This window comes from Dactylosporangium sp. NPDC050688, from assembly GCF_040654515.1.
Classification (GTDB): Bacteria; Actinomycetota; Actinomycetes; order Mycobacteriales; family Micromonosporaceae; genus Dactylosporangium.
The window spans coordinates 1-89,122 of sequence record NZ_JBFAIC010000051.1; the positions used below are offsets into that span (position 1 = coordinate 1).

The window sequence follows — 89,122 nt, forward strand, 5'->3', positions numbered from 1 at the left end:
TCTCCCTTTTTCCGGTGGTGGCGCGGGGGTTTTTGCCGCGGTGGGGGGGGGGGGGGGGGCGGCCGCGGCCGCGGCCGCGGCCGCGGCCGCATGCGGGTAGGTGAATTCGTCGATTCACCTACCCGCGCGCGTTTGAGGGATGCGCGATGCACATAGGGTGCTACCCGTGAGCGCAGCGCGAGTGACGCCGTGGACCAGGGGCCGGCGGATCGGCGTCGACGTCGGCACCGTCCGGGTGGGCGTCGCCGTCTGCGACCCGGATGGGATCCTCGCCAGCCCGGTCGCGACGGTGCCGCGCGATCCGGCCACGGACAGTGACCAGATCCCTTCGGACATGTCCGAAATACTGCGACTGGTCGCTGAGTACGAGGCGGTCGCCATCATCGTCGGGCTGCCGATCAACCTCGCCGGGCAGGAAGGCCCAGCAGCGGTGCTGATCAGGCAATACGCGGATCGGCTCGCCGCTTTGGCGGACCCTGTGCCGGTGCTGCTGACGGACGAGAGGATGTCCACCGCGGCCGCAACACGTAGGCTGTCGGAGCGCGGCGTCCGGGGCAGACGGCAACGCGCGGTCATCGACCAGGTGGCCGCGGTGGAGATCCTGCAACGATGGCTCGACGCGCACCGGGCCGGAGCGGTTCGCGGCTGAAATGCCAGGAGGCGAAGGACAGATGGACGAGCTGGACCTGGGCTGGGACGACGAGGAGCGCCCCAGCAGACACCGACGCAGCCGCGCCGCTGCGGGCCGCACCCGCAGCAGGAAGAAGGGGCGCGGCGGGAGGACCTTCCTCGCGCTCTTCATCAGCCTGCTGGTCTTCGGCGGCCTGGCGTATGGGGCATATGTCGGTGTGGACCGGGTCAAGGACATGTTCACCGCTGCCGACTACAACGGCGGCGGCACCGGCGAGGTGACGGTCGAGGTCCTGCCCAACCAGTATGCCGCGGACATCGCCGCCACGCTGGCGGAAAAGGATGTTGTGAAGAGCGCGAAGGCGTTCATCGAGGCCGCGAAGAAGGACGAGCGCAGCAAGAAGCTGCAGCCGGGCTTCTACAAGCTGCGCAAGCAGATGCGCGCCGCCGACGCCCTGTCGCTGATGCTCGACCCGAAGAGCCGCCTCGTCAACAAGGTCACGCTCCCCGAGGGCCTCACGTACCAGGACACCTTCAAGAAGCTCTCCGAGGTCACCAAGATCCCCTACGAGGAGTTCGAGAAGGCCGCCGCCGACACCAAGGCGCTCGGGCTGGGCGACGTGTGGTTCACCCGCCAGGACGGCAAGCAGGTCGCCAAGAGCATCGAGGGCTTCCTGTTCCCCGCCACCTACGACTTCCCGCCGAACGTCGACGCGACCGGCATCCTGAAGATCATCATCAAGCGGTTCAACCAGGAGATCGAGACCACCGGGTTCATCGACGGCGTGCAGACCTCCCTGCGCATCTCGCCCTACGAGGCGCTGATCGCCGCGTCGATCGCCCAGGTCGAGGGGCTGGACAAGGACCAGGAAGGCATCGTGCGGGTCCTGTACAACCGGGTGTACTCCGGCAAGTTCCCGTGCAACTGCCTGCAGGTCGACAGCACCGTCAACTACTACCTGCGCATCACCGGCAAGGGCGCCAAGCCGTCCACCGAGCTGCTCAACTCGGAGCTGCACAACAAGAAGAACCCGTACAACGCCCACGACGTGCCGGGTATGCCGATCGGGCCGATCAGCAACCCCGGCAGCAGCGCGCTGAAGGCGGCGATCAACCCGCCGAAGCACGACTACTACTTCTTCTGCGCCATCGACACCGCTGGGAACACCGCGTACGCCAAGACGTTCGCGGAGTTCGAGAAGCTGTGGGAGCAGGCCAAGAAGAACGGCGTCAAGTAGGTGCGAGCGGCGGTCCTCGGCCAGCCGGTGAGCCATTCCCGCTCACCGGCGATCCACAACGCCGGCTATGCCGCCGCCGGGCTGCGCGACTGGTCGTACACCGCGATCGAATGCGGCACGGACGACCTCGCGGGGCTCGTCACCGGGCTCGAGGCCGACTGGGCCGGGCTGTCGCTCACCATGCCGCTCAAGGAGGTGGCGCTGACGGTCGCGGCGATGGTCGACCCGTTCGCGGCCGCGATCGGCGCCGCCAACACCCTCGTGCGCCGCGCGTACGGGTGGCACGCCTACAACACCGATGCCCCCGGCATGGTCCGGGCGCTGCTGGAGGCGGGCGTCGCGCGCACCCCGAGGCTCGCGGTCCTCGGCGGCGGCGGCACCGCCCGCGCCGCGATCGCCGCGGCCGCCGCGCTGTCGGCCGACGTCACCCTGTACACCCGCCGCAGCGAGGCATACGAGGAGCTGCTGCCGGTCGCCTCGGCCCTCGACGTGGCGCTCGAGCACGAGCCCTGGGCGTCACTGGCCGGGTGCACCGCCTTCCCAGTGGTGATCTCCACTGTGCCGAAGGGTGCCGCGGACAGCCTCGCCGTCGCTGACTGGTCCGGGCGGCCGGTCGTGTTCGACGCCATCTACGAGCCGTGGCCGACGCCGCTCGCCGCCGCCGCGCAGGCCGCGGGGTGCGCGATCGTGTCGGGGCTGGACCTGCTGCTGTGGCAGGCCGTCGACCAGTTCGAGCTGTTCACCGGGGTGAAGGCGCCGGTCGCCGCGATGCGGGCGGCGCTGCGGTCCTCCTGACGCGTTCCGGGTCGTCCCGCCTGGCGGGCTTGCGTTACCTCAATGTGGGAAGTGTCGTACCTCCGTGACAGACTTGCGACGTGTTGCGCTGGTTGACCGCAGGTGAGTCGCATGGCCCGGCACTCGTCGCGATCCTGGAGGGTGTTCCCGCCGGCATCGAGTTGACGAGCGCGTCCGTGGCGGCAGAGTTGGCCCGTCGACGCCTCGGCTACGGCCGCGGCGCGCGGATGGCGTTCGAGCAGGACGTGGTCGAGTTCATCGGCGGCCTGCGGCACGGGCGCACCCTCGGCAGCCCCGTCGCGATCCGCGTCGGCAACAGCGAGTGGCCCAAGTGGGAGACCGTCATGGCGGCCGACCCGGTCGACCCCGACGTGCTCGCCGCGCAGGCCCGCAACGCGCCGCTGACCCGGCCCCGCCCCGGCCACGCCGACCTCGCCGGCATGCAGAAGTACGGGCACACCGACGCCCGGCCGATCCTGGAGCGCGCCAGCGCCCGCGAGACCGCCGCCCGGGTCGCCGTCGGCACCGTCGCCAAGGCCCTGCTGCGCCAGGCGCTCGGCGTCGACATCGTCTCCCACGTCATCGAGCTCGGCTCGGTCGCGGCCAAGCCCGGCCTGCTGCCCCGGCCCGAGGACTTCGACCGCATCGACGCCGACCCGCTGCGCTGCCTCGACCCCGACGCCAGCGCGCGGATGGTCGAGGAGGTCGACGCCGCCAAGAAGGACGCCGACACGCTGGGCGGCATCGTGGAGATCCTGGCGTACGGGGTGCCCCCGGGCCTCGGCAGCCACGTCCAGTGGGACCGCAAGCTGGACGCCCGTCTCGCGACCGCCCTGATGTCCATCCAGGCGATCAAGGGCGTCGAGATCGGTGACGCGTTCACCCAGGCCCGCTCCCGCGGCTCGCAGGCGCACGACGAGATCATCAACACCGCCGACGGCGTGCGGCGCGTCACCGACCGGGCCGGCGGGCTCGAGGGCGGCATCACCACCGGCGAGCCGCTGCGGGTCCGCGCCGCGATGAAGCCGATCTCGTCGCTCAACCGTGCCCTGCAGACGATCGATGTGACCACCGGCGAGGCGGCCACCGCCATCAACCAGCGCTCCGACGTGTGCGCGGTGCCGGCGGCCGCGGTCGTCGCGGAGGCGATGGTCGCGCTGGTGCTGGCCGAGGCCGCCCTGGAGAAGTTCGGCGGCGACTCGGTGTCGGAGATCCAGCGCAACGTCGCCGGTTACCTCGAGCACCTGGTGATCCGGTGAGCGGCGACGACGTTTCTGGCGGCGGCGGTGTCTCTGGCGGCGCCGGCGTTTCTGGCGTCTCTGCCGGCGGCGGCGTGCGGCCGCGCGCGGTTTTCGTCGGTCCTCCGGGGGCCGGGAAGACGACGGTCGGGACGCTGCTGGCCGAGGCGCTCGGCGTGCCGTTCCGCGACGTCGACGCCGACATCGAGACCATCGCCGGCAAGCCGATCCCGGAGATCTTCATCGACGAGGGCGAAGAGCACTTCCGCGCCCTGGAGCGGGCCGCGGTCGCCGACGCGCTGGCGACGTTCGGCGGTGTCCTGGCCCTCGGCGGCGGCGCGATCCTCGCCCCTGAGACCCGCGCCCTGCTCACCGGCCACACCGTGGTGTACCTGTCGGTCGAGCTGTCCGACGCCGTGTCCCGGGTCGGCCTCGGCACCGGCCGCCCGCTGCTCGCGCTGAACCCGCGGGCCACGCTGAAGTACCTGCTCGACCAGCGCCGGCCGCTGTACGAGCAGGTCGCCACGGTCACGGTCGCCACCGACGGCCGCACTCCCGAGGACATCGCCGGCGAACTGGCGGGCAAGCTGTGACCGCTTCCTCAGCATCTTCCGGCGGTTCGTCCGTGGCTGCTTCCGGGGGTTCTTCCGTGGCTCATTCCGTGGTTGACGTCGACGGCTACTCGGTGCTGATCGGGCGGGGGCTGTTCGGCCGGGTGCCCGAGCTGGTGGGCGGCGCCGCCCAGGTCGCGGTCCTGTTCGCCGGCCCCGTGCGTGGGCATGCTGAGCAGGTCATGACCGCGCTGCGCGCCGCCGGCCACGCTGTGCTGCCCCTGGAGGTCCCCGACGCCGAGGCGGGCAAGGACATCACGGTCGCCGCCGGCTGCTGGGACGCGCTCGGCGAGGCCGCGTTCACCCGCAGCGACGCCGTCGTCGGCGTCGGCGGCGGCGCGGTCACCGACCTGGCCGGCTTCGTCGCCGCCAGCTGGCTGCGCGGCGTCCGCCTCGTCCAGGTCCCGACCAGCCTGCTCGGCATGGTCGACGCGGCCGTCGGCGGCAAGACCGGCATCAACACCGCCGCCGGCAAGAACCTCGTCGGCGCGTTCTACCCGCCGGCCGGCGTCGTGTGCGACCTGTCGACCCTGGACACGCTGCCCGCCGACGACCTGCGCGCCGGCATGGCCGAGGTCGTCAAGTGCGGCTTCATCGCCGACCCCGCCATCCTCGACCTCGTCGAGGCCGACCCCGCCGCCGCCCTCGACCCGCACGGCACGGTGCTGCCGGAGCTGGTCGAGCGGGCCGTCGCGGTGAAGGCCAGGGTCGTCTCCACCGACCTGCGTGAGTCGGGCCTGCGCGAGATCCTCAACTACGGCCACACCCTCGGCCACGCCATCGAGCGCCGCGAGCAGTACCGCTGGAAGCACGGCCACGCCGTCAGCGTCGGCCTCGTCTACGCCGCCGAGCTCGGCCGGCTCACGGGCCGCCTCCCCGCCGACGTCGCCGACCGCCACCTGCGGGTGCTCACCCTGCTGGGCCTGCCCGTCACGTACGACGCGGCCGCCTGGCCCGACCTGCACGCCGCGATGCGCGTCGACAAGAAGGCCCGGGGCGCGACCCTGCGCTTCGTCGTCCTCGACGGCCTCGCGACCCCGGGCACCCTGGCGGGGCCGCCGGACGAGCTGCTGTTCAAGGCGTACGCGGCGGTCGCCGCGTAACCGCGGGCGTAGCCCGTGCCGGAGCGTGACCGTGGGCGTGGCTCACGCCGCGCCGCGGCGTGATCGTGGGCGTGGCTCACGCCGCGCGTAACTCGGGCGTGCCCGCGCTGGAGCGTGACCGTGGGCCTGGCTCACGCCGCGGCGTGACCGTGGGCGTGGCTCGCGCCGCGGCGTGACCGTGGGCGTGGCTCGCGCCGCGACCGCGGGCGTGGCCAGCGCCGCGGCGACGGCCGCCAGCCTGCGCCGCAGGCCGAGCCGGTCCGCCAGGCCGCGCGCGGCCGACCCTCACCCCGGACGGGGCGCCTGCGTCACCGCCGGAGGTCGCGGCTCGGCGAACGGGATGCCGATGCCGGTGTCGGCGACCGCGATGTGCAGCCGCCCGTCCAGCGTGGCCGCGCTACGGCGTGATCGCGGCGTCGGTGGCGGCCGCCACGTGACCCCGGCGTCGGCCGCGTCGCGGGGTGACGCTCGACATGGGCGCGCCGCCGGGACCGGCGGGCGTGTCCCACGAGGACGGCGGCGGCCGTATCCCCGCAAAGCGGTCAGGTGGCCGGGACGAGGACGGGCAGCGGAGGGCGCAGGCGGAGGTACAGCACGCCGGCGACGGTGCCGAAGGCGGCGGCCACGACCGCTTCGGGGTAGCCGGGCGCGCCGAACGGCAGCAGGAACATCGCGGCGCCGACCGACAGCCGTACCGCGGCCGAACGCTGGCGACGCAGGCCGGCGGCGAGCGGGACGACCGGCCACAGCAGGTACCACGGATGCACGACCGGGCCGCACAGGACGATCGCGGCGAGGACGAGGCCGAGCCCGGCGAGAGGGTTCGGGGCGCGCAGCAGCGCCCAGCCGGCCAGGGCACAGCCGAGAGTGGCGCCGGCGAGCCGGACGACCGCTGTCGCGTCGGGGTGGCCGGCCACGGCGAGCAGCATGCCGGCGTCGGTGCTCAGCGACAGGCCGTTGCGCACGGTCGTCGGGGTGTGGAGGGCGGCGATCCAGCCCAGGCCGAGCCCGGACGCGGCCTGCAGCACCAGGAACGCGAGGGCGGCGCCGAGGGCAGTGCGGATCAGGGCGCCGGCGCGGCCACGCGACAGCGCGACGACCGTGACCAGGGCGAGCACGGCGGGGGCCTTGACCAGGGCGGCGGCGGTCACGAGGGCGGCGCCGAGCAGCGGGCGGTCGCGGGCGGCGGCGAGCAGGCCCGCGGCGAGCAGGCCGACCATGAGGGCGTCGTTGTGGGCGCCGGCGACGAGGTGCAGCAGGAGCAGCGGGTTGAGCGCGCCGAACCACAGGGCCCGCTGCGCGGGCACGCCGAAGCGGGCGGCGAGGCCCGGCAGGCAGGCGACGAGCAGGGCGACCCCGGTGAGGGCGACGAGCCGCATCGCCAGGACGCCGGCGACGGTGTGCTCGCCGGTGCCGGCGAGGACCGCGGAGGCGCAGCGCAGGAACACGGGGCCGTACGGCGCGGGCGTGTCCTGCCAGATCGCCGGGACGTCCAGCGCCAGCGGGCCGCCAAGGGTGGACGGGCCCCAGCGGTACGCGTCGAGGCCGCGGCCGACCATGGCGCCCTGCGCGAGATAGCTGTACACGTCTCGACTGAACATCGGGGCGGTGAGCGCGAGCGGCGCGGCCCACCACAGCAGGGTCCGGACCAGGTCGGCGGGGCGTTGCGTGTCGGCGGTGGCACGCATCCGCAGCCACGCGCCGCACAGCAGGGCGAGGCCGAAGTAGGTGCCGGCGACGCCGACGAGGGGGAAGGCGCGCAGCTCGCGGATCGCCGGCCAGTGCTCGAACGGGTCGCGTTGCGGCAGCGCGCCGGCGGCCGCGCCACCCACCGCGATGGCGACGGAACCCGCGAAACCCAGGGTACGGTTGACGATGTCGGGTCTGCCCACCCTGGCACACTGGCTGAGTCTCATGTCCGCATGGCCAATGCGGCATGAACGGGTGCCTGCCCGACCGGTACACTGCTTCGGGCCTTTCCGCCGGCACGATGCCGCACGGACCAACCGACGAAAGTGACGTCTATCCACATGGCAACCACGAACGACCTGAAGAACGGCCTGGTGCTCAACCTCGACGGCGATCTGTGGACCGTTGTTGAGTTCCAGCATGTCAAGCCGGGCAAGGGCGGCGCGTTCGTGCGGACCACCCTGAAGAACGTGCTCTCCGGCAAGGTGGTCGACCGCACGTTCAACGCCGGCACGAAGGTCGAGACCGCCACCGTCGACAAGCGCACGATGCAGTACCTGTACATCGACGGCGAAGACTACGTGTTCATGGACCTGCAGTCCTACGAGCAGATTTCGGTCCCCGCCGGCACCGTCGGCGAGAACACGAAGTTCCTGCTGCCGGAGGCTGAGGTGACGGTGGCGACGCACGAGGGTGTGCCGCTGTACGTCGAGCTGCCGACGTCGGTGATCCTCGAGGTCACCTACACCGAGCCGGGCCTGCAGGGTGACCGCTCCACCGGCGGCACGAAGCCGGCGACCGTCGAGACGGGCGCCACGGTCAACGTGCCGCTGTTCATCTCCACCGGCGAGAAGATCAAGGTCGACACCCGCGACAGCCGTTACCTCGGCCGGGCCTGACCGTGTCCTTTTCTGGGGGCTCCTTCCTCGGGGGCGACGTCACCGCGCAGATGACCGCGCGGCGCAAGGCCCGCAAGCGTGCCCTCGACGTGCTCTACCAGGCCGACCTGCGCGGTGAGCCGCGTGGGTCGGTCCTGACGTCCTACGTGGCGAACCTCGAGGAGCCGAAGCCCAGCTACCTGCCCTACACGGTGCAGCTGGTCGAGGGCGTCGAGAGCCACGCCGTGCGCATCGACGAGCTGCTGGCCAGCTACGCCGAGGGGTGGACACTGGAGCGGATGCCGGTGGTCGACCGGAATCTCGCGCGCATCGCGGTGTACGAGCTGCTGTACAACGACGAGATCGACAACCCGGTCGCCATCACGGAGGCGGTCGAGCTGGCGGAGACGCTGTCGACCGACGACTCGCCGCGTTTCCTCAACGGCATCCTCGGCCGGATCGCCGACTACGCCACGTAGCCCGCACGGATGTGAGCTGGACGAACGCCGAGCGTGATCCGCCGTCGCAGGACGCGGATCCGCTCGAGCACCTGCTGTTCCGCCAGCACCAGGTCATCTCCCGCCGCCAGGCCCTGCGCCACCTGACCCGGCACGCGCTCGACCACCGGGTGCGGTCAGGCCGTTGGCAGCAGCCGGTGCGATCGTTGTACGTGGCGATGACCGGCCCGATCGGGGTGCCGCAGCGGCGTTGGATGGGCGTGCTGGGCAGCCGCGGGCCGCTTGCGGCGTTCAGCGCGCTGGAGGTGCTCGGGCTCAAGGGCTATGCGAAGTCTTACACCGAGGTGTTGATCACAGCCGAACGCAGGGTGCGGGCCGCGCTGCCAGAAACGGTGATCAGGCGGACTGCGACCCTGCCCCGGGAAGATGTGCTGCAGCGGCTGCCCCCGTCCACGGTGGCTGCCCGGTCACTGGTGGACGCGGCGCAGTGGGCCAGGGACGACGCGGAGGCGACCGCCGTGGTCGCGGCCGCGTTCCAGCAGCGACTGGTCTCGGGCGACGAGGTGCTCGGCGTGCTCGGCCGGCTGCGTGGCGTACGACGTGAGGCGCTGATCCAGCAGGCCGGTCCGCCAGCTGCGGGCCGCCCTGCTCGCGGCGGGCTGGCGTCCTTGTTGACCTTGGACACTTGTGCCGGTTCTGACCGGTCAAAGTGTCCAAGGTCAACTCGGCGGGCCGAAAAAGGGGCCGCGGGACGGCGGCCCCTTTCAGACGGTCAGGACTGGAACAGGCTGCGCGGGTCGGTGACCAGCACGCCGTGCTCGTTGAGCCGCTCGACCAGGCCCGACGGCGAGGCGTCATAGACGATCGCCAGGGCGCGCAGGTCGTCCGCCCGGATGGACAGCACGCGACCGTTGTAGTCGCCACGCTGCTGCTGGATGGCCCGGGCGTACCGGGCCACGTAGGCGAGGTCCTCGGCACCGGCGTCGTACAGCCGCTCCAGGTCCAGGACGATCTTGTTGGTGGGCTCGTGCCGGACACCGCTGCCCTCGGGCAGCAGCTCGGCGACGGGGACGCGGTAGAACTCGGCCAGCTCGGCCAGGCGGGAAACCGTGACGGCCCGGTCGCCCCGCTCGTACGAACCGACGACGACGGCCTTCCAACGCCCTGCCGACTTCTCCTCGACACCCTGCAGAGACAGCCCCTGCTGCTGTCGGATGGAGCGCAGGCGAGCACCAAGAGACTTGGCGTACTCAGACGGCATACGGACACTCCCAGTCACTGGCCTGAGGGGTTTCCCCAGCGATCGCTACGGAGCGTGACCGTAACTGGCGAATGACGCGTGGTCAAGTGGTCGAGACCCATCCGTTGCCCAGGTCAGGGCGGTTGTTAGGGTGGTTGCCGTTCGACGTCCTTTAACGACCCGTCCGGTGAGGCGGGGAAGGAGGTCTGGTTTGTCGTCTCCGACAACCGGCGCTGAGCTGGGCAAAACCATCCTAACGGCGGCAGATGTCGCCCGGGTGGTGGACCGGATTGCCCATCAGATTCTGGAAAAGACGTCCGGCGCGGCCGAAACGGTGCTGCTGGGCATACCTACCCGGGGCGTGCCCCTGGCGCACAGGCTGGCCGCGCGGATCGCCACGTTCGAGGGCATGACCATCCCGGTGGGTGTGTTGGACATCACCCTCTATCGGGACGACCTTCGCCTGCAGGCAACCCGTGCGCTGGGTCACACCGAGGTGCCGCCGGGCGGCCTCGACGGGCGCCGGGTGATTCTCGTCGACGACGTGCTGTTCTCCGGCCGGACCGTGCGCGCGGCGCTCGACGCGCTGAAGGATCTCGGCCGGCCGCGGATGGTGCAGCTGGCCGTCCTCGTCGACCGGGGCCACCGCGAGCTGCCGATCCGGGCCGACTACGTCGGCAAGAACATCCCGACGTCGATCGAGGAGAGCGTCCGGGTCTTCACCGCCGAGCAGGACGGCGAGGACGCGGTGATCATCGTGAACAAGAGCAGGGGAGGCCAGGCGTGATCAAGCATCTGCTCAGCGCCGCCGACCTGGACGCTGCCACCGCGACCCTCGTGCTGGACACCGCGGCGGAGATGGCGAGCCTGGCGGGGCGCGAGGTGAAGAAGCTGCCGGCGTTGCGCGGGCGCACGGTGGTGAACCTGTTCTACGAGGACTCGACCAGGACGCGGATCTCCTTCGAGGCGGCGGCGAAGCGGCTGTCGGCCGACGTCATCAATTTCTCCGCGAAGGGCTCCAGCGTCTCCAAGGGTGAAAGTCTCAAGGACACCGCGCTGACCCTGCAGGCGATGGGCGCCGACGCGGTGGTCATCCGCCATCCCGCCAGCGGCGCGCCGCATCGGCTCGCCAACTGGGTCGAGGGCAGCGTCGTCAACGCCGGCGACGGTACCCACGAGCACCCCACGCAGGCGCTGCTGGACGCGTACACGATGCGCAGCCGGCTCGGGCGTCTGGCCGGGCTGAACGTGGCCATCGTCGGCGACGTGCTGCACTCCCGGGTGGCCAGGTCCAACGTGCAGCTGCTGCACACCCTCGGGGCGAAGGTGACGCTCGTCGCCCCGCCCACGCTGCTGCCGGTCGGGGTGGACGCGTGGCCCGCCGGCACGTCCTACGACCTGGACGCCGTCGTGCCGGACTCCGACGTCGTCATGATGCTGCGGGTCCAGCGGGAACGAATGAACCAGGCGTACTTCCCCTCGGAGCGGGAGTACGCGCGGCGCTACGGCTTCGACGTGCCGCGCATGCGACGGCTGCCCGGGCACGCGATCGTCATGCATCCCGGGCCGATGAACCGGGGCATGGAGATCGCGCCGGAGGTCGCGGACTCGCCGCGCTCCACGATCGTCGAACAGGTCGCCAACGGGGTCTCCGTGCGGATGGCCGTCCTCTACCTGCTGCTCGGAGGCAAAGCGTGACCGTCATCACCGGCACCCAGCTGGGCGAGATCACCGTCGAGGACGGGGTCATTGTCCGCATAGATCCGGACAAGACCGGCCCCAAGGTGGCGCTCCCCGGGCTCGTCGACCTGCACACCCACCTGCGCGAGCCGGGCCGCGAGGACGCCGAGACCGTGGAGTCCGGCTCGCGGGCCGCGGCGCTGGGCGGGTACACGGCGGTGTGCGCGATGGCGAACACGTCCCCGGTCGCCGACACCGCCGGCGTGGTGGAGCAGGTGTGGCGCCTCGGCCGTGAGGCCGGCCTGGTCGACGTGCAGCCGATCGGCGCCGTCACCGTCGGCCTCGGCGGCGAGCAGCTCGCCGAGCTCGGCGCGATGGCCGACTCCGCGGCGAGGGTGCGGGTCTTCTCCGACGACGGGCACTGCGTGCACGACCCGCGGCTGATGCGCCGCGCCCTGGAGTACGTCAAGGCGTTCGACGGGGTCATCGCCCAGCACGCCGAGGAGCCGCGGCTGACCACCGGCGCGCAGATGAACGAGGGCGACGTCGCCGCCCGGCTCGGCCTGACCGGATGGCCCGCGGTCGCCGAGGAGGCGATCATCGCCCGGGACGTGCTGCTCACCGGGCACGTCGGCGCCCGCCTGCACATCTGCCACGTGTCGACCGCCGGCAGCGTCGAGCTGATCCGCTGGGCGAAGTCGAAGGGGTGGCGGGTGACCGCCGAGGTGACGCCGCACCACCTGCTGCTCACTGAGGACCTCGCCGTCGACTACGACCCGGTGTACAAGGTGAACCCCCCGCTGCGGACGGAGGCCGACGTCCTCGCCCTGCGCCGCGGCCTGCAGGACGGCACGATCGACTGTGTGGCCACCGACCACGCCCCGCACAGCGTGGAGGACAAGGAGTGCGAGTGGGCGTACGCCAGGCCGGGCATGCTCGGGCTGGAGACCGCGCTCGCGATCGTCGTACAGACGATGGGGCCGCAGTGGGACAGGATCACGGACTGGATGTCCGTCGCGCCCGCGAAGATCGCCGGGCTGGCCGGGCACGGCCACCCGCTGGAGGTCGGCCAGGTGGCGAACATCGCAATCTTCGACCCGGACGTCAGGTGGACGGTCGACCCGACCGCCCTGGCCAGCAGGTCGCGCAACACCCCATACGCCGGAATGGAGCTGCGCGGTCGCGTCGAGGCGACCTACCTGCGCGGCGAGCCGACGGTGTTGAACGGAAAGGCGACTCGGTGAAGCGCAGAGCAGCATTGTTGGTACTGGAGGACGGCCGCACCTTCCGCGGCGAGGCCTTCGGCAGCATCGGCGAGACCTTCGGTGAGGCGGTGTTCAACACCGGCATGACCGGCTACCAGGAGACGCTGACCGACCCGTCGTACCACCGGCAGGTCGTGGTGCAGACCGCGCCGCAGATCGGCAACACCGGCGTCAACGGTGAGGACGACGAGTCCGACCGGGTCTGGGTCGCCGGCTACGTGGTGCGCGACCCGGCCCGGGCGTACTCGAACTGGCGGGCCTCCGGCAGTCTCCAGGACCGCCTCGCGGTCGAGGGGATCGTCGGCATCAGCGGCATCGACACCCGGGCCCTCACCCGGCACCTGCGCGAGCGCGGCGCGATGCGCGTCGGCGTGTCCAGCGTCGACGACGACCGCGACGGGCTGCTGCAGCGGGTCCGCCAGCAGCCGCAGATGCTCGGCGCCGACCTGTCCGCCGAGGTGAGCACCCCGCAGCGGTACACGGTCGAGGCGCAGGGCGAGCACCGGTTCACCGTCGCCGCGATCGACCTCGGCATCAAGCGCAACGTGCCGCGCCGCCTGGCGGTCCGCGGGGTGACCACGCACGTGCTGCCGGCGTCGAGCACGCTCGAGGAGATCCGTGCGCTGCACGCCGACGCCGTGTTCTTCTCTCCCGGCCCGGGTGACCCGGCCACCGCGGACGGCCCGGTCGAACTGGCCAAATCGGTAATGTCGGCAAAAATCCCGCTGTTCGGTATCTGCTTCGGCAGCCAGATCCTGGGCCGGGCGCTCGGGTTCGGCACGTACAAGCTGGGGTACGGCCACCGCGGCATCAACCAGCCGGTCCTGGACCGGGCCACCGGCAAGGTCGAGGTGACCAGCCACAACCACGGCTTCGCCGTCGACGCGCCGCGCGATACCAGAACCACCACCGAGTTCGGCGACGTCGAGGTCAGCCACGTGTGCCTCAACGACGACGTCGTGGAGGGCCTGCGCTGCCTGGACGTGCCGGCCTTCACCGTGCAGTACCACCCGGAGGCGGCAGCGGGGCCGCACGACGCGGACTACCTGTTCGACAGATTCGCGGAGTTGATGAACACCAATGCCTAAACGGACCGATCTCCGGCACGTCCTCGTCATCGGCTCCGGCCCGATCGTCATCGGCCAGGCGTGCGAGTTCGACTACTCCGGCACCCAGGCGTGCCGGGTGCTGCGCGCCGAGGGGCTGCGGGTCAGCCTCGTCAACTCCAACCCGGCGACGATCATGACCGACCCCGAGTTCGCCGACGCCACGTACGTCGAGCCGATCACTCCCGAGTTCGTCGAGCAGGTGATCGCCAAGGAGCGCCCCGACGCGCTGCTCGCCACGCTCGGCGGGCAGACCGCGCTCAACACCGCGGTCGCCCTGCACGAGGCCGGGGTGCTCGACAAGTACGGCGTCGAGCTCATCGGCGCCAACATCGACGCGATCCGCCGCGGCGAGGACCGGCAGCTGTTCAAGGACATCGTCGCGAAGGCCGGCGGGGAGACCCCGCGCAGCCGGGTCTGCCACTCGATGGACGAGGTCCGCGAGACCGTCGCGGAGCTCGGCCTGCCGGTCGTCATCCGCCCGTCGTTCACCATGGGCGGGCTCGGCTCGGGCATGGCGCACACCGACGCCGACCTCGAGCGGCTCGCCGGCGGCGGCCTGGTCGCCTCCCCGGTGCACGAGGTCCTCATCGAGGAGAGCGTGCTCGGCTGGAAGGAGTACGAGCTCGAACTGATGCGCGACAAGCACGACAACGTCGTCGTCGTGTGCTCCATCGAGAACGTCGACGCGATGGGCGTGCACACCGGCGACTCGGTGACTGTCGCCCCGGCCATGACGCTCACCGACGTGGAGTACCAGCGGCTGCGCGACCTCGGCATCGCCGTGCTGCGCGAGGTCGGCGTCGACACCGGCGGCTGCAACATCCAGTTCGCGGTGCACCCGGCCACCGGCCGGCTCGTCGTCATCGAGATGAACCCGAGGGTGTCCCGCTCCAGCGCCCTGGCCAGCAAGGCGACCGGGTTCCCGATCGCGAAGATCGCCGCGAAGCTGGCCATCGGCTACACCCTCGACGAGATCCCCAACGACATCACCCTGAAGACCCCGGCGGCGTTCGAGCCGTCGCTGGACTACGTCGTGGTGAAGATCCCGCGGTTCGCGTTCGAGAAGTTCCCCGGCGCGGACGCGGAGCTCACCACCACGATGAAGTCGGTCGGCGAGGCCATGTCCATGGGGCGCACGTTCCAGGAGGCCCTGGGCAAGGCGATGCGGTCGATGGAGACCAAGGCCGCCGGCTTCTGGACCGTCCCCGACAAGCCGGGCGTCGACGCCCTGGAGGCGCTCAAGGTCCCGCACGACGGCCGGCTGTACACCGCCGAACGTGCCCTGCGTGAGGGCCACAGCGTGCAGGCCGTCGCCGCGGCGTCCGGCTTCGACCCGTGGTTCGTCGACCAGATCGCGGCGCTGGTCGACCTGCGCGCCGAGATCCTCAGCGCCGCGGTGCTCGACGAGCCGCTGCTGCGCACCGCGAAACGCGCCGGGCTGTCCGACCGGCAGATCGCCGCGCTGCGCCCCGAGTTCGCCGGCGAGGACGGGGTACGCAGCCTGCGCCAGCGCCTCGGCCTGCGGCCCGTGTACAAGACGGTGGACACGTGTGCCGCGGAATTCCGCGCCGGCACCCCGTACCACTACAGCACCTACGAGGAGGAGACCGAGGTCGCCCCGTCGGACCGGCCGAAGGTGCTCATCCTCGGCTCCGGCCCGAACCGCATCGGGCAGGGCATCGAGTTCGACTACTCGTGCGTGCACGCGGTCATGGCGCTGCGGGCCAAGGGCTACGAGACCGTCATGGTCAACTGCAACCCGGAGACCGTCTCCACCGACTACGACACCGCCGACCGGCTGTACTTCGAGCCGCTCACCTTCGAGGACGTGCTGGAGGTCGTGCACGCCGAGAACGAGTCCGGCCGGGCCGGCGGCGGCCCCGGCGTGGTCGGCGTCGTCGTGCAGCTCGGCGGGCAGACCCCGCTCGGCCTCGCCCAGCAGCTCGCCGACGCGGGCGTGCCGATCGTCGGCACCTCGCCCGAGGCGATCGACCTGGCCGAGGACCGCGGCGCGTTCGGCAAGCTGCTCGCCGAGAACGGCCTCACCGCCCCCGCGCACGGCACCGCGACCAGCTTCCCCGAGGCCAAGCTCATCGCCGACGAGATCGGCTACCCGGTGCTGGTACGGCCGTCGTACGTGCTCGGCGGGCGCGGCATGGAGATCGTGTACGACGAGGAGACGCTGCGCGGCTACATCGCCCGCGCCACGGAGATCTCCCCGGCGCACCCGGTGCTCGTCGACCGGTTCCTCGACGACGCCATCGAGATCGACGTCGACGCGCTGTGCGACAAGGACGGCGAGGTGTACGTCGGCGGCGTCATGGAGCACATCGAGGAGGCCGGTATCCACTCCGGCGACTCCTCGTGCGTCCTGCCGCCGATCACCCTCGCCGGGGTGCACCTGGCCGAGGTGCGCCGCTACACGGTCGCCCTGGCCCGCGGCATCGGCGTGCGGGGGCTGCTCAACGTCCAGTACGCGCTCAAGGACGACAACCTGTACGTCCTGGAGGCCAACCCGCGCGCCTCGCGCACCGTGCCGTTCGTGTCGAAGGCGACCGCGGTGCCCCTGGCCAAGGCCGCGGCCCGCATCGCGCTCGGCGCCACGATCGCCGAGCTGCGCGCCGAGGGGCTGCTGCCGGCCGAAGGCGACGGCGGCACGCCGCCGGACCACGCGCCGATCGCGGTCAAGGAGGCGGTGCTGCCGTTCAAGCGGTTCCGCACCGTGGAGGGCAAGGGCGTGGACAACCTGCTCGGCCCGGAGATGAAGTCGACGGGTGAGGTGATGGGCATCGACACGTCCTTCGGCCACGCGTTCGCCAAGTCGCAGTCCGCCGCGTACGGCTCGCTGCCCACCACCGGCACGGTCCTCGTCACGGTCGCCAACCGGGACAAGCGCGGCATCGTGTTCCCGGTGAAGCGCCTCGCCGACCTCGGCTTCTCCATCGTCGCCACCGCCGGCACCGGTCAGGTGCTGCGCCGGTACGGCGTCGCCTGCGAGATCGTGCCGAAGCACTACGAGGAGGGCAACGGCCGCAACGCCGTGTCGATGATCGCCGGCGGCGAGGTCGCCCTGGTCATGAACACGCCGCAGGGCTCCAACGGCCGGCAGGACGGCTACGAGATCCGCAGCGCCGCCGTCGTCGCCGACATCCCGTGCATCACCACGCTGCCCGGCGCGGCCGCCGCCGTCATGGGCATCGAGGCGCTGCTGCGGGGCGAGATGACGGTCCGGCCGCTGCAGGAGCTGCACGCCGCGCTGCGCGGGCAGCGGTGACCTACGAGCGGCTCGTCCGCCCGGTGCTGTTCCGCCTCGGCGGCGGTGACGCCGAGGCGGTGCACGAGCGGACCCTGCGCTGGCTGTCGCGGATCCCTGGCAAGGGGTCCGCGTACAGCCCGCCGGGCGCGCGCCGGACCGTGTTCGGGATCGACTTCCCGAACGCGGTCGGGCTCGCCGCCGGCATGGACAAGGACGGCCGGGCGCTGCGGGCCTGGCCCCGGCTCGGCTTCGGCTTCGTCGAGGTCGGCACCGTCACCTGGCACCCGCAGCCCGGCAACGACCGGCCCCGGCTGTTCCGCTTCCCGGAGCACGAGGCGATCGTGAACCGGATGGGGTTCAACAACGCCGGCGCCCGGGCCCTCTCGGCGCGTCTGGCCGAGCTGGGACCCCTGCCGGTGCCGCTGGGCATCAGCCTCGGCAAGTCGAAGGTCACCCCGCTGACCGGCGCCGTCGAGGACTACGTCAGCAGTTTCCGGCAGCTGTACGACCAGGGCGCCTACTTCGCGGTCAACGTCAGCTCGCCGAACACCCCCGGGCTGCGCGAACTGCAGGACAAGGCGCACCTGTCCGCGCTGCTCGGGGCGCTGCACGCGGCGAACCCGGCGGGCAAGCCGGTGCTGGTGAAGGTCGCGCCCGACCTCACCGACACCGCCCTCGGCGAGCTGCTCGACGTGTGCCTCGCCCGGGGCGTCGCCGGGCTCATCGCCACCAACACCACGATCGAACGCCCCGGCGTGCCCACCGCCGAGGCGGGCGGGCTCAGCGGCCGGCCCCTCGCGCCGCGGGCGCTGCAGGTCGTGCGCTTCGTCACCAAGGAGAGCGGGCTGCCGGTCATCGGCGTCGGCGGGATCACCACCCGCGACGACGTCACCAGGATGCTGGACGCCGGCGCCGCGCTCGTGCAGCTGTACACAGGACTCATCTACCACGGCCCGCGCCTCGTGCGGCAGGCCGTGCAAGCGACAAGGGGGAACGCGTGAGCGGTCCGGAGCGTAGCGGAGGAGCCGCGAACCATGGGCTCAGTCTTGGCTCGCGGCGGCGCCGGAGCGTAGCGGAGGTGACGGCGTGAGCGGTCCGGAGCGTAGCGGAGGAGCCGCGAACCATGGGCGCAGTCTTGGCTCACGGCGGCGCCGGAGCGTAGCGGAGGTGACGGCGTGAGCGTCCGATTCGGCGCGCGGCTGCGGGCCGCCATGGACACGCTGGGGCCGCTGTGCGTCGGGATCGACCCGCACCCCTCCCTGCTGACCGCCTGGGGGCTCTCCGACGATGTCAAGGGCCTGGAAGCGTTCAGTCGGACGGTGGGGGAGGCCCTGGCCGACCGGGTCGCAGTGATCAAGCCCCAGTCCGCCTTTTATGAGCGTTTCGGCTCCAGGGGCATAGCGGTGCTGGAGTCAACTATCCGACAGTTTGCCGAGACCAGGACCCTTGTGATCCTCGACGTCAAGCGGGGTGACATCGGCTCCACGGCCGCCGCGTACGCCGACGCGTACCTCGATCCGGCCGCACCGCTGCGCGCCGACGCGATCACTGTCAGCCCCTATCTCGGCGTCGGCGCGCTGCGCCCGATCATCGACAAGGCGGTCGCCAACGGGCTCGGCGCCTTCGTCCTCGCTCTCACCTCCAACCCCGAGGGCGCCGCCGTCCAGCGCGCCGTCGGCACCGCCGGAAAGACCGTCGCGCAGACCGTCATCGACGAGATTTCGCAGGTCAACGCGGGTGTGACCCCGCTCGGCGACATCGGCGTGGTGATCGGCGCGACCCTCGGGCAGCACGGGCACGACCTGACGAACCTCAATGGCCCGATCCTGGCGCCGGGCCTCGGCGCACAGGGCGGAAGGGCCGACGGACTGCGCGCCGCCTTCGGTGATCAAGCCCCTGACGTGCTGCCGTCGTACTCCCGCGAGGTCCTCGGCGCGGGCCCCGGCGTGGCCACGCTGCGTGCCGCCGCGGAGCGGGCGCGTGACGACTGCGCGGCCGCGCTGGCGGTCACCGCCTGATCATCCAGCCGCCACCGGCCGTCGATCATGCGATAGCCACGTTGCCGAAATGGCTCGTGACCGCTAGTTTTCCCGGCGCTAGACCATCAACATTCTTTTCAAGGGACCTGAGGAGACCTGGTGCCGCTCCCGTCACTGAGCCCGGAACAGCGCGCGGCCGCTTTGGAAAAAGCGGCTGAGATTCGTAAGGCTCGCGCTGAGCTGAAGGAGCAACTGAAGCAGGGGAAGACCACCCTCGCTGCCGTGCTCGATCGTGCGGAGTCCGACGACGTCGTCGGCAAGCTTCGGGTTTCGGCCGTGCTGCAGGCAATGCCCGGCATCGGCAAGATCCGCGCGACGCAGATCATGGAGAAGCTGAAGATCGCTGACAGCCGCCGCCTCCGCGGCCTCGGCGACCAGCAGCGCAAGGCACTGCTCGGGGAGTTCGCCGGCGGCAAGTGACTGCCGCCAGGTCCCCCCGGACCAGTGTGAACACAGCGCCCGGACCCGGATGGGGTCCGGGCGCTGTGCTGTGCCGGCGCTGTGGCCACGAACGTCCACCGGGCGGGTGGCGCTGCGGTCCGCCCGGACCACCGTGGTGATCCAAGCCGCGTTCCGGTCGCCCGGACAACCACGCCACGACTTCGATCAACCGGGCAAGATCCAGACCAACGGGGTCAGCCCTGCCCGCCTGCCCCGCCTGCTCGCCTGCCCGCTTGTCCTGCCGCCGGTCGGCCCACGGTGGTGATCCAAGTCGTGTTCTGGTCGCCCGGACAACCACGCCACGACTTCGATCAACCGGGCAAGATCCAGACCAACGGGGTCAGCCCTGCCCGCTTGCCCTGCCCGCTCGTCCTGTTCGCTCGTCCTGTTCGCTCGCGCTGCCGCCGGCCGGCCCACCGTGGTGATCCAAGTCGTGTTCTGGTCGCCCGGACAACCACGCCACGACTTCGATCAACCGGGCAAGATCCAGACCAACGGGGTCAGCCCTGCCCGCTTGCCCTGCCCGCTTGCCCTGCCGCCGGTCGGGCCGCCGGTCGGGCCGCCGGTCGGGCCGCCGTGGTGATCCAAGTCGTGTTCTGGTCGTCCGGACGGCCACGACGTGACTTTGATCAACCAGGCAAGATCGACATCGGTGGGGTCGGGCCCGCTGTCCGAACCGTGGCCTGCCCCTTCCGCTTGCCCCGTCGAGATCCCCATTGCCGTGGTCTCAACGCTGGCGGGTAGCGGGTGATCCGGTATGTGGCATTCGGGCGGTAGGCGATCGGCGATCTTCCGGATTTGAAGATCCGCTCTTGGTGATCGCCATTGCTGATGGGGCTGTCCGTGGGGCTGACCTGGGCGGGTGACGGTCGAGGGCGGGGGCGGCCTGGTAAGGTTTACAGGTTCGCGAGCTGTCAATTCGAAAGTCGTGAGGTTGTTTCGTGGCCGGAACCGTGGCAGACCCCCAGGGCATCACCAATCCGCCGATCGACGAGCTGCTGGAGAAGACCACGTCGAAGTACGCGCTGGTGATCTTCGCGGCGAAGCGTGCCCGCCAGGTCAACGCCTACTACAGCCAGCTGGGTGAGGGGCTTCTGGAGTACGTCGGTCCCCTGGTGGAGACCACGCCGCAGGAGAAGCCGCTGTCCATCGCGCTGCGTGAGATCAACAGCGGGCTGCTGACCGCTGAGCGCATCGAAGAGGTCTAGTCCGACATGCATGCCGGGGACGGCGCCGGTGACCGGCCGCGGGTCGTTCTCGGCGTCGGCGGTGGGATCGCCGCGTACAAGGCGTGTGAGCTGCTGCGGCTGCTGACCGAGTCGGGTCACCGGGTGCGGGTCGTGCCGACCGCGGCGGCGCTCACGTTCGTCGGTGAGGCGACCTGGGCGGCCCTGTCCGGGCAGCCGGTCAGCACCGACGTGTGGACCGGCGCCCACGAGGTGCCGCACGTGCGGCTCGGCCGGGAGGCGGACCTCGTCGTCGTCGCCCCCGCCACCGCGGACCTGCTGGCCAAGGCCGCGCACGGCCTCGCCGACGACCTGCTCACCAACACGCTGCTCACCGCCCGGTGCCCGGTGCTCTTCGCGCCCGCCATGCACACCGAGATGTGGGAGCACCCCGCCACCAGGGCCAACGTCGAGCTGCTGCGGTCCCGCGGGATCGTGGTCCTGGAGCCCGACGTCGGGCGGCTCACCGGCGCCGACACCGGCAAGGGGCGGCTGCCCGCACCGGCGGAGATCTTCGCCGTCGCGCAGCGGCTGCTGCGCCGCGGCGGCATCGCCCCGGACCTGGCCGGGCGGCACGTGGTCGTGACCGCCGGCGGCACCCGGGAGCCGATCGACCCGGTCCGGTTCATCGGCAACCGGTCCTCCGGCAAGCAGGGGTACGCGATCGCCCGGGCCGCCGTCGCCCGGGGCGCTCGGGTCACCCTCATCGCGGCCAACGTGGCGCTGGCCGACCCGGCCGGCGCCGACCTGGTGCGGGTCGAGACCACCGAGGAGCTGCGGGTCGCCACCCTCGCCGCCGCCGCGAGCGCCGACGTCGTGGTCATGGCGGCCGCGCCCGCCGACTTCCGGCCCGCGGTGTTCGCCCCCGGCAAGATCAAGAAGGTGGACGGGTCGGCGCCGACCCTGGAGCTGGTGACCAACCCGGACATCGCCGCCGAGCTCGGCGCCGCGAAGCGCGAGGGGCAGGTGCTGGTCGCGTTCGCCGCGGAGACCGCCGCGATCGAGCAGGCCGTCGCCAACGGTCACGAAAAGCTGCTGCGCAAGCGGGCCGACCTTATCGTGGTGAACGAGGTCGGGGTCGGCAAGACCTTCGGTGCCGAGCGCAACCAAGCGGTGATCCTCGGTGCGGACGGCACCCGCGACGCCCTGCCCGAACTGTTTAAAGACGACCTTGCCGATAGGATTTTGGACACCGTGCTCGCCCGTTTTCCCTGATCATGACGGTTTCGCCGCGACAATCGGTCCCGGACTCAACCATGCGTTTATCGGGGCGCGAGTGTCAGGTCGTACACTGCTGCGAAACCAAACAACCGAAGCCGTATCCCTGAGGAGCTCCATTGGCCCGCCGCCTGTTCACGTCAGAGTCGGTCACTGAAGGTCACCCGGACAAGATTGCCGATCAGATCAGTGACGGCATCCTCGACGCGCTCCTCACGCAGGACGCCCGCAGCCGGGTCGCCGTTGAGACCCTGATCACCACCGGTCAGGTCCACGTCGCCGGTGAGGTGACCACGTCCGCGTATGCCGACATCGCGAAGATCGTTCGTGAGACGATCCTCGGCATCGGGTACGACTCGTCGAAGAAGGGCTTCGATGGTGCCTCCTGCGGCGTGAGCGTGTCGATCGGCGCCCAGTCGCCGGACATCGCGCAGGGCGTCGACTCCGCGCTCGAGGTCCGCGAGGGCTCCGGCAGTGACAACCTGGACCTGCAGGGCGCCGGCGACCAGGGCATGATGTTCGGCTTCGCCTGCAGCGAGACGCCCGAGCTGATGCCGCTGCCGATCGCGCTGGCGCACCGGCTCGCCCGCCGCCTGTCCGCCGTGCGCAAGGACGGCACCATCCCCTACCTGCGGCCCGACGGCAAGACCCAGGTCACCATCGAGTACGACGGGCTGCGCCCGGTCCGGCTGCACACCGTCGTGGTGTCCAGCCAGCACGCGCCCGACATCTCCCTGGAGTCGCTGCTGACCCCCGACGTGCGCGAGCACGTCATCGCCCCGGAGCTCGAGGGCCTCGGCCTGGAGACCGACGGCTACCGGCTGCTGGTCAACCCCACCGGCCGCTTCGAGATCGGCGGCCCGATGGGCGACGCCGGCCTCACCGGCCGCAAGATCATCGTCGACACCTACGGCGGCTACGCCCGGCACGGTGGCGGCGCGTTCTCCGGCAAGGACCCGTCGAAGGTCGACCGTTCCGCGGCGTACGCCACCCGCTGGGTCGCCAAGAACGTCGTGGCCGCCGGCCTGGCCGAGCGCTGCGAGGTCCAGGTCGCGTACGCGATCGGCAAGGCGCACCCGGTCTCGCTGTTCGTGGAGACCTTCGGCACCGAGGTCGTGCCGGTCGATCGGATCGAGAAGGCCATCAACGAGGTCTTCGACCTGCGCCCGGCCGCGATCATCCGCGACCTCGACCTGCTCAAGCCGGTGTACCAGCAGACCGCGGCCTACGGTCACTTCGGCCGCGAGCTGCCGGGCTTCACCTGGGAGCAGGCGAGCCGCACCGCCGAGCTGAAGTCCGCCGCCGGCGCCTGATCAACACTTCGACGTTGGCCGATCAATCGCATTCCCGGATTGATCGGCCAACGTCTATTCTTATGCACGACGGCGACGCATCACAGGACGGTCTCTTCCCACAACTCGAGCCGGTCGCGCCGATCAGCGGCAGGGCCGCCGCGGAACGCGTCGCCGGGCGCGCCAGGACCGCCGGGAAGGCCCGCACCGCGAAGTCCGCCCCGCCCCGCCGGGCCGCCGCCGAGCTGCCGGTCGCGCGGGTGTGCGTGGACGTGCCCCTGCCACACCTCGACCGGCCCTTCGACTACCAGGTCCCGGCCACCCTCGACGCCGCTGCCCAGCCCGGGGTACGGGTGAAGGTGCGCTTCGCCGGCCAGCCCGTCGACGGGTACCTGCTGGAGCGCGTCGCCGCGTCCGGCCACGAGGGGCAGCTGCTGTTCCTGGAGAAGGTGGTGTCGCCGGAGCCGGTGCTGCGGCCCGAGATCGCCGCCCTGGCCAGGCAGGTCGCCGACCGGTACGCCGGCACCATGCCCGACGTGCTGCGCCTCGCCGTGCCGCCCCGGCACGCTCGCACCGAGCAGGCCCCGGCCGCGCACGGTGCCGCCCGGCCCGTCCCGGCGGTCGACGAGCACGGCTGGCGGCGGTACACCGCCGGACCCGCACTGCTGCGCGCCCTCGGCGACGGGCGCCGCCCGCACGCCGTGTGGACCGCGCTGCCCGGCGAGGACTGGCCCGCCCGGCTGGCCGAGGCCGCCGCGACCACGCTCGGCGGCGGCCGCGGCGCGCTGTTCGTCGTCGCCGACGCCCGCGACCTGGACCGCCTCGACGCAGCCATGACCACCGCCCTCGGCGGCACCGGCTCGCACGTGGCGCTGTCCGCGGCGCTCGGCCCCGCCGAACGGTACCGGCGCTTCCTCGCCGCCTCCCGGGGCCAGGCCCGCGTCGTCATCGGCACCCGGGCCGCGTGCTTCGCCCCCGTCGCCGACCTCGGCCTCGTCGCGATCTGGGACGACGGCGACGACCTGCACGCCGAACCCAGGGCCCCCTACCCCCACGCCCGCCAGGTCCTGCTCGCCCGCGCCGAGCAGGCAGGCTGCGGCGTGATTGTCGGCGGTTTCGCGCGTACCGCGGAAGCCCAGCAGCTCATCGAGGCGGGCTGGGCGATCGAGGTCGCCGCCGCCCGCGACGTGCTGCGCCGGCACATGCCGAAGGTGGTGACCGTCGGCGAGGACGACCAGCTGGCCCGCGACCCCGGCGCCGTGTCGGCCCGGCTGCCCACCGCCGCCTGGCGGGCCGCCCGCGACGCCCTGCAGCGCGACGCGCCCGTGCTCATCCAGGTGCCGCGGCGCGGGTACGTCCCGTCCGTCGCCTGCGCCGAGTGCTACACCGCCGCCCGCTGCCCGAACTGCGCCGGCCCCCTCGCCCTGCCGTCGTCGTCCGCACCCCCGTCGTGCCGCTGGTGCGGTCGGGTCGCGGCCGCGTACCACTGCCCGGAATGCGGCAGCAGGCGCCTGCGCGCCTCGGTCGTCGGCGCCCGGCGCACCGCCGAGGAGCTGGCCCGCGCCTTCCCGGACACCCCGGTGCGGACCTCCGGCCGCGACGGCGTGCTCGCCACGGTCCCCGGCGAGGCCTCCATCGTGGTGTCCACCCCCGGCGCGGAGCCCGTTGCGCCCGGCGGGTACGGCGCCGTGCTCCTGCTGGACAGCTGGGCCCTGCTCACCCGTGCCGACCTGCGCGCCACCGAGGAGGCCCTGCGCCGCTGGCTGACCGCCGCGTCCCTGGCCCGCCACACCGGCCAGGTCGTCGTGGTCGCCGACGCGTCCCTCGCCGTCGTGCAGGCCCTGGTCCGCTTCGACCCGGGCTGGCTCGCCGCCCGCGAACTCGCCGACCGCCGCGAGCTCGGCTTCCCGCCGGTCGTGCGCATGGCGTCGCTGACCGGCCCCCCCGTCGCCGTCGCCGACCTGCTCGCCGCCGCCCGCCTTCCCCCGGGCACCGAGATCCTCGGCCCCGTCCCCGCCGGCGACGACCAGGAACGCATGCTGGTGCGCACCGGCCGCGCCGCCGGCGTCGCCCTGGCCCTCGCCCTGCGCACCGCCGCCGGCCTGCGCTCCGCCCGCAAGGCCACCGACACCGTGAGGATCCAGGTCGACCCGCTGGACCTGCTGTGACCGTGCCACCCGGCCGCTCCTCCATGATCCCGAATGGTTCCGGTAGCCCTGGCTACCGGAACCATTCGGGATCATGAGCGCAGCAGCTTCCGTAGCGAAGCTGCGAGATCTGGTGCGCCCTCGCGGTTGTCGATCTCGCGGTGGGGGACGGCGGGTGGGCGGTCCGGGGGGATCGCGGCGAGGAAGTCGTCCCAGCGGTCCAGCTTCTGCCCGTCGCGGTGCGAGCCGCGGGCGAGCAGGCGGGCCCGCAGCGTCGCCGGGTCGGAGCGGACCCACACGAGGTGGACGGGTTCGCCGCCGAGGGCCGAGACGAACCCCGCCCAGCGCCCCGGGTCGGAGATCTGGCCGGTGAACGGTCCTGAGAGGACGACCGGGCAGCCGCGGGAGCGGATCTCGCGGGCGGTGGCGGCCAGGCCGGCGTACTCGTGGGGTTTGATGTTGGCGTCGTACCAGACACCCTCGCGCTCGCCGGGGGAGCGGCCCGCGGCGGCGAGCGTGGCGGCGACGAAACCGCCGTAGACGGTGTCCTTGTCCAGCAGGGCCGGGGGCGGGTCGAGCAGGCCGATCAGCAGGTCCGCGACGGTCGACTTGCCCGCGCCGGGCGGTCCGGCGACCACCCACACCTCGCCGGGGTCCCTCACGCCACGAGCAGCTGGTTGGTGGCGAGCTCCCGGTACAGGTCGCTGGTCTCCAGCAGGTCGGCGTGCCGGCCGGTGGCGACGACCCGGCCGCCCTCCATGACCACGATCTGGTCCGCGTCGACGACGGTCGACAGGCGGTGCGCGACGACGATCATCGTCCGATTGTGCGCCACGGTGTCGATCGCCTGGCGCAACGCCACCTCGTTGCGTGCGTCGAGGTTGGAGGTCGGCTCGTCCAGCAGCAGGATCGGGGGCGCGGCGAGGAGGGTACGGGCGATCGCGAGCCGCTGCCGCTCGCCGCCGGACAGCAGCACGCCGCCCTCGCCGACCTGCGCGTCGAGGCCTTCGGGGGCGCGCTCGACGACGTCGGCGAGGTTGACCGCGTCGAGGACCTCCAGCATCTGGGCGTCGGTGGCGGCGGGCGCGGCCAGGCGCAGGTTGTCCCGCAGCGTGCCGGCGAGCACCGGGGCCTCCTGCTCGACGTAGCCGAGCTGCGCGCGCAGCACCTGCCGCGGCAGGTCCCGCACGTCGACGCCGGCGACCCGGACGGTGCCGGCGGTGGCGTCGTAGAACCGCTCGACCAGCTGCAGCAGCGTGGACTTGCCCGCCCCGGAGGGGCCGACGAGGGCGGTGCGGGTGCCGTACGCCACGGAGAACGACACGTCACGGACCACCGGCTGGGAGGCGGCCGCATAGGTGAACGTGACCCCGTCGAAGGCGACCGCGACGGGGCCGGAGGTCACCGCGGCGGTGCCCGCGTCCTGCTCGAGGGGCACGTCGAGGATGTCGTGCATGCGTTGCAGCGCGCCGAGTCCCGTCTGCAGCTGCGTGTACGCGTGCAGGGCCTGACCGAGCGGCATGACCAGGAAGAACAGGTACAGCACGAACGCGACCAGGTCACCGACGGAAATGGTGCCGTTCGCGACGCGGGCGCCGCCGACGCCGAGCAGCAGCAGGAACGCGCCCTGGATCGCGGCGACGCTGGCCGGGCCGACGAGCGCCTGCAGCTTCGCGATGCGCACCCCCGCCCGGTACGCCTCCTGCGCGCCGGCCTCGACGGTCGCGGCCTCGCGCTCCTCGGCGTTGCTGGCCCGGATCGTGCGGGCGGCGGTCAGGGCGCGCTCCACGGCGCTGGTCATGTCGCCGATGCGGGCCTGGGCCTCCTGCGAGGCGGGCCGCACCCGGCGGGAGAACACCACCGCGATCGACATGCCCAGCGCGAGCCCGCCGCCGGCGGTGAGGAACAGCACCGGGTCCAGCAGCAGCATCGCGGCCGCCGCGCCGGCCACCATGACGGCGCCGGTGACGGTCTCGAACAGCCCGGACGTGACGACGGCCCGCAGCAGCGTGGTGTCGGCGCCGACCCGGGACAGCAGGTCGCCGGTGCGGCGCTGGTCGTACTCGGCGATCGGCAGCCGCAGCAGGTGCCGGGTCAGCCGCCGCCGGGCGGTGAGCACCAGCCCCTCCGCGGTGCGCTGCAGCAGGTAGTCACGCAGCGCGTTGAGCAGGGCGACCGCGGCGAGGACCGCGACCAGCAGCGCGACGGTGCGCCCCACCGGCCGGGTCGCCTGCAGCCCGTCCAGCACGTCGCGGGTCAGCAGCGGCTGGGCGAGCGTGGTCAGCGACCCGAGCAGTGACAGCACGGCGACGACGGCGAGCGTGCCGCGGTGGTCGCGCAGGTACGGCAGCAGGGAACGCAGTGAGACGGCCCGGAGCGCAGCGGAGGAGCCGCGAACCATGGGCTCAGTGTTGGCTCGCGGCGGCGCCGGAGCGTAGCGGAGGTGACGACGTGAGACGGCTTCCTTCTTCGCGGCCACGCACGGAGGCTAGCGCCGTGTTGCTGAGCGTCCCCTGAGCAGCACCAGTGACGGGTGTCGCAGTGCCTGCGGCGACACCCTAGGGTCGGTGCCGACGGCGACGAGGTCGGCGGGCGCGCCCTCCTCCAGCCCGGGGAAGCCCAGGTGCCGCCGGGCGTCCCAGCACGCGGCGCCGACCGCGGCGGCCGGTGGCAGCCCCGCGGCGACCAGGTGCCCGATCTCGGCGACGACGTCGCCGTGGCCGAGGGAGTCGGTGCCGGCCAGGACCGTCACCCCGGCCTCCCACGCCGCGACGGTCGCGGTGCGCAGGCTCGCGACGCCGCCGAGGAACCAATCCTTGCGCGGCCCCTCCGGCTTGGTACGGACGAGGTCGACGTGCGGCACGAACCCGCTCCAGGTCGGGGTGACCGCCCCGCCCCGCGCGGCGAGGACGTCGAGCAGGTCCGGGGTGAGGAACCAGGCGTGCTCGATCGAGTCGACCCCGGCGAGGACGGCGTTGCGGGTGCCCTCGGCGGTCTGGCAGTGCGCCGCGACCCGCCCGCCGGCGGCGTGCACGGCGTCGCAGAGCTCCCGCAGTACCGGCTGCGGCGTCTTGTCCCGGTCGTGCTCCCAGTCGCCGTACGTCTTGCACCAGCCGTCGTTGGCGAGGGCCTGGGCGACCCCGGCGGCGGTCAGGTCCGCCGGCACGGTCTGCAGGTCGTCGAGGCCCGCCAGGCCCGCCCACGCCAGCCACGGCCCGGCGGTGACCAGGCGCGGCAGGTCCGGCCGGGCCCGCAGCGCCGCCGGGATCGGCTCCCGGTGCCCGGGGACCCGCAGCAGGGTGGTGCCGTCACCCGCGTACGCGAGCGCCGCCGCCTCGAACAGTGCCGGGTCGAACGCCATCGTCGCCGGGTCGTGGCCCAGGTGCGCGTGCGCGTCGACCAGGCCGGGGAGGATGAACCCGCCGTCGTGCACGGTCGTCGCGTCACCCGCGGGGCGGTGGAAGGTGAGCCGGTCGCCGAGCACCCAGATGTCGCGGACGTCACCCTCCGGCAGCACGGTGCCACGCAGGTGGAGGCTGCTCATCGGGCCACACTAGACTTGCGTGACTCGAACCAGATATGGGGTGCCTCGTTTGACCGTCCAGTCCGTCCGCCTTTTCGGCGACCCGGTGCTGCGCACGCCCGCCGACGAAGTCGTCGACTTCGACCGGGAGCTGCGCAAGCTGGTCAATGACCTGCTCGACACCATGCGCCAGCAGAACGGCACCGGCCTCGCCGCGCCGCAGATCGGCGTCGGGCTGCGCGTGTTCACCTTCGACGTCGACGACGTCGTCGGGCACCTGGTCAACCCGGTGCTCGAGTTCCCCGACGACGAGGAGCAGGACGGCCCGGAGGGCTGCCTGTCCATCCCGGGGGTGTACGTGGACACCAAGCGCCGCCAGCACGTCGTGGCCAAGGGGTTCAACCAGCACGGCGACCCGGTCCAGATCGTCGGCGCCGGGCTGATGGCGCGCTGCGCCCAGCACGAGACCGACCACCTCGACGGGGTCCTGTTCGTCGACCGGCTCGACGCCGACCGGCGCAAGCAGGCGATGAAGGAGATCCGCGCCGCCGAGTGGTACAACCCCGACGCCCCGCCGGTCGTGAAGACCAGCCCGCACGGGCTGTTCGGCCGGTGAGGCTCGTCTTCGCGGGCACGCCCGCGGTGGCGGTGCCCGCGCTCGACGCGATCGCCGCCTCCTCCCACGACCTCGTCGCGGTCGTCACCCGGCCCGACGCCCCGTCGGGCCGCGGCCGGCAGCTGGTCCCGTCGCCGGTCAGCGCCTGGGCGCAGGAGCGGGGTATCCCCGTGCTGACCCCGGCGCGGCCCCGCGAGCCGGAGTTCCTGGAGCAGCTGCGCGCCCTGGAGCCCGACTGCGCGCCGGTGGTCGCCTATGGCGCGCTGGTGCCCCGGGTCGCGTTGGACATCCCACGGTACGGCTGGATCAACCTGCACTTCTCGCTGCTGCCCGCGTGGCGGGGCGCGGCGCCGGTCCAGCATGCCGTGCTGCACGGCGACGACATGACCGGCGCCAGCGTGTTCCTGCTGGAGGAGGGCCTGGACACCGGGCCTGTGTTCGGCACCCTCACCGAGCCGGTCGGCGCCCGCGACACGTCCGGCGACCTGCTCGACCGGCTCGCCGTGGCCGGCGCCGGCCTGCTCGTGCAGGTCCTCGACGGCATCGAGGCGCACACCGTCGGCCCCGTGCCGCAGCCGCACGAGGGTGTCTCCACCGCCCCGAAGCTCACCGTCGAGGACGCGCTGGTGCGCTGGGCCGACCCGGCGTTCGCCGTCGACCGGCGGGTCCGCGCCTGCACCCCCGCGCCCGGCGCGTGGACGACGCTGCGCGGCGACCGGCTGAAGCTCGGCCCGGTCACCCCCGTCACCGCGGCCTCCGTCATCGGCGGCGGCGCGGCCCTCGGCCCCGGCGTCGTCGCCGTCGAGCGCAACCGGGTCCTCGTCGGCACCGGCACGGTCCCGGTCGTGCTCGGCACCGTCACCGCCCCCGGCAAGAAGGCCATGCCCGCCGACGCGTGGGCGCGCGGCGCCCGCCTCGAGTCCGGCGCCGTGCTCGGAGTCACCTCTTGAGATCACCCCGGCGCGGTCCCGGGCCGCGGCCCGCGGGCGCCCGCGACGACCGGCTCGTGCGCCCGCCGCGCGGCGGGCGGCCCGCCATCGACCCGGCCCGCGAGGCCGCCTACGAGGCCGTCGCCGCGGTGCACCGCGACGACGCGTACGCCAACCTGGTGCTGCCGCGGCTGCTGCGCGAGACCGGGGTCACCGGCCGCGACGCCGCCTTCGCGACCGAGCTGACCTACGGCACGCTGCGCCAGACCGGCACCCTCGACGCCATCGTCGCGGTGGCCGCCGACCGGGCCGTCGAGCGCATCGACCCGCCCGTGCGCGACGCGCTGCGCATCGGGGCGTACCAGCTGCTCAACATGCGCGTCGGGGCGCACGCGGCGGTGGCGACCACCGTCGACCTGGTCCGGTCGCTGGTGCCCGGCGCCGCCGGGTTCGCCAACGCCGTCCTGCGCCGCGTCGCGGAGTCCGACCGCTCGGCGTGGCTGGAGCGGCTCGCGCCCGCCGACCCGTACGAGCGCGCCGCCCTCGTGCACGCGCACCCGCAGTGGGTCGTGCGGGCGTTCACCGACGCGCTCGGCTCCCTGGAGGAGGCCGAGCTCGCGCTCGACGCGGACAACCTCGCCCCGCCCGTGCACCTGTGCGCCCGGCCCGGCCTGCTCGACCCGGCGGCGTTCGCCGCGTCGCTGCCCGGGGCGGCCGTCGGGCGATACTCGCCGTACGCGGTGGTGCTCGCCGGCGGCGGGGACCCCTCCGGCATCGCCGCCATCCGCGACGGCCGCGCCCACGTGCAGGACGAGGGCAGCCAGCTGGTCGCCGCCGCCCTCGCCGCCGCGCCGCTGGACGGGCGCGACGAGCGCTGGCTCGACCTGTGCGCGGGCCCCGGTGGCAAGGCCGGGCTGCTCGGCGCGCTCGCCCGCACCCGCGACGCGCACGTGACCGCGGTCGAGGTCGCCCAGCACCGCGCCGAGCTGGTCGCCCGGGCCACCGAGGGGCTGCCCGTGTACACCATCCGCGCCGACGGGCGCGACGTCGGCAAGGACGCCGACCTGCCGGAGGGCGGGTTCGACCGGGTCCTCGTCGACGCGCCGTGCACCGGCCTGGGCGCGCTGCGCCGCCGCCCCGAGGCCCGCTGGCGCCGCCAGCCGTCGGACCTGCCGCCGCTGACCCGCCTGCAGCGGGAGCTGCTGCAGGCCGCGTTCCGGGCGGTGCGGCCGGGCGGGGTGGTCGCCTACGTCACCTGCTCGCCGCACCAGGCCGAGACCGAGGTGTCGGTGACGGAGGCGGCGCGGCGCTCCACGGTCGACATGGACCTGCTCGACGCCCGGCCGTGCCTGCCGGCGTCGCTGCCGGACCTGGGCACGGGGCCGACGGTGCAGCTGTGGCCGCACCGGCACGGCACGGACGCGATGTTCCTCGCCCTGCTCCGCCGCGCCGGCTGACCGCCCCATGATCCTGAATGGTTCCGGTGGCCCTGGCTACCAGAACCATTCAGGATCATGAGAGCAGCGCCGCCACCGCGGCCCGGGAGCCGCACGACGCCGCGATCAGCCGGTCCCGCTCGGCGACCCACGCGTCCCCGAGCGCCCGCCGGGTCGCCGGGTCCAGGGCGAGGGCGTCGTTGAGCAGCGTGCGCTCCTCCTCGTCCAGGTGGTGGTACAGCGCGTTCGCCAGCTTCCCCACCGCCCGGTCGAACGCGGGCGATGTCACGTCCGGCACGTCCAGCAGGGCCAGCAGCCGCCGGTGGCCGTCGAGGTGCTCGTCCTCGCCGTGCTCGACGTGGTAGCCGGCGCCGGTCAGCTCGCGCAGCTTCGGGTACACCTCGGACTCCTCCGCGGTGGCGTGCGCGACCAGCAGGTCGGCCAGCTCGCCGAGGGTGCGCCGGCGGTGCTGCGCCAGGTCGGGCCGGGACCGGTCGCGCAGCGCCCGCAGCAGCGCCTCGAACCGGACGTGATCGACGACGATCACATCGACGACATCAGCCATCCGCCGATTGTCCCCCATACCGCACCGGAGCCACACCGTCGCCTAGAGTCGGACCGTGAGCAACACCGTGATCGCGCCGTCCATCCTCGCCGCCGACTTCGCCCGGCTCGCCGAGTCCGCCGCGGCGGTGGAGGGCAGCGCCGACTGGCTGCACGTGGACGTCATGGACTACCACTTCGTGCCGAACCTGACGATCGGCCTGCCGGTGGTGCAGAGCCTGCGCAAGGCGACGACCCTGCCGTTCGACTGCCACCTGATGATCGCCGACCCGGCGCGGTGGGCCCCGCAGTACGCGGAGGCCGGCGCCTACAACGTCACGTTCCACGCGGAGGCGGCCACCGACCCGGCCGCGATCGCGAAGGACCTGCGGGCCGCGGGCAGCCGGGCCGGTCTCGCCATCGACCGCGACACGCCGGTCGAGGGCTACCTGGAGCTGCTGCCGCACTTCGACCTGCTGCTCATCATGACGATCAAGGCGGGCTTCGGCGGGCAGGCGTTCATCCCGGAGCTGCTGGAGAAGGTCCGCACGGCGCGGCGGCACGTCGACACCGGCCACCTCGAGCTGCGCATTGAAGTTGACGGCGGGGTGGCCGAAGATACAATCGCGGCCTGCGCCGAAGCGGGTGCCGACACGTTCGTGGCGGGCACCGCCGTCTTCGGCGCCGACGACCCGGCCGCCGCGGTGCGCAGGCTCCGTGCCGTAGCGACCAGCTGAGGCAGGCGATGGGCGAGCCAGACACCATCCTCGTCGTCGACGACGATGTCGACATCGCCCGGTTCATCGAGGTCAACCTCAAGCTCGAGGGCTACCGGGTGCTGCTCGCCCACGACGGCGCGACCGCGCTGCAGCTCGTCGAGGAGCACATGCCCGCCCTCGCCGTCGTCGACTGGATGATGCCGCAGCTGGACGGGCTGGAGCTGACCCGGCGGCTGCGGGCCGACCCGATGACCGCGCCGATCCCGGTCATCCTGCTCACCGCCCGCGGCCAGACCGCCGACAAGGTCATCGGGCTGCAGGCCGGCGCCGACGACTACCTGGTCAAGCCGTTCGACACGCTGGAGCTCGTCGCGCGGGTCCGCTCCACGCTGCGGCGCAACCAGGAGAACCGCGAGGTGTCGCCGCTGACCGGCCTGCCCGGCAACAGCCGGATCCTGCGCGAGATCACCGACCGGGCGCGGGCCGGCGCCGACTACGCCGTCTCGCACGTCGACATCGACCGGTTCAAGGCCGTCAACGACGTGTACGGCTTCGCCCGCGGCGACGAGTTCATCACCGCGCTCGCCCGGGCGCTGCACCGCGCCGTGGTCGAGGTCGGACTGCCACCGGCGTTCCTCGGCCACATCGGCGGCGACGACTTCCTCGTCGTGTGCAGCCCCGAGCAGCTCAAGCCGCTGCACACGAAGGCGATCCTGGAGTTCCAGGCGGCCTCCGACGCCCTCTACGACCCGGCCGACGCCGAGCGCGGCTTCGTCGAGGTCGTCCAGCGCAACGGCGAGGTCCAGCAGGCCAACCTGGTCACCCTGTCGATCGGGGTGGCGATCGGGCAGACCGGCGCCACCGGCCAGCTCACCGACCCGCGCGAGGTCATCTCCATCGCGACCGACATGAAGTCGGTGGCCAAGAAGCACAACGGCAACTACGTGGCGGTCGACCGCCGCAGTGCCGTGCACCTGTGACATACGTCCCTCGGTAAGGACCGGTCCGCCGGGCGCGTTCATGTGCAAGACTCAGGTTACGTACCCACCACGCGCTGGCGGGGCTCGGTGAAATTCCGAACCGGCGGTAAGCGGCACCACGCCGCGAGCCCGCGACCCGGTCGAAGCCGTCGACCGGTGGATCTGGTGTGAGTCCAGAGCCGACGGTCACAGTCCGGATGGGAGCTCAGCGCGCGGGATCCGGTGTCCGCTCCGGCGGTCACCCCGGGGCCGGCCTGCGCGTACGCGCCTTCCGGCACCGCCCGCAGCTGTCCCCGTCAGCCCCCCGCGTGTGACCCGACCGCGCGGAGAGGCCATGGACGCAGACGCCACGCACGAGCCGCACATGCGCCGCGCCGTGCAGCTGTCGCTGCACAGCCTCGGCGAGACCAGCCCCAACCCCAACGTCGGCTGCGTCCTGGTGGCGCCGGACGGCACCGTCGCCGGCGAGGGCCGCACCGCGCCCGCCGGCGGGCCGCACGCCGAGGTCAGCGCCCTTGCCGAGGCCGGCGAGCGGGCCCGGGGGGCCACCGCTTACGTCACGCTCGAACCGTGCGACCACACCGGCCGCACCGGCCCCTGCACGCAGGCCCTCATCGCGGCCGGGGTGGCCCGGGTCGTCGTCGCCGTGCGCGACCCGAACCCGGTCGCGGCCGGCGGCCTGGAGACGCTGCGGGCGTCCGGGATCGGGGTCGAGGAGGGCGTCCTGCGCGACGCCGCCCGCGCCGCCATGATCGGCTGGCTGACCGCGGTCGGGCGGGGCACGCCCTACGTGATCTGGAAGTTCGCCGCGACGCTCGACGGGCGCTCCGCCGCCGCCGACGGCACCAGCCAGTGGATCACCTCGCCCGAGGCGCGGGCCGACGTGCATCGCATCCGCGCCGGCGTCGACGCGGTGATCGCCGGCATCGGCACCGTCCTGGCCGACGACCCGCACCTGACCGTGCGCACCCCCGACGGCCCCGCCGCCCGCCAGCCGCTGCGGGTCGTGGTCGACGGCGCCGGCCGCACGCCACCCGGCGCCAACGTGCTCGACGGGGCCGCGGCGACCTGGATCGCCACCGCACCCGGCGGCGGCCGGGTCGACCTGCCCGGCATGCTGCGCCACCTGTACGACCAGGGCGTCCGCACGGCGCTGCTGGAAGGCGGCCCGACGCTCGCCGGGGCGTTCCTCGCCGAGGGCCTCGTCGACCGGGTCGTGGCCTACCTCGCCCCGAAGCTGCTCGGCGCCGGCCCGGCCGCGCTCGGCGCCGCGGGAATTTCCACCATCGCCGAAGCATTGACGCTCGACGTTGTCGACCTCGCCATGGTCGGGCCCGACGTGCGCCTGACGGCAACAGTGAAAGGTGCGTGACCAGTGTTCACCGGCATCATCGAAGAGCTCGGCACGGTCGTGGCCATCGACCGGCTCGGCAACTCGGCGCGGCTGTCGATCCGCGGCGCGACCGTGACCTCCGACGCCGCGCACGGCGACTCCATCAGCGTCAACGGCGTCTGTCTCACCGTCGTGGACAACGCCGACGGCGTCTTCACCGCCGACGTGATGGGTGAGTCGCTGGACCGTTCCACGCTCGGCGGGCTCACCGCCGGGTCCGCGGTCAACCTGGAGCGCGCCGCGACCATGGCCACCCGCCTCGGCGGCCACATCGTGCAGGGCCACGTCGACGGGGTCGGCGCGGTGCTGTCCCGCGAGCCCGGCGACCAGTGGGAGACCGTCACGTTCTCGCTGCCGCCGCAACTGGCCCGCTACGTCGTGGAGAAGGGCTCCATCACCGTCGACGGGATCTCGCTGACCGTCACCGCGGTCACCGGCGACACGTTCTCGGTCGGGCTCATCCCGACCACGCTCAAGCTCACCACCCTCGGCGCCAAGGGCGTCGGTGAGCAGGTCAACCTGGAGGTCGACATCATGGCCAAGTACGTCGAGAAGCTGCTCGCCAAGGGCGGCGAGTGATGGGCGCCCCGGTCACGGGCCTCGACTCGATCGAGCGCGCCGTCAAGGACATGGCCGCCGGCAAGGCCGTCATCGTCGTGGACGACGAGGACCGCGAGAACGAGGGCGACCTCATCTTCGCCGCCGAGCACGCCACCCCGGAGCTCGTCGCCTTCATGGTCCGCTACACGTCCGGCTACATCTGCGTGCCGATCACCGAGGCCGAGGCCGACCGGCTCGACCTGCCGCCGATGTACCGCACGAACCAGGACCGCCGCGGCACCGCGTACACGGTGACGGTCGACGCCCGCTTCGGCGGCACCACCGGCATCTCCGCCGCCGACCGGGCCCGCACGATCCGGCTGCTCTCCTCGGCCGACACCAAGCCCACCGACCTGTCCCGCCCCGGGCACATCGTGCCGCTGCGGGCCAAGGACGGCGGGGTGCTGCGCCGCGCCGGGCACACCGAGGCGGCCGTCGACCTGGCCACCCTCGCCGGGCTGAGCCCCGCCGGCGTGCTGTGCGAGATGGTCAACGACGACGGCACCATGATGCGCCTGCCCGACCTGCGGGCGTTCGCCGCGCAGCACGACCTGGCCCTGATCAGTATCGCCGACCTCATCGCGTACCGGCGGCACACCGAGAAGCAGATCGAGCGGGTCGTCGAGACCCGCCTGCCGACCGAGCACGGCGTGTTCCGGGCCGTCGGCTACACCACCCACTTCGACGGCGGCGAGCACATCGCCCTCGTCTACGGCGACCTCGACGACGGCGAGGACGTGCTGGTCCGGGTCCACTCCGAGTGCCTCACCGGCGACGTGTTCGCCTCGGTGCGCTGCGACTGCGGCCCGCAGCTGCACGCGTCCATGAAGATGGTCGCCGCCGAGGGCCGCGGGGTCGTGCTCTACATGCGCGGGCACGAGGGCCGCGGCATCGGCCTGATGCACAAGCTGCAGGCGTACCAGCTGCAGGACCTCGGCCGGGACACCGTCGACGCCAACCTCGACCTGGGCCTGCCCGCCGACGCCCGCGACTACGGCACCGGCGCGCAGATCCTCGTCGACCTCGGCATCAAGACGATGCGCCTGTTGACCAACAACCCGGCCAAACGCGCGGGTCTGGAGGGGTACGGTCTTTCCGTGCTCGGTAGGGTGCCCCTGCCGACCCGGCCGCACCCGGAGAACGTGCGCTACCTGCGCACCAAACGGGACCGCATGGGGCACCTGCTGGACGAGCTGGACGAGGTCTCGGAAGGACTTGCGTAATGGCTGGTAGTGGAGCACCCGTCCTGCAGCGGGTGGACGGCACCGGACTTACCCTCGGCATCGTCGCCACCCGGTGGCACGCCGAGCTCGTCGACCACATGCTCAACCGGGCGATCGAGGCCGGCGAGGCCGCCGGCGTCGACCACATCACCGTCGCCCGCGTCGACGGCGCGGTCGAGCTGCCGGTCCTCGCGCAGGCCCTCGCGCACCGCTTCGACGCCGTGGTCGCCCTCGGCGTCGTGGTCCGCGGCGACACGGCCCACTTCGACTACGTCTGCCAGTCGGTCACCGACGGGCTGACCCGGGTCGCCCTGGACGAGTCGACCCCCGTCGCGCACGGCGTGCTGACGGTCGACAACCTCGACCAGGCCCGCGCCCGGGCGGGGCTGCCCGGCTCGCCGGAGGACAAGGGCTACTCGGCGACCCTCGCCGCCCTGGACGCCGCCCACGCGCTGCGGCTGGTCGCCAAGTCCTGACCGCGCGCCAAGTCCCGACCGCGCGCCGGCCGGCCCCGGCAGACGACGACCCCGGTCACCACGGTGACCGGGGTCGTGACGCGGCTCAGACCTCCAGGACGGCGGCGAGCTCGTCGCGGAAGGCACGCTCGGCCGGGGTGACCAGCTCCCCGCCGAAGCCGAGGACGTCGCCCGACTTCGCGGCGCTGACGACCTGGTCGGCGAGCGTGATCAGCCAGTAGCGGTAGGACTCGGCGTCCGCGGCGGAGGCCTTCGCGGCCAGCAGCTCGTGGGCGGCCCTGGCGCGGGCGATGACGTCGGCGAGCCCGGCGGCCCGGTCGGCGAACTCGATGACCGGCGGCTCCTCGCCCTCCTCGATGTCGCCCTGCCGCGCCACCACGTCGGTGGCGACCGAGCGGACCAGGTCGCTGGCGGAGTCGCGGCCGTCGGCGATGGCGGTCATGCCGGCCGTCCACTCCTCGCGGGTGCGGCGGGCGCCGTCCTGCTCGGCCTGCGAGGCGGCGATCAGCACGGACTGCGGCAGGCCCACCAGGAGCCCCCACTCTTCGTCGGTGTACTTCGGCACGGTTTCCACCGGCCCAGGGTATCCAGAGCGGGCGCAGTTCGCCTTTCGGGTGATAGCGGTAAACCTCCGGGCGGCTCCGCGCGTCGTACGTGCGTGACGGCCGACGTGGGGACCACGCCATGGGACGGTAGGGCGGTGCTGGCGGAGCCCTCCCGGGACGACGCGCGCGGCTGGGACGCCGACGACGCGGTGACGGCGCTGTTCTCGGCGCACTACCGCGGGCTGGTGCGCCTCGCGGTGCTGCTGTTGCACGACGAGGCGGCCGCCGAGGACGTGGTGCAGGACGCGTACGTGGCGCTGCACCGCCGCTGGTGGCGCCTGCGTGACGCGGACAAGGCCCTCGCCTACCTGCGCACCAGCGTGGTCAACGGCTCCCGGTCGGCGCTGCGGCACCGCGGGGTCGCCGACCGGTACGTCGCGGCGCGGCGGCTCGCCGACGAGCCGACGGTGGCCAGCGCCGAGACCGGGGCCCTGGCGCTGCTGCGGCACCGGGAGGTCCTGGAGGCGGTCCGCCGGTTACCGGCGCGGCAGCGGGAGGCGATCGTGCTGCGGTACTACGGCGAGCTGTCCGAGGCGGAGATCGCCGACGCGATGGGCGTGAGCAAGGGCTCCGTGAAGAGCCACGCCGCGCGGGGCATGGCCGCCCTGCGGGAGAGTCTGGAGCTGGCCCCATGAGGATGTCGCCGGAGGACCGGCTGCGTGCCGCGCTGCGCGCCCAGGTCGACACGGTCGAGGCGGCGCCGGACGCGCTGCCCCGCATCCGGGGCCGCATCCAGCAGCAGCGGCGCGGCGGCTGGGCCGTCATCGCCGCCGCCGCGGCGGTCGCGGCCGTCATCGCGCTCGCCGTCGTGGTGTTCGTGCCGGACCGGGTGCCGCAGGACGGCCCGGCGGGGCGGGGGCCGGCGGTGTCCTCGACGCAGGACCCGGCCGAGCCTTCGGCGCCGGCCACCACGGCGGGCCCGGTGGTGCCGGGGGAGCCCGTGCGGGTGCAGCTGCCGGTGTACTACGCCCGCAACGACCGGTTGGTCCGCGAGTTCCACGACCTGACGCTCCCCGTCGACGACGACGAGCACCGCATCGCCGCCTCGGTCGGGGAGGCGCTGCGCGCCGGCAGCGCCGCCGACCCCGACTACCGGTCGCTGTGGCCGGACTCGGTGAGCGTGCGCGGCGTCACCGTGGACGGCCGGACCGTGACCGTGGACCTCGCCGACGTCGGCCCGGCGCCGCGGGCCGGGACGCCCGCCCTCGCCGTGCAGCAGCTGGTGTCGACGGTCGCCGCGGCGGCCACGTACACGTCGGTGAAGCGCGTCGACGGGGTGCGGATCACGGTCGACGGCGCGCCCGTGGCGAAGCTCTGGGGCGCGGTGGACACCAGCCGGCCGGTGAAGCAGGCGCCGCCGTCGGAGATCTACGCCCCCGTGTGGGTGATCGACCCGCAGCAGGGCCAGGTGGTCGGCAAGGCGTTCACGGTGCACCTGGCCGGGATCGTGTTCGAGGGCACCGTGCAGCTGCGGGTCCGCGGCACCGGCGGGGCGGTCGTGGTCGAGCAGGTCGTGCAGCTGTCGGTGGGCGCGCCGGCGGTCGGCGAGGCGCGGGTGCCGCTGGCGCTGCCGCCCGGCCGGTACACCGTGGAGGCGTTCTTCGTCTCACCTGCTGACGGCAGCGTCCAAGGGGTGGACGACCACGAGTTCAGCGTCGGGTGAGGCAGGACACGCCTGTCGTGATCGCGATTCCCGTTTCGGCCCCGGGCCTGCGAGAATTCGTGCCCGTGAAGACCTTTGACGCGTTGTTCGCCGAGCTGACCGCCAAGGCCGCCGCGGGCACCCCCGGCTCGGGGACGGTCGCCGCGCTGGAGAAGGGCGTCCACTTCATCGGCAAGAAGGTCGTCGAAGAGGCCGCCGAGAGCTGGATGGCCGCCGAGCACGAGGGCGCCGAGCGCACCGCCGAGGAGCTGTCGCAGCTGCTGTACCAGGTGCAGTGCCTGATGCTCGCGACCGGGCTGTCGCTGGAGGACGTCTACCGACATCTGTGAGCCGGTAGCCGCGTCCCCGCAGACAACCCCGCACTTTTTCCGAAAGGCCGTGCACCGTGCTCAGAATCGCCGTGCCCAACAAGGGGACCCTGTCCGGTCCCGCCGCCCAGATGCTGCAGGAGGCCGGGTACCGGCAGCGCTCCGACCCCAAGGACCTGCTCTGCCGCGACGAGGCCAACGACGTCGAGTTCTTCTACCTGCGCCCCCGTGACATCGCCACCTACGTCGGCTCCGGCGACCTGGACCTCGGCATCACCGGCCGGGACCTGCTCATCGACGCCGACAGCGGCGCCGAGGAGCTGCTCGACCTCGGGTTCGGGCGGGCCACGTTCCGCTTCGCCGCGGCGGCCGGCTCGATCAAGGGCGACGGCCCCGCCGACCTGACCGGGCTGCGGGTCGCCACCGCGTACCCGGGGGTCATGCAGCGCTGGTTCACCGAGCGCGGCGTCACCGCCGAGGTCATCCGGCTCGACGGCGCCGTGGAGAACGCGATCCGCCTCGGCGTCGCCGACGTCATCGCCGACGTCGTGGAGACCGGCGCCACCCTGCGTCAGGCCGGGCTGGAGACCTTCGGCGAGCCGATCCTCAGGTCCTCGTCGGTCCTGGTGCGCCGCAGCGGCGCCGCCGACCTCGCGCCCGCCGCCAAGCAGCTGCTGCGGCGGCTGCAGGGGGTCCTCGTGGCCCGGCGGTACGTGATGCTCGCCTACGACGTGCGGGCCGACGCGCTGGACGCGGCGGTGGCGCTGACGCCGGGCATCGAGTCGCCGACGGTGTCGCCGCTGCACCGCGAGGGCTGGGTCGCCGTGCAGGCCATGGTGCAGCGCGACGAGGTGCACCGGATCATGGACGAGCTGTACGAGGTGGGCGCCCGCGCCATCCTCGTGACCGGCATCCACGCCTGCCGCCTGTAGCGTCCCGCGGGGCGGGTGGGAGACTGGAGCGGTGAGCAGCACCGTTCTCGCCCGCCCGCGGCGCGCCAGGGTCATCGCATACGTCCTCGCGGCCGTCGTCGTCGTGGTCTTCACGCTCATCGCGATGGGGCTGCACGGCAAGACCGGCGACGGCCCGGGCTACTTCCAGCGCGGCGACCAGGCCGCCATGATCGGGCTCGGCATCTGCGCCGCGCTCGGCATCCTGATGATGACCCGGCCCAAGGTCGAGGCCGACGAGACCGGGGTGCGGGTGCGCAACATCATCGGCTCCTACGACCTGCCGTGGGACGCGGTGAGGGCCGTCACGTTCGGCCGTGGCACCCCGTGGCTGACCCTCGACCTGCACGACGACGAGCGGGTCGCGGTGATGGCGGTGCAGATGGCCGACAAGGACTACGCCGTCAAGGCGGCCCGTGGCCTGCGGGCCCTGCACACGGCGTCGCTGTCCGGCAGCGTGGTAGAGTAGCTGGAGTCGACCGCACGCCGCATCCGTGGCGTGTTCGAAGCGGAGTTCATCGCTCCCACCCGTGCAGCTCAGGGCAGCCGGGTCCGGTCTGGCCGCACGGCCCCCTCGCCGGGGACGGTGTGGTCGAGTGGGCCCTCGTATGCGCGCTGCGCATCGGGGGCTTTTCCGCTTCGGTCGGCACACCAGACAGCACCGATCGAGGAGGCCACATCAGCGTCGAGCCACGCGTCAACGAGCAGATCCGGGCACGTGAGGTCCGGCTGGTCGGCCCGGAGGGTGAGCAGGTGGGCATCGTCCCGCTCGAGCGCGCACTCCAGCTGGCCGCCGACGTGGACCTGGACCTGGTCGAAGTTGCGCCCATGGCACGCCCGCCCGTCTGCAAGCTCATGGACTTCGGCAAGTTCAAGTACGAGAGCGCGCTCAAGGCCCGGGAAGCCCGGCGTAACCAGCAGCAGACCGTCATCAAGGAGATGAAGCTCCGCCCGAAGATCGACCCGCACGACTACGAGACCAAAAAGGGTCACGTCATGCGGTTCCTGAAGGCGGGCGACAAGGTCAAGGTAACGATCATGTTCCGTGGCCGCGAGCAGAGCCGCCCGGAGCTGGGGTTCAGGCTGCTGCGCAAGCTCTCGGAGGAAATCTCGGAGCTGGGCTTCGTCGAGGCCTCCGCGAAGCAGGATGGCCGCAACATGATCATGGTCCTCGCGCCGCACCGCAACGTGAAGGCCGCGGCGACCGCGTCCCGTGAGGGTCGCACGGAGGAAACCCCCGCGCCGGAGGGCGAAACAGCCGTCCTGCCCGAGGTTGTCACCGCCGACCAGGGATAACGCACCACCAGCACCATCCGGTAAGCACGCACCAATCACAACGACCGCGTCGTGCGGGCGGGACCCGCACAGCGGCGTCCCGGCCTGTGCGCCGGTGCGCCACGGCACCCTCCAGCCGATCCGTCGGGGAGGGTGCCGGCTCTGGCGTGCCGCACATGGAAGGGCAACATCAGCCATGCCGAAGTTCAAACCGCACTCGGGCATGAAGAAGCGGGTCAAGATCACCGGTCGCGGCAAGATCCTCGCGGAGCCGGCCGGCAAGCGTCACCTGCTCGAGGTCAAGCCCAGCAAGCGGACCCGCCGGCTCAGCGGCACTGTCGAGCTGGCCAAGACCGAGACCCAGCGCGTCAAGAAGATGCTCGGCCTGTAACACGCGGCCTCAACTGCCCCCCTTTCCTGGACTTTTCCGACCGGCCCGCACGACGAAGGGCCGGTCTCGCATGAGGAGTAACGAACCGTGGCACGCGTGAAGCGGGCAGTGAATGCCCAGAAGAAGCGCCGCACCGTCCTGGAAACCGCCAGCGGCTACCGCGGGCAGCGTTCGCGGCTGTACCGCAAGGCCAAGGAGCAGGTGCTGCACTCGATGCAGTACGCCTACCGCGACCGGCGCGACCGCAAGGGTGACTTCCGCCAGCTGTGGATCACCCGGATCAACGCCGCCGCCCGCGCGAACGGCCTGACCTACAACCGGCTGATCCAGGGCCTGCGCCTGGCCGGCGTCGAGGTCGACCGCAAGATCCTTGCCGAGCTGGCGGTCAGCGACGCGAAGGCGTTCAGCGGCCTGGTCCAGGTGGCGAAGACGGCCGTTGCCGCAGCCTGACAACCCGCAACCCGGGGCGGTCTTCACCACGCGGACCCCCCGGGTTGTCGCTGCCCGGCGCCTGCAGCGCCGCCGCGACCGCGACGAGACCGGCCGCTTCCTCGCCGAGGGCCCGCAGGCCGTCCGCGAGGCGCTCGCCGCCGGCGCCGTCGCCGAGCTGTTCTTCACCGCCGACGGCCTTGCCCGCCACGGTGACCTTGTCGCCCGGGCCGGCAGCGGGGCCGGCAGGGCCAGCCAGGTCGACGACGACGCCTTGGCCGCGCTCGCCGAGACCGTCCAGCCGCAGGGCCTGGTCGCCGTCTGCGCCCAGCGCGACGTGCCGCTCGGCGACGCGCTGCGCAAGGCGCCCCGCCTGGTGGCGGTGTGCGCCGACATCCGCGACCCCGGCAACGCCGGCACCGTGCTGCGCACCGCCGACGCCGCCGGCGCGACCGCGGTCGTGTTCGCCGGCGACAGCGTCGACCCGTACAACGGCAAGGCCGTGCGCGCCTCCGCCGGCAGCCTGTTCCACGTCGACGTGGTCCGCGCCCGCGACGCGTCGGCCGCCGTCGCCGCCCTGCGGGCCGCCGGCCTGCGGGTGCTCGCCGCGGACGGGTACGGCGAGGCGGACCTCTTCGAGCTGCCCGACCTGGCCCGGCCGACCGCGTGGCTGTTCGGATCCGAGGCGCACGGCCTGCCCGGCGCCCTGAAGGCGCAGGCCGACGCCCGGGTGCGGGTGCCCATCCTCGGCGGCGCGGAGAGCCTGAACCTGGCTGCGGCCGCCGCGGTCTGCCTGTACGCTTCAGCGAAAGCGTTGAAGGAGCCGATGTGAGCACGGACCTGTTTATGCGGCCCGCCGGTGACGGTGGGCGGACAGGACGTCGCACCTCCTGACACCTTCCCACGGCCGGCGGGCGCCTTCTCTACACTGTCCGGGGCCTGTGATGCGGGCCAGAACTCGCGTGGGAAGAGTCCGATGACCTACCGCAATGATCCGTACGACCCGAAGCAGGCGATGCTGCTCGCCCAGGACGCCCTGGACGACGCCGTCGCCACCGCCGACAAGGCGTTCGCCGGCGCGAGTGACCTCGACGCCCTCGCGGCGCTCAAGTCGCAGCATCTCGGCGACCGCGCCCCGATCTCCCTCGCCCGGCGCGAGATCGGCTCGCTGCCACCGGCGGCGAAGGCAGACGCCGGCAAACGCGTCAACGAGGCCCGCGTCGCCGTGCAGGCGGCGTACGACGCCCGGCTCGCCGCTCTCACCGCCGAACGGGAGGAGCGCGTCCTGGTCGAGGAGACCGTCGACGTCACCCTCCCGACCGGCCGCCGCCCCCGCGGCGCCCAGCACCCGCTGACCGCGATCATGGACCGGGTCGGCGATCTGTTCGTCGGCATGGGCTACGAGATCGCCGAAGGCCCCGAAGTCGAGTGGGAGTGGTACAACTTCGACGCGCTCAACATGCATCCGGACCACCCGGCGCGCTCGATGATGGACACGTTCTTCGTCGCCGCGTCCGGCTCGGACAAAGATTCCGGGAAGGATGCCGACTCGCGGATCGTGCTGCGCACCCACACCTCCCCGGTGCAGGCCCGCACGATGACGACCCGCACACCGCCGATCTACATCGTGTGCCCCGGCCGGGTGTACCGCACCGACGAGCTCGACGCGACCCACACCCCGGTGTTCCACCAGGTCGAGGGCCTCGTGATCGACAAGGGCATCACGATGGCGCACCTCAAGGGCACCCTCGACCACTTCGTCAAGGGCCTGTTCGGCCCGGGCACGGAGACCCGGCTGCGGCCGTCGTACTTCCCGTTCGTCGAGCCGGGCGCCGAGATCGACATGTGGTTCCCGCACCACCGCGACGGCGCGCGCTGGGTCGAGTGGGGCGGCTGCGGCATGGTCAACCCGCGGGTGCTGCGCGCCTGCGGCATCGACCCCGACGAATACTCCGGCTTCGCGTTCGGCATGGGCATCGAGCGGGCGCTGATGTTCCGCAACGCGGCCGCCGACATGCGGGACATGGTTGAGGGCGACGTGCGCTACGCGCGGGCGTTCGGATGGGAGGCCTGAGATGCGCGTACCGCTGTCATGGCTGCGCGAGCACGTCGACCTGCCGCAGGACCTGACCGCCGACGGCCTGGAGAAGGCCCTCGTGAAGGTCGGCCTCGAGGTCGAGGAGATGACCGACGCCGGCGCCAGCGTCCAGGGTCCCCTGGTCGTCGGCCGGGTCGAGTCGATCGAGGAGCTGCAAGGGCTGAAGAAGCCGATCCGCTACTGCCTCGTCGACGTCGGCGGCGAGCAGCCGCAGGGCATCATTTGCGGCGCGCGCAACTTCGCCGAGGGCGACCTCGTCGTCGTCGCGCTGCCCGGCGCGGTGCTGCCCGGCGGGTTCGCGATCGCGGCCCGCAAGACCTACGGGCACATCTCCAACGGCATGATCTGCTCCGCGCGCGAGCTCGGCGTCTCCGACGAGCACGACGGCATCATCGTGCTGCCGGCCGGCACCGCCGCGCCGGGCGCCGAGGCGCGGCCGGTCGTCGGCCTGGACGACATCGTCGTCGAGATCAACGTGACCCCCGACCGCGGCTACTGCTTCTCGGTGCGCGGCATCGCCCGGGAGCTGTCGCACTCGCTCGGCGGCGCCTACCGTGACCCGGTCGCGGCGGTCGTGCCGATCGAGGGTGACGGCACCGAGGCGTACCGCATCGACGTGCGCGACAGCGTCGCCTGCGACCGGTTCACCGCCGTCGCCGTGCGCGGGGTCGACCCGGCCGCGCCGACCCCGCAGTGGATGAAGGCGCGCCTCGCCGTCGCCGGGATCCGGTCGATCTCGCTGCCGGTCGACATCACCAACTACCTGATGATCGAGACCGGCCAGCCGATGCACGCCTGGGACCTGGAGCGGCTCACCGGCCCCCTCGTCGTGCGGCGCGCCGCGGAGGGCGAGACACTCACCACCCTCGACGGCGTGCGGCGGGCCCTGCACCCGCAGGACATCGTCATCGCCGACGACACCGGCGTCGTGTCGCTGGCCGCCGTCATGGGCGGCAGCACCACCGAGGTGTCCGCGACGACCGTCGACGTGCTGCTCGAGGCAGCGCACTGGGACCCGCTGTCGGTCGCTCGCACGATCCGCCGGCACAAGCTGCCCAGCGAGGCCGGCAAGCGCTACGAGCGCGGCGTCGACCCGCAGATCACCGCCGCCGCGTGCGCGCGGGCCGCGGCGCTGCTCGCCGAATACGGCGGCGGCACGGTCGACCCGCGGGTCACCGACGTGTACTCGGTCGTGCCGCCGGCGCCGGTCACCATGGCGCTGACCCGCCCGTCGGAGCTCGCCGGTATCGACTACACCCCGGAGCGGGTCGTCGAGATCCTCACCATGATCGGCGCGTCCGTCGAGGTCGAGGACGCCGGCGCCAGGGCGGTCGTCACCCCGCCGAGCTGGCGCTCCGACCTCGTCGACCCGGCCGACCTGGTCGAGGAGGTGCTGCGGCTGGACGGGTACGACCGCATCCCCAGCGTCCTGCCGATCGCGCCGCCCGGCGCGGGTCTCACCGTCACGCAGCGCCGCCGGCGGATCGTGAGCCGGGCCCTCGCCGACGCCGGGTTCACCGAGTCGCTGTGCTACCCGTTCATCGGCGCGGCGACCCTCGACGCGCTGCGCATCCCGGCCGGCGACCCGCGCCGCGACCTGGTGCTGCTGCGCAACCCGCTGTCGGAGGAGGAGCCCGGCATGCGGACCACGCTGCTGCCGCCGCTGCTCGCCGCGCTGCGCCGCAACCTCGGCCGCGGCCTGCGGGACCTGGCGCTCTACGAGCTCGGCACGGTGTTCCTGCCCGGCGGGCCGGTGCGGGTCGCGCCGTCCGCCGGGGTCGACGGTCCGCCGCCGGCCGAGGAGCTGCGGGCCGCGGAGGCGCTGCTGCCGCACCAGCCGTGGCACGTCGCGGCGGTCATGGCCGGCGACGCCGACCCGGCCGGCTGGTGGGGCCCGGGCCGCCCCGCCGACTGGGCCGACGCCGTCGACGCCGCCCGGGTCGCCGCCGAGGCGGCCGGGGTGACGCTGACCGTCCGGGCCGCCGCGGGACCCGACGCGGTCGCGCCGTGGCACCCGGGCCGCTGCGCCGCGCTGCTCGTCGGCGACACCGTCGTCGGGCACGCCGGCGAGCTGCACCCGGCCGTCTGCGCCGCGCTCGACCTGCCCCGCCGCACCGTGGCGATGGAGTTCGACCTCGACGCGCTGCCGATCCCCGGCGTCTCCACCGCGCCGCGGCTGTCGGGCTTCCCCACGGCGCTGCTCGACGTGGCGCTCGTGGTCGACGCGGCCACCCCGGCCGGCGACGTCGAGTCGGCGCTCACCGAGGGCGCCGGGAAGCTGCTGGAGTCGGTGCGGCTGTTCGACGTGTACGAGGGAGCCCAGCTGGGCGAGGGCCGCAAGTCCTTGGCCTACAAGCTGACGTTCCGGGCGCCGGACCGCACGCTCACCGGCGAGGAGGCCCTCGCGGCCCGCGACGCCGCGGTCGCCGTCGCCGCGGACCGGTTCGGCGCGGTCCTGCGCGGCGCGTGACACACGCGGGCTGCCCGCGCCGCGGCGGGTGACGCGGGTGAATCTCCGCGGCCCGTGACGCGGGTGAATCTCCGCGGCGCGTGACCGCCCGCACAGCCGGGCGAGGCGGCCGCATCGGACAGATGCGGCCGCCCGAACGGACAGTCACGCTCCTGGTGCCGGCTGTCGTGGGCATGGTCGGATATCGGACCGAGAACCGTTTCCCCTGGCCGGAATTGGTGTGTCAGGGGACGCTTCACCCTGAGCGGGTCAGGAACCGGACGCGCCGAAGTGGTACCGTCACGGCGCTGAGCCATCCTCCGCCTTGTCACGTGGCGTGAGGTCATCCCGAAGGCTCGGCCCGCGCCAAGCGCCGGCTTCGATCTCGGCTCTCCTGGAGGGGCAGCGCGTGTCAGACGATAGTGCATCGGCAGGCTTCACGACCGACGTCGTGGTCATCGGGGGTTGCGGCCGGGTCGGACTGCCGCTCGGTATCGCCATGGCTTCCCGTGGTCTGCAGGTCACCCTGTACGACATCAACGCGGCTGCGGTCGCGGTGGTGAACGAAGGCCGTCTGCCGTTCGACGAGGAGGGCGCGGCCGAGCCGCTGGCCACCGCCGTCAAGGAGGGCAGGCTCGTCGCCAGCACCGACCCGGCGTCGGTCGCGTCGGCCGAGCACCTCGTGGTGATCGTCGGCACGCCCGTCGACGAGCACCTCAACCCGAACATCGGCGCGGTCCCCGCGGCGATCGAGCGCTGCGCGGACTACCTGCGCGACGGGCAGCTCATCGTCCTGCGCAGCACCGTGCACCCCGGCGTCACCGCGCTGACCGAGAAGCTGATCAAGCGGCTCGGCGTGAAGGTCGACGTCGCGTTCTGCCCCGAGCGCATCGCCGAGGGCAAGGCGATGACGGAGCTGTTCGAGCTGCCGCAGATCGTCGCCGCGCGTAACCCGGAGGCGGCGGAGCGGGCCGAGAAGCTGTTCCGGAATCTGGCGAACCAGATCGTGCGGCTGGAGCCCGAAGAGGCCGAGCTGGCGAAGCTGTTCACCAACACGTGGCGGTACATCAAGTTCGCCGCCGCGAACCAGTTCTGGATGATGTCCAACGACTTCGGGCTGGACTTCGAGCGGATCCGGCACGCGATCCGGTTCCAGTACCCGCGTGCGGCGGACATGCCGGGGGCCGGGTTCGCGGCGGGGCCGTGTCTGTTGAAGGACACGATGCAGCTGGCGGCGTTCACGAACAACACGTTCGTGCTCGGGCACAGCGCGATGCTGATCAACGAGGGTCTGCCGTTGTATGTGGTGTCGAAGCTGCAGGAGCGTTACGACCTGTCGGAGATGACGGTCGGCATTCTCGGTATGGCGTTCAAGGGCGGCAGCGACGACATCCGCGAGTCCCTGGCCTACAAGCTGCGCAAGGTCGTGATGCTCAAGGCCAAGGAAACGCTGTGCACCGACCCGTACGTGAAGGACGACCGGTTCGTGCCCCTGGACGAGGTGTTGACCCGCGCCGATCTGCTGATCATCGCGGCGCCGCACGCCGAGTACCGTGACCTGCAGACCGACATCCCGGTCGCGGACATGTGGGGTGTCACGAACAAGGGGGTCCGCGTATGACCGGTCCGGAGCGCAGCGGAGGAACCGGTCATCGGGATTGCAGGCTGAGGTCACGCCGGCGCCGGAGCGCAGCGGAGGTGACGAAGTGACCCTCACGCCGCAGGTTTCTGTGGTCATCCCGGTGTACAACGAGGGCGAGGCGATCGTGCCGTGCCTGGAGCGGATCCTGCGGGCGGTCATGATGCCCGCCGAGATCCTCGTCGTGCACGACATGCCCGAGGACACCACGGTGCCCTACGCGCTGGAGGTCCAGGCCCGCGACCCGCGGGTGCGTCCCGTGCTCAACACGTACGGGCGTGGCCCGGCCAACGCGATCCGCTTCGGCATCGACGTGGCGCGGGCGCCCGTCGCCGTGGTCACCATGGCCGACGGCTCCGACGACCCGCGGCAGATCGAGGACCTCGCCCGGCTCGTCGAGCGCGGCGTGGTCGTGGCGGCGGCGTCGCGGTACATGCCCGGCGGGCAGCAGGTCGGCGGTCCCCGGTTCAAGCGGGCCCTGTCGCGCACCGCGGGCCGGACCCTGTACATGTTCGCCCGGGTCGGCACCCGCGACGCGACGAACAGTTTCAAGGCGTACTCCACCGCGTACGTGCGGCAGGTCGGCATCGAGAGCAAGACCGGTTTCGAGATCGGCATCGAGCTGACCGCGAAGGCGGCCCGGCTGCGGCTGCCGGTGGCGGAGATCCCGACGATCTGGCTGGACCGGCAGCTCGGTGAGTCCCGGTTCGACGTCGGCCGGTTCCTGCCCAGCTACCTGAAGTGGTACCGGTTCGCGTTCGGCCGCCGGCTCAGCATGGAGCAGGTCGCGAAGCGGCCGGCGTCCTCGGCGGCCCGCGACGACGCGCAGGCGGCCCGCGCCAACCAGTCCGGCAATGTGTCCGGCAGTCTGTCCAGCAATCACGAAGCAGTGCAGAACTAAGGAGTGTTTGTGGCAAAGGTCCTGGTCACCGGCTCGGCCGGCTTCATCGGTGGGTATGTCGTCGAGGAGCTGCTGTCCCGCGGCTACCAGGTGGTCGGCCTGGACAACTACTCGAAGTACGGCCCGGTCACCCGCAGCTACGACTCGCACCCCGACTACCGGTTCGTCGAGGGCGACGCCCGCGACGTCGACCTGGTCACCGAGCTGCTGGACGGCTGCGACCACTTCATCGCCGGCGCGGCGATGATCGGTGGCATCTCCTACTTCCACGCCTACGCCTACGACCTGCTCGCCACCAACGAGCGGATCATGGCCTCCTCGTGCGACGCGGCGATCAAGGCGCACCGCGACGGCACCCTCAAGAAGATGACCTACCTGTCGTCCTCGATGGTGTTCGAGTCCACCACCCACTGGCCGTCCAAAGAAGGCGACGAACGCCTCGTACCACCACCGCTGTCCTCCTACGGCTTCCAGAAGCTCGCCGTGGAGTACTACGCCAAGGCCGCCTGGGACCAGTACAAGCTGCCGTACACGATCGTGCGCCCGTTCAACTGCGTCGGCGTCGGTGAGGGCCGCGCCCTCGGCGAGGTCGAGGTCCTGTCCGGCAACGTCAAGCTGGCCATGTCCCACGTGGTGCCGGACCTGGTACAGAAGATCGTCAAGGGCCAGGACCCGCTGCACATCCTCGGCACCGGCGAGCAGGTCCGCCACTACACCTACGGCGGTGACCTGGCCAAGGGCATCATCGCGGCGATGGAGCACGAGAACGCCTTCAACCAGGACTTCAACATCTCCACCGCCGAGTCGACCACGGTCCTGGAGCTGGCCGAGGTGATCTGGCGCAAGATCAAGGGCGCCGACGTGCCGTTCAGTGTCGTGTCCGACGACCCGTACGAGTACGACGTGCAGAAGCGCGTCCCGGACGTGGCCAAGGCCAAGGAGGTCCTCGGCTACGAGGCCACCACGTCGCTCGACGAGATGCTCGACGAGGTCATCCCGTGGGTGACCCAGGCCGTCAAGGACGGCAAGCTCTGAGCCTTCCGGCTTCGCCGGGGACGGGCGCTTCACCCTGCGGTTCACCCTGCGGTGTGGGGCGCCCGTTCGTTTGACCAGGTGTGACGACCACGCAACCGGGCACCGCCCCGCCCGTCGCATCCATCGGCACGCAGCCGGGCGCCCCGGCGGTGACCGCGGGGACCGGGCGCGCCGCGCCGCGGCGCCGGCCGGCGCCGGTGCTCGTCCTGCTCGCGGTGCTCGCCGCGGCGGCGGTGGGGCTGTGGCGGGGGCGGCCGCCGGGCCCGCTCAACAGCATCTGGGCCGAGGACGGGCAGGAGTTCCTGACCGACGCGCTCACCCTGCCGTGGTACGAGCCGTTCGTCACCCCGTTCAACGGCTACTTCCACACCGTCGCCCGCGCCTGCTTCGCCGTCATCGCGCTGTTCCCGGTCTCGTGGGCGGCCGCGCTGAACGCCGTCACGGCCGCGGTGCTGACGGCGCTGCTGGCGCTGGCGGTGGCGGCCGCCGCCCGGGACCGGCTCGGCACCGCGGCCGCGCTCGTCATCGGCGGCGGCGCCGCCGTGCCGATGGGGTACGCGCCGAACACCCTTGCCCAGCTGCAGTTCCCGCTCGTGTACGCGGCACTGTGGATGCTGCTGTGGTCGCCGCGGCGCCGCCCGGCCCGCGCCGTCGCCGTCGTCGTGCCCGCCCTCGCGGTGCTCAACTCGATGCTCGGCCTGCTGCTCGTGCCGGTCGCGCTGCTGCGGCTGGCCCGCCACCGCGACCACGACGCCCGGCTGCGGGTCCTCGTGCTGCTGCCGGGCGTGGCGCTGCAGCTGGTGCCGTTGCTGCTGGGCGGATCCCGGCGCGACGTGGGGGAGCGGCCCGACCTGGACCCCGTTTCCGTGGCCGGGACGTACCTGCGCTGGGGCGTGCCGCGCTCCTTCCTCGGCGACGTGTGGCTCGCCCCGCCGGTCGCCGACCCCACCGCGCACCGCGCCCTGATGCTGCTCGGCCTGGCGATCCCCGCCGCGGTCGTCGCCGTGGCCCTGCTCGGCCGGGCCCGGCCGCAGTGGCGGCTCGCCGCGCTCCTGGCCGGGTTCGGTGCCCTCGCCGGGGCGTTCCAGCTCGCCGTGCACGGCGCCCCGGAGGACCGGTACCTGGTGCTGATCACGCTGCCGAACATCGCCGCCGCGGTCGCCCTCACCGCCCCGCGCGACGCCCCGGGCCGCTGGACCGACACCGTCCCGTTTGTCGCGTTGGCGACACTCGTGGCCGCGGTGTGCGTGTCCAACCTGCGGCCCGGCGGCCACACCGACGGCCTGCCGCGCTGGGACGCGACCGTGGCGGGGGCCCGCGCGCAATGCCAGGCGCAGCCACGTTTGCGGAGCGTGACGGTCCATACCGCACAGTGGCCGGTGTTCGGCTGGGAGGCGGTCCTGCCCTGCGACCGGCTGCGCTGACCGTGTTCAACATCGCGTCGCCGGACGGTCCGCGGGCGTTGGGCAGGCGTTGCGGCGCGGTGGCGTTCGGGAGAGACTCGGCTTCGTGGTGGAACAGTGGTGGTGAGCACCTGGCCGGCCGCGCCGTTCGGCCGCGCCGATCTCCTGGCTCACGCCCGCGAGCGGCTCACGGGCGGCGGCGGCGTGCTGCTCTGCGGGCCCGCCGGCATCGGTAAGTCCACCATCCTCGATGCCGTCGCCGGTGCCGAGACCGACGCGCTCGTGCTGCGCGCCGCGGCCGCCGAGGCCGAGGCCGACCTGCCCTACCTCGCGCTCGTCGACCTCTTCGACGGAGCCCCCGACGCCGCCGAGCACCTGCCTCCGCACCTGCGGGCCGCCCTCGACGGTGCCCTGCTGCGCAGCGCCCTGCCGGCGACCCCGCACGACCAGCTCGCGGTGCGTCTCGCCGTCCTGGAGCTGCTGCGCGCCTTGGCCGCGGAGCGCACCGTGCTGCTCGTCCTCGACGACGTGCAGTGGATCGACGAGCCGAGCGCCGAGGTGCTGCGGTTCGTCGCCCGCCGGCTCGGTGAGGCGCCGGTGCGCATCCTCGCCGCCGAGCGGGTCCCCGACGGCGCCGCCGCGACCCGCCTGGACCTGTGCCCGCCGCCGGGCACGCTGCTGCCCGTGCCGCCGCTGCCGGAGAGCGACGTCGCGGACCTGCTGCGGGCCAGGTTCGGTGCCGAGGCGGGCCGGGCGCACCTGCACCGCATCTACGAGGCCAGCGCCGGCAACCCCCTCTACGCCGTCGAGCTCGGCCGGGCGCTGCGGGGCACGTCGTTCCCGACCACCGACCCGCTGCCCGTGCCCGACCGGCTGCGCGAGCTCCTCGCCGCCCGGCTGGCCCTGCTGCCGGCGCCCGACTGGCCGGCGCTGCTGGTCGTGGCCGCCGCCGCCCGGCCCAGCCTGGCGCTGCTGCAGCAGTGCGGCCTGTCCGAGCACCACCTCGACGCCGCCCTCGCCGCGTCGGTGCTGACCGTCGACACCGACGGCGCGATCCGCTTCAGCCACCCGCTGCTGCGGGAGATGGTGTACGCCGACGCGACCGTCGCCGCCCGCCGCGAGGCCCACGAGCGGCTCGCCGACACCGTCTCCGACCCGGTCGACCGGGCCAGGCACCTCGCCGCCGCCCGGCCCGAGCCCGACGAGGCCCTCGCCGAGTGCCTCGCCGACGCGGCATCCGCGGCCCGGCTGCGCGGCGCCCCGGCGATGGCCGCCGATCTCGCCGCGCTCGCCGCCGAACGCACCCCGCGCGACACCCCCGGCGTCGCCGCCGTGCGCCGGCTCAGCGCCGCGCAGTACGCGTACGCGGCCGGCTCACCCGCCGACGCGCGCCGGCACGCGACCGCCGCGCTGCGCGACGCCGCCGACCGGCGCACCCGCATCGGCGCCCGGCTGCTGCTGGTGGAGATGTCCGGCGAGGACCACTCCAACTCCGGCCCGCTGCTGGACGCCGCGTTCGTCGAGGCCGTCGACGCCCCCGACCTGCTCGCCCACGTGCGCCTGTACAAGGGGGTCAAGGCCTACTACGACGGCGACGGCGAGGGCGCCCTGGCCGAGCTCAAGCGCGCCGAGGAGGCCGCCGAGCAGTGCGGCGACATGGAGCGCCTGGTCGAGGTCCTGAGCTGGAAGGGCAACATCCTGCTCGGCACCCAGGGCGACGAGTACCTGGAGCGCGCCGGCAAGCTCGCCCGCGGGCTGTCGCTGACCCCGGCGACGGTCGCCGCCCGCCAGGTCGCCGCGATGAGCCGCCTGTTCAAGGGCGAGACCGCCGAGGCCGTGCGGCGCATCGAGGCGCTGCGCATCGCCGTCGAGCACGCCGGCACCGTGCGCGACCTCGCCTCCGTCCTCGTCTCCGTGGCCGGCGTGTACTGGCGGGCCGGCCGCTGCGCCGACGCCGTGGCCGCCGGCCGCGAGTGCGTGCGGCTCTACGTCGACGTCGAGACCACCCCCGGCCCCGGCTACCTCGTCGCCGCCCTCGCCGAGAGCGGCGGCGGCAGCGCGACCGCCGCGGCCGGCTACGCCGAACGCGGCCTCGCCGCCTGCCTCGCCGCCGGCGACGAGGACTGGATCAAGCTCGCCTACGCCTCCTCCGGGCTGGTGCACATGCTGCGCGGCGACCCGGTGGCGGCGGCCGAGGCGATGCGCGAGGCATACGCCCTCGACCAGCGGCTCGGCCGGCTCGACCCGGGCATCCTGCCGTGGCACGCCGACTTCATCGAGGCGCTGGTCGGCGCCGGCGCCCGCGCGGAGGCCGCCGAGGTCCTCGACGAGGTCTGCAAGCACGCCCGGCACCTGGATCGCACCATCGTGTTCCTCGGCCTCGCCCGGGCCCGCGCGGTGCTGACCGCCGCGACCGGTGAGGCCCGCGAGGGCGCCGAGGCGCTGCAGCGGGCGATCGAGGAGTGGCAGGACCACCCGTACCCGCTCGAGGTCGCGCGGGCCTACTACACGCTCGGCGGCCTGGAGCGCCGCGCCCACCGCCGCGGCGCGGCCCGGGCGGCGCTGTCGGAGGCGGTGCGCCGCTACGCCGCCGCCGAGGCCCACCCGTGGCGCGAGGTCGCCGCCGCGGACCTCGCCCGCCTCGACGGCGGCCGCGGCGCCGGGCTGTCCGAGACCGAGCGCCGCATCGTCGAGCTGGTCCGCGCCGGCGCCACGAACCGGGAGATCGCCCGCGCGCTGTTCCTGTCGATCAAGGCGGTCGAGGCGAACCTGACCCGCCTGTACCGGCGGCTGAACGTCCGCAACCGGGCGCAGCTGGCCAGGGTCCTGGACACCGAGTAGCCCGCCGGCGTCGTATCGGCACCATCCATCCGCCCGCTGTCACGTGCCGGGTGCGCACCGTCATGGGGTGAGGCCAGGGTGATGCTGTGGTGATGCTGGCCGCAATCTGCTTGAAACGTCGGATTGTATAGAGATACAGTGCAGCGCATGGGAATACGAGTCGCTGTCGCCGGCGCGTCCGGGTACGCGGGGGGTGAGCTGCTCCGGCTGATCGCCGGGCATCCACACCTCGACCTGGCCGCCGCCACCGGGTTCGCACAGGCGGGATCGAAGATCGGCACGGTGCACCCGCACGTGCGGTCGCTGCGCGACGTGGTCCTCGCGCCCACCGAGCCCGGCGTGCTCGCCGACGCCGACCTGGTGTTCCTGGCGCTGCCGCACGGGGAGTCCGCCGCGCTCGCCGCGCAGCTGCCCGACTCGGTGAAGGTCGTCGACCTCGGCGCCGACTTCCGGTTGAAGGCCGCCGCCGACTGGACGAAGTACTACCCCGGCGAGCACGCCGGCACGTGGACCTACGGGCTTCCCGAGCTGCCCGGGCAGCGGGAGCGGATCGCGGCGTCGAGCCGGGTCGCCAACACCGGGTGCTATGCGGTGTCGGTGATCCTCGCGCTGGCGCCGCTGATCGCCGCCGGGGTCGCCGACCCCGAGGACGTCGTGGTCGTCGCCGCGTCCGGCACGTCCGGCGCCGGCCGCTCGGCGAAGGTGCACCTGCTGGCGTCGGAGGTGATGGGGTCGCTGTCGCCGTACAAGGTCGGCGCCCACCAGCACGTGCCGGAGATCAAGCAGGCGACGGGGGCCCGGACGCTGTCGATGACGCCGGTCCTGGCGCCGATGCCGCGGGGCATCCTCGCCACGGTGACCGCCCGGCCGCTCAAGGACGCCGACCCGCGCGAGGTCCTCGCCGCGGCGTACGGGGATGAGCCGTTCGTGCAGGTCCTGCCGGAGGGGCAGTGGCCGCACACCGCGTCCACGTTCGGCGCGAACGCCGGCCACCTGCAGGCGACCGTCGACGTGGACAGCGGCCGGATCGTCGTGGTCTCCGCGATCGACAACCTGGTCAAGGGCGCCGCGGGCCAGGCGATGCAGAACGCCAACCTGATGCTCGGACTGCCCGAGACCTCGGGCCTCACCGCCGACGGGATCGCACCATGACTGTCACTGCCCCAAAGGGGTTCCGGGCGGCGGGGGTCGCCGCCGGGTTGAAGGCCACCGCGGGCGCGCTCGACGTGGCGCTCGTCGTCAACGACGGGCCCGACTGGACCGCCGCCGCCGTCTTCACCGGCAACCGGATCAAGGCCGCGCCGGTGCTGTGGAGCCAGCAGGTGCTGCGCGCCGGCGTCGTGCGGGCCGTCATCGTCAACTCGGGCGGCGCCAACGCGTGCACCGGTCCCGCGGGCTTCCAGGACACCCACGCGACCGCGGAGCACACCGCGGCGGTGCTGTCGGGGCGGGCGTCGCGCTTCCCCGTCGGCGCCGCCGACGTGGCCGTGTGCTCGACCGGGCTGATCGGTGAGCGGCTGCCGATGAAGAAGCTGCTGTCCGGGGTCGACGCCGCCGCCCGCGGGCTCTCCCGCGACGGCGGGGCCAGCGCCGCGACCGCGATCATGACCACGGACACGGTGCCGAAGACGGCCGTGCACGCCGGGCAGGGGTTCACCGTCGGCGGGATGGCGAAGGGCGCCGGCATGCTCGCGCCGGGCCTCGCCACGATGCTGGTCGTGCTGACCACCGACGCCGTCGCCGACGCCGACGTGCTCGACGCGGCGCTGCGGGCGGCGACCCGGGTCACGTTCGACCGGATCGACTCCGACGGCTGCATGTCGACCAACGACACGGTGCTGCTCATGGCCAGCGGCGCCGCCGGGATCCAGCCGACCACCGAGGAGCTCACCGAGGCCGTCACCGCCGTGTGCGCCGACCTGGCCGCGCAGCTGATCGCCGACGCGGAGGGCGCCACGAAGGAGATCGCGATCGAGGTCACCGGCGCGGCGAGCGACGACGACGCGGTCGAGGTCGGCCGCTCGATCGCCCGCAACAACCTGGTGAAGACCGCGTTCTTCGGCAACGACCCGAACTGGGGCCGGATCCTCGCCGCGATCGGCACCACGAGCGCCGCGTTCGAGCCCGACGAGGTCGACGTCGCGATCAACGGCGTGTGGATCTGCAAGAGCGGCGCGGCGGGCGAGGACCGCTCGAAGGTCGACCTGAGCGCCCGCGCGGTCACCGTCACCGTCGACCTGCACGCCGGCGACGCCGAGGCCACGGTCCTCACCAACGACCTGTCGATGGGGTACGTGCACGAGAACTCGGCGTACAGCTCGTGAACGGGCCGGAGCGCAGCGCTGTGGCCGTTCACCGGCAGGCACAGGGTGGTTCACGGCGCCGGAGCGAAGCGGAGGCGTCGTGAACGGGCGGAATCTCGGGATCGCGCTGGGCAAGGCGAACACCCTGATCGAGGCGCTGCCATGGCTGGAGCGGTTCTCCGGCTCGACGATCGTCGTCAAGTACGGCGGCAACGCGATGCTCGACAACGAGCTGAAGCGGGCGTTCGCCGCCGACATGGTGTTCCTGCGGCACGTCGGCATCAAGCCGGTCGTCGTGCACGGTGGCGGCCCGCAGATCTCGGCGATGCTCAAGCGGCTCGGCATCGCCAGCGAGTTCAAGGGCGGCCTGCGGGTCACCACCCCGGAGACCGCGGACGTGGTCCGGATGGTGCTCGTCGGCCAGGTCGGCCGGGAGCTGGTCGGGCTCATCAACGAGCACGGCCCGCACGCCGTCGGCATGTCCGGCGAGGACGCGGGGCTGTTCACCGCGGTGCGCCGGCCCGCGATCGTGGACGGCGCGCCGGTCGACATCGGGCAGGTCGGCGACGTCGAGCAGGTCAACGTGTCCGCGGTCGCGGACCTCATCGCGGCCGGGCGGATCCCGGTCGTGTCGACGGTCGCGCCGGACGCCGACGGGGTGCTGCACAACCTCAACGCCGACACCGCCGCCGGGGCCCTGGCGATCGCGCTCAAGGCCCGCAAGCTCGTCGTCCTGACCGACGTGGAGGGCCTGTACGCCCGCTACCCGGACCCGGACTCGCTCATCTCGCAGCTGACCGCGGACGAGCTCACCGCACTGCTGCCGAACCTGGAGTCGGGGATGGTGCCGAAGATGGAGGCGTGCCTGCGCGCCGTCAAGGGCGGCGTGCCGGCGGCGCACGTCGTCGACGGCCGCGTGCCGCACTCGCTGCTGCTGGAAGTCTTCACGTCGGAGGGATTCGGGACCATGGTGGTGGCGCAATGACGCTCGTCGAACGGTTCGAGGCGTCGGTGATGAACACGTACGGGTCGCCGTCGCTGGGGCTGGTCAGCGGCAGCGGCGCCGTCGTGGTGGACGAGGCCGGGCGCTCCTACGTCGACTTCCTCGGCGGGATCGCGGTCAACCTGCTCGGTCACGCCCACCCGGCGGTCGTCGCGGCGGTCACGTCGCAGATCTCGACCCTCGGGCACGTGTCGAACCTGTTCGCGTCCCCGCCGGTCGTCGCGCTCGCCGAGCGCCTGCTGGACCTGGCCGGACGGCCGGGCGCGGTGTTCTTCGGCAACTCCGGCGCGGAGGCGAACGAGGCGGCGTTCAAGCTGTCCCGGCGCACCGGCCGGACGCGGATCGTGGCCGCGCAGGCCGGGTTCCACGGCCGCACCATGGGCGCCCTGGCGCTGACCGGGCAGCCGGCGAAGCAGGACCCGTTCCGGCCGCTGCCCGGTGAGGTCGTGCACATCCCGTACGGTGACGTCGCCGCGCTCGAGGCCGCCGTCGACGGCACGACCGCGATGGTGCTGCTGGAGCCGATCCAGGGCGAGTCCGGGGTCGTCGTCCCGCCGGCCGGGTACCTGACCGCGGCCCGGGAGGTCACCGCCCGGCACGGCGCGCTGCTCGCCCTCGACGAGGTGCAGACGGGCATCGGCCGGACCGGGTACTGGTTCGCCCACCAGGCCGAAGGTGTCCGCCCCGACGTCGTGACCCTCGCCAAGGGGCTCGGCGGCGGGCTGCCGCTCGGCGCGTTGATCGCCTTCGACGACGCCGCCGGCCTGCTCGGCCCCGGCATGCACGCCTCGACGTTCGGCGGCAACCCGGTCTGCTGCGCCGCGGCCCTCGCGGTGCTCGACACCATCGAGTCCGAGCACCTCCTGGACCGGGTGAAGCAGCTCGGCGAGCGCATCCGCCGCGGCGTCGAGGCCCTCGAGCACCCGCTCGTCGGCGGGGTCCGCGGCGCGGGCCTGCTGCTCGGGATCGTGCTGAAGGGGCCCGCCGCGGGCGCCCTCGCCGCGGTGCTGCGCGACGCCGGGTTCCTCGCCCAGGCGGCGCAGCCGGACGTGCTGCGCATCGCGCCGCCGCTGATCCTCACCGACGAGCAGGCCGACGCGTTCGTCGCCGCGCTCGGTCCGGCGCTGAACGCGGTGCAGGCCTGATGCCCCGGCACCTGCTCAGGGACGACGACCTGACCCCGGACGAACAGTCCGAGGTGCTCGACCTGGCCGCGGCGATGAAGGCCGACCGGTACGGCTTCAAGCCCCTCGCCGGGCCGAAGGCCGTCGCCGTCATCTTCGAGAAGCAGTCGCTGCGCACCCGGGTGTCCTTCGAGGCCGGCATCGCCGAGCTCGGTGGCACCCCGGTCATCATCGACGCGCTGAGCACCCACTTCGGGCGCGGCGAGGAGATCGGCGACGCGGCGAAGGTCCTGTCCCGGTACGTGTCGGCGATCGTCATCCGGTCCAACGTGGACGCCCGGGTCGCGGAGCTGGCCCGGCACGCGACCGTGCCGGTCGTCAACGCCCTCACCGACGGCTTCCACCCGTGCCAGCTCCTCGCCGACCTGCTCACCGTCCGGGAGCGGCTCGGCTCGACGCAGGGGCGGGTGCTGACGTACCTCGGCGACACCGCCAACAACATGGCCAACTCCTACGCGCTGGCGGGCGTGACCGCCGGCATGCGGGTGCGGCTGAGCGGCCCGGCCGGCTTCGAACCGGACCCGGCGGTGCTGGACGCCGCGCGGGCCCGGGGCAGCGTCGAGTGGGTCCGGGACCCGGCCGAGGCGGTCAAGGACGCCGACGTCGTCGTCACCGACACGTGGACGTCGATGGGGCAGGAGGGTGACGGCCTGGACCGGATCACGCCGTTCCGGCCGTACCAGATCAACGCGGCGCTGCTGGAAGACGCCGGTCCCGACGCGATCGTGCTGCACTGCCTGCCCGCGCACCGGGGTCACGAGATCACCTCCGAGGTGCTGGACGGCCCGCGCAGCGCGGTATGGGACGAGGCGGAGAACCGGCTGCACGCGCAGAAGGCGCTCCTGGCGTGGTTGCTGGACCAGTCGTGAGCACACCGGTCTCGAAGGCGGCGCGGCACGACCGGATCGCGGCGCTGATCCGCGGGTCGGCGGTGCGCTCCCAGACGGAGCTCGCCGAACTGCTCGCCGGCGACGGGATCCAGGTCACGCAGGCGACGCTGTCGCGGGACCTGGAGGAGCTGCGGGCCGTCAAGGTCCGCGGCGAGTACCTCATCCCCGAGGACGGCGAGCGGGCCCTGCGCCCGGCCGAGGAGGCCCCGACCCGGCTGATCCGGCTGCTGCGGGAGCTGCTGACCGGCGTCGACTGCTCCGGCAACCTCGTCGTGCTGCGCACCCCGCCGGGCGCCGCCCAGTTCCTGGCCAGCGCCATCGACCGCACCGGCCTGCCCGACATCGTCGGCACCATCGCCGGTGACGACACCATCATGGTCGTCGCCCGGCAGGGCCCGGACCCGCACGGGCAGCCGTCGGCCGGGGAGATCCTGGCGGCGAAGCTCACCGAATGGGCGCACCTGGACGGCGCATCGAAGTGACCAAGACCTGCCGCGGTGGCCTGACCCACCGCGGCAATCTTGCACTATGGAAGGATCGTGGCGTGGCAACTTCGTCTTCTGAGTCCCCGACCCGGCTCTGGGGCGGCCGGTTCGCCGGCGGGCCCGCCGAAGCCCTCGCCCGGCTCTCCGTGAGCGTCCAGTTCGACTGGCGTCTGGCGCCTTACGACCTGGCCGGGTCGCGGGCGCACGCACGGGTCCTGGCCCGCGCCGGCCTGCTGGACGCCGACGAGCTCGGCAGGATGCTGGCCGCGCTCGACGACCTCGAGTCCGCGTGCGCGACCGGGGAGTTCCGGCCGACCGTCGACGACGAGGACGTGCACACCGCGCTGGAGCGGGGCCTGCTGGAGCGGCTCGGCGCGCTCGGCGGGAAGCTGCGCGCCGGCCGGTCCCGCAACGACCAGGTCGCCACCGACCTGCGGCTCTACCTGCGCGACCACGCCCGCGGCGTCGCCGCCCGGATCGTGGAGCTCGCCGACGCGCTCGTCGAGCAGGCCGCCCGGCACGTCGACACGCCCGCGCCCGGGTTCACGCACCTGCAGCCGGCGCAGCCGATCGCGTTCGGCCACCAGCTGCTGGCGCACGTCCAAGCGCTGCTGCGGGACCTGGATCGGCTGCGGGACTGGGACGCGCGCACCGCGGTCAGCCCGCTCGGCGCCGGCGCCCTGGCCGGCTCGTCGTTGCCGCTGGACCCGACGCAGGTGGCGAAGGAGCTCGGGTTCGCCTCCGCCGCGGCCAACTCCATCGACGCCGTGTCCGACCGGGACTTCGTCGCGGAGTTCCTGTTCGCCGCCGCCCTCACCGGCGTGCACCTGTCGCGGCTCGGCGAGGAGGTCGTGCTGTGGACGACCCCCGCGTTCGGCTGGGTGCAGCTCGACGACGCGTTCGCGACCGGGTCGTCGATCATGCCGCAGAAGAAGAACCCGGACATCGGTGAGCTCGCCCGCGGCAAGTCCGGCCGGCTCATCGGCCATCTGACCGGCGTCCTGGCGATGCTCAAGGGCCTGCCCCTGGCGTACGACCGGGACCTGCAGGAGGACAAGGAGCCGGTCTTCGACGCCGTCGACACCCTGGAGCTGGTCCTGCCCGCGCTCGCCGGCATGATCTCCACGATGACGGTGCGGGTCGACCGGCTCGCCGAGCAGGCACCCGTCGGCTACACCCTCGCCACCGAGGTCGCCGAGTGGCTCGTGCGGCAGGGCGTGGCGTTCCGCGACGCGCACGAGATCACCGGCAAGCTCGTCGTCATCGCCGCGTCCCGCGACGTCGGCCTCGACGAGGTCTCCGACGCGGACCTGCAGGCGGTCAGCCCGCACCTGACCCCGGACGTGCGGACCGTGTTCTCCGTCCCGGGGGCCCTCGCGGCGCGCACCACCCCGGGCTCGACGGGCCCCGGGCCGGTCGCCGACCAGCTCGCCGTCGCCGCCGACAAGCTCGACCGTTGGCGGTCCTGGTCCGCGGAGACGGTGCTACCGTCCGAGTGATGCGACGTGTGACACAGGACGTCCTCGGCGACGCGTCGGTGCTGCGGGTCGCCGAGGTCGGCGTCCCCGCGCCCGGGCCGACCGAGATCCTCGTCGAGATGCACGCCGCCGGCGTCAACCCGGTCGACTGGAAGGTCCGCACCGGTGGCGGCGTCCTGGGCACCCCGCCGTTCAGCGTCGGCTGGGAGCTGTCCGGGGTCGTGGCCGCCACCGGCAGCGGCGTCACCCGGTTCGCCGTAGGCGACGAGGTGTTCGGCATGCCCCGCTTCCCCGCGCAGGCCGCCGCGTACGCCGAGTACGTCACCGGACCCGCCCGGCACTTCGCGCTCAAGCCGCCGAACCTGACCCACGAGCAGGCCGGCGGGCTCGCCCTGGCCGGGCTCACCGCCTGGCAGGTCCTCGCCGAGACCGCCGGGGTCCTGCCGGGGCAGCGGGTGCTGGTCCCGGCCGCGGCCGGCGGCGTCGGCCACCTCGCGGTGCAGATCGCGAAGGCCCGCGGCGCGTACGTCATCGGCACCGCGTCCGCGCCGAAGCACGACTTCGTACGGTCGCTCGGCGCGGACGAGGTGCACGACCACGGCGGCTCGCAGGACGTCTACGCGGCGGTGAAGGACGTCGACGTGGCCGTCGCCACGGTCGCCGGGCAGGTCCCGCGGCTCGCGGCGACCCTCGGGCCGCAGGGGGCGCTCATCGCCCTCAACGGCGCCGACGAGGCCGCGGCCATCGACGCCGGTGGCGTGTTCCTGCTCGCGGAGCCCGACCGGGCCGGGCTGGAGTCCCTGGCGGCGCTGGTCCTGGAGGGCCGGCTCACCGTCCACGTCGACCGCGTCTTCCCGCTGGATCAGGTCGCCGCGGCGCACCGGCTGGGCGAGCAGGGCCACACCACCGGGAAGCTGGTGCTGGTCCCTTAGTGGGACACGGCGTAGTGCAGGATCACGTTGTGGATGTGCTGGGTCTTCTCGACCCCGCGGACCTCGATCTCGTACGTGTGGGTGCCGACGTGCACGGCGATGTTGCCGCTGCTGAAGAAGCTGCCGGCCCACGACTTGTTGCTCACGATCGACACCGCGGTCACCTTCGCGTAGGGGATCGACGTGAGGGCGAGCCGCTTGCCGACGAACGAGCGGTCCTGCAGGATCACGCGGCGGTCGGTGAGGCCGATGAACCCGGTGCCGATGCCGACCGCGTCGTAGACAGCGATGATGGTCTCGCCGGGCAGCAGCCCGGACACGATCTGCTCGTACTGTTCGCGGCGGTCGTACTTCACCTGTTGAGCCATGCGTCCAACGTAGACGGACCCCTCAACCCGGGCGCTGGCGCGCATGGGTCATCCTGGACGGCACACACCCCCGAGGAGGACCCGTGCCGATCCTGTTCCGCAAGGCGATGCGGTTCGGCCCGCTCGTGCTGAACTTCACCCCGAAGGGCCTGTCCTCGTGGGGGCTGAAGATCGGCCGCTGGTCGTGGAACTCGAAGACCAGGGCACACCGCTACGACCTGCCCGGCCCGTTCTCGTGGCGCAGCCGCGGCCGGCGCAGCGGCAGCTGACGACACCCCGGACCCGACCGGGTCCGGGGCGCCGCACCGCTCACAGCCGGTAGAAGTTCACGTAGTGGTCGGGGGAGTACCACGTCACGCCCGTGCCGCGGTTGACGATGATGCGTTTCGCGTCACGCGCCGCGCCCTGGTTGCGGGGGATGACGTCGTACTCGTAGTAGGTCGCGCCCGCCGGCAGCTGCCCCTCCCGGTTGTAGAACTGGCCGCCGGCGAAGTTGTACTTGCCGTACGGCCACCGGTACCAGTTGCGGGCGGTGGGGAAGCCCAGGCTGCTCCAGCCGGAGCGGGCGGTGCGCGCGTCGGCGCAGCCTGAGATCGTGCACGAGGAGTAGACCGACGCGTGCGCCGCGTCGGCGGTCGACGGTGCCACCACGGCCGGGCCGGCGACCAGGCCGGCGACCAGCACCAGCGCGAGAGTGAGCTGTGCGAGCAGACGAGTCATGCGTCGAGCCTGCGCCACAGGCATCGACGTATGGAAGATTCTATTTATGTCCTACTGGTGAACACCCGCACCGGGACGTTGAGGGTGCCCGGGTCGACGCTCCACTGCGCCGCGACGCGGTGCACGTCGCCGTCGTCGACCAGCTCGCCGAACGAGCGCTCCAGGTCCGAGGGCTCGCCGAGCTCGGCGATCTCGCCGTCGGCGGCGGCGAACGAGCGCAGCAGGTCCCCGTCGCGGGCGCGCTGCCACCGGTACACCTGCAGCCCTCGATGTGAGGAGAAGAACTGCACCTCGGTCGCCAGGGCGGCGGACAGCCCGGTGACGTCGGGGCGGTCGCGCATCAGCGCCATGCCCAGGACCAGGACCCATCCGTCGACCGGCGGCGTGACGATCACCCGGTCGTCGGTGAAGTAGGCCAGGTCGACGCCGGAGCGCCAGTCGGTCTCGCCGAGCTCCGTGAGCCCGAGCGCCGCGGTGGGATCCCGGTCGCGCACGGCCAGCCATGCCATCTTCTGCACCCCTCGACGCTACCCGTTGACTTCCGCGTGCCGGGGTTGCATGGTTCATTACATGAGTAATGAACCGACGAACCAAGCCGATGGATGACGGCCGGCCGATCTTCCTGCAGATCGCGGAGCAGATCGAGACCGCGATCATCGACGGCTCACTGCCGGAGGAGACCCAGGTCCCGTCGACGAACGAGCTCGCCGCCTTCCACCGGATCAACCCGGCCACCGCGGCCAAGGGCGTCAACCAGCTCGTCGACGACGGCGTGCTGCACAAGCGGCGGGGCATCGGCATGTTCGTCTCCCCGGGCGCCCGGGCCAGGCTCCGGCAGCGCCGCAGGGACCGGTTCGGCGAGCAGTACCTGCGGCCCCTGCTGGCGGAGGCGGCCCGGCTCGGCATCGACCCCGCCGAGCTCAAGACGATGATCGACCGTTACGAGGAGCAGCGATGACCCCCGTCGTGTCCGTGCAGGACCTGTCGAAGCGGTACGGCGCCGTCGCCGCCGTGGACGGTGTCAGCTTCGAGCTGCGCCGCAACGGCATCTACGGCCTGCTCGGCCGCAACGGCGCCGGCAAGACCACGCTCATGCAGCTGCTCACCGGCCAGCAGTTCGCCACCGCCGGCACCGTGCGCGTCCTGGGCGCCGACCCGGTCGAGAACGAGCGGGTCCTGCGGCAGGTGAGCTTCATCAAGGAGAGCCAGCGCTACCCGGAGACGTACAAGGTCCGGCACGTGCTGCTCGCCGGGCGGCTGCTGTTCCCCGCGTGGGACGAGGCGTTCGCCCGCTCCCTCGTCGCGGACTTCCAGCTGCCGCCGTCGCGGCCGGTGAAGAAGCTGTCCCGGGGCATGCTGTCCGCGCTCGGCGTCACCGTCGGGCTTGCGTCCCGCGCCCCGATCACGTTCTTCGACGAGCCGTACCTGGGCCTGGACGCGGTGGCCCGCCAGCTGTTCTACGACCGGCTGCTGGCCGACTACGCCGAGCACCCGCGCACGGTCGTGCTGTCCACCCACCTCATCGACGAGGTCAGTGACCTCCTCGAGCACGTGCTGCTCATCGAGCGCGGCCGGCTCGTGCTGGACGAGGCCGCCGACACCCTGCGCGGCCAGGTCGTCACCGTCACCGGCCCGGCGCAGACCGTGGACCGGCTCACCGCCAACGCCGACGAGCTGCACCGCGAGCACCTCGGCCCGCTGACCCGCGCCACCGTGCGCGGCGCCGTGTCCGCCGGGGACGCCCGCGAGGCCGGCGTCCAGCTCGAACCCGTCAGCCTGCAGCAGCTCGTCGTGCGCATCACCACCCGGGAGGCCGTGTCATGAACCGCGTCGTCGCCATCGCCCGCCTGCACGCCGCGGGCCGCCGCGACGGGCTGGTGTGGCCCCTCGTGATCCTCGCCATCGCCTTCGCCGTCAACCTGCTCGTCTTCGGCGCCATGGGCGACGACATCGGCGACCGCCCCGTCACCGGCGGGCTCGCCAGCGTCTACATCACCGCCCTCGCCTTCGGCGCCGTGGCGATCGCCCAGCAGTTCCCGTTCGCGCTCGGCATGAGCGTCACCCGGCGCGAGTTCGCCGCCGCGCTGGGGCTGTTCACCGTCGCCCAGACCGCCGCCTACGCGGTGCTGCTCGTCGTCCTGCAGGCCGTCGAGGACGCCACCGGCGGCTGGGGCATGCGGCTGCGCTTCTTCGGCGCGGGCTTCCTCGACCGCGAGGGCGTCCCCGCCCAGCTGCTCATCTACGCCGTGCCGCTGCTGCTGATGACCCTCACCGGCGTCGCCCTGGGCACCGTGTACGTCCGCTGGCACTCCAACGGCGTCTTCGCCGCCGTCTGCGCCGTCCTGCTCGCCGGAGGCCTGACCGCGGGCCTGGTCACGAAGTACGGCAGCTGGCCCGCGACCGGCGAGTGGTTCCTGCGGCAGAGCGCGCTGTCGATGTTCGCGGGCTGGCCGTCGATCGCGGTCGTGGTGCTCGCCGCCCTGTCCTGGGCCACCCTGCGCCGCGCCACCCCCTGACCGCCATGCCTGACCGCCGGCACGCGGCAGGCGGGGCCGCCACCCGCCGCGCGGCGGGTGGCGGCGGCGCGACCTTCCGCGCGCGGCGGAGGTCCCGGACCGAAGATCCGGATAGGTTGGTGCGATGAGCGCGTTGGAGAAGCTCCGGGCCGCCGCGCCCGTCATGCGTGAGGACCTCGCCGGGCTCGTCGCCGTCGAGTCGCCGTCGTCCGACCTCGATGCCCTGGCCAGGTGCGCCGACGTCGTCGCCGAGCTCGGCCGGCGGTGCACCGGCCTCGCCCCCGAGCGGGTCGTCGTGGCCGACCGCCCGCAGCTGCGGTGGCGCTTCGGCGGCGGGCCCGCCCGGGTCGTGCTGGTCGGGCACTTCGACACGGTGTGGCCGGTCGGCACCCTCGCCCGGTGGCCGTTCACCGTCGACGGCGCGCGCTGCACCGGCCCCGGCGTGGTCGACATGAAGGGCGGCCTCGTCGTGCTGTTCCACGCCCTCGCCGCCCTCGCCGAGGCCGGCGACCTCGACGGCGTCGCCGTGGTGTGCAACTCCGACGAGGAGATCGGCTCGCCCGCCTCGCAGGCGCTGATCGAGGACACCGCCGCCGGCGCGGCCGGCGCGCTGATCCTGGAGGGCAGCGCAGGGGGCCGGCTGAAGATCGCCCGCAAGGGCATCGCGCACTACGCGCTGAACGTGACCGGCCGCGCGTCGCACGCCGGGGTCGCCCCGCACCTGGGCATCAACGCCGGGATCGAGCTGGCCCACCAGGTGCTGCGCATCGCGCAGCTCGGCGCCCCGCCCGGCACGACCGTGACCCCCACCGACTCCACCGCCGGCACGACCAGCAACACCGTGCCCGCGGCGGCGCGGCTCAGCATCGACGTGCGCGCGTTCGACCCGGCGGAGCTGGCCCGGGTCGACGCGGCCCTGCGCGACCTGCGGCCGGTGCTGCCGGGCGCGCAGCTGCAGGTCGAGTTCGGCCCGTCCCGCCCGGCGATGCCGGAGTCGGCGACGGCGGCGACGTTCGCCCTGGCCCAGCGGGTCGCCGCGGAGCTGGGCCTGCCGCCGGTGACCGGCGAGGCGGTCGGCGGCGGCTCCGACGGCAACCTCACCGCCGGGATCGGCGTGCCGACCCTCGACGGGCTCGGCGTCATCGGCGGCAACGCGCACGCCGAGGGGGAGTGGGCAGACCTGGCGAGCATGCCGGAGCGGGCCGCCCTGGTCGCGGGGCTGGTCGCCGCGATCGGCCGGGAGCCGTGACACCGCCCCCGCCCCCGCCCTCGCCCACCGGCCCGGCGGAAGGTCCGGCGGAAGGTCCGGCAGAAGGTCCGGCAGAAGGTCCGGCAGAAGGTCCGGCGGGCGGTCCGGCGGGCGGGTCGCTGGTCGAGGACGCCTGGGCGTGCGCCCGGGCCGCCGCGCGGCACGCCGGGGTCGAGGTCGTCGAGACCGCCGCGGCCGCCGGCGCCGGGCACCCGTCCGCCTACGAGGACACGTCGCTGCTGCTGCAGCGGGTGTGGCGGGCCGACCACCCGGCCGAGGTCGCCGCGCCCGGCCTGCTGCGCACGTACGCGCACTCGGGCAACTACGTCGCCGGCGCGTACCGGGGCGGGCGGCTCGCCGGGGCCGCCGTCGGCTTCTTCGGCCGGGACCGGACCGGCGCGCCGCACCTGCACTCCTTCGTCGCCGGGGTCGAGCCCGGCGGTCTCGGCCGGGGTGTCGGGTTCGCCCTCAAGCAGCACCAGCGGGCCTGGAGCCTCGCCCGGGGCGTGCCCGAGGTGCACTGGACCTACGACCCCCTGGTGCGCCGCAACGCGTACTTCAACCTCGCCAAGCTCGGCGGCCGGGCCGTGCGCTACCTGCCGGAGTTCTACGGCGCGATGGCCGACGGCATCAACAGCGGCGACCTCAGCGACCGGCTGCTGCTCGTGTGGCGGCTCGACGCGCCCGCGGCGGTCGCGGCCGCCCGCGGCACCCCGGTCGTCGTCGACGTCGCCGGTACGGCGAAGCTCCTCGACCGCGCCCCGGACGGCGCCCCGGTGCCGGTGCCGGACGCGGTGGACGTACCGCGGCTGCTCGTGGCGGTGCCCACCGACGTGGAGGACCTGCGCCCGCGCGACCCGGCGGCGGCCCTCGCGTGGCGGCTCGCGGTGCGCGAGGCGATGGCCGGGCGCCTCGCCGCCGGCTGGCGGGTCGAGGGCGTCACCCGCGACGGGTTCTACCTGCTCACCAAGGAGGCGTAGATGCGGCTGGAAGGCCTGGAGCTGCGACGGATCGCGATGCCGCTGGTCGCGCCGTTCCGCACCTCGTTCGGCACCGAACGGGAACGGGACGTGCTGCTGGTGCGGGCGGTCGGCGCGGACGCCGAGGGATGGGGCGAGTGCGTGGCGATGGGGGCGCCGCTGTACTCCTCCGAGCACGTCGACGGCGCCGCTGAGGTGATCCGCCGGTTCCTGGCCCCCGCCCTCGCGGCCGCCGCGGCGGGCGGCCTGGCGGAGGGTGTCGACGCGTGGACGGCCGAGGCGGCGTTCGCGCCGTTCAAGGGGCACCCGATGGCGAAGGCGGCGGTGGAGACGGCGGTGCTCGACGCCGTGCTGCGCGCCGCGGGCATGCCGCTCGGCGGGTTCCTCGGCGCGGTCCGCGACCGGGTCCCGGCGGGCGTCTCCGTCGGCATCATGGACTCGGTGCCGGCGCTGCTGGACGCCGTGGCCGGCTACCTCGACGCCGGCTACCTGCGGATCAAGCTCAAGATCGAGCCCGGCTGGGACGTCGATCCGGTCCGGGCGGTCCGGGAGCGGTTCGGCGACGCGGTGCTGCTGCAGGTGGACGCGAACACCGCGTACACCCTCGGCGACGCGCGGCAGCTCGCCCGGCTCGACCCGTTCGACCTGCTGCTCATCGAGCAGCCCCTCGCCGAGGACGACGTGCGCGGCCACGCGGCGCTGGCCCGGCTGATCCGCACGCCGATCTGCCTCGACGAGTCGATCGTCAGCGCCCGCGCCGCCGCCGACGCGATCGCGCTCGGCGCCTGCTCGATCGTCAACATCAAGCCCGGCCGGGTCGGCGGCTACCTGGAGGCGCGGCGGGTCCACGACGTCTGCGCCGCCAACGGCGTCGCCGTGTGGGCCGGCGGGATGCTGGAGACCGGCCTGGGCCGCGCCGCGAACGTGACCCTCGCCGCGCTGCCCGGGTTCACGCTGCCCGGCGACACGTCCGCCTCCGACCGGTACTACGCGCGCGACATCACACCGCCGTTCGTGCTGGCCGGCGGGCACGTCGCGGTGCCGCAGGGCCCCGGCATCGGCGTGTCGCCCGTCCCGGACGTCCTGGCGGAGGTGACGACGGCCACGTCCTGGATCCCGCTCAAGTAACTTTACAGCCGTTAGCTGACGTAGTTAACCTTACGGGCGTAAACAAACGTCCGTAAGGAGTGTTCCCATGCCCGACCATCCGCGCCGGTGGGCCGCGCTCGCGGTGCTCAGCCTCACCCTCGTCGCCGTCACCCTCGACAACTCCGTGCTGAACACCGCCCTGCCGTCGCTCGCGCACGGGCTGCACGCCACCACGTCAGACCTGCAGTGGATCACCGACGCGTACACCCTGGTCTTCGCCGCGGCGTTGATCCTCGCCGGCAGCCTCGGTGCCCGGCTCGGCTCGCGGCGCGCCCTCATCGGCGGCCTGCTCGTCTTCGGCGGCGGGTCGGCGGTCGCCGCGCTGTCCGACACGCCGGAGCAGCTCATCGCGTGGCGGGCGGTGATGGGGCTCGGCGCCGCGTTCGTCATGCCGGCCACCCTCGCGATCATCACCCGCATCTTCCCGCCGGCGGAGCGGCCGAAGGCGTTCGCGGCGTGGTCCGCGGCGGCCGGCATCGGCGTGCTCATCGGCCCCGTCACCGGCGGGGCCCTGCTGGAGCACTACTCGTGGAGCAGCGCCTTCTGGATCAACGTGCCGCTCGTCGCCGGCGCCCTCGTCGCCGTGCTCTACCTGGTGCCCGCGGTCCCCGTCGTGCGCACCGGCCGGCTCGACGTGCCCGGCGCGCTGCTGTCCACCGCCGCGGTCGCGCTGCTGGTCGACTTCGTGATCCAGGCGCCCACCCGGGGCTGGACGGCGGCCACGGGCCTCGCCGAGCTCGGCGCGGCGGTGGTGCTGTCCGTCGCGTTCGTGGTCTGGCAGCTGCGGGCCTCCTCGCCGCTGGTGCGCCTGGACCTGTTCGCCAACCGGACCTTCCTGCTCGCCGCCCTGTCCCTGGCCGTCGTGTTCTTCGTGCTGTTCGGCACGCTGTTCGAGCTGTCGCAGTACCTGCAGCTGGTGCACGGGTACAGCCCGCTCGTGGCCGGGTTGGGCGCCATGCCGTTCGCCGTGGCCATGGCGGCCACCTCGGCGACCTCGGCGCTGCTGTCGAAGCGGCTCGGGGTGCGCTGGACCCTGGTGCTCGGCCTGTCCCTCGCCGTGGTGGGCCTGCTGTCGCTGTCCACCACCGCCGTGGACACCGCGTTCTGGCAGATCGCGGGCGGCACCGCGGTCATCGGCCTGGGCATGGGCATGATGATGGCCCCGGCCAGCCTGCAGATCAGCGGCTCCGTCCCGGCCGAGTACGGCTCCATGGCCGGCGCGCTCAACAGCGTCATCCGCGAGCTCGGCGGCGTGCTCGGCATCGCGGTCCTCGGCACGGTCGTCTCCTCGGCGTACCGCGGCGATCCCGGCCTGGTGCTGCCGGACGCCGACCTGCCGGCCGCGCACGCCGCCGCGGCCGCCATGCCGCCGGCCGACGCGCAGCGGGTCCTGTCCGCCGCCGACGCCGCGTTCACCTCGGCGATGGACCGCGGCGCGCTGGTCGCCGCCGGGATCGCGCTGCTGATGGCCGTCGCGGTGGCGGTCGTCCGCCCCGCCGCCCCGGTGCCGCCGGTCCCCGCAGCCGAGGACGCGCCCGCCGGGGCGGTGCCCGTGCCGCAACCGGCATGATGGACCGATGAGCACCTCGGGAGGCCGCACTCGCAACCGCAGGGGCGAGGGCGGCCTCCTGCGTGACGAGATCGTCGCCGCCGCCGAACGCATCCTGGAGCGCGAGGGTGACGAGGCCGCGATCACCCTGCGGTCCGTCGCCCGTGAGGCCGGCATCGCCGCCCCGTCGATCTACGCCCACTTCGCCGACCGTGACGCCATCATCGAGACCGTGCTGGACATCGCGTTCGAGCGGCTGCGCCAGCGCATCCTCGACACCATCGGCGCCGGGCCCGACGACCCGGTCGAGTCGCTGCTGGCCGGCTGCCATGCGTACGTCGACTTCGCCCTGCGCGAGCCCGCCCGGTACCGGGTCCTCTTCGGCCGTCTCCGCGAGGGCCGCCCGGAGCTGAAGATGCCGCTGCGGCTGGAGGACGTGCCGCCCCGCTGGCGCAGCCGCCTGCAGGCGTTCGAGGTCCTCGTCGACGGCCTCGCCGCGTGCGCCGCCGCCGGCCGCTCGGCCAGCACCGACCCCTTCACCGACGCGACCATCCTGTGGACGTCGCTGCACGGCGCGGTCATGATGCGCCAGTTCGTGCCCGGCTTCCCGTGGCCGCCGTTCGAGGAGACCGTCGACGCGCTCGTCCTGCGCATCGGGCGGATCACCGCATGACGGCCGACCTCACGGCCGCGCTCGCGTCGCTCTCAGTGTCCGGCTGAACGGGTCGGGTGCAGGGGGCTCGGCGGCGTGCTACGGCACCCACCGCTTGAGCGGGACAGCAAAGAGCGTGTCGTCGCCGCTCCGAGCGGCGCGGACCACCAGCAGCCCGTGACCGAGCCCGTCGAAGTCGCTCGGCACCGCGCGCGGGGTCCCCGCGTCCAGTGCCGCACCGGTCAGCAGGTCGACGACCGCCGGCTGCTTCGTGGCCGGCGGGAACGCCGGCGGTGACGCCGAAGGTGCCCTGCCGGCTGCCTCGACGACACCGTATGCGACCCCGTCCTGGATCTGGGTGAAGGTGTACGGACCGCCCCGCAGCGCCGTCTCGGCTCCGGTGCTCAGATTGAAGGCGCGGGACCCGTAGACGGCCCAGGCACCGTCGCGTGCCACCACGAAGGTCTGGGGCTGGTGGATCGCCGGATCGGTCGCGATGAGCCTGCTGGTGGCCCGGACCCGGCCGGTGAGCAGTTCGTGCAGCGCGAGCGTGGTCCGCTGGTCGGTACCGATCCACGACGCGACGACGAAGGGCCCGTCGACTGCCACGACCGTCGCCGTCGCGGGGGATGCGACCCCCGGCGGCACTCGATCCTTCGACAGCCACCCGATCTTCTCCGCGATGAGCCCGAACCCGCCGGCGAGGGTGACCAGCACGTCGGTGCCGTACGACCGGATCGGCACCTGACCTGGCGTGACGAACACCTGCGCGACGCCGGAGGCCGGCCGGTACACGAAGGCTGCGCCGCCCTTGACCCTGGTCACCAGGACGCCCCGGTCGGTGACGGTGACCACCGGCGGCTTGCCTTCCGCACCCTCGAACGTGTGGTCCTGAACCGGCCGCACGTTGCGGCCGACCGCGTACGCGTCGAACACCCACAGCGTGGTCGCCGTGTTGACGGTGGACTCCACCACGACCCACGCGTGCCCGTCGTCGGAGGTGAACCTGGCCTGCGGCGCACCAGCGGTGATCGGGATCGGCACAGACATCCAGCGCGGCACCCCGGTGCCGGGATCGAGCACACTGACCGCGTAGCCCCAGGCGCCGGCCGGCTGCAGCACCAGGATCCCCGGGTCCGCGGCCGCAACGGTCGAACCGCGTCGGACCGCGACGGACCAGTCGGCGACGGCGGCGAACGTCGACGGCATGCCGGACACCGCGACGCGGGTGGAGGGCGCCGGTTTCTCGGCCGCCGGAGCGGTGGTGCAGCCGGCGGCGAGCAGCCCCGACAGAACGACCACAATACCCCGGCCGCCGACCGGCCGTGTGGTGGTGTGCTTCATCCACGTGCTCCCAGGGTGTTCGTGTCCACGGTTTCGCTCAGTTCGCCACGGGGCTGCGTCCGGGCAGCACCCGGTCGACGACGCTCACGACTTCCCACTTGACGGCGTTGTGCGCCAATCTGATGTCGATGACGAGCCCGGTGTCGTAGGTGAGGCGGGCCTCCCCGACCGTGGCGGCCAACTCGTGCAGCTCGACGTTGACGACGGCGCCGGTCGGGACGTTCTCGATCGGCACGTTCTTGTACGGTGCGGCCGTGTCCGCGTTCAGGAACGCTGCGAGCCGCTCGTACCAGGCCCGCTGGCCGCCTTGCGTATTGGTGAATGCCCTGCCGAAGCCCTCGGCCGTCTCCCTCAGCCCCGGCGGCGTGGATCGTTCGCCGCGGTCGGTGCCGCCGGGCGTCGCGGTCGTGGACGGCGGGCTGGACACCGCCGGCGCGGTGTCGTCGAACGGGTCCTGTCCCTCGTCCCGCAGGTCGCCGGGTTCCCCCTCCACTTCGCTCGGATCGGCCGGGCGTGACACGCTCGCCGGCGCAGTCGGCCCGGCGGAGGGGGGCGACGCCGCCGGGCTGGCCGTGGCGGCGTGCTCCGGCTTCTCGTCCCCGGCGATGAGCTCGACGTAGACGTAGACCCCGACGAGCACGAGTGCGACAAGCACGGCGAGCCAGGTGGTCAGGGTGCGCCCCCGAGCCGATCCGAGCAGGGCGGCGATGCGGCTGTTGTCCATCGTGGACTCCTAGAGTTTCACGCCGCGCTTGGCCATGAACCGCTCGGGGTCGACCGGCTCCCCGCCCTTCGGGTGGACCTCGAAGTGCAGGTGGTCGCCGGTGCTGTTGCCCGTCGAGCCGACGTAGCCGATCTGCTTGCCGGCGGTGACGCGTTCACCCTCCTTGACGCTGAATTTGCTCTGGTGCGCGTAGTACGTGACGGTGCCGTCGGCGTGCCGAATCTTGATCAGGTTGCCGAAGCCACCGGCCGCGCCGGCGAAGATGACCTCGCCCGCCGCAACCGCGTAGATCGGCGGCGGATTGACATACGGGCCGAACGGGGCCAGGTCGACGCCTTCGTGGTCATGGTCGGTGTGCGCGGCGTCCCGCACGCCGAAGTGGGTGCTGATTCGGTAGCCGGCCCGCAGCGGCGCCGTCCAGGTCCCCTCGAAACCGGTCGCGGCGTTGCCGTACACACTGATGTGCACGTGATCTTGGTGCTTGGTGGTCGGGTCGCCGCTGTGGTTCGTGAAAACGCGCCAGCCCTCGGCGTCGCGTTCGATGTTCCAGATCTTGACATCCCAGATCAAGTACTTCACGCCCAACGCTTTCGCATTGGTCCGCAGCCATTCGGCCATCTTCCAGCCAAGTTGATTGCCGGCGGCGGTGTTCCAGCCCGGGACCATCGCGTCGATCGCTCTGCCGGACGGGTGGTCGGAGGGACCATTTCGCTCGCCGATGCCGTGAAACTCAACGATCGTGGGGAAGTTCTGGTGTATGCAGCGGAGCACCCGCAGCGCGTCGGGCGTCAGCGCTTCCTTCTCCTCCGGGAACTTGGTCTCCGGGCAGTCGAGCCCGAGCCCGTTGCCGCACAGCGTTCCGCCGACGTTGCCACCGACGTTGCCGTTGCCGTTGCCGTTGCCGTTGCTGTCGCCGTCGATGAAGCCGACGCCGCCGACGTTGATCGACGGGGCCGAGGCGCCGAGATTGGCCACGATGTCGCGAGCCAGGCGTTCCCACCGCGCGTACCTGTCGGGGTAGGCCGACACCTGCACCTCCTGCGCGGCGTCCCCGGGCTCCATCGCCTGCCAGCCTTTGACGTCGAACAGGCCGCGCTGCCCGTCCTCGCCGCCGGTGAAGAACATCGCCGCCGACATGGCCGGGTCCATCCGAGCCGCCATGGGGCCCCAGGCGTCGCGCTGTTGGAAGAGACCGACACTGTCGTGATCGCCGGCGTCGACGCCGTCGTGGGGGTAGTTCAGCGAGCCCGGGTTGCGTCTGGATGCCTTGTTGAGCAGGCTGGCCTCCTGCTGGGCGGTCATCAGGGCGATGACCCAGCCCTGCACGGGAACGTTGAAGCCCTTGGCGACGCCGATGATGGTGATCGAGTTGCGGCGCTGGGCCTCGCTGAGCGTGGCATAGGTCTCGCCGTCCCCGGCGTTGGCGCCGGAGACGGCGAGGTCGGACCCGAGGATGTCGGTATCGCAGCCAGCCGTCGTCTCTCCCATGATCAACAGGGAAGAGGAGGAATTGACCGCTCCCGCGAAGAGCACCGCCATCAGGGACATGCCCGTGCCCATGCACACCAGTACCACAGCCAACAGTGCGGCGAAGATCGCCAGCACGCCCGCCACTATCTTCTTCACCGGGTGTCGCACCTCACGTTCGTCTCGGGCCAATACCTGGTGATCACCGGCTGGTCTTGCCCTCGGGCTGATACGTGATGCTGCGCAGCCGGTAGGTGTCGGCATTGCGCGTAAAAGTCACGGTGCCGTGCAGACTCGCCTCGACGAACGTCACGGTTTCGAGCTGGTCACCGGCCCGCGTGACGGTCATCCTGGCTGGGGCGGGCACCGAGGCGACTCGGGCAACGGCGGCGCCGACGGCTTGCGCCTGCACGGCGGTGAGGCCGTCCAGCTTGACCCGGCGCTGCTCACCGCTGACGGCTTCGCCGGGATCAGTGACGGCCAACGGCGTATAGGCGAATGTGCCATCGCTGATTCGGTCGAGAAACTTGACGGTGATGTCGAAATGCCCGCAGACGGCTGGGCCGTCACGCAGGCAGGCGAAGAGCTCCAGCATCGCGGCGGCCCGCTTCTCGGCCGGAATCGTGGCACTGTCGGGGCTGGTGACCGCCCGGCCGGCGGCGAACGTGATGAACAACGAGGCGCCGACCACCGTCACGGTAGGCACCAGCAGGATCGGCGCGATGAAGTAGAGCACGAGGGGGCGCCAGTTGTTCCGCAGTCCCGACCAGACGCTCGCCTCTATTCCCGATCCGGGCACCGCGACCCCCCTGGATTCCGGCGGCGGCTCATCGCAGGGACCACCAGGTGCGGAACAACTCGACCAGCCGGCGGCCGTTGCTGCCGATGCGCAGCAGCACAATCGCAAAGCCAACCAGCATCGCACCGGTGAGTGCGAGCTGCCCGACGTTCAACATTTGCAGCTGGGCGCCGGTGTACGCGGACGCGACCGCGGCCCAGGCCACGGTGCGCCACGGTGCGGTGCGGGTCGGCCAGAGATGGACGGCGATGCCCGAGAACAGTGCCAGCCCAACGCCCATGAACATCGCCGAGCCGTAGGCGACATAGGGAGCCACGAGCGCGATGTACATCAACATCGAACCAAGCCAGAGAAAGACCACGAAGAACGTGCGGATCGGCTGGCCGAACAGGCGGCGCGCCCACCGCTGCACGCCCCAGCGCATTGGCCGTGGCCCGGGAGGCAGTGGCGTCAGCGTCACGGTCGGGGTTGCCGGTTGCGCCGGTGCGCTGCGCTTGGCCTTCGTCACTGGCCGTCGGTTCTTGGCGGACAACCGCCGCACCTCCTTCCCTTCGCTAGGGTTACTCGACCCGGACCCGGATGATCGACCAGGCGCCGCCCAGTTCGCTGGCGACCTGGGCGGGAGTCTCGCTCGGACCGGGAGCGGGGCCGGCCGACGCGTTGGACGTCCACGTCAGTTCGACGCGGTAGGTCGGTGTGTTGGTGCGCTGTCCACTGAGACCGGTGACGTCCTGCAGCACCTGCACCCGTACCTCCGCTTTCAGTTGCTCGAACAGCACCACAGCCGGGGGCACGCCGCTCACCCGGGCCGCCGCCAACGCTTTGTCGTGCGTGTACTGCGGCCAGCGGGCGGTGGCCTCGGCCAGCAGCGTCGGCCGGAGCTCGGCCGACACCCCGGGCAGGGCGTTGACGTAGCTCTGGGGGGTGCGATTGGCGTCGTACGTCGCGTATGCCTGCGCGAACTTCACGGCCGTCGCCACGGCGGCGTCGTAACGGGCCCGGTCCTCCGGGCTGTACTGGTTCCGGTCCAGGGTGTCCTGGGTGGCCTGCCGATTGGCCAGGAACGGATCGGCGGCGAACGGCTGGACGTTGGGTGCCTTGTTCTCGGGGAACACGTTGACCCAGTCGTCCGTTCCCGACGTTCCGGCGGCGCCGCCACCGGTCAGGCGGGCGGCAAAGATGAGACCCAGCGCTGTCGCGCTCAGGCCGATGAGGACCCGGCGCACCAGCCGGCCCCGGTAGGTGGCGAAGGGGCTCCGGTTCATCGCGGGAAGAAGTGCAGCTGCGGGTTTTCGGTCATGAGCGCGTCGAATACTCTCCTGCCCAGCCCGTTCACGACGTCATCGCTCATCATGGGGCTGGCCAGCGCCGTCCGGTAATCGTTGACCGCGTCGAAGGCCGGGTGGTCCCGCGGGATGGACGCCGCAGCAGCGGTAAACGCGGCGAGGTCTGCAAGGCGTTCGTCCATGTCGAGTTGGGGGGACCGGTGCCGCATCACACCCAGCAGGGAAATCTCGGAGAAGTCCTGCGCGGTGTCGCCGACTGAATACAGCTCACTGATCTTGTCCGGCAATCCATATGTCCCCACGGCATCTACGGCCTCCTGAAACACCTCCCTCCACTCCGTCGCAGAAGCAGGAGTGAATTCCAATCTCAGGAGCGCGGCCGTCGCCGGGTGGCGTGGATCCATCTGACCAGGCTGATGATACTCGGCGGACAGAACTCGGGGATTCTGCTGCAGCAGCGCTGCGACATCTTGCTTGGTCAGCGTCCTGTGGGGGTTATTAGGATCATGCAGGAGGCGCCTCATGATGTCGGCGGACGCCAGGTCCACCTTGGCCTTGATTTCGGTGCCGTCGGTGAATTGCGGCGAGTTGAGGAAGTTGAAGGCCTGTTCCTTGGCTGTCCGCAGCATCCCTGCGTACAGCAGGTTCGGATCGACGTCCTTGTTGCTCGGGTTGGCCGGATCGAGTGGGTGGTGCCTGCGAGTCGTTTTGTAGTGGTCGGCAAACGTCTTCGCCAGCGCGGCGATGCGCCCCTTTCCGGTGGTGGAAGCTGGGTCGTACCCGTCCCCCTTGAAGATGTCACGGGTCTTGTGAGCAAAATCAGCAAACTGTATGCCCTTGCCAAGAAGCCCTCCGACCTTCCCGCCATGCTCGGCCAGGCCCGTCGCCAGTTTGCCCGCGGTGCCGCCTTTGATGGCTGCGGCGCCGAGGCTGGTGCCGCCGGTGGCCACGGCGGCCGTGGCGACCACCGCCGCCTTGGCCGTCCACTTCGCCGCGGTCTTGGGCGCGTCGACCGACTTGTTGACGATCTCGGTATCGTTCCTCGTGACGGCCTTGCCGATCTTTCGCGCCGGGAAGTACAGCGTGATCATCGTCCAGAAGTAGATGATTGCGGCGAACGGTTTGAGCGCCCACGGCACTTCTGGCACGCCGGAACCGGGAGTCGGGTACAGCAGGACCGCCATCGAGTTGGAGACGAACAGCACCACCAGCACGCCGACGCATTGGTAGATGATGACCCCGACGGCCCGCTCGCCGTACCTGATGACGAAGTCGCGCCGAGTCGGGAACATCCCGATGACCAGCCACAGCGGCGCCCACAGCAGGATCCAGAAGAACATCATCTTCTGGTACGCCACGAAAAGGGCGGCGAACCCGAGCGCGAACAAGACCGTGAAAGCGGCAATGCCACCGGTGAATGCGGCCGCCAGTCGCTGGTTGTAGCGTTCGCCGCGGAAGTTGTCGATCCACTCCGAAGTGCCACCGGACGTATCGCAGGTTGACTTCATCCACCGGTTGTTTTCGTCGTCGGCGTTTCCCTTCTTATCGTTGGCCTCCTCTGTGTCATTGCACATGAACTTGACGACGGTCAGAAACGGCACCTTCTCCCATTGGTCGAACTCGGTCCAAAGTTCCGTCTTGGTGCCGTCACCGATGCCGTAGCCGGCGTTGTTCCAAGCGTATGCGTCAGCCGTAATCTGCACGCCTGCCGGGTCGTTCCCGACATAGAGGCCGTTGAGGATGGCCTGCGACCAACCGATCTGATTGTTCGCCTCGGCGGCGCGGTCTGCCCGCGCCTGGAAGTCGCCGACCTCGCCGAACATCCAGGTGTTGTACGGTATGCCGCGCCACAGCGCGTTGTTGAGTCCGTCGCTGCCGCCGCCGGCGCAATTGCCGGGACTGAACGTGCCGACCTGGTTGTTCACGCCAGCCTTTATCATTTCGCAGGCGGCGTTGCTGGTGAAATCGGCGACGAAGGTGTTGGCGGTGGCCACCACCTTGGTTGTGTTGTTGGGGAGCCAGAGGAGGATACCCATGCAGAAGCCGATCCACAGTGCCGCAGACAGCGTCTTCGATATTGAACCGCGCGTCTTCGCCCACACCAGTGGTAGCCCGACGGGTATGATGATCGCAGCCACCCACGGCTTGAAGATCGCCGTGAAGGCCGCGATCCACGGGCTGATCAACAGGGCGAATATGTCGTACAGGACATTGTCGAGGGCGATTTTCACCCCCGCCATCGTCGCCATGGTGGGCCACTTCACCAGAAACTCGAAAATTCCGCTCGCTATCGAAGAGGCCCCGAGACTGATGCCGCAACCGCTCTGGTAATTCGTCCACTCCAGGGCGGTGAAGCCATACCGCTCGTACGACGGGTGGATGACCAGATCGTTGTCGCCGCCGGGAGGGTAGAGGGCCTGCAACCGTTTGTAGGCACTATCGTTCTGGACAATCTTCGTGGGCTTGACCGTCTTGCGCAATTGGGCATACCTGGCCGCGTCAGCGTCGTCTTTCGGCATGTTCAGCCCGAAACTCATATCGACGCCGTACACGGTCGCTACCTTGATGTTCTCCGGATCACACCAGTTACTGAGGTCGGCGATTTTGTTGTTGAAGTCATCCACCAGGCCCGCCTGCGCCGGTGTGGCGCCGACACCGCCGAGGAACGCCAGCATGCCGAAGAGGATCGCGACGAACATCATCCCGCGACGGAGCCAGCGCCGGGCGGGAGAGGCCTGCCGCCGGGCGGCGGCGCGTTCCGCGGCTGCCACCCGGGCCGCGACAGCCAGGGTGGGAGTGCGGTTCGAGCGCAGAGCGATCATCGTGGGCCTTTCTGAACGCGCTGGCTACGCAACGGTGGCGGTACTGTCGTTGAAGGTGGTGACCGGGTTCGTGGCGAGGCGGCGTTCCTTGCTGACCGCCTGGGTGTTGAACTTGTCCAGCAGCCAGTCCGACCAGATGTCGACCTTGACGCGCGCCACCCGACCGCGCGGGTCACGGAACAGGAACTCGCCCTTGCCGAGGTTCATCAGCATGCGCAGGTTGGTGTCGGACGGTTCGATGCCCAGCAGGTGGCAGGCGGCCCGCGCCTCGTCCTCGTCGACGCACAGCCCGCACCATGCGGCCGACAGGGACCCGCTGTCGACGTCCTTGGCGGACTGGCTCATCTGCCGCACGGAGCACCGGCGCGACCGGCCCATCCGGCGCAACCAGTCACCGAGGGCCTCCGCGCGTGAGGTGCGTTTGATGACATGCCACTCGTCGAAGACCGCGCTCTTCGGCGCCCAGTGCGGCATGTTGGACAACAGGCTGCGGATGTAGTCCACCATCAGTCCGGACAGCACGTCACTGATGATGTTGGTCAGGCTCGGCGCGGGCTGGGTGCCCGACGTGGTCACGTCGCTCGTGCGCAGCCCGATGGCGATGAAGACCGTCATCGTGCCCTCGACGATGCGCATGGTTCCGCTCTCGCCGGGGTCACGGAAGAACAGCCGGCCCAGCGTCGACCGCTCCACCCGGTTGAGGTGGCGCACGAGCAGGTCGGCGTGCTCCTGCCACACGCGCCGGCGGTTCTCCGGCATCTTGGCCAGTTCCGGGTCGGAGTAGTCATTGGTGCTGATCGCGGTGAGGATCTCCACCACGCCCCGCATGGTGGCCGGCACCCGCTCGCGGGCCTCGCGCTGCAGCACCACCTGCACCGCGACGCCGAGGATGTTCGCATACGTGAGACCGCCCGCCGGATTGTGCACGTACTCGGAGCACAGCGCGGAGAGCACCTCCAAGGCCAGCGTCTCGCGTTCGTCGATCAAGTTGTGGTGGTCGACGTCGGCGATGGCGAACGCGTCGAGTGAGATCGACGACTTGGGATCGAGCAGGTCGATCAGGCGTACCTTCTCCGGGTCGAGATGCATTTCGTTGGCGTACTCGTACAGCGGGCGGAAATCGCCCTTGGGATCCCAGATGAACTGGGTGACGCCGCGGAGCGCGTCTTCCAGGGCCACCTTGAGCCCGCGGCTCACCGTCTTGCCGGAGCCGGGGAAGCCGGTCACCACTTCGGTCGGCGCGCGGTCGTCGTCGTCCGCGACGTTCTGCAGGTCGAAGAAGACCGGCACGCCGGGCTGAAGTGTGCCGTTGGCGTCGAGGAGCACCGTGTGGCCCTGGTAGGTGCCGGAGTTGTCGCCGACCGTGGAGGTCAGCCACGGCATCCCGGCCGCGAGGTACGACGCGTCGGTGCGCTGCAACCAGTCGGCGATCAGCAGGTCCGAGCCGGGCAATGACTGGTAGAACAGCTCGCGCTGGTCCAGGGGCGGGCACACGAGCTCGAAGTGGATGTCGCGGTAGTGCCGGATGAGCGTCACCACCTTGCGCATGAGCACTTCCTTGTCGACATCCGACACGCACAGCGTGGCCTGCCAATACGTCAAGGGCGTCCGCCCCATCCGTACGCGCGTCTTCACGTCACGCAGCACCGACTGCTGGATGAGTGTGGCCTCGTCCGGCTTGTACCCGGCTTCGACGTCCTCGTCGAACTGGGCCTCCGCCGCCCAGATCGGCCGCTCGAGGTCCTTCTCGGCGCGTTCGGGGTCGATGATCTCGAACCGGATGCTCATGTCGACCGGGAAGTCGAGCGAGGTGGCGTGGTGCGTCCAGTTCTGTGAGTAGTGCAGGTGGTCCGGGATGTAGCTGAGTACCAGGAAAGCCGCGTACGACGTGCCCGTCCCGGTCGGCGTGGTGAACTTGACGCAGTTGTAGCGGTCCTTGCCCGACTGCCCGAGCGGAACCTCCTCGGTGAACGAGGCGAGCACGGTGCGCCACTTGCCGATGCTCCACTCCGAGTCGTCGGCCGGGGCGATGTCGGGCGTCGGCTGGGCCGGCGTGTCCAGGTGCCGGACGATGCCCTCGACTGCGGTGCGCCCGATCGGGCGGGCCCGCAGCCACGAGGTTTGCAGTGCCTGGTTCAGTGCGGTGGCCTGGTCGCCCCAGAACTCGATCTCGTCGGCGTCCGGCTGCGAGTCGTCGATGCCCGCACCGCTGGCGAAGAACGCCATGGCATCGCGGAACGAGCCGATCAGCCCGCCGCGGTTGCCCCGTGCGCCCATCCGCACGAACAGGTAGACGTCCTGCTCCCAGAACTCGCTGCGCTCGATCGCGTTCCGGGAGTCCGCGACGTAGCCGGCGAAGGCTCGGGTCGCGTACCTCGCATAGCGCTCCAGCAGCGCCCGCTGCCATTCGTCCGCGGAGTGGACGCGGTTGGTCACCAGCAGATGACAGGCGTTGTCCTTGGCGGAGGGCAGCATGCGATCAAAGATCGAGACACCCGAGTAGTAGTAGTTGAGCCGGTCCTTCTCCGGCAGGAACCCCCACGGCTTCGGCGGAATCGCGTATCCGCACCAGGCGGCGTCCGTGCTGACGAAGAAGTCGTCGGACCCGTAGACGATCGGAAGGCGGTGCGCGTCGCGCGCCTCCTTGTCGAGCAGCAGGCTGACATCGGTCATGGCCCGGGTCTCGGCCATGCGCTTGAAGAACTTCACTGGTCGGCACCCTTCGGGTCGTCGTCCTCCCCGGGCACCACGACACGCCCGGCGGCACCGCGCATCCGGCGACGCCACGCGTCGTCATCCGTGCCGACGACGCGTGGGAGCGTTGCGGCGCGCTCGGTGACCACACTCTCAAGCCAGGTGTCGAGGTCGACCCGCTGGCCGCCCGGGGGCGGGTCGGTGTCGTACGTCGAGCCTGGCGGCAGGTGCGGGCGGAGCGTCGGATGGGCCTGCCAGATGCGCAGATAGTGCATCCGGGACCCGGCCGCCGGACGGTGGCGCAACGGGACGCCACGCCGGTGCACCGGATCGTCGAGCACCTTGCGCAGCAAGGACCGCACGGATCCGGGTATGGACTTGCCCGACTTCATCGGCTTGCCGACCCGTATGGCGAGCAGCACCGCCGGCACGAGGAAGTACAGCAGGTAGAACCGCCAGCCAGGGCGCACGCCGGTCAGGACGAACAGCGGCGCGAGCACCGTGCCGTAGAACACCAGCAGCGCTATCACCACGAGGAAGAACGTCACGAACTGCTCGACCCCGAGGCCACGGCGCATCGGCAGGGAGATGTCCTGCACCTTACGGATCCGCTTCCGGATTTTGAAGAAGTTGCTGTAGGAATGGGCGATCAGCCCACGCTGCTCCAGATCGTCGTGTTCTTCGGCCACGGGTGCGGGACACCTCCTCGCGTCGGGTGCGGCTGCTCTCGCGAACCTGGCTCAGGGGATCTTGATCAGCGACACGGCCCACACGATGACGTCGCTGAACTTTGCGGGCAGGGTGGTGGTCAGCAGCTCTGGATACACGAGAAACGTGGCGAGCAGCCCACCACCCAGCGTGACCGTGACCGCACGACCGACACGGCCCTTGGTCCGCCCGTACTCGTAGACGCCGAGCACCACGGCGCCGATCCAGATGAGCGTCGCGATCAGCCCATCGAAAGGCGTTTCGATTTTTGCGGCGAGGATGATGTCATGCATTGGTGGTCCTCCAGATAGGTGCCAACACGGATGGCACTCGGCGGCGGCACGTCACCCGCCGGCCCTAGACGGGTTCGTGGTCCCTGACGGCACCGTGGCACCGGGGAACGACGTGCCCGGCACGACGGGACTCCCCGAGGGGTTCGGATACATACCAGGGCTGTTGCTGGTGGCCGGGTCGACGGCCGTCCCGCCGGGGTTGCCGCCGCCGACGCCGGGGTCCTGCACCGGCGCCACGGGCTCACCGGTGACGAACCATTGCGCACCGCTCTTGGTGAGCGGCACCTCGTACACCGTGGTGATCGTGGCGGCCGAGCCGGACACGCTCCACGTGACCGCGACTGTCGCGGTGTACTCGTCGCTGTCCTCAGACGCCGAACGCAGCGCCACGTTGCCGATGGTGGGCAGCGGCGAGGACATGAAGGCGCCGCCGAGCCCCATGGTGCGTAGCCCGGACACCGTGTACTGGCGCAGCGCGGCCTGGTCGGAGGCGGCCCACGCGGCGAAGAAGCCGGGCAGGAACGCGGTGCGCAGGTCTTCGGCGCCCTCCCGGTCCACCTGCTGCGCCGGGCTGAAGGGCAGGCTCGGCGCGCCGGTGCGCGGCGCGCACGCGGTGGGCACCGGGTTGCCGGCCAGTGCGAACGCCCATGGCGCACCGCTGCCGAAGTCTTTCGGCTTGTACGCGAAGACCGGCAGCGCCACGCACCGCCAGGTGCCGTCCTGGATCTGATAGACCGCGTCGATCGTCGCGTGGTTCGCGTCGCGGACCTCAGGCTCCGGGTTGACGGAGGCGTAGAGCACCTGCTGGACCCCTTTGCCGTTCCAGCCGGCCTGGCTGTCCATACCCTGCGACAGGTAGGGCGCCAGCAGCACCGCGCGCTGCGTCGTGGCGCGCTCGTCCCAGGTGCCCCACACGCGTGCTACCTGGCCCGCCCACATCACCGCATCACCCTTGGGAAACTGCGACCCGGCGGCGAGCATCTCGGCGCGGACCAGGTCGGCGATGTCGACGCGCCCGGGCTTGTTGAGGGCGACCACCAGTGACACCAGGGAAACGATCGGGGCGACGCCGAGCGCGCCGGTCATCAACAGCCAACGGCGACGACTGCCGGTGAAGCGCAGTCCCTCGGACAACGCCCGCGCCCGCTCGCGCTTCGCCTTGCGGGCCTGGCGGGCCTGGCGGGCGGTGCGCGATCTGGCCGGGACGGAGGTCTGGCCTGGTTTCGCGCCTGCCTCACGCACGGTCACGCGGAGCTCTCCTTTGCCCGGGGGTACATTTACATCGAGCAATTTTTTCTATGGGTCGACCAGGCCGCGACCACACGCTGGTGACGCCTTTCTCAGGAGACTCTGGACATTCGCGCCCCCGTTTCACACCGACTGCCGGTCGGCGCGATGCCGGGTGGCGGGCACGGGTACGGGTACGGATGAGCGTGACGGAGGGGCATCCACGCTGTCAATATCATCAAGGGGGATAAATCGCACCCGTTGCCATTCGCTCGTTGCTTGCGGTAACGCCACGGATACGGGGCATCACCCGTGACCCTCGGTTTACTTCCAGTCATTCACCGCGCCGGGGCGAAATGCCTCGTTGATACGCACCTTCCGCCCGGTGGGCGTGCTCGTGCCACCGGTGCGCGGAGCCTCGCCGACCGCGGGAACACCGCTGCCCGCCTTGATGTACCAACGTCGATACACGCCTTGATCTGCCAGCGCGCAACGATCGATCTGCACCCGCTGCTGGGTTCGCAGATCGACGCATACCGCTGTGTACGGATGGGTGGCACGCGCGGCCACCACCGCCCGGCCGACGCCGAAGCCGACCAGCAGCGCGACCACCACCACGAGGAGCAGCCTGCGCCGCCTCGGGCGGCGGCGCCCTGCTGGCTCCGGTGTCTTCTCCTCGGGCAGCGGAACCGCTTCGGATGGCGGCTCCGATTCCGGCGCGGTCTCCGCGGAGCTCGGGTTGGGCACGAACTCGATCAGCTGCGGCCGCATCGGGGGGACGGGCCCGCCTGGCCTCCGCATCGGCACGGGCGCCAACTGCATCGGCACGGCCGGGGACGCCGGCACCGGAAGACCCACAACCGGAGGATCCACAACCGGGGAAGCCGTAACCGCGGAAGCCTCGACCGGGGAAGCCTCGACCGGAGGATCTACAACCGGGGGAGCCTCAACCGGGGGAGCCTCAACCGGCGGCGCGGCCAGTGACCGGACGAACGCCACCAGCGGATCGTGCTCCAGGTCCGGCGCGATCGCCCGCTCGAGGACCGGGCCGGGGTCCGGGCCCGGTGCCGCCTGCGTCGCCGACTCGACCGCCGGCTCCCATTCCGGTTCCGGCTGAGACGGTGGAGTGATCGCCACCCGATCGCGCAACCTAGGCGGGGCGCCGCCGGCGCGCGATCCTGCTCGGTGTCTGCCGGCGCGACCGCCCGGTCCGGAAGTTCGCGCCGTCGCCGGCCCTGCTGGGGCAGCGGGCTCCGGCTCGATCTGCGCGGGCGTCGCAACGGAAGCCGCCGGCGTCGCGACGGAAGCCGCCGGCTCGTCAACGGGAGCCGGCGACGGGTCCAGCATCGCGACCGGCGGCGGCGGACCTGCCGCGCGCACCTGCTCCTGCACCGATGGGAGCCGACGCGCATCGGAGGCCGGCGGGACCGGTGACGCCGGTACGCGCAGATCGGCCAGCGTCAGCGCCGTCCGCGGCGGTAACGAGAAGCGGTGGACGCCCAGCCCGCCGGCGCGCTGGTCCTGCACCGTCACTTCCATCGGCGGATCGCCCGGGTCCCGACCGGCGGATAAGGCGGAGATCTCGTGCAACGCATAGCCCAACTGGGCTTCGCCTTCGTCGTGGGCGTCGACGGCGTAATACAGCTGGTGGGGCAGCGGCACACCGTTGACCACAAGGCCGCCACGCTGGTCCAACTCCACCAGGTAAGCGGGAAAAACCCGGCTCAAGCGCTGCCGCCTTTCTGGATCCGGTCGAGTCGGTGATCTTCCGGCCAGTGCTACCGACCGGTAAGATAGCACCTCGGTCGATACGGCACCAGACAACTGTCTCCGGTGTTCGTGAATGAGTGGAAGATCGACAGCACCCACCGCCAACCACGATGCCGGGGTAGTACAGTCCCGGTTCAACTTGGCGTGAAGGACCGGCGCTCTGCCTGACGGGCGGCAGACAGACTCGGCAGGAGTGGGGACCGTGAGCTCTGAAGGGCACGATGCGGGAGTCCGTTTCCTCGTCATCGTCGGGTCGGTGGTGGCCGGCGTCGGCTTCGCTCTCGCGCTGGTGATCTGGCTGGCCGGTCAGCTCGCGGCGCTGCTGTCCGGCAACGGCTGGCCCGACGCCGGTCCCGGCGATGCGCCGGGAATCCTGCTGAGGTTCGTGCAGCATCCGTCCGATCCGGCGCTCGCCTGGCCCGAAGCCGCCCGGTCGTCGTTCGGCCCGACCTGGCTGTTCCTGTTCATCCTCGCCGTCTTCCTGGTCGGCATGGCGTACGTGGCGAAGCACGTCGTCCGGCTGGTGGAGAACATCCGCCGCCACCGTGGGTT

General features: G+C 72.2%; 86 protein-coding genes, 1 pseudogene and 1 riboswitch. Of the genes and pseudogenes, 64 read left to right on the top strand and 23 right to left on the bottom strand.

All coding sequences use genetic code 11. From position 1 onward, the window contains the following. Positions 1–181 precede the first annotated feature (181 nt). The 6 genes from ruvX to aroB all read left to right on the top strand — a co-directional run bounded on the left by ruvX (position 182) and on the right by aroB (position 5,615). Positions 182–649, top strand: coding sequence for a Holliday junction resolvase RuvX (gene ruvX, locus AB0H83_RS35770; RefSeq protein ID WP_360103093.1), 468 nt, complete (start codon positions 182–184; stop codon positions 647–649). Between the two features lie 22 nt (positions 650–671). Then, positions 672–1,868 carry an endolytic transglycosylase MltG gene (mltG, locus tag AB0H83_RS35775; protein ID WP_360102951.1) on the top strand — a complete coding sequence of 399 codons (1,197 nt, stop codon included), beginning with the start codon at positions 672–674 and terminating at the stop codon, positions 1,866–1,868. Beyond that, a complete protein-coding gene (locus tag AB0H83_RS35780; RefSeq protein WP_360102953.1) occupies positions 1,869–2,663 on the top strand; it encodes a shikimate dehydrogenase in 795 nt (264 codons plus the stop codon). Positions 2,664–2,743: 80 nt separating this feature from the next. After that, entirely contained in the window at positions 2,744–3,922 is a 1,179-nt protein-coding gene (aroC, locus tag AB0H83_RS35785; protein ID WP_360102955.1) for a chorismate synthase, read from the top strand. Between the two features lie 74 nt (positions 3,923–3,996). After that, on the top strand, positions 3,997–4,494 hold the full coding sequence (locus AB0H83_RS35790) for a shikimate kinase (RefSeq protein ID WP_360103095.1): 498 nt from the start codon (positions 3,997–3,999) through the stop codon (positions 4,492–4,494). 32 nt (positions 4,495–4,526) lie between these two features. Then, complete coding sequence (aroB, locus tag AB0H83_RS35795) at positions 4,527–5,615, top strand: 3-dehydroquinate synthase (protein ID WP_360102957.1); 1,089 nt, start codon at positions 4,527–4,529, stop codon at positions 5,613–5,615. Positions 5,616–6,157: 542 nt separating this feature from the next. On the opposite strand, the gene mptB is transcribed toward aroB, so the two are convergent. Then, positions 6,158–7,507 (bottom strand): polyprenol phosphomannose-dependent alpha 1,6 mannosyltransferase MptB, encoded by a 1,350-nt coding sequence (gene mptB / locus AB0H83_RS35800; protein WP_360102959.1) that lies wholly within the window; start codon positions 7,505–7,507, stop codon positions 6,158–6,160. 138 nt (positions 7,508–7,645) lie between these two features. Between mptB and efp the strand changes: the two genes are divergently transcribed. Both efp and nusB read left to right on the top strand, forming a co-directional pair. Next, on the top strand, positions 7,646–8,203 hold the full coding sequence (efp, locus tag AB0H83_RS35805) for an elongation factor P (protein ID WP_360102961.1): 558 nt from the start codon (positions 7,646–7,648) through the stop codon (positions 8,201–8,203). 50 nt (positions 8,204–8,253) lie between these two features. Further along, a complete protein-coding gene (nusB, locus tag AB0H83_RS35810; RefSeq protein WP_360103097.1) occupies positions 8,254–8,661 on the top strand; it encodes a transcription antitermination factor NusB in 408 nt (135 codons plus the stop codon). On the opposite strand, the gene AB0H83_RS35815 is transcribed toward nusB, so the two are convergent. Then, the gene (locus AB0H83_RS35815) at positions 8,649–8,807 is read right to left on the bottom strand and encodes a hypothetical protein (protein WP_360102963.1); all 159 of its coding nucleotides are present in this window, start codon (positions 8,805–8,807) and stop codon (positions 8,649–8,651) included. The two genes, nusB and AB0H83_RS35815, sit on opposite strands and share 13 nt — an antisense overlap. Positions 8,808–8,852: 45 nt before the next feature. Between AB0H83_RS35815 and AB0H83_RS35820 the strand changes: the two genes are divergently transcribed. Continuing rightward, on the top strand, positions 8,853–9,500 hold the full coding sequence (locus tag AB0H83_RS35820; protein WP_360102965.1) for a hypothetical protein: 648 nt from the start codon (positions 8,853–8,855) through the stop codon (positions 9,498–9,500). Here the strand turns inward: AB0H83_RS35820 and AB0H83_RS35825 are convergent. Continuing rightward, positions 9,413–9,901, bottom strand: coding sequence for a transcriptional regulator (locus AB0H83_RS35825; RefSeq protein ID WP_033356835.1), 489 nt, complete (start codon positions 9,899–9,901; stop codon positions 9,413–9,415). The genes AB0H83_RS35820 and AB0H83_RS35825 overlap by 88 nt on opposite strands. Before the next feature lie 190 nt (positions 9,902–10,091). Here AB0H83_RS35825 and pyrR point away from each other — a divergent pair, with 190 nt between their 5' ends. The 12 genes from pyrR (at position 10,092) to AB0H83_RS35885 (ending at position 25,574) form a co-directional block, all read left to right on the top strand. Next, positions 10,092–10,667 carry a bifunctional pyr operon transcriptional regulator/uracil phosphoribosyltransferase PyrR gene (gene pyrR / locus AB0H83_RS35830; protein ID WP_360102968.1) on the top strand — a complete coding sequence of 192 codons (576 nt, stop codon included), beginning with the start codon at positions 10,092–10,094 and terminating at the stop codon, positions 10,665–10,667. Next, positions 10,664–11,578 carry an aspartate carbamoyltransferase catalytic subunit gene (locus AB0H83_RS35835; RefSeq protein ID WP_360102970.1) on the top strand — a complete coding sequence of 305 codons (915 nt, stop codon included), beginning with the start codon at positions 10,664–10,666 and terminating at the stop codon, positions 11,576–11,578. The genes pyrR and AB0H83_RS35835 overlap by 4 nt, the downstream gene beginning before the upstream one ends. Beyond that, complete coding sequence (locus AB0H83_RS35840) at positions 11,575–12,804, top strand: dihydroorotase (RefSeq protein WP_360102972.1); 1,230 nt, start codon at positions 11,575–11,577, stop codon at positions 12,802–12,804. Before AB0H83_RS35835 ends, AB0H83_RS35840 begins: the two co-directional genes overlap by 4 nt. Further along, a complete protein-coding gene (carA, locus tag AB0H83_RS35845; RefSeq protein WP_360102974.1) occupies positions 12,801–13,913 on the top strand; it encodes a glutamine-hydrolyzing carbamoyl-phosphate synthase small subunit in 1,113 nt (370 codons plus the stop codon). The genes AB0H83_RS35840 and carA overlap by 4 nt, the downstream gene beginning before the upstream one ends. After that, the gene (carB, locus tag AB0H83_RS35850) at positions 13,906–17,208 is read left to right on the top strand and encodes a carbamoyl-phosphate synthase large subunit (RefSeq protein ID WP_360102976.1); all 3,303 of its coding nucleotides are present in this window, start codon (positions 13,906–13,908) and stop codon (positions 17,206–17,208) included. The genes carA and carB overlap by 8 nt, the downstream gene beginning before the upstream one ends. Then, on the top strand, positions 17,205–18,191 hold the full coding sequence (locus tag AB0H83_RS35855) for a quinone-dependent dihydroorotate dehydrogenase (protein WP_360102978.1): 987 nt from the start codon (positions 17,205–17,207) through the stop codon (positions 18,189–18,191). The genes carB and AB0H83_RS35855 overlap by 4 nt, the downstream gene beginning before the upstream one ends. A gap of 174 nt (positions 18,192–18,365) precedes the next feature. After that, on the top strand, positions 18,366–19,208 hold the full coding sequence (gene pyrF / locus AB0H83_RS35860) for an orotidine-5'-phosphate decarboxylase (RefSeq protein ID WP_360102980.1): 843 nt from the start codon (positions 18,366–18,368) through the stop codon (positions 19,206–19,208). A gap of 120 nt (positions 19,209–19,328) precedes the next feature. Continuing rightward, the gene (mihF, locus tag AB0H83_RS35865) at positions 19,329–19,649 is read left to right on the top strand and encodes an integration host factor, actinobacterial type (protein WP_033356842.1); all 321 of its coding nucleotides are present in this window, start codon (positions 19,329–19,331) and stop codon (positions 19,647–19,649) included. A 962-nt stretch (positions 19,650–20,611) separates the two neighbouring features. Continuing rightward, a complete protein-coding gene (rpoZ, locus tag AB0H83_RS35870) occupies positions 20,612–20,878 on the top strand; it encodes a DNA-directed RNA polymerase subunit omega (RefSeq protein ID WP_033356843.1) in 267 nt (88 codons plus the stop codon). A 6-nt stretch (positions 20,879–20,884) separates the two neighbouring features. After that, entirely contained in the window at positions 20,885–22,111 is a 1,227-nt protein-coding gene (gene coaBC, locus AB0H83_RS35875; protein WP_360102983.1) for a bifunctional phosphopantothenoylcysteine decarboxylase/phosphopantothenate--cysteine ligase CoaBC, read from the top strand. Positions 22,112–22,233: 122 nt separating this feature from the next. After that, positions 22,234–23,427, top strand: a complete 1,194-nt coding sequence (gene metK / locus AB0H83_RS35880) for a methionine adenosyltransferase (RefSeq protein ID WP_033356845.1) — start codon at positions 22,234–22,236, stop codon at positions 23,425–23,427. A gap of 245 nt (positions 23,428–23,672) precedes the next feature. Next, positions 23,673–25,574, top strand: coding sequence for a primosomal protein N' (locus AB0H83_RS35885; RefSeq protein ID WP_360103099.1), 1,902 nt, complete (start codon positions 23,673–23,675; stop codon positions 25,572–25,574). 71 nt (positions 25,575–25,645) lie between these two features. Here AB0H83_RS35885 and AB0H83_RS35890 read toward each other — a convergent pair whose 3' ends face one another. The 3 genes from AB0H83_RS35890 to AB0H83_RS35900 form a co-directional block, all read right to left on the bottom strand. Then, positions 25,646–26,215, bottom strand: a complete 570-nt coding sequence (locus tag AB0H83_RS35890) for an AAA family ATPase (RefSeq protein WP_360102985.1) — start codon at positions 26,213–26,215, stop codon at positions 25,646–25,648. Then, entirely contained in the window at positions 26,212–27,954 is a 1,743-nt protein-coding gene (locus tag AB0H83_RS35895; protein WP_360102987.1) for an ABC transporter ATP-binding protein, read from the bottom strand. The genes AB0H83_RS35890 and AB0H83_RS35895 overlap by 4 nt, the downstream gene beginning before the upstream one ends. Before the next feature lie 87 nt (positions 27,955–28,041). Continuing rightward, positions 28,042–29,097 carry an amidohydrolase family protein gene (locus AB0H83_RS35900; protein WP_360102989.1) on the bottom strand — a complete coding sequence of 352 codons (1,056 nt, stop codon included), beginning with the start codon at positions 29,095–29,097 and terminating at the stop codon, positions 28,042–28,044. Positions 29,098–29,146: 49 nt separating this feature from the next. Between AB0H83_RS35900 and def the strand changes: the two genes are divergently transcribed. From def to AB0H83_RS35915, 3 genes are read left to right on the top strand one after another with little or no spacing between them, the layout of a single operon-like run. Beyond that, positions 29,147–29,692, top strand: a complete 546-nt coding sequence (def, locus tag AB0H83_RS35905) for a peptide deformylase (RefSeq protein WP_360102991.1) — start codon at positions 29,147–29,149, stop codon at positions 29,690–29,692. Continuing rightward, the gene (fmt, locus tag AB0H83_RS35910) at positions 29,689–30,642 is read left to right on the top strand and encodes a methionyl-tRNA formyltransferase (protein ID WP_360102993.1); all 954 of its coding nucleotides are present in this window, start codon (positions 29,689–29,691) and stop codon (positions 30,640–30,642) included. The genes def and fmt overlap by 4 nt, the downstream gene beginning before the upstream one ends. A 56-nt stretch (positions 30,643–30,698) precedes the next feature. Further along, a complete protein-coding gene (locus AB0H83_RS35915; RefSeq protein ID WP_360103101.1) occupies positions 30,699–32,078 on the top strand; it encodes an RsmB/NOP family class I SAM-dependent RNA methyltransferase in 1,380 nt (459 codons plus the stop codon). 55 nt (positions 32,079–32,133) lie between these two features. Here the strand turns inward: AB0H83_RS35915 and AB0H83_RS35920 are convergent, their stop codons facing one another. Continuing rightward, positions 32,134–32,622 carry a hemerythrin domain-containing protein gene (locus tag AB0H83_RS35920; RefSeq protein ID WP_360102995.1) on the bottom strand — a complete coding sequence of 163 codons (489 nt, stop codon included), beginning with the start codon at positions 32,620–32,622 and terminating at the stop codon, positions 32,134–32,136. A 55-nt stretch (positions 32,623–32,677) separates the two neighbouring features. On the opposite strand from AB0H83_RS35920, the gene rpe reads away from it, so the two are divergent. The 6 genes from rpe (at position 32,678) to ribH (ending at position 37,991) form a co-directional block, all read left to right on the top strand. Further along, positions 32,678–33,337, top strand: coding sequence for a ribulose-phosphate 3-epimerase (gene rpe / locus AB0H83_RS35925; protein ID WP_360102997.1), 660 nt, complete (start codon positions 32,678–32,680; stop codon positions 33,335–33,337). A gap of 8 nt (positions 33,338–33,345) precedes the next feature. Continuing rightward, entirely contained in the window at positions 33,346–34,299 is a 954-nt protein-coding gene (locus tag AB0H83_RS35930; RefSeq protein ID WP_033356854.1) for a response regulator, read from the top strand. Positions 34,300–34,368: 69 nt separating this feature from the next. After that, positions 34,369–34,513: riboswitch (FMN riboswitch) on the top strand. A 120-nt stretch (positions 34,514–34,633) separates the two neighbouring features. Further along, the gene (gene ribD, locus AB0H83_RS35935) at positions 34,634–35,671 is read left to right on the top strand and encodes a bifunctional diaminohydroxyphosphoribosylaminopyrimidine deaminase/5-amino-6-(5-phosphoribosylamino)uracil reductase RibD (protein ID WP_360102999.1); all 1,038 of its coding nucleotides are present in this window, start codon (positions 34,634–34,636) and stop codon (positions 35,669–35,671) included. Between the two features lie 3 nt (positions 35,672–35,674). Then, positions 35,675–36,271, top strand: a complete 597-nt coding sequence (locus tag AB0H83_RS35940; RefSeq protein ID WP_360103001.1) for a riboflavin synthase — start codon at positions 35,675–35,677, stop codon at positions 36,269–36,271. Next, on the top strand, positions 36,271–37,515 hold the full coding sequence (locus AB0H83_RS35945; RefSeq protein WP_360103003.1) for a bifunctional 3,4-dihydroxy-2-butanone-4-phosphate synthase/GTP cyclohydrolase II: 1,245 nt from the start codon (positions 36,271–36,273) through the stop codon (positions 37,513–37,515). The genes AB0H83_RS35940 and AB0H83_RS35945 overlap by 1 nt, the downstream gene beginning before the upstream one ends. Further along, positions 37,515–37,991, top strand: coding sequence for a 6,7-dimethyl-8-ribityllumazine synthase (gene ribH, locus AB0H83_RS35950; protein WP_360103005.1), 477 nt, complete (start codon positions 37,515–37,517; stop codon positions 37,989–37,991). Before AB0H83_RS35945 ends, ribH begins: the two co-directional genes overlap by 1 nt. Before the next feature lie 85 nt (positions 37,992–38,076). Here the strand turns inward: ribH and AB0H83_RS35955 are convergent, their stop codons facing one another. Continuing rightward, a complete protein-coding gene (locus tag AB0H83_RS35955; protein ID WP_360103007.1) occupies positions 38,077–38,565 on the bottom strand; it encodes a hypothetical protein in 489 nt (162 codons plus the stop codon). A 126-nt stretch (positions 38,566–38,691) separates the two neighbouring features. Between AB0H83_RS35955 and AB0H83_RS35960 the strand changes: the two genes are divergently transcribed. The 24 genes from AB0H83_RS35960 to AB0H83_RS36075 all read left to right on the top strand — a co-directional run bounded on the left by AB0H83_RS35960 (position 38,692) and on the right by AB0H83_RS36075 (position 64,253). Beyond that, complete coding sequence (locus AB0H83_RS35960; RefSeq protein ID WP_360103009.1) at positions 38,692–39,231, top strand: SigE family RNA polymerase sigma factor; 540 nt, start codon at positions 38,692–38,694, stop codon at positions 39,229–39,231. Then, complete coding sequence (locus AB0H83_RS35965; RefSeq protein ID WP_360103011.1) at positions 39,228–40,259, top strand: Gmad2 immunoglobulin-like domain-containing protein; 1,032 nt, start codon at positions 39,228–39,230, stop codon at positions 40,257–40,259. The genes AB0H83_RS35960 and AB0H83_RS35965 overlap by 4 nt, the downstream gene beginning before the upstream one ends. 59 nt (positions 40,260–40,318) lie before the next feature. Then, a complete protein-coding gene (locus AB0H83_RS35970) occupies positions 40,319–40,588 on the top strand; it encodes a phosphoribosyl-ATP diphosphatase (protein ID WP_313900922.1) in 270 nt (89 codons plus the stop codon). 56 nt (positions 40,589–40,644) lie between these two features. After that, entirely contained in the window at positions 40,645–41,499 is an 855-nt protein-coding gene (gene hisG, locus AB0H83_RS35975) for an ATP phosphoribosyltransferase (RefSeq protein ID WP_360103013.1), read from the top strand. A gap of 31 nt (positions 41,500–41,530) precedes the next feature. Beyond that, on the top strand, positions 41,531–41,986 hold the full coding sequence (locus AB0H83_RS35980) for a PH domain-containing protein (RefSeq protein ID WP_360103015.1): 456 nt from the start codon (positions 41,531–41,533) through the stop codon (positions 41,984–41,986). A gap of 209 nt (positions 41,987–42,195) precedes the next feature. Then, the gene (gene infC / locus AB0H83_RS35985) at positions 42,196–42,813 is read left to right on the top strand and encodes a translation initiation factor IF-3 (protein WP_360103103.1); all 618 of its coding nucleotides are present in this window, start codon (positions 42,196–42,198) and stop codon (positions 42,811–42,813) included. Between the two features lie 175 nt (positions 42,814–42,988). Continuing rightward, positions 42,989–43,183 (top strand): 50S ribosomal protein L35, encoded by a 195-nt coding sequence (gene rpmI / locus AB0H83_RS35990; RefSeq protein ID WP_033356864.1) that lies wholly within the window; start codon positions 42,989–42,991, stop codon positions 43,181–43,183. Positions 43,184–43,270: 87 nt separating this feature from the next. Next, positions 43,271–43,633 carry a 50S ribosomal protein L20 gene (gene rplT / locus AB0H83_RS35995; protein WP_033356865.1) on the top strand — a complete coding sequence of 121 codons (363 nt, stop codon included), beginning with the start codon at positions 43,271–43,273 and terminating at the stop codon, positions 43,631–43,633. Next, a complete protein-coding gene (locus tag AB0H83_RS36000) occupies positions 43,620–44,444 on the top strand; it encodes an RNA methyltransferase (protein ID WP_360103017.1) in 825 nt (274 codons plus the stop codon). The genes rplT and AB0H83_RS36000 overlap by 14 nt, the downstream gene beginning before the upstream one ends. Before the next feature lie 144 nt (positions 44,445–44,588). After that, positions 44,589–45,686 (top strand): phenylalanine--tRNA ligase subunit alpha, encoded by a 1,098-nt coding sequence (pheS, locus tag AB0H83_RS36005; protein ID WP_360103019.1) that lies wholly within the window; start codon positions 44,589–44,591, stop codon positions 45,684–45,686. 1 nt (position 45,687) lies between these two features. Beyond that, positions 45,688–48,180, top strand: coding sequence for a phenylalanine--tRNA ligase subunit beta (gene pheT, locus AB0H83_RS36010; protein WP_360103021.1), 2,493 nt, complete (start codon positions 45,688–45,690; stop codon positions 48,178–48,180). A 430-nt stretch (positions 48,181–48,610) separates the two neighbouring features. Then, a complete protein-coding gene (locus tag AB0H83_RS36015; RefSeq protein WP_360103105.1) occupies positions 48,611–49,780 on the top strand; it encodes a nucleotide sugar dehydrogenase in 1,170 nt (389 codons plus the stop codon). 85 nt (positions 49,781–49,865) lie between these two features. Further along, positions 49,866–50,699: a glycosyltransferase family 2 protein gene (locus AB0H83_RS36020; RefSeq protein WP_360103023.1), complete on the top strand. Its 834-nt coding sequence runs from the start codon at positions 49,866–49,868 to the stop codon at positions 50,697–50,699. Between the two features lie 9 nt (positions 50,700–50,708). Beyond that, the gene (locus AB0H83_RS36025) at positions 50,709–51,734 is read left to right on the top strand and encodes an NAD-dependent epimerase/dehydratase family protein (RefSeq protein WP_360103025.1); all 1,026 of its coding nucleotides are present in this window, start codon (positions 50,709–50,711) and stop codon (positions 51,732–51,734) included. An 80-nt stretch (positions 51,735–51,814) separates the two neighbouring features. After that, entirely contained in the window at positions 51,815–53,158 is a 1,344-nt protein-coding gene (locus AB0H83_RS36030; RefSeq protein WP_360103027.1) for a hypothetical protein, read from the top strand. A 102-nt stretch (positions 53,159–53,260) separates the two neighbouring features. Continuing rightward, entirely contained in the window at positions 53,261–55,978 is a 2,718-nt protein-coding gene (locus AB0H83_RS36035) for an AAA family ATPase (RefSeq protein WP_360103029.1), read from the top strand. 147 nt (positions 55,979–56,125) lie between these two features. Then, on the top strand, positions 56,126–57,130 hold the full coding sequence (argC, locus tag AB0H83_RS36040) for an N-acetyl-gamma-glutamyl-phosphate reductase (RefSeq protein ID WP_360103031.1): 1,005 nt from the start codon (positions 56,126–56,128) through the stop codon (positions 57,128–57,130). Next, positions 57,127–58,302, top strand: a complete 1,176-nt coding sequence (argJ, locus tag AB0H83_RS36045; protein ID WP_360103033.1) for a bifunctional glutamate N-acetyltransferase/amino-acid acetyltransferase ArgJ — start codon at positions 57,127–57,129, stop codon at positions 58,300–58,302. Before argC ends, argJ begins: the two co-directional genes overlap by 4 nt. Positions 58,303–58,381: 79 nt before the next feature. Continuing rightward, positions 58,382–59,266, top strand: coding sequence for an acetylglutamate kinase (argB, locus tag AB0H83_RS36050; protein ID WP_360103035.1), 885 nt, complete (start codon positions 58,382–58,384; stop codon positions 59,264–59,266). After that, positions 59,263–60,429: an acetylornithine transaminase gene (locus tag AB0H83_RS36055; RefSeq protein ID WP_360103037.1), complete on the top strand. Its 1,167-nt coding sequence runs from the start codon at positions 59,263–59,265 to the stop codon at positions 60,427–60,429. The genes argB and AB0H83_RS36055 overlap by 4 nt, the downstream gene beginning before the upstream one ends. Continuing rightward, entirely contained in the window at positions 60,429–61,337 is a 909-nt protein-coding gene (gene argF, locus AB0H83_RS36060) for an ornithine carbamoyltransferase (RefSeq protein WP_360103039.1), read from the top strand. Before AB0H83_RS36055 ends, argF begins: the two co-directional genes overlap by 1 nt. After that, the gene (argR, locus tag AB0H83_RS36065; RefSeq protein ID WP_360103041.1) at positions 61,334–61,840 is read left to right on the top strand and encodes an arginine repressor; all 507 of its coding nucleotides are present in this window, start codon (positions 61,334–61,336) and stop codon (positions 61,838–61,840) included. Before argF ends, argR begins: the two co-directional genes overlap by 4 nt. A 62-nt stretch (positions 61,841–61,902) precedes the next feature. Continuing rightward, on the top strand, positions 61,903–63,342 hold the full coding sequence (gene argH / locus AB0H83_RS36070) for an argininosuccinate lyase (RefSeq protein ID WP_360103043.1): 1,440 nt from the start codon (positions 61,903–61,905) through the stop codon (positions 63,340–63,342). Then, the gene (locus AB0H83_RS36075) at positions 63,342–64,253 is read left to right on the top strand and encodes an NADP-dependent oxidoreductase (protein WP_360103045.1); all 912 of its coding nucleotides are present in this window, start codon (positions 63,342–63,344) and stop codon (positions 64,251–64,253) included. Before argH ends, AB0H83_RS36075 begins: the two co-directional genes overlap by 1 nt. On the opposite strand, the gene AB0H83_RS36080 is transcribed toward AB0H83_RS36075, so the two are convergent. Then, the gene (locus AB0H83_RS36080) at positions 64,250–64,621 is read right to left on the bottom strand and encodes a PH domain-containing protein (RefSeq protein ID WP_360103047.1); all 372 of its coding nucleotides are present in this window, start codon (positions 64,619–64,621) and stop codon (positions 64,250–64,252) included. The two genes, AB0H83_RS36075 and AB0H83_RS36080, sit on opposite strands and share 4 nt — an antisense overlap. Positions 64,622–64,704: 83 nt before the next feature. Here AB0H83_RS36080 and AB0H83_RS36085 point away from each other — a divergent pair, with 83 nt between their 5' ends. Beyond that, positions 64,705–64,890, top strand: a complete 186-nt coding sequence (locus AB0H83_RS36085) for a DUF4236 domain-containing protein (RefSeq protein WP_360103049.1) — start codon at positions 64,705–64,707, stop codon at positions 64,888–64,890. A 40-nt stretch (positions 64,891–64,930) separates the two neighbouring features. Here AB0H83_RS36085 and AB0H83_RS36090 read toward each other — a convergent pair whose 3' ends face one another. Both AB0H83_RS36090 and AB0H83_RS36095 read right to left on the bottom strand, forming a co-directional pair. Further along, positions 64,931–65,341 carry a ribonuclease domain-containing protein gene (locus AB0H83_RS36090; RefSeq protein WP_360103051.1) on the bottom strand — a complete coding sequence of 137 codons (411 nt, stop codon included), beginning with the start codon at positions 65,339–65,341 and terminating at the stop codon, positions 64,931–64,933. Positions 65,342–65,385: 44 nt separating this feature from the next. After that, positions 65,386–65,850: a hypothetical protein gene (locus AB0H83_RS36095; RefSeq protein WP_360103107.1), complete on the bottom strand. Its 465-nt coding sequence runs from the start codon at positions 65,848–65,850 to the stop codon at positions 65,386–65,388. A 68-nt stretch (positions 65,851–65,918) separates the two neighbouring features. Between AB0H83_RS36095 and AB0H83_RS36100 the strand changes: the two genes are divergently transcribed. From AB0H83_RS36100 to AB0H83_RS36135, 8 genes are all read left to right on the top strand, one after another. Next, complete coding sequence (locus AB0H83_RS36100; RefSeq protein WP_360103053.1) at positions 65,919–66,299, top strand: GntR family transcriptional regulator; 381 nt, start codon at positions 65,919–65,921, stop codon at positions 66,297–66,299. Continuing rightward, a complete protein-coding gene (locus AB0H83_RS36105) occupies positions 66,296–67,165 on the top strand; it encodes an ABC transporter ATP-binding protein (RefSeq protein WP_360103055.1) in 870 nt (289 codons plus the stop codon). Before AB0H83_RS36100 ends, AB0H83_RS36105 begins: the two co-directional genes overlap by 4 nt. Continuing rightward, positions 67,162–67,857, top strand: coding sequence for a hypothetical protein (locus AB0H83_RS36110; RefSeq protein ID WP_360103057.1), 696 nt, complete (start codon positions 67,162–67,164; stop codon positions 67,855–67,857). The genes AB0H83_RS36105 and AB0H83_RS36110 overlap by 4 nt, the downstream gene beginning before the upstream one ends. A 124-nt stretch (positions 67,858–67,981) precedes the next feature. After that, a complete protein-coding gene (locus tag AB0H83_RS36115) occupies positions 67,982–69,106 on the top strand; it encodes a M20 family metallopeptidase (protein ID WP_360103059.1) in 1,125 nt (374 codons plus the stop codon). Continuing rightward, positions 69,103–70,086, top strand: coding sequence for a GNAT family N-acetyltransferase (locus AB0H83_RS36120; RefSeq protein WP_360103061.1), 984 nt, complete (start codon positions 69,103–69,105; stop codon positions 70,084–70,086). Before AB0H83_RS36115 ends, AB0H83_RS36120 begins: the two co-directional genes overlap by 4 nt. Then, positions 70,087–71,214: an o-succinylbenzoate synthase gene (gene menC, locus AB0H83_RS36125; protein ID WP_360103063.1), complete on the top strand. Its 1,128-nt coding sequence runs from the start codon at positions 70,087–70,089 to the stop codon at positions 71,212–71,214. Between the two features lie 67 nt (positions 71,215–71,281). Further along, positions 71,282–72,805, top strand: a complete 1,524-nt coding sequence (locus tag AB0H83_RS36130; protein WP_360103065.1) for an MFS transporter — start codon at positions 71,282–71,284, stop codon at positions 72,803–72,805. Between the two features lie 7 nt (positions 72,806–72,812). Continuing rightward, on the top strand, positions 72,813–73,457 hold the full coding sequence (locus AB0H83_RS36135) for a TetR/AcrR family transcriptional regulator (RefSeq protein WP_360103067.1): 645 nt from the start codon (positions 72,813–72,815) through the stop codon (positions 73,455–73,457). Between the two features lie 78 nt (positions 73,458–73,535). Here AB0H83_RS36135 and AB0H83_RS36140 read toward each other — a convergent pair whose 3' ends face one another. The 12 genes from AB0H83_RS36140 to AB0H83_RS36195 all read right to left on the bottom strand — a co-directional run bounded on the left by AB0H83_RS36140 (position 73,536) and on the right by AB0H83_RS36195 (position 88,501). Then, complete coding sequence (locus tag AB0H83_RS36140; protein WP_360103069.1) at positions 73,536–74,780, bottom strand: hypothetical protein; 1,245 nt, start codon at positions 74,778–74,780, stop codon at positions 73,536–73,538. Positions 74,781–74,817: 37 nt separating this feature from the next. Continuing rightward, complete coding sequence (locus tag AB0H83_RS36145; RefSeq protein WP_360103071.1) at positions 74,818–75,504, bottom strand: hypothetical protein; 687 nt, start codon at positions 75,502–75,504, stop codon at positions 74,818–74,820. A gap of 9 nt (positions 75,505–75,513) precedes the next feature. After that, the gene (locus AB0H83_RS36150) at positions 75,514–77,130 is read right to left on the bottom strand and encodes a M23 family metallopeptidase (RefSeq protein ID WP_360103073.1); all 1,617 of its coding nucleotides are present in this window, start codon (positions 77,128–77,130) and stop codon (positions 75,514–75,516) included. 43 nt (positions 77,131–77,173) lie between these two features. After that, positions 77,174–77,707, bottom strand: coding sequence for a hypothetical protein (locus AB0H83_RS36155; protein WP_360103075.1), 534 nt, complete (start codon positions 77,705–77,707; stop codon positions 77,174–77,176). Positions 77,708–77,798: 91 nt separating this feature from the next. Next, entirely contained in the window at positions 77,799–78,302 is a 504-nt protein-coding gene (locus AB0H83_RS36160) for a hypothetical protein (protein ID WP_360103077.1), read from the bottom strand. Between the two features lie 28 nt (positions 78,303–78,330). Then, positions 78,331–79,035, bottom strand: a complete 705-nt coding sequence (locus tag AB0H83_RS36165) for a hypothetical protein (RefSeq protein WP_360103079.1) — start codon at positions 79,033–79,035, stop codon at positions 78,331–78,333. Further along, the gene (locus AB0H83_RS36170) at positions 79,032–81,878 is read right to left on the bottom strand and encodes a hypothetical protein (RefSeq protein WP_360103081.1); all 2,847 of its coding nucleotides are present in this window, start codon (positions 81,876–81,878) and stop codon (positions 79,032–79,034) included. The genes AB0H83_RS36165 and AB0H83_RS36170 overlap by 4 nt, the downstream gene beginning before the upstream one ends. A 24-nt stretch (positions 81,879–81,902) precedes the next feature. Further along, positions 81,903–84,587 (bottom strand): ATP-binding protein, encoded by a 2,685-nt coding sequence (locus tag AB0H83_RS36175; RefSeq protein WP_360103083.1) that lies wholly within the window; start codon positions 84,585–84,587, stop codon positions 81,903–81,905. After that, entirely contained in the window at positions 84,584–85,261 is a 678-nt protein-coding gene (locus tag AB0H83_RS36180; RefSeq protein WP_360103085.1) for a TcpE family conjugal transfer membrane protein, read from the bottom strand. The genes AB0H83_RS36175 and AB0H83_RS36180 overlap by 4 nt, the downstream gene beginning before the upstream one ends. 51 nt (positions 85,262–85,312) lie before the next feature. Next, on the bottom strand, positions 85,313–85,573 hold the full coding sequence (locus AB0H83_RS36185) for a hypothetical protein (protein WP_360103087.1): 261 nt from the start codon (positions 85,571–85,573) through the stop codon (positions 85,313–85,315). A gap of 51 nt (positions 85,574–85,624) precedes the next feature. Continuing rightward, positions 85,625–86,821 carry a conjugal transfer protein gene (locus AB0H83_RS36190; protein WP_360103089.1) on the bottom strand — a complete coding sequence of 399 codons (1,197 nt, stop codon included), beginning with the start codon at positions 86,819–86,821 and terminating at the stop codon, positions 85,625–85,627. Positions 86,822–87,124: 303 nt separating this feature from the next. After that, positions 87,125–88,501, bottom strand: coding sequence for a hypothetical protein (locus tag AB0H83_RS36195; protein WP_360103091.1), 1,377 nt, complete (start codon positions 88,499–88,501; stop codon positions 87,125–87,127). A gap of 271 nt (positions 88,502–88,772) precedes the next feature. Here AB0H83_RS36195 and AB0H83_RS36200 point away from each other — a divergent pair. Further along, positions 88,773–89,122: pseudogene (locus tag AB0H83_RS36200) on the top strand (hypothetical protein); the annotation flags it as partial.

What these genes read in the sequence shown, in the direction of transcription:
- AB0H83_RS36095 (WP_360103107.1), bottom strand. Translation starts at nt 65,850, where the DNA reads ATGGCATGGCTGGCCGTGCGCGACCGGGATCCCACCGCGGCGCTCGGG.
- coaBC (WP_360102983.1), top strand. Translation starts at nt 20,885, where the DNA reads ATGCATGCCGGGGACGGCGCCGGTGACCGGCCGCGGGTCGTTCTCGGC.
- AB0H83_RS36110 (WP_360103057.1), top strand. Translation starts at nt 67,162, where the DNA reads ATGAACCGCGTCGTCGCCATCGCCCGCCTGCACGCCGCGGGCCGCCGC.
- AB0H83_RS36105 (WP_360103055.1), top strand. Translation starts at nt 66,296, where the DNA reads ATGACCCCCGTCGTGTCCGTGCAGGACCTGTCGAAGCGGTACGGCGCC.
- argF (WP_360103039.1), top strand. Translation starts at nt 60,429, where the DNA reads ATGCCCCGGCACCTGCTCAGGGACGACGACCTGACCCCGGACGAACAG.
- menC (WP_360103063.1), top strand. Translation starts at nt 70,087, where the DNA reads ATGCGGCTGGAAGGCCTGGAGCTGCGACGGATCGCGATGCCGCTGGTC.
- AB0H83_RS36140 (WP_360103069.1), bottom strand. Translation starts at nt 74,780, where the DNA reads ATGAAGCACACCACCACACGGCCGGTCGGCGGCCGGGGTATTGTGGTC.
- efp (WP_360102961.1), top strand. Translation starts at nt 7,646, where the DNA reads ATGGCAACCACGAACGACCTGAAGAACGGCCTGGTGCTCAACCTCGAC.
- AB0H83_RS35825 (WP_033356835.1), bottom strand. Translation starts at nt 9,901, where the DNA reads ATGCCGTCTGAGTACGCCAAGTCTCTTGGTGCTCGCCTGCGCTCCATC.
- AB0H83_RS36170 (WP_360103081.1), bottom strand. Translation starts at nt 81,878, where the DNA reads ATGATCGCTCTGCGCTCGAACCGCACTCCCACCCTGGCTGTCGCGGCC.
- AB0H83_RS35965 (WP_360103011.1), top strand. Translation starts at nt 39,228, where the DNA reads ATGAGGATGTCGCCGGAGGACCGGCTGCGTGCCGCGCTGCGCGCCCAG.
- AB0H83_RS36165 (WP_360103079.1), bottom strand. Translation starts at nt 79,035, where the DNA reads ATGAACCGGAGCCCCTTCGCCACCTACCGGGGCCGGCTGGTGCGCCGG.
- AB0H83_RS36100 (WP_360103053.1), top strand. Translation starts at nt 65,919, where the DNA reads ATGAACCGACGAACCAAGCCGATGGATGACGGCCGGCCGATCTTCCTG.
- AB0H83_RS36185 (WP_360103087.1), bottom strand. Translation starts at nt 85,573, where the DNA reads ATGCATGACATCATCCTCGCCGCAAAAATCGAAACGCCTTTCGATGGG.
- AB0H83_RS35895 (WP_360102987.1), bottom strand. Translation starts at nt 27,954, where the DNA reads ATGGTTCGCGGCTCCTCCGCTGCGCTCCGGGCCGTCTCACTGCGTTCC.
- argC (WP_360103031.1), top strand. Translation starts at nt 56,126, where the DNA reads ATGGGAATACGAGTCGCTGTCGCCGGCGCGTCCGGGTACGCGGGGGGT.
- AB0H83_RS36075 (WP_360103045.1), top strand. Translation starts at nt 63,342, where the DNA reads ATGCGACGTGTGACACAGGACGTCCTCGGCGACGCGTCGGTGCTGCGG.
- AB0H83_RS35945 (WP_360103003.1), top strand. Translation starts at nt 36,271, where the DNA reads ATGGGCGCCCCGGTCACGGGCCTCGACTCGATCGAGCGCGCCGTCAAG.
- AB0H83_RS35930 (WP_033356854.1), top strand. Translation starts at nt 33,346, where the DNA reads ATGGGCGAGCCAGACACCATCCTCGTCGTCGACGACGATGTCGACATC.
- AB0H83_RS36145 (WP_360103071.1), bottom strand. Translation starts at nt 75,504, where the DNA reads ATGGACAACAGCCGCATCGCCGCCCTGCTCGGATCGGCTCGGGGGCGC.
- AB0H83_RS36090 (WP_360103051.1), bottom strand. Translation starts at nt 65,341, where the DNA reads ATGACTCGTCTGCTCGCACAGCTCACTCTCGCGCTGGTGCTGGTCGCC.
- ribH (WP_360103005.1), top strand. Translation starts at nt 37,515, where the DNA reads ATGGCTGGTAGTGGAGCACCCGTCCTGCAGCGGGTGGACGGCACCGGA.
- AB0H83_RS36115 (WP_360103059.1), top strand. Translation starts at nt 67,982, where the DNA reads ATGAGCGCGTTGGAGAAGCTCCGGGCCGCCGCGCCCGTCATGCGTGAG.
- rpmI (WP_033356864.1), top strand. Translation starts at nt 42,989, where the DNA reads ATGCCGAAGTTCAAACCGCACTCGGGCATGAAGAAGCGGGTCAAGATC.
- mltG (WP_360102951.1), top strand. Translation starts at nt 672, where the DNA reads ATGGACGAGCTGGACCTGGGCTGGGACGACGAGGAGCGCCCCAGCAGA.
- pheT (WP_360103021.1), top strand. Translation starts at nt 45,688, where the DNA reads ATGCGCGTACCGCTGTCATGGCTGCGCGAGCACGTCGACCTGCCGCAG.
- AB0H83_RS36080 (WP_360103047.1), bottom strand. Translation starts at nt 64,621, where the DNA reads ATGGCTCAACAGGTGAAGTACGACCGCCGCGAACAGTACGAGCAGATC.
- AB0H83_RS36055 (WP_360103037.1), top strand. Translation starts at nt 59,263, where the DNA reads ATGACGCTCGTCGAACGGTTCGAGGCGTCGGTGATGAACACGTACGGG.
- ribD (WP_360102999.1), top strand. Translation starts at nt 34,634, where the DNA reads ATGGACGCAGACGCCACGCACGAGCCGCACATGCGCCGCGCCGTGCAG.
- AB0H83_RS36135 (WP_360103067.1), top strand. Translation starts at nt 72,813, where the DNA reads ATGAGCACCTCGGGAGGCCGCACTCGCAACCGCAGGGGCGAGGGCGGC.
- pheS (WP_360103019.1), top strand. Translation starts at nt 44,589, where the DNA reads ATGACCTACCGCAATGATCCGTACGACCCGAAGCAGGCGATGCTGCTC.
- carB (WP_360102976.1), top strand. Translation starts at nt 13,906, where the DNA reads ATGCCTAAACGGACCGATCTCCGGCACGTCCTCGTCATCGGCTCCGGC.
- nusB (WP_360103097.1), top strand. Translation starts at nt 8,254, where the DNA reads ATGACCGCGCGGCGCAAGGCCCGCAAGCGTGCCCTCGACGTGCTCTAC.
- AB0H83_RS35920 (WP_360102995.1), bottom strand. Translation starts at nt 32,622, where the DNA reads ATGGCTGATGTCGTCGATGTGATCGTCGTCGATCACGTCCGGTTCGAG.
- argJ (WP_360103033.1), top strand. Translation starts at nt 57,127, where the DNA reads ATGACTGTCACTGCCCCAAAGGGGTTCCGGGCGGCGGGGGTCGCCGCC.
- AB0H83_RS35900 (WP_360102989.1), bottom strand. Translation starts at nt 29,097, where the DNA reads ATGAGCAGCCTCCACCTGCGTGGCACCGTGCTGCCGGAGGGTGACGTC.
- AB0H83_RS36130 (WP_360103065.1), top strand. Translation starts at nt 71,282, where the DNA reads ATGCCCGACCATCCGCGCCGGTGGGCCGCGCTCGCGGTGCTCAGCCTC.